General features: G+C 57.5%; 80 protein-coding genes. 49 read left to right on the top strand and 31 right to left on the bottom strand.

Going from position 1 to position 88030, the window contains the following annotated elements:
* Positions 1-109: 109 nt before the first annotated feature.
* The gene (gene envZ / locus IM294_RS19045; RefSeq protein ID WP_028014672.1) at positions 110-1456 is read right to left on the bottom strand and encodes a two-component system sensor histidine kinase EnvZ; all 1347 of its coding nucleotides are present in this window, start codon (positions 1454-1456) and stop codon (positions 110-112) included.
* Positions 1453-2172, bottom strand: coding sequence for a two-component system response regulator OmpR (gene ompR, locus IM294_RS19050; RefSeq protein ID WP_001157751.1), 720 nt, complete (start codon positions 2170-2172; stop codon positions 1453-1455). The genes envZ and ompR overlap by 4 nt, the downstream gene beginning before the upstream one ends.
* Positions 2173-2400: 228 nt before the next feature.
* Between ompR and greB the strand changes: the two genes are divergently transcribed.
* The 5 genes from greB to feoC all read left to right on the top strand — a co-directional run bounded on the left by greB (position 2401) and on the right by feoC (position 8417).
* Entirely contained in the window at positions 2401-2874 is a 474-nt protein-coding gene (gene greB, locus IM294_RS19055; protein WP_014885539.1) for a transcription elongation factor GreB, read from the top strand.
* 86 nt (positions 2875-2960) lie between these two features.
* Entirely contained in the window at positions 2961-5291 is a 2331-nt protein-coding gene (locus IM294_RS19060) for a Tex family protein (protein WP_048957373.1), read from the top strand.
* 300 nt (positions 5292-5591) lie between these two features.
* Positions 5592-5819: a ferrous iron transporter A gene (feoA, locus tag IM294_RS19065; protein WP_006177893.1), complete on the top strand. Its 228-nt coding sequence runs from the start codon at positions 5592-5594 to the stop codon at positions 5817-5819.
* Positions 5820-5849: 30 nt separating this feature from the next.
* Positions 5850-8168, top strand: a complete 2319-nt coding sequence (gene feoB / locus IM294_RS19070) for a Fe(2+) transporter permease subunit FeoB (RefSeq protein WP_126818583.1) — start codon at positions 5850-5852, stop codon at positions 8166-8168.
* 12 nt (positions 8169-8180) lie between these two features.
* A complete protein-coding gene (feoC, locus tag IM294_RS19075) occupies positions 8181-8417 on the top strand; it encodes a [Fe-S]-dependent transcriptional repressor FeoC (protein ID WP_041911908.1) in 237 nt (78 codons plus the stop codon).
* 33 nt (positions 8418-8450) lie between these two features.
* On the opposite strand, the gene IM294_RS19080 is transcribed toward feoC, so the two are convergent.
* Together IM294_RS19080 and bioH are read right to left on the bottom strand one after the other, a co-directional pair.
* Positions 8451-8720 (bottom strand): YdgH/BhsA/McbA-like domain containing protein, encoded by a 270-nt coding sequence (locus IM294_RS19080; RefSeq protein WP_126818584.1) that lies wholly within the window; start codon positions 8718-8720, stop codon positions 8451-8453.
* A gap of 111 nt (positions 8721-8831) precedes the next feature.
* The gene (bioH, locus tag IM294_RS19085) at positions 8832-9605 is read right to left on the bottom strand and encodes a pimeloyl-ACP methyl ester esterase BioH (RefSeq protein WP_048960504.1); all 774 of its coding nucleotides are present in this window, start codon (positions 9603-9605) and stop codon (positions 8832-8834) included.
* A 36-nt stretch (positions 9606-9641) separates the two neighbouring features.
* On the opposite strand from bioH, the gene gntX reads away from it, so the two are divergent.
* The 3 genes from gntX (at position 9642) to gntT (ending at position 12585) form a co-directional block, all read left to right on the top strand.
* The gene (gene gntX, locus IM294_RS19090; protein WP_126818585.1) at positions 9642-10325 is read left to right on the top strand and encodes a DNA utilization protein GntX; all 684 of its coding nucleotides are present in this window, start codon (positions 9642-9644) and stop codon (positions 10323-10325) included.
* 61 nt (positions 10326-10386) lie between these two features.
* Positions 10387-10962 carry a Fe-S biogenesis protein NfuA gene (gene nfuA / locus IM294_RS19095; protein WP_003861601.1) on the top strand — a complete coding sequence of 192 codons (576 nt, stop codon included), beginning with the start codon at positions 10387-10389 and terminating at the stop codon, positions 10960-10962.
* A gap of 306 nt (positions 10963-11268) precedes the next feature.
* Entirely contained in the window at positions 11269-12585 is a 1317-nt protein-coding gene (gene gntT, locus IM294_RS19100; protein WP_048960500.1) for a gluconate transporter, read from the top strand.
* 59 nt (positions 12586-12644) lie between these two features.
* Here gntT and malQ read toward each other — a convergent pair whose 3' ends face one another.
* Both malQ and malP read right to left on the bottom strand, forming a co-directional pair.
* The gene (gene malQ / locus IM294_RS19105; RefSeq protein ID WP_126818586.1) at positions 12645-14726 is read right to left on the bottom strand and encodes a 4-alpha-glucanotransferase; all 2082 of its coding nucleotides are present in this window, start codon (positions 14724-14726) and stop codon (positions 12645-12647) included.
* A 9-nt stretch (positions 14727-14735) separates the two neighbouring features.
* A complete protein-coding gene (gene malP / locus IM294_RS19110) occupies positions 14736-17129 on the bottom strand; it encodes a maltodextrin phosphorylase (protein WP_028014682.1) in 2394 nt (797 codons plus the stop codon).
* Between the two features lie 585 nt (positions 17130-17714).
* Between malP and malT the strand changes: the two genes are divergently transcribed.
* A complete protein-coding gene (gene malT / locus IM294_RS19115) occupies positions 17715-20420 on the top strand; it encodes an HTH-type transcriptional regulator MalT (protein WP_047367202.1) in 2706 nt (901 codons plus the stop codon).
* A 61-nt stretch (positions 20421-20481) separates the two neighbouring features.
* Here malT and IM294_RS19120 read toward each other — a convergent pair whose 3' ends face one another.
* Genes IM294_RS19120 through glpE form a run of 3 tightly spaced genes read right to left on the bottom strand, consistent with a single transcriptional unit; the run spans position 20482 to position 22467 of the window.
* Positions 20482-21240 carry a DeoR/GlpR family transcriptional regulator gene (locus tag IM294_RS19120; protein ID WP_008503060.1) on the bottom strand — a complete coding sequence of 253 codons (759 nt, stop codon included), beginning with the start codon at positions 21238-21240 and terminating at the stop codon, positions 20482-20484.
* Between the two features lie 16 nt (positions 21241-21256).
* Entirely contained in the window at positions 21257-22087 is an 831-nt protein-coding gene (gene glpG, locus IM294_RS19125) for a rhomboid family intramembrane serine protease GlpG (RefSeq protein WP_028014685.1), read from the bottom strand.
* Between the two features lie 47 nt (positions 22088-22134).
* Positions 22135-22467: a thiosulfate sulfurtransferase GlpE gene (glpE, locus tag IM294_RS19130; RefSeq protein WP_028014686.1), complete on the bottom strand. Its 333-nt coding sequence runs from the start codon at positions 22465-22467 to the stop codon at positions 22135-22137.
* 188 nt (positions 22468-22655) lie between these two features.
* On the opposite strand from glpE, the gene glpD reads away from it, so the two are divergent.
* On the top strand, positions 22656-24164 hold the full coding sequence (gene glpD / locus IM294_RS19135) for a glycerol-3-phosphate dehydrogenase (protein ID WP_126818587.1): 1509 nt from the start codon (positions 22656-22658) through the stop codon (positions 24162-24164).
* A 35-nt stretch (positions 24165-24199) separates the two neighbouring features.
* Here glpD and glgP read toward each other — a convergent pair whose 3' ends face one another.
* From glgP to asd, 6 genes are all read right to left on the bottom strand, one after another.
* Positions 24200-26647 carry a glycogen phosphorylase gene (gene glgP, locus IM294_RS19140; protein WP_041911899.1) on the bottom strand — a complete coding sequence of 816 codons (2448 nt, stop codon included), beginning with the start codon at positions 26645-26647 and terminating at the stop codon, positions 24200-24202.
* Between the two features lie 18 nt (positions 26648-26665).
* Complete coding sequence (gene glgA / locus IM294_RS19145) at positions 26666-28099, bottom strand: glycogen synthase GlgA (protein ID WP_041911898.1); 1434 nt, start codon at positions 28097-28099, stop codon at positions 26666-26668.
* Complete coding sequence (gene glgC, locus IM294_RS19150; RefSeq protein ID WP_028014690.1) at positions 28099-29394, bottom strand: glucose-1-phosphate adenylyltransferase; 1296 nt, start codon at positions 29392-29394, stop codon at positions 28099-28101. The genes glgA and glgC overlap by 1 nt, the downstream gene beginning before the upstream one ends.
* 17 nt (positions 29395-29411) lie before the next feature.
* Positions 29412-31385, bottom strand: coding sequence for a glycogen debranching protein GlgX (gene glgX, locus IM294_RS19155; RefSeq protein WP_047367204.1), 1974 nt, complete (start codon positions 31383-31385; stop codon positions 29412-29414).
* On the bottom strand, positions 31382-33568 hold the full coding sequence (glgB, locus tag IM294_RS19160; protein WP_126818588.1) for a 1,4-alpha-glucan branching enzyme: 2187 nt from the start codon (positions 33566-33568) through the stop codon (positions 31382-31384). Before glgB ends, glgX begins: the two co-directional genes overlap by 4 nt.
* Positions 33569-33807: 239 nt before the next feature.
* Positions 33808-34911: an aspartate-semialdehyde dehydrogenase gene (gene asd, locus IM294_RS19165; RefSeq protein ID WP_022649649.1), complete on the bottom strand. Its 1104-nt coding sequence runs from the start codon at positions 34909-34911 to the stop codon at positions 33808-33810.
* A gap of 177 nt (positions 34912-35088) precedes the next feature.
* Between asd and yhgN the strand changes: the two genes are divergently transcribed.
* Positions 35089-35682 (top strand): NAAT family transporter YhgN, encoded by a 594-nt coding sequence (gene yhgN / locus IM294_RS19170; RefSeq protein ID WP_003861574.1) that lies wholly within the window; start codon positions 35089-35091, stop codon positions 35680-35682.
* Between the two features lie 63 nt (positions 35683-35745).
* Here yhgN and tusA read toward each other — a convergent pair whose 3' ends face one another.
* The gene (gene tusA, locus IM294_RS19175) at positions 35746-35988 is read right to left on the bottom strand and encodes a sulfurtransferase TusA (RefSeq protein ID WP_032653764.1); all 243 of its coding nucleotides are present in this window, start codon (positions 35986-35988) and stop codon (positions 35746-35748) included.
* Between the two features lie 167 nt (positions 35989-36155).
* On the opposite strand from tusA, the gene IM294_RS19180 reads away from it, so the two are divergent.
* Positions 36156-36821, top strand: a complete 666-nt coding sequence (locus IM294_RS19180) for a 7-cyano-7-deazaguanine/7-aminomethyl-7-deazaguanine transporter (protein ID WP_028014693.1) — start codon at positions 36156-36158, stop codon at positions 36819-36821.
* A gap of 72 nt (positions 36822-36893) precedes the next feature.
* Positions 36894-37451 carry a DcrB family lipoprotein gene (locus tag IM294_RS19185; RefSeq protein ID WP_126818589.1) on the top strand — a complete coding sequence of 186 codons (558 nt, stop codon included), beginning with the start codon at positions 36894-36896 and terminating at the stop codon, positions 37449-37451.
* A 4-nt stretch (positions 37452-37455) separates the two neighbouring features.
* Here IM294_RS19185 and IM294_RS19190 read toward each other — a convergent pair whose 3' ends face one another.
* Entirely contained in the window at positions 37456-38673 is a 1218-nt protein-coding gene (locus IM294_RS19190; RefSeq protein ID WP_041911894.1) for an MFS transporter, read from the bottom strand.
* A gap of 145 nt (positions 38674-38818) precedes the next feature.
* On the opposite strand from IM294_RS19190, the gene IM294_RS19195 reads away from it, so the two are divergent.
* The 20 genes from IM294_RS19195 to acpT all read left to right on the top strand — a co-directional run bounded on the left by IM294_RS19195 (position 38819) and on the right by acpT (position 55868).
* Positions 38819-39868, top strand: a complete 1050-nt coding sequence (locus IM294_RS19195) for an AI-2E family transporter (RefSeq protein ID WP_041911893.1) — start codon at positions 38819-38821, stop codon at positions 39866-39868.
* 323 nt (positions 39869-40191) lie between these two features.
* Positions 40192-40581, top strand: a complete 390-nt coding sequence (locus tag IM294_RS19200) for a hypothetical protein (RefSeq protein ID WP_028014697.1) — start codon at positions 40192-40194, stop codon at positions 40579-40581.
* Between the two features lie 68 nt (positions 40582-40649).
* Positions 40650-41714 carry a class I SAM-dependent methyltransferase gene (locus IM294_RS19205; RefSeq protein ID WP_126818590.1) on the top strand — a complete coding sequence of 355 codons (1065 nt, stop codon included), beginning with the start codon at positions 40650-40652 and terminating at the stop codon, positions 41712-41714.
* A gap of 47 nt (positions 41715-41761) precedes the next feature.
* The gene (locus tag IM294_RS19210) at positions 41762-42484 is read left to right on the top strand and encodes a beta-ketoacyl synthase chain length factor (protein WP_041911891.1); all 723 of its coding nucleotides are present in this window, start codon (positions 41762-41764) and stop codon (positions 42482-42484) included.
* Entirely contained in the window at positions 42481-43296 is an 816-nt protein-coding gene (locus IM294_RS19215) for a 1-acyl-sn-glycerol-3-phosphate acyltransferase (RefSeq protein WP_126818591.1), read from the top strand. Before IM294_RS19210 ends, IM294_RS19215 begins: the two co-directional genes overlap by 4 nt.
* Complete coding sequence (locus IM294_RS19220; protein WP_028014701.1) at positions 43277-43534, top strand: phosphopantetheine-binding protein; 258 nt, start codon at positions 43277-43279, stop codon at positions 43532-43534. Before IM294_RS19215 ends, IM294_RS19220 begins: the two co-directional genes overlap by 20 nt.
* A 10-nt stretch (positions 43535-43544) precedes the next feature.
* The gene (locus tag IM294_RS19225) at positions 43545-43796 is read left to right on the top strand and encodes an acyl carrier protein (protein WP_024908875.1); all 252 of its coding nucleotides are present in this window, start codon (positions 43545-43547) and stop codon (positions 43794-43796) included.
* Positions 43797-43802: 6 nt separating this feature from the next.
* Complete coding sequence (locus IM294_RS19230; RefSeq protein ID WP_048960816.1) at positions 43803-44390, top strand: hypothetical protein; 588 nt, start codon at positions 43803-43805, stop codon at positions 44388-44390.
* On the top strand, positions 44383-45744 hold the full coding sequence (locus IM294_RS19235) for an acyl-CoA synthetase (RefSeq protein ID WP_126818592.1): 1362 nt from the start codon (positions 44383-44385) through the stop codon (positions 45742-45744). Before IM294_RS19230 ends, IM294_RS19235 begins: the two co-directional genes overlap by 8 nt.
* Positions 45731-46084: a hydroxymyristoyl-ACP dehydratase gene (locus IM294_RS19240; protein ID WP_028014704.1), complete on the top strand. Its 354-nt coding sequence runs from the start codon at positions 45731-45733 to the stop codon at positions 46082-46084. The genes IM294_RS19235 and IM294_RS19240 overlap by 14 nt, the downstream gene beginning before the upstream one ends.
* Entirely contained in the window at positions 46075-47766 is a 1692-nt protein-coding gene (locus tag IM294_RS19245) for a glycosyltransferase (protein WP_126818593.1), read from the top strand. Before IM294_RS19240 ends, IM294_RS19245 begins: the two co-directional genes overlap by 10 nt.
* 3 nt (positions 47767-47769) lie before the next feature.
* Positions 47770-48192, top strand: a complete 423-nt coding sequence (locus IM294_RS19250) for a thioesterase family protein (protein ID WP_047367213.1) — start codon at positions 47770-47772, stop codon at positions 48190-48192.
* Positions 48189-48794, top strand: a complete 606-nt coding sequence (locus IM294_RS19255; RefSeq protein ID WP_047367214.1) for an outer membrane lipoprotein carrier protein LolA — start codon at positions 48189-48191, stop codon at positions 48792-48794. Before IM294_RS19250 ends, IM294_RS19255 begins: the two co-directional genes overlap by 4 nt.
* Entirely contained in the window at positions 48763-51087 is a 2325-nt protein-coding gene (locus IM294_RS19260) for an MMPL family transporter (RefSeq protein ID WP_126818594.1), read from the top strand. The genes IM294_RS19255 and IM294_RS19260 overlap by 32 nt, the downstream gene beginning before the upstream one ends.
* A complete protein-coding gene (locus IM294_RS19265) occupies positions 51084-51662 on the top strand; it encodes a DUF3261 domain-containing protein (protein WP_028014709.1) in 579 nt (192 codons plus the stop codon). The genes IM294_RS19260 and IM294_RS19265 overlap by 4 nt, the downstream gene beginning before the upstream one ends.
* Position 51663: 1 nt before the next feature.
* Positions 51664-52833, top strand: coding sequence for a beta-ketoacyl-[acyl-carrier-protein] synthase family protein (locus tag IM294_RS19270; RefSeq protein ID WP_193360380.1), 1170 nt, complete (start codon positions 51664-51666; stop codon positions 52831-52833).
* Positions 52830-53303, top strand: coding sequence for a 3-hydroxy-fatty acyl-ACP dehydratase (locus IM294_RS19275; RefSeq protein WP_047362581.1), 474 nt, complete (start codon positions 52830-52832; stop codon positions 53301-53303). Before IM294_RS19270 ends, IM294_RS19275 begins: the two co-directional genes overlap by 4 nt.
* Positions 53300-54031 carry a 3-ketoacyl-ACP reductase FabG2 gene (locus IM294_RS19280; protein ID WP_126818596.1) on the top strand — a complete coding sequence of 244 codons (732 nt, stop codon included), beginning with the start codon at positions 53300-53302 and terminating at the stop codon, positions 54029-54031. The genes IM294_RS19275 and IM294_RS19280 overlap by 4 nt, the downstream gene beginning before the upstream one ends.
* On the top strand, positions 54028-55257 hold the full coding sequence (locus IM294_RS19285) for a beta-ketoacyl-ACP synthase (protein WP_126818597.1): 1230 nt from the start codon (positions 54028-54030) through the stop codon (positions 55255-55257). The genes IM294_RS19280 and IM294_RS19285 overlap by 4 nt, the downstream gene beginning before the upstream one ends.
* Before the next feature lie 2 nt (positions 55258-55259).
* The gene (gene acpT, locus IM294_RS19290) at positions 55260-55868 is read left to right on the top strand and encodes a 4'-phosphopantetheinyl transferase AcpT (protein ID WP_063438474.1); all 609 of its coding nucleotides are present in this window, start codon (positions 55260-55262) and stop codon (positions 55866-55868) included.
* Here the strand turns inward: acpT and arnF are convergent.
* From arnF to IM294_RS19330, 8 genes are all read right to left on the bottom strand, one after another.
* Positions 55825-56205 carry a 4-amino-4-deoxy-L-arabinose-phosphoundecaprenol flippase subunit ArnF gene (arnF, locus tag IM294_RS19295; protein ID WP_193360381.1) on the bottom strand — a complete coding sequence of 127 codons (381 nt, stop codon included), beginning with the start codon at positions 56203-56205 and terminating at the stop codon, positions 55825-55827. The two genes, acpT and arnF, sit on opposite strands and share 44 nt — an antisense overlap.
* Complete coding sequence (arnE, locus tag IM294_RS19300) at positions 56202-56537, bottom strand: 4-amino-4-deoxy-L-arabinose-phosphoundecaprenol flippase subunit ArnE (protein ID WP_126818608.1); 336 nt, start codon at positions 56535-56537, stop codon at positions 56202-56204. Before arnE ends, arnF begins: the two co-directional genes overlap by 4 nt.
* On the bottom strand, positions 56537-58192 hold the full coding sequence (gene arnT / locus IM294_RS19305) for a lipid IV(A) 4-amino-4-deoxy-L-arabinosyltransferase (protein WP_126818599.1): 1656 nt from the start codon (positions 58190-58192) through the stop codon (positions 56537-56539). Before arnT ends, arnE begins: the two co-directional genes overlap by 1 nt.
* Positions 58189-59091, bottom strand: coding sequence for a 4-deoxy-4-formamido-L-arabinose-phosphoundecaprenol deformylase (gene arnD / locus IM294_RS19310; protein WP_126327229.1), 903 nt, complete (start codon positions 59089-59091; stop codon positions 58189-58191). The genes arnT and arnD overlap by 4 nt, the downstream gene beginning before the upstream one ends.
* On the bottom strand, positions 59088-61070 hold the full coding sequence (gene arnA, locus IM294_RS19315; RefSeq protein ID WP_041911877.1) for a bifunctional UDP-4-amino-4-deoxy-L-arabinose formyltransferase/UDP-glucuronic acid oxidase ArnA: 1983 nt from the start codon (positions 61068-61070) through the stop codon (positions 59088-59090). The genes arnD and arnA overlap by 4 nt, the downstream gene beginning before the upstream one ends.
* Complete coding sequence (gene arnC, locus IM294_RS19320) at positions 61067-62050, bottom strand: undecaprenyl-phosphate 4-deoxy-4-formamido-L-arabinose transferase (RefSeq protein WP_041911876.1); 984 nt, start codon at positions 62048-62050, stop codon at positions 61067-61069. Before arnC ends, arnA begins: the two co-directional genes overlap by 4 nt.
* Position 62051: 1 nt before the next feature.
* On the bottom strand, positions 62052-63191 hold the full coding sequence (gene arnB, locus IM294_RS19325) for a UDP-4-amino-4-deoxy-L-arabinose aminotransferase (RefSeq protein ID WP_126818609.1): 1140 nt from the start codon (positions 63189-63191) through the stop codon (positions 62052-62054).
* A gap of 323 nt (positions 63192-63514) precedes the next feature.
* Complete coding sequence (locus IM294_RS19330) at positions 63515-64021, bottom strand: phenolic acid decarboxylase (protein ID WP_028014722.1); 507 nt, start codon at positions 64019-64021, stop codon at positions 63515-63517.
* Positions 64022-64120: 99 nt separating this feature from the next.
* Between IM294_RS19330 and IM294_RS19335 the strand changes: the two genes are divergently transcribed.
* Both IM294_RS19335 and IM294_RS19340 read left to right on the top strand, forming a co-directional pair.
* The gene (locus tag IM294_RS19335; RefSeq protein WP_126818600.1) at positions 64121-65002 is read left to right on the top strand and encodes a LysR family transcriptional regulator; all 882 of its coding nucleotides are present in this window, start codon (positions 64121-64123) and stop codon (positions 65000-65002) included.
* A 32-nt stretch (positions 65003-65034) separates the two neighbouring features.
* The gene (locus IM294_RS19340; RefSeq protein ID WP_028014724.1) at positions 65035-65829 is read left to right on the top strand and encodes an SDR family NAD(P)-dependent oxidoreductase; all 795 of its coding nucleotides are present in this window, start codon (positions 65035-65037) and stop codon (positions 65827-65829) included.
* Positions 65830-65834: 5 nt separating this feature from the next.
* On the opposite strand, the gene IM294_RS19345 is transcribed toward IM294_RS19340, so the two are convergent.
* Positions 65835-66362, bottom strand: a complete 528-nt coding sequence (locus tag IM294_RS19345) for an NlpC/P60 family protein (RefSeq protein ID WP_048960803.1) — start codon at positions 66360-66362, stop codon at positions 65835-65837.
* 240 nt (positions 66363-66602) lie between these two features.
* Here IM294_RS19345 and IM294_RS19350 point away from each other — a divergent pair, with 240 nt between their 5' ends.
* Entirely contained in the window at positions 66603-67265 is a 663-nt protein-coding gene (locus IM294_RS19350; protein ID WP_028014726.1) for an HAD family hydrolase, read from the top strand.
* 60 nt (positions 67266-67325) lie between these two features.
* On the opposite strand, the gene IM294_RS19355 is transcribed toward IM294_RS19350, so the two are convergent.
* Positions 67326-68351 carry a TerC/Alx family metal homeostasis membrane protein gene (locus IM294_RS19355; protein ID WP_045259396.1) on the bottom strand — a complete coding sequence of 342 codons (1026 nt, stop codon included), beginning with the start codon at positions 68349-68351 and terminating at the stop codon, positions 67326-67328.
* Between IM294_RS19355 and IM294_RS19360 the strand changes: the two genes are divergently transcribed.
* The 6 genes from IM294_RS19360 to IM294_RS19385 all read left to right on the top strand — a co-directional run bounded on the left by IM294_RS19360 (position 68350) and on the right by IM294_RS19385 (position 75751).
* Positions 68350-68562 carry a hypothetical protein gene (locus tag IM294_RS19360; RefSeq protein WP_126345955.1) on the top strand — a complete coding sequence of 71 codons (213 nt, stop codon included), beginning with the start codon at positions 68350-68352 and terminating at the stop codon, positions 68560-68562. The two genes, IM294_RS19355 and IM294_RS19360, sit on opposite strands and share 2 nt — an antisense overlap.
* 364 nt (positions 68563-68926) lie before the next feature.
* On the top strand, positions 68927-69481 hold the full coding sequence (locus IM294_RS19365; RefSeq protein ID WP_045259397.1) for a fimbrial protein: 555 nt from the start codon (positions 68927-68929) through the stop codon (positions 69479-69481).
* A gap of 55 nt (positions 69482-69536) precedes the next feature.
* Positions 69537-70220 (top strand): molecular chaperone, encoded by a 684-nt coding sequence (locus tag IM294_RS19370; protein WP_126818601.1) that lies wholly within the window; start codon positions 69537-69539, stop codon positions 70218-70220.
* Between the two features lie 37 nt (positions 70221-70257).
* The gene (locus IM294_RS19375; protein ID WP_193360382.1) at positions 70258-72765 is read left to right on the top strand and encodes a fimbria/pilus outer membrane usher protein; all 2508 of its coding nucleotides are present in this window, start codon (positions 70258-70260) and stop codon (positions 72763-72765) included.
* Between the two features lie 11 nt (positions 72766-72776).
* Positions 72777-73820 carry a fimbrial protein gene (locus tag IM294_RS19380; RefSeq protein ID WP_047367220.1) on the top strand — a complete coding sequence of 348 codons (1044 nt, stop codon included), beginning with the start codon at positions 72777-72779 and terminating at the stop codon, positions 73818-73820.
* A 107-nt stretch (positions 73821-73927) separates the two neighbouring features.
* Positions 73928-75751 (top strand): integrin alpha, encoded by a 1824-nt coding sequence (locus tag IM294_RS19385; RefSeq protein ID WP_041911866.1) that lies wholly within the window; start codon positions 73928-73930, stop codon positions 75749-75751.
* Between the two features lie 53 nt (positions 75752-75804).
* On the opposite strand, the gene IM294_RS19390 is transcribed toward IM294_RS19385, so the two are convergent.
* Positions 75805-77001, bottom strand: coding sequence for an NAD(P)/FAD-dependent oxidoreductase (locus IM294_RS19390; protein ID WP_126818602.1), 1197 nt, complete (start codon positions 76999-77001; stop codon positions 75805-75807).
* Positions 77002-77229: 228 nt separating this feature from the next.
* Here IM294_RS19390 and pitA point away from each other — a divergent pair, with 228 nt between their 5' ends.
* The 3 genes from pitA (at position 77230) to IM294_RS19405 (ending at position 79678) form a co-directional block, all read left to right on the top strand.
* Positions 77230-78729, top strand: a complete 1500-nt coding sequence (gene pitA, locus IM294_RS19395; protein ID WP_028014734.1) for an inorganic phosphate transporter PitA — start codon at positions 77230-77232, stop codon at positions 78727-78729.
* A gap of 174 nt (positions 78730-78903) precedes the next feature.
* Positions 78904-79293 carry a polymorphic toxin type 44 domain-containing protein gene (locus IM294_RS19400; protein ID WP_048960798.1) on the top strand — a complete coding sequence of 130 codons (390 nt, stop codon included), beginning with the start codon at positions 78904-78906 and terminating at the stop codon, positions 79291-79293.
* Positions 79271-79678, top strand: coding sequence for a hypothetical protein (locus tag IM294_RS19405; RefSeq protein ID WP_028014736.1), 408 nt, complete (start codon positions 79271-79273; stop codon positions 79676-79678). The genes IM294_RS19400 and IM294_RS19405 overlap by 23 nt, the downstream gene beginning before the upstream one ends.
* Before the next feature lie 43 nt (positions 79679-79721).
* Here the strand turns inward: IM294_RS19405 and uspB are convergent, their stop codons facing one another.
* Positions 79722-80057, bottom strand: a complete 336-nt coding sequence (gene uspB, locus IM294_RS19410) for a universal stress protein UspB (RefSeq protein ID WP_003861224.1) — start codon at positions 80055-80057, stop codon at positions 79722-79724.
* 283 nt (positions 80058-80340) lie between these two features.
* Between uspB and uspA the strand changes: the two genes are divergently transcribed.
* Positions 80341-80778 carry a universal stress protein UspA gene (gene uspA, locus IM294_RS19415; RefSeq protein WP_003861223.1) on the top strand — a complete coding sequence of 146 codons (438 nt, stop codon included), beginning with the start codon at positions 80341-80343 and terminating at the stop codon, positions 80776-80778.
* 60 nt (positions 80779-80838) lie between these two features.
* Here the strand turns inward: uspA and rsmJ are convergent, their stop codons facing one another.
* Both rsmJ and prlC read right to left on the bottom strand, forming a co-directional pair.
* Positions 80839-81591: a 16S rRNA (guanine(1516)-N(2))-methyltransferase RsmJ gene (rsmJ, locus tag IM294_RS19420; RefSeq protein WP_047367222.1), complete on the bottom strand. Its 753-nt coding sequence runs from the start codon at positions 81589-81591 to the stop codon at positions 80839-80841.
* 7 nt (positions 81592-81598) lie between these two features.
* A complete protein-coding gene (gene prlC / locus IM294_RS19425; RefSeq protein WP_126818603.1) occupies positions 81599-83641 on the bottom strand; it encodes an oligopeptidase A in 2043 nt (680 codons plus the stop codon).
* 179 nt (positions 83642-83820) lie between these two features.
* Here prlC and IM294_RS19430 point away from each other — a divergent pair, with 179 nt between their 5' ends.
* From IM294_RS19430 to IM294_RS19440, 3 genes are all read left to right on the top strand, one after another.
* Positions 83821-84663: a 23S rRNA (adenine(2030)-N(6))-methyltransferase RlmJ gene (locus IM294_RS19430; protein WP_126818604.1), complete on the top strand. Its 843-nt coding sequence runs from the start codon at positions 83821-83823 to the stop codon at positions 84661-84663.
* Between the two features lie 71 nt (positions 84664-84734).
* The gene (gorA, locus tag IM294_RS19435) at positions 84735-86087 is read left to right on the top strand and encodes a glutathione-disulfide reductase (protein ID WP_126818605.1); all 1353 of its coding nucleotides are present in this window, start codon (positions 84735-84737) and stop codon (positions 86085-86087) included.
* A gap of 183 nt (positions 86088-86270) precedes the next feature.
* Positions 86271-87920 carry an alpha,alpha-trehalase gene (locus tag IM294_RS19440; RefSeq protein WP_028014741.1) on the top strand — a complete coding sequence of 550 codons (1650 nt, stop codon included), beginning with the start codon at positions 86271-86273 and terminating at the stop codon, positions 87918-87920.
* Positions 87921-88030 lie beyond the last annotated feature (110 nt).

Consider the following 88030-nt stretch of genomic DNA (forward strand, 5'->3'; position numbering starts at 1 on the left):
ACCATGGGTAAAGGATGTTAAAAAGTGTTCACCATGTCCCCGAACACCTGTCTACCATGTCCCCGGACTGTACAGTGGGAGAGGGCCGGGGTGAGGGCATCAGACCGCACTATCCCTCTTTCACCTGCCCCCGCGTCACCGGCACCGGCAACCAGGCGCGAATGCTCAACCCGCCCCGCTCGCTGGTACCAATCTCCAGCAATCCGTTATGGTTATCCACAATACGCTGCACAATCGCCAGGCCTAAGCCCGTACCGCTGGTGCTGCGCGCGCTGTCGCCGCGCACAAATGGCTGGAACAGATGCTTACGCTGCTCGGGCTTAATGCCCGGGCCGTCGTCTTCCACCTGGAACCAGGCGCGGTTGAGTTCAGACCCGCTGCTAACCTTAATCCAGCCGTTACCGTAGCGCGCCGCGTTAACCACCATATTGGCCACCGCACGCTTAATGGAAAGCGGGTGCATACGAACCTGAATTTCACCGTCCTGAAGGTCAGTATCAATTTCACGCTCATAACCACTTTCTGCGGCCACCACTTCGCCCAGCACCGCGTTCAGATCGGCCATTTCCATCGGCATCTCCTGACCGGTGCGCAGGTAGTCGATGAACTGCTCGATGATGGCGTTACACTCTTCGATGTCCTTGTTAATAGACTCGGCGAGATAACCGTCCTCTTCACCCATCATCTCCGTCGCCAGACGAATACGCGTTAGCGGAGTGCGCAGGTCATGACTGACGCCGGCCATCAGCAGCGTACGGTCATCCGCCAGCTGCTTAACGCCTGCCGCCATATGATTAAACGCGCGCGTTACTGAACGCACTTCAGAGGCACCATATTCACGCAGTGGAGGAGGAATAATGCCTTTACCGACCTGCAGCGCCGCGTGCTCCAGGTCGACCAGCGGTCGGTTCTGGATACGGATAAACAGCCACGCGCCGCCTATCGCCAGCAGCATAATGGCAAGGGTGTAGCGGAACAGCGGCGAGAAATCGCCCTGATGGATTTCAGTCAGCGGAACGCGTACCCAGATGTTGGGTGACAGCCAGGTTTTCAGCCAGACGACGGGCGAGCTTTTGTTGACCTCAACGCGCACTTCCGTCGGGCCACCCAGCTGCTGCGCCATCTGCTGGCTGAGGAATTCATAGTGCTGCGCCCAGCGCAGGCCAGCATCTTCCGCCGCTTCATTGGAGTAAAGCGAAATGCCCAGTTCACGGTAGATTTCACGGCGAAATGCCGGGGGAACAACCAGCTGCGTGCCGTCCTCCAGCTGCAGCTTATCGGTCATCAGCATACGCACTTCGTAGGCCAGGACCTTATTAAACTGCTGGAGGCTCGGCAGAATCGCAAAGTTCAACACCACCAGGTAGGTCGTCACCAGGCTGACGAACAGCAGGGTGACGATCAGTAAGAGGGTGCGGGCAAACGAGCTTCGCGGCGAGAAGCGCATTCGCCTCATGCTTTAGAGCCGTCCGGAACGAACACGTAGCCCAGACCCCATACGGTCTGAATATAACGAGGATGCGCCGGATCTTCTTCCACCATGCGGCGCAGGCGGGAGATCTGCACGTCGATGGAGCGTTCCATTGCGGAGTATTCGCGACCGCGCGCCAGGTTCATCAGCTTGTCGCGGGAAAGCGGCTCGCGCGGATGGCTGACCAGCGCTTTCAGTACGGCAAACTCGCCGCTGGTGAGCGGCATTGGCTCATCTTCACGGAACATCTCGCGCGTGCCGAGGTTCAGCTTGAACTTGCCGAAGGCAATCACCGCCTCTTCCTGGGACGGTGCGCCCGGCAGTTCATTCGCCTGACGGCGCAGCACGGCACGAATACGCGCCAGCAGCTCGCGCGGGTTAAACGGTTTTGGAATGTAGTCGTCGGCGCCGATTTCGAGGCCCACGATACGGTCAACTTCTTCGCCCTTCGCCGTCACCATAATGATCGGCATCGGGTTGCTCTGGCTGCGCAGACGGCGGCAGATAGAAAGCCCGTCTTCACCCGGCAGCATCAGGTCGAGAACCATCAGATGGAAAGATTCGCGGGTCAGCAGACGGTCCATCTGCTCAGCGTTCGCGACGCTACGAACCTGGAAGCCCTGCTCGGTCAGATAACGCTCAAGCAGCGCGCGCAGGCGCATGTCGTCATCCACGACCAGAATTTTGTAGTTTTCTTGCATTGTGTGTACTCCCAAAGGTTCGGATAGTCTTTGTAACAGCGTATTCTAAAAAAGTGCACGTATTCGACCAGTTAATTCTGGTATAAATTCTAGTCGAAATTGTTACAAAGCATATTTAACAGCAGCTTATCTGTTCATTTCATCACATAAATCATTATTAATCCTGTCTGTTACACTGTGTGGTACGTATTGTGCGCAAAACAGAGAACCGGCAGCAAAGGCAGCACCATGAAAACGCCCCTGATCACCCGCGAAGGGTACGAAAAGCTCAAAAAAGAGATGGATTACCTGTGGCGCGAAGAGCGTCCTGAAGTAACCAAAAAGGTGACCTGGGCGGCAAGCCTGGGCGATCGCAGCGAAAATGCTGATTATCAGTACAACAAGAAGCGGCTGCGCGAAATTGACCGCCGGGTACGCTATCTGACGAAGTGTCTCGAAAATCTTAAAATTGTCGATTACTCCCCGCAGCAGGAGGGCAAAGTGTTCTTCGGCGCGTGGGTGGAGATTGAAAACGACGATGGTGACACCCTGCGTTTTCGCATCGTCGGTTACGATGAAATTTTTGGTCGTAAAGATTACATTTCTATCGACTCCCCGATGGCCCGCGCGCTGCTGAAAAAGGAAGTGGGCGATTTAGCCGTCGTTCAGACCCCAGCCGGTGAAGCCAGCTGGTACGTCAATGAGATCGTCTACGTAAAATAGTCCGAGAGCGCCCTCCCCGGCTGGCATTTTGCCGTGTCAGCCCGTATAACTATCCCCTGATTTTTGACCCACAAGATGATAAAGCCATGATGAAAGATTCGCTCTGCCGCATTATTGCGGGTGAACTTCAGGCCAGAGCCGAACAGGTAGAAGCTGCCGTTCGCCTGCTTGATGAAGGGAACACCGTGCCGTTTATTGCACGTTATCGTAAGGAAGTCACAGGCGGTCTGGATGACACGCAGCTGCGTAACCTGGAGACCCGCCTGGGCTATCTGCGCGAGCTGGAAGAACGTCGTCAGGCGATCCTCAAATCCATCGGCGAACAGGGCAAGCTGACCAGCGAGCTGGAAAGCGCCATTAACGGCACCCTGAGCAAAACCGAACTCGAAGATCTCTATCTGCCGTACAAACCGAAGCGCCGTACCCGCGGGCAGATTGCGATTGAGGCGGGTCTTGAGCCGCTGGCAGAGCTGCTGTGGAATGAGCCATCTCACGACCCGGAAACCGAAGCGGCGAAATTCGTCGACGCCGACAAAGGTGTCGCTGACACCAAGGCCGCTCTGGACGGCGCGCGCTACATTCTGATGGAGCGCTTCGCGGAAGACGCCGCCCTGCTGGCCAAAGTGCGTGATTACCTGTGGAAGAACGCCCACATCGTCTCTACCGTCGTCGCGGGCAAAGAGGAAGAAGGCGCGAAGTTCCGCGACTACTTCGATCACCACGAACCGATTTCGACCACCCCGTCTCACCGCGCGCTGGCGATGTTCCGCGGCCGCAACGAAGGCGTGCTCCAGCTCTCCCTGAACGCCGACCCGCAGTTTGACGAGCCGCCGAAAGAGAGCCACTGCGAGCAGATTATCATCGACCATCTCGGCCTGCGCCTGAACAACGCCCCGGCGGACAGCTGGCGCAAAGGCGTGGTGAGCTGGACCTGGCGCATCAAGGTGCTGATGCACCTGGAAACCGAGCTGATGGGCACCGTGCGCGAGCGCGCGGAAGACGAAGCGATCAACGTCTTCGCCCGTAACCTGCATGACCTGCTGATGGCCGCTCCTGCGGGCCTGCGCGCCACCATGGGGCTCGATCCGGGCCTGCGTACCGGCGTGAAGGTGGCGGTCGTTGACGGCACCGGCAAGCTGGTCGCCACCGATACCATTTACCCGCACACCGGCCAGGCAGCGAAAGCCGCCGTCGTGGTGGCGGCGCTGTGCGAGAAGTACAACGTGGAGCTGGTTGCCATCGGTAACGGCACCGCATCACGCGAAACCGAGCGTTTCTACCTCGACGTGCAGAAGCAGTTCCCGAAAGTGACGGCACAGAAAGTGATCGTCAGCGAAGCGGGCGCATCGGTCTATTCCGCCTCTGAGCTGGCGGCGCAGGAATTCCCTGACCTGGACGTTTCCCTGCGCGGCGCGGTCTCCATCGCCCGTCGTCTGCAGGATCCGCTGGCGGAGCTGGTGAAGATCGATCCGAAATCCATCGGCGTGGGCCAGTATCAGCACGACGTGAGCCAGACGCAGCTGGCGCGCAAGCTGGACGCGGTCGTGGAAGACTGCGTAAACGCCGTCGGCGTGGACCTGAACACCGCTTCCGTTCCTCTGCTGACCCGCGTGGCGGGCTTAACCCGCATGATGGCGCAGAACATCGTCGCCTGGCGCGATGAGAACGGCCAGTTCCAGAACCGTCAGCAGCTGCTTAAAGTGAGCCGCCTGGGGCCGAAAGCGTTTGAGCAGTGCGCGGGCTTCCTGCGTATCAACCACGGCGATAACCCGCTGGATGCCTCTACCGTTCACCCGGAAGCGTATCCAGTGGTGGAACGCATCCTGGCCGCCACCCAGCAGGCGCTGAAGGATCTCATGGGCGACAGCAGCGCTCTGCGCAACCTGAAAGCCGTTGATTTCACCGACGAAAAATTTGGTGTACCAACCGTTACCGACATTATCAAAGAGCTGGAAAAACCGGGCCGCGATCCGCGTCCTGAGTTCAAAACGGCGACCTTTGCTGACGGCATCGAGACCATGAACGATCTCCTGCCGGGCATGGTGCTGGAAGGTGCGGTGACCAACGTCACCAACTTCGGCGCGTTTGTGGATATCGGCGTGCACCAGGACGGTCTGGTGCATATCTCTTCCCTTGCCGACAAGTTCGTTGAAGACCCGCACACCGTGGTCAAAGCGGGCGACATCGTGAAGGTGAAAGTGCTGGAGGTGGATCTGCAGCGCAAGCGTATCGCCCTGACCATGCGTCTGGATGAGCAGCCGGGCGACACCAGCGCGCGCCGTGGCGGCAACGGCGGAGGCCGCGAGCAGCAGCGTCCGGCCACGAAAGCCACAAAACCGCGCGGGCGTGACGCGCAGCCTGCGGGCAACAGCGCGATGATGGACGCGCTGGCGGCGGCGATGGGTAAGAAACGCTAAGGTCACCCCCCTCACCCTAACCCTCTCCCCAATGGGGAGAGGGCCGGGGTGAGGGGAATAAAATCCTCTCAAATATATGAAACCGATTGCACACCCATATTTAAACCGCTATTTATCACTCCATTAACAAATACGCTTTTTATTCCTTCCCGGGTAATTCTGCAAATATTGAGCAAGGTCAATCAGACCGCAAATTAATACGATTAACAACATCCCGTCACATTTTTATTATTGCTGATAAAAACTATTCTCATTATCATCGCAGTGTAGATTATTTAACCTCTCGTGGAATCAGGCATTATGCAATTCACTCCAGACAGTGCATGGAAAATTACCGGTTTTACCCGCGAAATTAGCCCGGCCTATCGGCAGAAGCTGCTGTCACTTGGCATGCTGCCCGGATCATCATTCCAGGTCGTGCGTGTGGCGCCTTTGGGCGATCCTGTTCATATCGAAACCCGGCGCGTAAATCTGGTTCTGCGCAAAAAAGACCTCGCATTAATTGAAGTTGAATCTTTATCCCGTTAACAAGCCAGCGGTTTCGGTGGGTCTAATACAATGAAAAAATTAACTATTGGCTTAATTGGCAATCCTAATTCCGGCAAGACAACCTTATTTAATCAGTTAACCGGCGCGCGCCAGCGCGTGGGAAATTGGGCAGGCGTAACGGTTGAACGTAAAGAAGGCCAGTTCGCGACAACGGACAATCAGGTCACCCTGGTTGACCTTCCCGGCACCTACTCCTTAACCACGATTTCATCCCAGACTTCGCTCGATGAGCAAATTGCCTGCCACTACATTCTTGGCGGCGACGCGGATCTGCTGATCAACGTGGTCGACGCTTCGAACCTCGAGCGAAACCTTTACCTGACGCTACAGCTGCTGGAACTGGGGATCCCCTGCATCGTGGCGCTCAACATGCTCGACATTGCGGAAAAACAAAAGCTGCGCATCGACGTCGATGCGCTCTCCGCGCGCCTGGGCTGTCCGGTGGTTCCGCTGGTCTCGACCCGCGCTCGCGGTATCGACGCCCTGAAGCTGGCGATTGATCGCCACGCGGGAAACCGCGACGTTGAGCTGGTGCACTACGCCCAGCCGCTGCTGCGCGAAGCCGAACGGCTGGCGCAGGAGATGGACAGCAGCATGCCTGCAAAACAGCGCCTGTGGCTCGGCCTGCAGATGCTGGAAGGGGATATCTACAGCCGAGCCTATGCCGGACATGCGGCGGATAAGCTGGACGTGGCCCTCGCCCGTCTCAGCGACGAGCTGGACGATCCGGCGCTGCACATTGCCGATGCGCGTTATCAGGCCATTGCGTCAATTTGCGACGTGGTCAGCAACGCCCTTACCGCAGAGCCCAGCCGCTTCACGGCGGCGGTGGATAAGATTGTGCTCAACCGCTTCCTCGGTTTGCCCATCTTCCTGCTGGTGATGTACGTGATGTTCCTGCTCGCGATTAACATCGGTGGCGCGCTGCAGCCGATTTTTGACGCCGGTTCTGTCGCGGTCTTCGTACACGGTATTCAGTGGGTAGGTTACACCCTGCACTTCCCGGAATGGCTGACCATCTTCCTTGCCCAGGGGATTGGCGGCGGTATCAACACCGTTCTGCCGCTGGTACCGCAGATCGGCATGATGTATCTGTTCCTCTCGTTCCTCGAAGATTCCGGCTACATGGCGCGCGCCGCCTTCGTGATGGACCGCCTGATGCAGGCGCTGGGGCTGCCGGGCAAATCGTTCGTTCCGCTGATCGTCGGCTTCGGCTGTAACGTGCCGTCGGTAATGGGCGCGCGCACCCTGGATGCACCGCGTGAACGACTGATGACCATTATGATGGCGCCGTTTATGTCCTGCGGCGCGCGTCTGGCAATCTTTGCCGTCTTCGCGGCAGCCTTCTTTGGCCAGCAGGGCGCGCTGGCGGTCTTCTCGCTGTACGTGCTGGGCATCGTGATGGCGATCCTGACCGGCTTAATGCTCAAGCACACCATCATGCGCGGTGAAGCGTCACCGTTTGTAATGGAGCTCCCGGTCTATCACGTCCCGCATCTGAAAAGCCTGGCGATCCAGACCTGGCAGCGCCTGAAAGGCTTTGTACTGCGCGCCGGTAAGGTGATTGTTATTGTCAGTATTTTCCTGAGCGCGCTGAACAGCTTCACCCTCACCGGTCAGGCGGCAGATAACATCAACGACTCTGCCCTCGCCTCCGTCAGCCGCGTCATCACGCCGGTCTTCAAACCGATTGGCGTACAGGAGGATAACTGGCAGGCGACTGTGGGCCTGTTCACCGGTGCGATGGCAAAAGAGGTGGTCGTCGGGACCCTGAACACGCTCTACACCGCAGAGAACATTCAGGAGCAGGAATTTAACCCGGCGGAGTTTCACCTCGGTGACGAACTGCTGGGTGCCGTAGAGGAGACCTGGCAGAGCCTGAAAGACACCTTCAGCCTGAGCGTGCTGGCTAACCCGATTGAGGCCAGCAAAGGCGACGGCGAAATGGCGACCGGTGCCATGGGCGTGATGGGCGAGAAGTTTGGCAGCGCGTCCGCAGCCTACAGCTACCTGATCTTTGTTCTGCTCTATATTCCGTGCATCTCGGTGATGGGGGCGATTGCCCGTGAGTCCAGCCGCGGCTGGATGGGCTTCTCCATTCTGTGGGGGCTGAATATCGCCTACTCGCTGGCGACGCTGTTTTACCAGACCATTAACTTCAGCCAGCATCCGCGCTACAGCCTGGTCAGCATCCTGGCGGTCATCCTGTTTAACGTGATTGTGATTGGCCTGCTGCGCCGGGCGCGAAGCCGCGTTGATATCAACCTGCTGGCGACGCGTAAAACCCCGGCCACCTGCTGCAACAGCCCGGCTGGCGACTGTCACTAAGGGGAAAAACAGATGGCATCGTTGATTCAGGTTCGTGACTTACTGGCATTGCAGGGACGCATGGAGGCAAAACAGCTCAGCCTTAGCCTGCATACGCCGCAGCCGATGATCGATGCCATGCTGGAGCGCCTGGAAGCCATGGGTAAAGCCGTGCGGATTCAGGAAGAAGCGGAGGGTTGCCTCTCCGGCAGTTGTAAAAGCTGTCCGGAAGGAAAGGCCTGTCTCAGGGAGTGGTGGGCACTGCGCTAATAAAGCCGGGCATTGCTGCCCGGTTTTATCGTATTACTTATAGACGTCCGCAGTAGCGCGTACGTTTTTGGTCTGTTTATCTGCGCTGGTGACGACGAAGTATGTCCCGCCCAGCTCATCCGCTTTCTTCGACAGCTCTTTTCTTGCATCCATCGGCGCGGTGGTGTCAGACGTAGAAATCTCACCAATTTTCGTCAAATTCATCCCGGCAACTTTATCTTTTTCCAGCTCTTTTGCCGCAAAAACGCCAAATGACAGTGACCCAATAACCAGAGAAGTGACAATACCTGTAACAAGTTTCATAGCCTGACTCTCCATAGGATTGTTGTTTTGATCATCGTAGGCAGAACAACCGCAACGACATCTGGAGTATGGTTGCGGTGTGTAACTTTTTCCAGGCTGGATAGAAAATAATCAGTCTAAACGTTGACTTAACGCAACCAACGCTGAACAAAACTCCGTCGGATGAGAGATAAACGGCGCATGCGCGGCTTTTGCTATGACCTGTGATTCGCTGTCCGGCCAGAGGGAATCCAGAAGTGGGACCACTTTGCGCGGCACCAGCCCGTCGAGATAGCCATAGATGCGCAGGTGCGGCATGCTCAGCCCGGCCAGCGGCTCGCGAAGATCGGCCGTTTTCAGGATCTCCAGACCGCCGTTAAGCACCTCAACGTCCGGCATCGGCAGGGAGAGCACCACCTGCTTTAACGCTCTGGCATCCTGACGCGCGGTTTCGGTGCCCATCGTCTGCAAGGCGAGGAATCGCTCGACGGTCCGCTGGAAATCGTCGCTCAGCTGCTGCTGGAAGCCCGCCAGAACATCAGGTTTGATGCCGGGCCACGCCTCTTTTGCGCTAAAGCATGGCGACGAGGCCACGGTGACCAGCGCCCTAACGCGCTCGGGCCAGGAGAGCGCAATCTGGCTTGCCACCAGCCCTCCCAGACTCCAGCCCAGCCAGATGGCATTTTGCGGCGCGGCGTCTACAACGTGCTGCGCCATTTCATCAAGCGACATCGCGCCAAAGCCACGGCTGCGACCATAGCCCGGCAGATCAACCAGATGTAACGTAAATTGCGAGGCAAGTTCCTCGCTTATGCAATGCCACACTTCCGCATTCAGGCCCCATCCGTGCAGCAGCACAAGATGGCAATTTCCTGTCCCTACGGTCTGCCACCACAGCGTCTTCATCAGTTACTGTTCTCTTTTTTCACATGGAGGTTGCACATGCTAACAGTGCCTGGCTTGTGCTGGCTATGCAAAATGCCGCTTGCCCTCAGCGCGTGGGGCGTCTGTTCCGTCTGCACGCGTTCGCTGGAAAGGCATATCACAACCTGCCCGCAATGTGGTTTACCGGCGGCGAACCGCGATTTGCCCTGCGGCCGCTGCCTGAAAAAATCCCCGCCGTGGAGCGCGCTGGTGACCGTGGATGATTATGTTCCGCCGCTGAGCGTGCTTATTCACGCCCTGAAGTTTTCCGGCCAGAGTTCGCTGGCGCAGCCCCTTGCCCGCCTGATTTTGCTGGCTGTTTTACAGGCGCGACGAACCCGCGCTTTGCCGAAAATCGACATGGTAGTGAATGTCCCCTTATACCGACGCCGGCACTGGCGGCGCGGCTATAATCAAAGCGACCTGCTCTGCCGCCCGCTCGCCCGGTGGCTGGGTTGTCGCTACGATGCCAGCGCGCTTACCCGCGTTCATGCCACCGCCATCCAGCATCAGCTCAACGCCCGGCTTCGCAAAAGGAACCTGAAAAACGCCTTTCGCCTTGAATTGCCGGTCCACGACCTCCATATCGCCATCGTGGATGACGTCGTCACCACAGGCAGTACCGTTGCTGAACTTTCCCGACTGCTTTTGCAAAGCGGCGCCGCGTCGGTTCAGGTATGGTGTCTGTGCCGTACCTTGTAGCCCTTCTTCAATGGGCGTATGATTATACCCAGGTAATTTAGTCAACTATTAGGCCAAAGCTATGATCCGTATTTCCGATTCTGCACAAGCGCACTTTGCCAAACTGCTGGCAAATCAGGAAGAAGGGACGCAGATCCGCGTGTTTGTGATCAATCCAGGCACTCCGAATGCAGAATGTGGTGTCTCTTATTGTCCTCCGGACGCTGTGGAAGCAACTGACACTGCCCTTAAATTTGAACAGCTCACCGCTTACGTCGATGAACTGAGCGCGCCGTATCTTGAAGATGCGGAAATCGACTTTGTCACCGACCAGCTGGGTTCTCAGCTGACCCTGAAAGCGCCAAACGCCAAAATGCGTAAAGTCTCTGACGATGCGCCGCTGATGGAGCGCGTTGAGTATCTGCTGCAGTCCCAGATCAACCCACAACTGGCCGGCCACGGCGGTCGCGTTTCCCTGATGGAAATCACGGAAGACGGCCTGGCGATCCTGCAGTTCGGCGGCGGCTGTAACGGTTGCTCCATGGTCGACGTGACCCTGAAAGAAGGGATCGAGAAGCAGCTGCTGAACGAATTCCCGGAACTGAAAGGCGTGCGCGACCTGACAGAGCACCAGCGCGGCGAACACTCTTACTACTAATTCAGTACCCGTCTGTATTGCCCGGTAGCGCTGCGCTTACCGGGCCTGACTCCCTTGCCTTCCCCCTCTATATGTTGACCTGCGTCTCATAATTCAAATTTTGCCTCACCGGGTGATTCTCAACCACGATATGTTACCCGTATCATTCTCGTGGGCACTCAACACCCTTATAACAGCCGACTAAACTTAACTGTTTAGCAGGCATCAGTATGAGTGCCGTTAACCACTCTGTTCCCAGTTGGGACAACCGGAATTTGTCGTTGAAACAATGACGTTACCCATAACAATTCAAAGGCCAGGTAAATCATGCCATTAGTCATCGTTGCTATCGGTGTTGTGTTATTACTGCTCTTGATGATCCGCTTCAAAATGAACGGATTTATCGCTCTGGTTCTGGTGGCACTTGCAGTCGGTCTGATGCAGGGGATGCCGCTGGTTAAAGTTATCAGCTCTATCAAAGCCGGTGTCGGCGGCACGCTCGGCAGCCTGGCGCTGATCATGGGCTTCGGCGCCATGCTCGGTAAAATGCTGGCGGACTGCGGGGGCGCGCAGCGTATTGCCACCACCCTCATTGCCAAATTCGGTAAACAGCACATTCAGTGGGCAGTGGTGTTAACCGGTTTTACCGTCGGTTTCGCGCTGTTCTATGAAGTGGGCTTCGTGCTGATGCTGCCGCTGGTGTTCACCATCGCCGCCGCGGCCAACATTCCGCTGCTGTTCGTGGGTGTGCCAATGGCTGCTGCGCTGTCCGTGACCCACGGCTTCCTGCCACCGCACCCGGGTCCAACCGCCATCGCCACCATCTTCCACGCCGATATGGGTAAAACCCTGCTGTTCGGTACGATTCTGGCGATCCCAACCGTAATTCTGGCAGGCCCGGTGTATGCCCGTTTCCTGAAAGGCATTGATAAGCCTATTCCGGAAGGTCTGTACAGCGCCAAAACCTTCACTGAAGAAGAGATGCCAGGCTTTGGCGTCAGCGTCTGGACCTCGCTGGTACCGGTGATCCTGATGGCAATGCGCGCCGTGGCGGAGATGATCCTGCCGAAAGGCCACGCTTTCCTGGCCGTTGCCGAGTTCCTCGGCGACCCGGTGATGGCAACGCTGATTGCGGTATTGATTGCGATGTTCACCTTCGGCCTGAACCGTGGCCGCTCCATGGATCAGATCAACGACACGCTGACCTCGTCCATCAAAATCATTGCCATGATGCTGCTGATTATCGGCGGTGGCGGTGCGTTCAAGCAGGTGCTGGTCGACAGCGGCGTGGACAAATACATCGCTTCCATGATGCATGAAACCAATATCTCTCCAATCCTGATGGCGTGGTCTATTGCTGCCGTGCTGCGTATCGCGCTGGGTTCTGCAACCGTTGCGGCGATTACAGCGGGCGGTATCGTTGCGCCGCTGATTGCTACCACGGGCGTCAGCCCTGAGCTGATGGTTATTGCGGTAGGCTCCGGCAGCGTGATTTTCTCTCACGTGAACGATCCGGGCTTCTGGCTGTTCAAGGAGTACTTCAACCTGACCATCGGTGAAACCATCAAGTCCTGGTCAATGCTGGAAACCATTATTTCGGTCTGCGGCCTGGTAGGGTGTCTGCTGTTGAATATGGCTCTCTGACTCTCCTGCTCGATCGGTTCCCTCTCCCCTTTGGGGAGAGGGCTAGGGTGAGGGGCAAATTACGACTTCTTACCCACCGCCCTTCTGCGCTTATCCAAATCTTTAATCAGCCTGTTCACCCCGTCATCGGCAAACATCGTCTCAAGCGTTGTGGACAGCTTGCGGCGCCAGTTCTTGTACTGATAGCTGGTGCCCGGAACGTTCACCGGCTCCGCCATATCAATCCAGTCTTCCGGCTGCAGGCCGAGCAAAGCGCTGTTGCTGTCGGCAATATAGCGTTGCAGGCCACGGTTGAGCGTTGGGGTCATTGCCATCAGCGACGCCTTATGTCCGGCACGCTTGGGCAGACAGCCATGCTTGTGCAGCGCGTCCATCAGCCCCTGCTTCGCCAGCTCGCGGTCCTGATACAGCCCGCGCAGAACCTCTTCATCTGGATAGAGGCCCAGCGTTTTGCCGAGGGTCAGATCGCCGCTTTCCCAGTAGCCTCTGAGCGTAGGAAGATCATGCGTCGTCGCGACTGCCATTGACTGTTCAGGGTACGCTTTCGGCGCGCGGAAGGTTTTCTCATGGTCGTTTTCAAAATAGAGCACTTTGTAGGAATAAACCCCGCTGTCGCGGAGCTTGCTGACAATTTCCACCGGTACGGTACCGAGATCTTCACCGATCACCATGCACTGATGACGTTTACTCTCCAGGGCCAGGATCGACAGCAGATCGTCCACCGGATACTGCACGTACGCCCCGTGATCGGCCGTTTCACCGTACGGGATCCACCACAGGCGCAGCACGGACATCACGTGGTCGATGCGCAGCGCCCCGCAGTTCTGCATGTTCGCGCGCAGCAGGTCGATAAACGGCTCGTAGGCGCGCGCCGCCATCACGTGCGGATCCATTGGCGGCAGGCCCCAGTTCTGACCGAGCGGGCCGAGGATATCCGGCGGCGCGCCGACGGACGCTTTCAGGCAGTAAAGCTCACGGTCACACCAGGTTTCTGCGCCGCCTTCCGCCACGCCCACTGCCAGATCGCGATACAGGCCGATCGGCATCTTATAGCCCTGGCTCACCTGCCAGCAGGCGGCAAACTGGCTGTACGCCAGCCACTGCAGCCACAGGTAGAAGTCCACCTCGTCGGCATGATTTTTACAGAAGGCTTTGACTTCAGGGGTATCCACGGTCTGATACGCTTCCGGCCAGACCGGCCAGCCCCAGCGCATTTCGTCCTCTTTCACCTGATACGCGTGCAGCGCGTCAAATGCCGCCTGCCAGTAGAGGCTTTCACCTTCCTGCATCACGAACTGGCGGAAGGCCGCCATCTGCTCGTCGTCGCGCTTCGCAAAGCCTTTCCACGCCAGGCGCAGAGCCGCCATCTTCAGCGCGGTCACGGAGGCATAATCTACCCAGTCCGCATCGCGGGCCTGCTTCAGCAGCTGCTGGGTGGTCTCAAGCTTCCACCACGCCTGTGCCTCTTTGCTGTTTTTGAAATCGTCTAACGCGTTAACGTCGATGTAAATCACGTTTAGCCAGCGTCGGGAAGACGGGCTGTACGGGCTCGCGCTTTCCGGGTTGGCCGGATAGAGCGCGTGGATCGGGTTGAGGCCGATAAACGCGCCGCCGCGCTCACCAACAGATGCCAGCATCTTTTTCAGATCGCCAAAATCGCCGATGCCCCAGTTGCTGTCGGAACGCAGCGTATAGAGCTGCACGCAGGCGCCCCACAGCTTTTTGCCTTCAAGCAGCGCCTGCGGCTCATAGCAGCGTTTTGGCGCGACGATCACCCGGCAGTGAAAACGCTGTTCGTCCTGGGTGAGCGTCAGGCTGTGGTAGCCCTCCGGCAGCTTTGCCGGAAGGTTTAACGTTTTGCCGCCGGTGGCGTGGCCTTTATGCTGATGCCCCTCTTCGGTGGTGAGCAGCCAGCTAAACTCGCCACGTCCCTCCACCGACAGCGGCATCTTTTTGCCTGCGGTAAAGACCTTCACGTTTGGCACCGGAGCAACCGACGCGTTCGCGTCGGTTTTGTGCATGGCATCCAGCAAACGTCTTTTGGTGTCCGCACCAATAGACTGCGGTTTGCCGTGCGCATTGATGTAACTGAGGCTAATTCCCGCCGCCTGCGCGGCACTGTCCAGACGTTTACTCTCCATCGCGCTTCCTTAGCGTTTTGCCTGCCAGATACGGGCCTGATAATCACGGATTGAGCGGTCAGAGCTGAACATGCCGCAGCGCGCGGTGTTCAGAATGCATGCCCGGGTCCACGCCTCCTGGTCGCGGTACAGCACGTCGACCTGTTTCTGCGCTTCAACGTAGGCCGTGAAGTCCGCCATCACCAGGTACGGGTCGCCGCCGTGTTTGTCCATGCTGTGCAGCATCTGGTCAAACGCGTGCTTGTCGCCATCGCTGTATTTGCCGCTTTCCAGCTCCTTCAACACCGCATCCAGCACTTTGTCTTTTTTACGCCATTTCACCGGGTCGTAGCCTTTGGCCTTGATGGCTTTCACTTCTTCAACAGTATGGCCGAAGATAAAGATGTTCTCTTCACCGACCTTCTCGGCGATTTCGACGTTCGCACCGTCCAGCGTGCCGACGGTCAGCGCGCCGTTGAGCGCCAGCTTCATGTTGCCGGTACCGGACGCTTCTTTCCCTGCGGTCGAGATCTGCTCGGAGATATCCGCCGCCGGGATCAGCATTTCAGCCGCCGAGACGCAGTAATCCGGCAGGAACACGACCTTCAGCTTGTCGCCCACTTTCGGATCGCTGTTGATCGCCGCCGCCACTTTATTGATGGCGAGGATAATGTTTTTCGCCAGGTAGTAGCCCGGCGCCGCCTTCGCACCGAACAGGAACACGCGCGGCACGCGGTCGGCCTGCGGGTTCTCGCGGATTTCTTTGTACAGCGCCAGAATGTGCAGCAGGTTCAGGTGCTGACGCTTGTACTCGTGCAGGCGTTTGATCTGGATATCGAAAATGGCATTCGGGTTGATCTCAATCCCGGTACGCATTTTCACAAACTCCGCCAGGCGAACCTTGTTCTCCAGCTTGATCGCGCGGTACTGCTCGCGGAATTTCGCATCGTCGGCGTATTTTTCCAGGTTAATCAGCTGGTCCAGATCGTTAGCCCACTCTTTCTTCAGGGTCTTGTCCAGCAGGCCGGCCAGCAGCGGATTGCACTGCTTGATCCAGCGACGCGGCGTAATGCCGTTGGTCACGTTGTGGAATTTGGTCGGCCACAGCTGGTGATATTCCGGGAACAGATCTTTCACCACCAGATCGGAGTGCAGCGCCGCCACGCCGTTAACGGCAAAGCCGCTCACCACGCACATGTTCGCCATACGCACCTGTTTGTCGTGCACCACCGCCAGCTTCGCCCAGACGGCTTTGTCGCCCGGCCAGGTTTTCTCCACCAGCGTTTTGAACTGGTCGTTAATCTTGTTGATGATCTGCATGTGGCGCGGCAGCAGCGTTTTCACCAGCTTCTCATCCCAGCACTCCAGCGCTTCCGGCATCAGGGTGTGGTTGGTATAGGCGAAGGTGCGGCTGGTGATGGCCCAGGCGTCGTCCCAGCTCAGCTGATGCTCGTCAATCAGCACGCGCAGCAGTTCAGGGATGGCAATAGTCGGGTGCGTATCGTTAAGCTGAATGACTTCGAAGTCCGGCAGTTGCGCCAGCTTGCGGCCCGCCAGGTGATGGCGACGCAGAATGTCCGCCACGGAGCAGGCGCACTGGAAGTACTGCTGCATCAGGCGCAGCTTTTTACCCGCCAGGTGGTTATCGTTCGGATAGAGGACTTTTGTCAGCTTCTCGGCGTCGATGCCCTGCTGCTCGGCACGCAGGAAATCGCCGTCGTTGAATTTGGTCAGGTTGAACGGATGCGCGTGCTTCGCCTGCCACAGACGCAGCGGCTGCGCCACGCCGTTACGGTAGCCGAGCACCGGCAGATCCCAGGCTTCACCGGTAATAGTGAACGCCGGTTCCCAGAGCCCCTGCTTCGTCACTTTCCCGCCGATGCCGACCTGCACGTCCAGCTGCGCGTTGTGGCGGAACCACGGGTAGGTATTGCGATGCCAGTCGTCCGGCGCTTCCATCTGGTGGCCGTCGGCAAACGACTGGCGGAACAGGCCGTACTGGTAGTTCAGGCCATAGCCAATCGCCGACTGGCCGACCGTTGCCATAGAGTCAAGAAAACAGGCCGCCAGACGCCCCAGTCCGCCGTTGCCCAGCGCCGGGTCGATCTCTTCTTCCAGCAGGTCGGTCAGGTTAATGTCGTGCTCTTTCAGCACATCACCCACCTCCTGATACCAGCCAAGGTTCAGCAGGTTGTTGCCGGTCAGGCGGCCAATCAGGAACTCCATCGAGATATAGTTAACGTGACGCTGGCCTTTGACGGGCTTCGCCACGGGCTGAGCATCCAGCTGCTCTGCGAGCGCCCCGCTCACCGCCTGCCACCACTGGTGAGGCGTCATCTCGTTTGCAGCATGAAGGCCAAAACGCTGCCACTGACGCGTCAGGGCAGCCTGGAATTGAGCTTTGTTGAAGGTAGGCTGTGACATAGGGGATCGGCATCCTTTAGAAAGAAAACACAAGTTGGCGCTAGTGTGCCTGGCTCATTTCACCTCTTCCTCCTCCCGTGGGGGATTAGACAGGGAGGAGTAGCGGGGATGAGCGTAAAAGTGTGATCGAGGCCACTCTGAGAGCATAGCCGGAGTGTGCCCGGAAGATAAAAAAGTAACCGGGGAGAATGTCAAAGAAATGAAATGCGGTTTTGGAAGAAATTAATCCACGCGGAAATGATTGCTTACGGAGAATAATATTTCAGCAATCGGGTCCTGCCTAAGGAGATTATTAATCTCACTCAACTTTACCCGAAGTTTATTAAATTCGACGTCATTATACCTTTCTGAAACCAGTTTCAGCCCAGCCTCGTGACATCCATACAAGCCAGCATTGACGCGGCATCAAAGCCTTTTCAAAAAAGTTCCAGCACTGGCCGGAATGTTTTGTGACAGAGTGCAAATTCAGAGCCACAAAAGCCAGACATAACTTGCAATAGTTCTCTTTCTGACCGACCTTATAGCTATTAATTACGAAGCGCAAAAAAAATAAATTCTCTCGTTCCCCACAGTGAAGTGAAACCTATGTTGATTCCGTCAAAATTAAGTCGCCCGGTTCGTCTTGACCATACAGTGGTCCGCGAGCGTCTGCTGGCTAAACTTTCCGGCGCGCATAATTTCCGACTGGCGCTGGTTACGAGCCCTGCAGGTTATGGAAAAACAACGCTCATTTCACAATGGGCCGCAGGTAAGAGCGATCTTGGCTGGTACTCCCTCGACGAGGGCGATAACCAGCAAGAGCGTTTTGCCAGCTATCTGATTGCCGCTATTCAACAGGCAACCAACGGACACTGCGTCGCCAGCGAGGCAATGGTGCAAAAGCGCCAGTACGCCAGCCTGTCCTCCCTTTTCTCTCAGCTGTTTATCGAACTGGCCGAATGGCATCGCCCGCTGTACGTGGTGATTGATGACTATCATCTGATCACGAACCCGGTTATCCATGAGTCGATGCGCTTCTTCCTGCGCCACCAGCCGGAAAACCTGACCCTGGTCGTGCTGTCACGCAACCTGCCGCAGCTCGGTATTGCCAACCTGCGCGTGCGCGATCAGCTTCTGGAAGTGGGCAGCCAGCAGCTGGCCTTTACCCACCAGGAAGCGAAACAGTTCTTTGACTGCCGCCTGACCTCACCCATTGAGGCCTCCGAAAGCAGCCGCTTGTGTGATGATGTCGCAGGCTGGGCCACGGCGCTGCAGCTGATTGCCCTTTCTGCCCGGCAAAACAACAGCCCGACGCACCAGTCTGCGCGCCGTCTGGCCGGCATCAACGCCAGCCATCTTTCGGATTACCTGGTGGATGAGGTGCTGAACAGCGTCGATCCCTCCACCCGCAATTTCCTGCTGAAAAGCTCCCTGCTGCGCTCCATGAACGACGCGCTGATTGTGCGCGTAACAGGCTGTGAGAACGGTCAGCTGCAGCTGGAAGAGATTGAACGTCAGGGCCTGTTCCTGACGCGCATGGACGACCCCGGCGAGTGGTTCAGCTATCACCCGCTGTTTGGCAGCTTCCTGCGCCAGCGCTGCCAGTGGGAGCTGGCAACGGAATTGCCGGAAATCCACCGCGCCGCCGCTGAAAGCTGGATGGCGCAAGGCTTCCCGAGCGAGGCCATTCACCACGCGCTTGCCGCCGGTGACGCCAGCATGCTGCGCGATATCCTGCTTAACCACGCGTGGGGGCTGTTTAACCACAGCGAACTGACGCTGCTGGAAGAGTCGTTGAAAGCCCTGCCGTGGGAGAGCCTGCTGGAGAACCCGCGTCTGGTGCTGCTCCAGGCCTGGCTGATGCAGAGCCAGCACCGCTACAGCGAAGTGAATACCCTGCTGGCGCGCGCCGAGCAGGAGATGGAAAGCGAAATGGATATCACCCTGCACGGCGAATTTAACGCCCTGCGGGCGCAGGTCGCGATTAACGACGGCGATGCGGATGAAGCGGAACGGCTGGCGATGGTCGCGCTGGATGAACTGCCGCTGGCGAATTTCTACAGCCGGATTGTGGCTACCTCGGTGCACGGCGAAGTGCTGCACTGCAAGGGCGAACTGACGCGCTCCCTTTCGCTGATGCAGCAAACCGAGCAGATGGCGCGCCGCCATGATGTGTGGCACTACGCCCTGTGGAGCCTGATCCAGCAAAGCGAGATTTTATTCGCACAGGGGTTCCTGCAGGCCGCCTGGGAAAATCAGGAAAAAGCGTTCCAGCTGATTCGTGAACAGCACCTGGAACAGCTGCCGATGCACGAGTTCCTGTTGCGTATTCGCGCTCAACTGCTGTGGGCATGGTCGCGTCTGGATGAAGCAGAAAGCTGCGCCCGTCAGGGTGTGAACGTGCTCTCCGGCTTCCAGCCTCAGCAGCAATTGCAGTGTCTGGCCCTGCTGGTGCAGTGCTCGCTGGCGCGTGGCGATCTGGATAACGCCCGCAATCACCTTAACCGTCTGGAAAACCTGCTCGGCAACGGTCAGTACCACAGCGACTGGGTATCGAACGCCGACAAGGTTCGGGTGATATACTGGCAGATGACGGGGGACAAAAAATCCGCCGCCAACTGGCTGCGCCAAACGCCTAAACCGGAATTTGCCAATAACCACTTCCTGCAAAGCCAGTGGCGCAACATCGCCCGCGTGCAGATCCTGCTGGGTGACTTTGAGCCTGCCGAAATTGTGCTGGAAGAGTTAAACGAAAACGCCCGCAGCCTGCGTCTGATGAGCGATCTGAACCGCAACCTGCTGCTGCTCAACCAGCTTTACTGGCAGGCGGGCCGCAAAAATGACGCCCAGCGCGTGCTGCTGGAAGCCTTGCAGCTGGCGAACCGCACCGGGTTTATTAGCCACTTCGTGATTGAAGGTGAAGTGATGGCGCAGCAGCTGCGCCAGTTGATTCAGCTCAACACGCTGCCGGAGCTGGATCAGCATCGCGCCCAGCGAATCCTGCGCGAGATTAATCAGCACCATCGCCACAAGTTTGCGCATTTCGACGAGAACTTTGTTGAACGTCTGCTGAACCACCCGGAAGTGCCGGAGCTTATTCGCACCAGCCCGCTCACCCAGCGCGAATGGCAGGTGCTGGGGCTGATCTATTCAGGCTATAGCAACGAGCAGATTGCCGGTGAGCTGGCGGTGGCGGCAACCACCATCAAAACGCACATTCGCAATCTGTATCAGAAGCTGGGCGTGGCGCACCGTCAGGACGCGGTGCAGCATGCGCAGCAGCTGTTGAAGATGATGGGGTACGGAGTTTAGTTTTGTGCGGCCTGATGCCCTCACCCCGGCCCTCTCCCACAGGGAGAGGGAGAACGGCTTTTCAACACAACTCTAACTGCAAATTATTATCCTTAATCACCTGCATCACGCCCGCTGGCGGCATCACGTCGGTATAGACCGCATCCACCATGCTGATGCTGCCCATGTTCACCATCGCGTTACGGCCAAACTTCGAGTGATCCACCACCAGCATCACGTGGCGCGAGTTTTCAATGATTGCGCGCTTGGTGCGCACCTCGTGGTAATCAAACTCCAGCAGCGAGCCATCGCTGTCGATGCCGCTGATCCCCAGGATGCCGAAGTCGAGGCGGAACTGAGAGATAAAGTCGAGCGTCGCTTCGCCGATAATCCCGCCGTCGCGGCTGCGCAGTTCGCCGCCCGCGAGGATGATGCGGAAATCATCTTTCTGCATCAACGTGTTCGCGACGTTCAGGTTGTTGGTCACCACGCGCAGGTTCTCGTGATCCAGCAGCGCATGAGCGACCGCTTCCGGCGTGGTGCCGATGTCAATAAACAGCGTCGCACCGTTCGGGATTTGGCTCGCCACTTTACGCGCAATGCGCTCTTTCTCTGCCGTCTGCGTGGCTTTACGGTCGTGCCAGGAGGTGTTGACCGAGCTGGACGGCAGCGCCGCGCCGCCGTGGTGGCGCAAAATACGGTTCTGGTCGGCCAGATCGTTCAGGTCACGACGGATGGTTTGCGGGCTGACGGCAAACTGCTCGACCAACTCTTCGGTGCTGACGTATCCCTGTTTTTTGACCAGTTCGATAATGGCGTCATGACGTTGTGTTTGTTTCATCAATTATCCCTGAGAATTATGTTCGTTTTCGCGCATGGAGCGTGTCGGCAAGCGCCATTGCAAGACCGACGGCGAGGCCGGTGACGTGCGCACCATTGGCGATAGACATACCAAACAGATCAAACCATCCGGCAATTAGCCATATTAACGCAAAGGCTATTAATCCGCGTTGTAAATAGATGCCGCTTTCCGGGTCGCGCTCCCCGCGAAGCCAGACGTAGCCCATCAAAGCGTAGACGACACCCGACAGCCCGCCGAACCACGGGCCGCTGAATTTATGCTGTACATAGCCGCTCAGCAGGGCGCTGATTACGGTGATGACAATCAGCTTGCCGCTGCCGAGCCGCTTCTCAACGATACCGCCGAGATACCACCACCACAGCAGGTTAAAGAGGATATGCATCACCGAGAAATGCATCAGCGCGTGGGTAAAGTAGCGCCAGACGTCAAAATCCAGCGACGGATCATACGGCCACGCCAGCGCGATCATCACGCTCTGGTCGCCCACCACGTTCATAATAATGAAGACGATAATGCAGGCTGCCATCAGCAGCAGCGTAAACGGGCCCGCGCGCTCGCGTATCGTGGCAAGGAAGGGAAAGCGGCTGTAATGCAGTCCGCTGCCGGTCTGCCCGGATTGCCAGCTGGCCGCCAGATAGCGCGGGTCGCCGGGGTTCTCAAGGAAACGCGCCAGCTCCTCGTTGACCCGCGCAGCCTGGCTCTCGTCGGCCAGCCAGACGTCGGTCTGAGTATGTTGCTGAATGGTCAGAATAACGCCCTGCGTCGCCATATAGTCGACAAACGCCTGGGCGACGCGCGGGTTGGTAAAAGAGGTGATCATCAACATGGGCAGCGGTCGCTTATTTCCACACAAAAGGGGACAGTATAGCGGGATTAGCGCTCAAACGCGTATTCCACTTCTGCCGGGAAATGACGATGCCAGGCATCAAAGCCGCCGTCGACGCTGTATACCGCGTCATAGCCTTGCTGAATCAGATACTGCGCCGCGCCTTTGCTGCTATTGCCGTGGTAGCACATGACCATAACGGGCGTTTCGAAGTCGTTATCGCGCATAAACGCGCCCAGCGTGTCGTTGGTCAGATGAAACGCGCCCGGCGTATGGCCCATGGCAAAACTCTGCGGGTCGCGAATGTCCACCAGCACCGCTTTTCCCTGGTGCATCTTCTGGTGGGCTTCTTCTACGTTAATACATTCAAACTGATCCATGGTGTTCTCTTTACAGTGGTCAACGACAAGATTTTACCCCGTAGTGTACGTCCTGGCGGCGGGTAAACGCCATTATGTTATCCATATCACTCTAAATTGTTTTTTTGATGTTACCAAAAGCGCGTTCCTTTGCTATTATGAGCGATATCGAACATTTTTGAGCTTTAACGAAAGTGCATGAGGGTGTTATGGAAACCAAAGATCTGATTGTGATAGGCGGTGGCATCAACGGTGCCGGTATTGCGGTTGATGCCGCAGGACGCGGTTTATCCGTGCTGATGCTGGAAGCTAACGATCTCGCCTGCGCGACGTCGTCCGCCAGCTCCAAGCTGATCCACGGTGGCCTGCGCTACCTGGAACACTACGAATTCCGCCTGGTCAGCGAAGCGCTGGCCGAACGCGAAGTGCTGCTGAAAATGGCCCCGCATCTGGCGATCCCGATGCGCTTCCGCCTGCCGCACCGTCCGCACCTGCGTCCGGCGTGGATGATCCGCATCGGCCTGTTTATGTACGATCATCTGGGCAAACGCACCAGCCTGCCGGGTTCGAACGGTTTGCGTTTTGGCTCAGAATCGGTCCTTAAGCCGGAAATCGTGCGCGGTTTCGAATATTCAGACTGCTGGGTGGACGATGCGCGCCTGGTTCTGGCGAATGCGCAGATGGTCGAGAAGAAAGGTGGCGAGGTGAAAACCCGGACCCGCGCGACCGCCGCCCGTCGTGAAAACGGCCTGTGGATTGTGGAAGCGGAAGACGTGGATACCGGCGAGAAGTTCAGCTGGAAGGCGCGCGGCCTGGTGAACGCCACCGGCCCGTGGGTGAAGCAGTTCTTCGACGACGGCATGCACCTGCCTTCGCCGTACGGCATCCGCCTGATCAAAGGCAGCCACATTGTGGTGCCGCGCGTGCATACCCAGAAGCAGGCTTATATCCTGCAAAACGAAGATAAACGCATCGTGTTTGTGATCCCGTGGATGGACGAATTCTCCATCATCGGCACCACCGACGTGGAGTACAAGGGCGATCCGAAAAACGTCGAGATCGACGAGAGCGAAGTGAACTACCTGTTGAAAGTGTATAACGCGCACTTTAAGAAACAGCTTTCGCGCGAGGACGTGGTCTGGACCTACTCCGGCGTGCGTCCGCTGTGCGATGACGAGTCTGACTCACCGCAGGCCATCACCCGCGACTACACGCTTGATATCCACGACGTAGACGGTCAGGCACCGCTGCTGTCGGTGTTTGGCGGCAAGCTGACTACCTACCGCAAGCTGGCCGAGCACGCGCTGGAAAAACTGGCGCCGTACTACAAAGGTATTGGCCCGGCGTGGACCAAAGAGGCAGTGCTGCCCGGCGGAGATATTGGCGGAAACCGCGACGATTACGCCGCGAAGCTGCGCCGTCGCTTTCCGTTCATTACCGAAGGGATGGCGCGCCACTACGCCCGCACCTACGGCAGCAATACCGAGCTGTTCCTGGGCGACGCGAAATCGCTTGCCGATCTGGGTGAACATTTCGGCCACGAGCTGTATGAGGCCGAGCTGCGCTACCTGGTTGAGCACGAGTGGGTTCGCCGCCTTGAAGATGCCATCTGGCGTCGTACCAAAGAAGGGATGTGGCTTAACGCCGAGCAGCAGTCTCGCGTGGCGCAGTGGCTGCAGCAGCATGCGGGGAAGCGTGAGCTGTCGCTGGCGTCGTGATGTAAAAAGCCCGGTGGCGCCACCGGGCTTTGTTTTTACAACCGCACCGGATCAATATGCCAGATGTTCTCGGCATACTCCTTGATGGTCCTGTCAGACGAGAAATACCCCATGTTGGCGATGTTGTGCATCGCCGCGCTGGTCCACTTCTCCTGCTGACGGTACAGCTCATCCACTTTATCCTGGCAGTCCACGTAGCTGCGATAATCCGCCAGCACCTGATAGTGGTCGCCAAAGTTAATCAGCGAATCCACCAGATCGCGATAGCGGCCCGGCTCGTCGGGGCTGAACACACCGGTCGCAATCTGCGTCAGGACCTGACGTAGCTCTTCATCCCCTTCATAGAACTCACGCGGGGAGTAGCCTTTCCTGCGCAGCGCCTCCACTTCTTCGGTGGTATTGCCGAAGATAAAGATATTCTCTTCTCCTACGTGCTCCAGCATCTCGACGTTCGCCCCGTCCAGGGTGCCGATGGTCAGCGCGCCGTTGAGAGCAAACTTCATGTTGCTGGTGCCGGACGCTTCCGTCCCCGCCGTGGAGATCTGCTCGGAGAGATCTGCCGCCGGGATGATCAGCTGCGCCAGGCTGACGCTGTAGTTCGGGATGAATACCACCTTCAGCTTGTCGCCAATCTCCGGATCCTGGTTCACCACCTTCGCCACGTCGTTGATCAGGTGAATAATGTGCTTCGCCATGTAGTAGGCGGAAGCCGCCTTACCGGCGAAGATCTTCACGCGCGGCACCCACTCTGCGGTTGGATCGGCCTTAATGCGGTTGTAGTGGGTGATCACGTGCAGCACGTTCATCAGCTGACGCTTGTACTCGTGGATGCGCTTGATCTGCACGTCAAATAGCGCTTTCGGGTTTGCGACCACGTTGAGGTGCATCGCCAGCCAGACCGCCAGACGTTTCTTGTTCAGCAGCTTGGCTTCCCGCACGGCCTTGTTCACCGTCGGGAAATCAATATGCTGCTTAAGCTCGCTCAGCTGGCTCAAATCGGTGCGCCAGGTGCGGCCGATATTCTCATCCAGCACGTCAGAGAGCGGCTGGTTGGCCAGCGCCAGCCAGCGGCGCGGCGTAACGCCGTTGGTGACGTTGCAGAAGCGCGTCGGGAAGATCTTCGCGAAGTCCGCAAACAGGGACTGCACCATCAGGTTCGAGTGCAGCTCGGACACGCCGTTGACCTTGTGGCTGATGACAACCGCCAGCCAGGCCATGCGCACGCGACGACCGTTGGATTCATCAATGATCGAGGCACGGCTCAGCAGCCCGGTATCGTTCGGGTACTGCTCCTGCAGCGTCTTGAGGAAGTAGTCATTGATCTCGAAGATGATTTGCAGGTGGCGCGGCAGAATTTTGCCGAGCATGTCCACCGGCCAGGTCTCCAGCGCTTCGCTCATCAGGGTGTGGTTGGTGTAGGAGAACACCTGGCACGTCACTTCAAACGCGTCGTCCCAGCTGAACTTGTGCTCGTCGATCAGCAGGCGCATCAGCTCGGGAATGGAGAGCACCGGATGGGTGTCGTTAAGGTGAATCGCGGTTTTCTCCGCCAGGTTGGCGTAGGTTTTATGCAGCTGATGGTGGCGGCTGAGGATGTCCTGAATCGTCGCGGAGACGAGGAAATACTCCTGACGCAGGCGCAGCTCGCGCCCGGAGTAGGTTGAGTCATCCGGATACAGCACGCGGGAGACGTTCTCGGAGTGGTTTTTATCTTCCACCGCGGCAAAGTAGTCGCCCTGGTTAAATTTACCGAGGTTGATTTCGCTGCTCGCCTGGGCATTCCACAGGCGCAGCGTATTGGTCGCATCGGTGTCATAGCCGGGGATGATCTGATCATAGGCCACGGCGAGGATCTCTTCGGTTTCCACCCAACGGGACTTTTTCCCTTCCTGCTGAATGCGTCCGCCAAAGCGCACCTTGTAGCGCGTGTTGTGGCGCTTGAACTCCCACGGGTTGCCGTATTCCAGCCAGTAGTCCGGGGACTCTTTCTGGCGGCCGTCAACGATGTTCTGCTTGAACATGCCGTAGTCGTAGCGAATACCGTAGCCGCGCCCCGGCAGCGCCAGCGTTGCCAGCGAGTCAAGGAAGCAGGCGGCAAGACGCCCGAGACCACCGTTACCCAGCCCCGGGTCGTTCTCTTCGTCAATCAGCTCTTCTAAATCCAGCCCCATCTCTTCCAGCGCGGTTTTGACGTCGTCGTAGATACCGAGCGACAGCAGCGCGTTGGAGAGGGTGCGGCCAATCAAAAATTCCATCGACAGGTAGTAAACCTGCCGCGTCTCCTGCGAAAGCTGGGCGCGGTTAGAGCGCAGCCAGCGTTCGACCATGCGGTCACGCACCGCAAACAGGGTGGCGTTCAGCCACTCGTGCTTGTTGGCGATGACCGGATCTTTCCCGATGGTAAACATCAGCTTGTAGGCGATGGAGTGCTTTAACGCCTCAACGCTGAGCGTGGGGGAAGAGTAGCTAAATGGAGCGTTCATATCAGTAACTTCGCCTCGTTACATCAAGCGTTGATAAAGGTCGCGGTACGACTGCGCCGCAACGTGCCAGCTAAAGTCCATGGACATCGCCTGACGCTGAACGTAACGCCACAGGGATGGACGGGACCACAAGACGAACGCACGCCGGATCGCCCGAAGCAGCGACCAGGCATTACTGTCTTCAAAGACAAACCCGCTGGCGATACCATCCGCCAGGTTTTCCAGAGAGCTATCCGACACCGTATCCGCCAGCCCGCCCGTGCGGCGCACCAGCGGCAGCGTGCCGTATTTCAGACCGTAGAGCTGCGTCAGGCCGCAGGGTTCGAAACGGCTCGGCACCAGAATCACGTCCGCGCCGCCCATAATGCGGTGCGAGAACGCTTCGTGATAGCCAATCTGCACGCCCACCTGCCCCGGATGTTCCGCGGCGGCGGCGAGGAAACCTTCCTGCAGCACCGGGTCGCCCGCGCCGAGCAGCGCCAGCTGTCCGCCCTGCTCCAGTAAACCGGGCAGCGCCTCCAGCACCAGATCCAGCCCTTTCTGGCTGGTCAGGCGGCTGACCACCGCAAACAGCGGCACCTTATCGTTGACCTTCAGCCCCATCGCAATTTGCAGCTGGCGTTTGTTTTCGGCTTTATCTTCCACCGAGTCGCGGCCATAGCGCGCGGCCAGCAGGAGATCGGTTTCAGGGCTCCAGATCTGCTCATCCACGCCGTTCAGAATGCCCGACAGGCGGCCTTCACGATGGCGCTGCTGCAGCAGCCCTTCCAGACCGTAGCCAAACTCCGGCTGGGTAATTTCACGCGCGTAGGTGGGGCTCACCGCCGTGATGTGGTCGGCGTAGTACAGCCCGGCCTTCAGGAACGAAATTTGCCCGTTGAACTCCAGCCCGTGCATGTTATAGAACGACCATGGCAGATCGATGTCATTCATATGATGCGCATAGTACATGCCCTGATACGCCAGGTTGTGCACCGTAAACACCGATTTTGCCGGATGCCCTTTTGCCGCCAGATACGCTGGCGTCAGCCCGGCGTGCCAGTCGTGCGCGTGGACCACATCCGGACGCCAGAATGGATCCAGCCCGACGGCCATCTCCGCCCCCACCCAGCCGAGCAGCGCAAAGCGCAGCACGTTGTCGGTATAGGCGAACAGGTTGGTATCGTGATACGGGCTGCCCGGACGGTCGTACAGATGCGGTGCGTCGATCAGGTAGATCCCTACGCCGTTGTAATGCCCAAACAGCAGGGTGATGCGTCCGGCAAACGTTTCACGGCGGGTCACGACCTTTGCATCAGGTATGCCGCGCCGGATATCCGGGAAGGCGGGCAGCAGGACGCGGGTATCGACTCCACCGGCGATTTGCGCCGCCGGTAATGCACCAAGAACATCCGCCAGGCCGCCCGTTTTTAACAACGGGAACATCTCAGAACATACGTGTAAAACCTGCATCATCGCTCCTGTTTGATCTGCAGCTTCCGCAACATTTCCCGTGTGACTAACACGATCCCCTCTTCAGAACGGTAGAAGCGACGCGCATCTTCTTCCGCGTTTTCACCAATCACCATTCCCTCAGGAATGACGCAGGCGCGGTCGATAACGCAGCGACGCAGACGACACGAACGCCCTACCCAGACATCCGGCAGCAGAACCGCCGAATCGATATTACAGAATGAGTTTATACGCACGCGCGGGAACAGCACGGATTGCACCACCACCGAACCTGAGATGATGCACCCGCCGGAGACCAGCGAGTTCAGGGTCATGCCGTGGCTGCCGGAGCGGTCCTGCACGAACTTCGCCGGCGGCAGGGATTCCATGTGGGTACGAATCGGCCAGTTCTGGTCGTACATATCCAGCTCAGGCGTCACGGACGCCAGATCGAGGTTGGCTTTCCAGTACGCTTCCAGGGTTCCCACATCGCGCCAGTATGGCTCCGCATTCGGATCGGACTGCACGCAGGACAATGGGAAGGGATGTGCATAGGCCATGCCAGCTTTGGTGATTTTCGGGATGATGTCTTTACCGAAGTCGTGGCTGGAGCTTTCGTCTTTGTCGTCTTCTTCGAGCAGCTCATAAAGATAATCTGCATCAAAGACATAGATCCCCATGCTGGCGAGCGATTTGGTGTCATCGCCCGGCATGGTTGGCGGGTTCGCCGGTTTTTCAACGAAGTCGATAATCTTGTCGTCCGCATCCACGTGCATCACGCCAAACGCCGTCGCCTCGGCAACGGGCACCGGCAGACACGCCACGGTGCAGCGCGCCCCTTTTTCGACGTGGTCGATCAGCATGTGCGAGTAATCCTGCTTGTAGATGTGGTCACCCGCGAGGATCACGATGTATTCCGCGCTGTAGCGGCGAATAATGTCGAGGTTTTGGGTCACCGCATCCGCCGTGCCGCGGTACCAGTTTTCCCCGTGAACGCGCTGCTGCGCCGGGAGCAGATCGACAAACTCGTTCATCTCTTCGCTGAAGAATGACCAGCCGCGCTGAATGTGCTGTACCAGGGTGTGCGACTGATACTGAGTAATGACGCCAATGCGGCGAATGCCCGAGTTCAGGCAGTTTGAGAGCGCAAAGTCGATAATGCGGAACTTACCACCAAAGTGAACGGCCGGCTTGGCGCGCTTGATGGTCAAATCTTTCAGACGGGTACCACGCCCGCCCGCAAGTATCAGGGCAACGGTTTTTAATGGTAGCTGGCGCGCCAACATTAACGGATCGTTCTTCTCTAATCTAACCATGACTAACTCCTTTTTTATCATCTTTGGAATACGCACACTCCGTGCGCAGGCCCGTGCCAGACAGCCATTACTACCGGATTATCCGCTCCGGCAAAGGGGGGAACAGCTCGCCACTCCCCGTCAGGTAAAACAATCTCTGCGACGTCGTCCGTCGCGTTCAGCGTCACCAGCCACTTACCCGAAAGCAGGATTTGCAGGCAGGTGATGCCGTGTTGCCACTCTTGCGCGCTCAACGGCTGCGCGTCTTTATTCAGCCAGCTAACGTTGCCGTCGCCCTCTTCCCACCAGCTGTCGGCGGTAAGGGCGGGGATCTGCTGGCGAAGGTGGATTAGCGCCGCGGTGAAATGGGTCAACCCGCTGTTCGCCTCCCCCCAGTCGAGCCAGGTTAAGGTGTTGTCCTGGCAATAGGCGTTGTTGTTGCCGTGCTGGCTGTGGCCGTGCTCGTCGCCCGCCAGCAGCATCGGTGTGCCCTGAGACAGCAAAAGCGTCGTCAGCAGCGCATGAACGCTGGCGCGTCGCCGCTCGATCACATCCAGACTTCCGCCTAACCCTTCTATACCATGATTGAAGCTATGGTTATTGTTAGTGCCATCGCGATTCTCTTCGCCGTTGGCCTCATTGTGTTTCTGATTGAAACAAACGCAGTCGCGCAGCGTAAAACCGTCATGCGCCGTCACCAGGTTGATGGTGGCCGACGGACGTTTTCCGTCGCGCTTAAAGAGATCGCTGGAGCCGGCAAAGCGTCCGGCGAACTCACCCAGCGACAGATCGCGCGCCAGCCAGAAGCGGCGGATGGCATCGCGGTAGTGGTCGTTCCACTCGGCAAACAGCGGCGGGAAGTTCCCCACCTGATAACCGCCTTCACCAATGTCCCAGGGTTCCGCAATCAGCTTCACCGTTGAGAGCACCGGGCAGTTTTTTATCGCCTCAAACAGCGGTGCCTGCTGGCTAAATGCTGGAGTGCGCCCCATCACCGGCGCCAGGTCGAAACGAAAACCGTCCACGTGGAACGTTTCAACCCAGTATTTCAGGCATTCGTACGCGTAATGCGTGACCGCCGGATGGCTGAGGTTGAGGGTATTACCGCACCCGGTCCAGTTCTCGTAATCGCCATCTTCCCTGATCCAATAATAGCTACGGTTATCGATTCCGCGCTGTGAGAGCGTCGGGCCGTCAAGATCGCTTTCCGCACTGTGGTTCAGCACCACGTCCAGAATGACCTCAATGCCCGCGGCGTGGAGCGCCTTAACCGCGTCGCGAAACTCGTCCCGCGCTTTCTCCGGATGCACCGCGTAGCGCGGGTCGAGAGCGAACATCGCCAGCGGGTTGTAGCCCCAGTAGTTGCTTAACCCAAGACGCTGAAGACGCGGCTCGCTGGCGAAATGCGCCACCGGAAGCAGCTCCAGCGCGGTGATGCCCAAATGCTTCAGGTAAGCGACCATGGTCGGATGCCCCAGCGCTTTGTAGGTGCCGCGCATCTCTTTGGGGATCGACGGGTGCAGGTAGGTCAGCCCTTTGACGTGCGCTTCATAGATGACGGTGTTACCCCACGGCGTGCGCGGCGGGGCATCGTCTTCCCAGTCGTAGAGATCGTGCACCACCGCGCTTTTCGGCGCGACGGGCGCGCTGTCGCGGTGGTCCGGTTCGCCGTAGCCGACGTGGAACAGCGGGTCGTCTTTAAACTCGCCGTCCACGCGGCGCGCGCACGGGTCAATCAGCAGCTTCGCCGGGTTAAACCAGTGCCCCTGAGAAGGCTCCCACGGGCCGTGTACGCGGAAACCGTAGTGCATTCCCGGACGCCCGCCGGACAGGTAACCGTGCCAGATGTCTCCCGTGCGGGACGGTAAATCGTAACGGTGCTCGTTACCCTCCCCGTCAAACACGCAGAGCTCCACCCGCTCCGCGTGAGCAGAAAAGAGCGTGAAGTTCACCCCCTTTCCATCAAAACTCGCGCCGAGCGGTTCGGGTTTACCTGCCGTAAGCTGCGTCATTCTCCCTCCCGCATCAGCCAGATGGTGCCAAGCGGCGGCAGCATCAGGCTCAGGGAATTTGGACGCCCGTGGCTTTCAATCGCATCGCTCTGCACCAGCCCGCCGTTACCGGCGTTACTGCCGTGGTAATGCATGGAATCGGTATTCAGGATCTCGCGCCATTTGCCCGGCTGGTTAATGCCGAAGCGGTAGTGTTCGCGCGGCACCGGCGTGAAGTTGCTGGCGACGATAATCTCGTTGCCCGCTTTATCGCGACGTACAAAGACAAACACCGAGCGCTCGTGGTCGTCCACCACCAGCCACTCAAAGCCGTACGGATCAAAGTCCAGCTCGTGTAGCGCTTTGTGGTGGCGGTAGGTCAGGTTCAGGTCGCGTACCAGACGCTGTACGCCGTGGTGCCAGTTGTCGCCGCCCTCCAGCAGATGCCAGTCGAGGCTGGTGTCGTGGTTCCACTCGCGACCCTGGGCGAACTCATTGCCCATAAACAGCAGCTTTTTGCCCGGGAAGGCAAACATCCAGCCGTAGTAGGCGCGCAGGTTGGCAAACTTCTGCCACGCATCGCCCGGCATACGGTCGAGAATGGATTTTTTGCCGTGCACCACTTCATCGTGCGACAGCGGCAGCATGAAGTTTTCGGTGTAGTTGTAGAGCAGCCCGAAGGTGAGCTTATCGTGGTGATACTGACGATAAACCGGGTCGAGCTTCATGTAGTCGAGCGTGTCGTGCATCCAGCCCAGGTTCCACTTGTACCAGAACCCCAGGCCACCTGATGACGGAGGGCGGGAGACGCCCGCAAAGTCCGTCGACTCTTCCGCCATGGTCACGGCGCCTTCCACCTGCTCGCCAATGATGCGGTTGGTGTTGCGCAGAAATTCAATCGCTTCGAGGTTTTCACGGCCGCCATACTCGTTCGGGATCCACTCTCCCTCTTTGCGGCTGTAGTCGCGGTAGATCATCGAGGCCACCGCATCCACGCGCAGGGCATCAATGCCGAAGCGTTCGATCCAGTACAGCGCATTCCCCACCAGGTAATTCGACACTTCACGGCGACCGTAGTTGTAGATCAGCGTGTTCCAGTCCTGGTGATAGCCTTCGCGCGGGTCGCTGTGCTCGTACAGCTTCGTGCCGTCGAACTCTGCCAGCGCAAAATCGTCCGACGGGAAATGGCCCGGGACCCAGTCGAGGATCACGTTCAGCCCGGCGGCGTGCGCGGCATCAATGAAATAGCGGAAATCATCGCGCGTGCCGAAGCGTCGCGTGGGCGCATACAGCCCGGTGGGCTGATAGCCCCAGCTGCCGTCGAACGGGTGCTCGTTAACCGGCAGCAGTTCGAGGTGGGTAAAGCCCATCCATTTGGCGTACGGCACCAGCTGGTCGGCGAGCTCCCGGTAGCTGAGCCAGAAGTTGTTATCGGTGTGGCGGCGCCAGGAGCCGAGATGCACTTCGTAAACGGAGATCGGCGCATCAAAGCGGTTGGCCTGCTTGCGCTCCTCGGTCTGGACGACCTTCTCCGGCAGGCCGCAGATCAGCGATGCGGTATCCGGGCGCATCTGCGCCTCAAAGGCGTACGGGTCGGCTTTAATGCGCAGGTTGCCGTGCGCGTCGATCATCTCAAATTTGTAGAGCTGGCCATTATGCGCCCCGGGGATAAACAGCTCCCAGATGCCCGTCTCACGGCGCAGGCGCATCGGGTGGCGGCGACCGTCCCAGTAGTTGAACTGCCCAACGACGGAAACGCGCTGGGCGTTTGGCGCCCATACGGCAAAGCGCGTGCCGGTGATACCGTCCATGGTATCCGCGTGGGCACCCAGCGTTTCGTAAGGGCGTAAATGGGTCCCTTCGGACAGCAGCCAGGCGTCCATCTCTTTTAAGAGCGGCCCAAAGCTGTAGGGATCATCAATCAGGTTTTGCTGGCCGTGCCAGATAACGGCGAGCTGATAGCGAAAGGGGTTTTTACGGCGGGGCATGACGCCCGAGAAGAAGCCGCGCGAGTCGAGGCATTCCAGATTACCCACCTTGCGGCCGGTTTTGGGTTCGATAACCCACACTTCTGTCGCATCCGGCAACAGCGCCCGAACTTCCAGTCCGGCCTCTGTACGGTGCATCCCTAGCACAGAAAAGGGGTCAGCAAAATGACCCGCAATAAGCGCATTAATCACGTCTCTCGAAATACGATCGGACATGGTATTCATCCTGTTTTTTTATGTCGCCCTTTTTACGCGCTCCGGGACGACTTTTAATGTGACCTAAACGGTGCAGTTGATCCTCTCTGCTCCGCCCTACCCTCAGGTGAGAAATAAATCTTCCTTAAAGCATAGCCAACGTCGTGGTTCCTCCTGATAAAAAATAAGACATCTGCGTTTTACTCCATGTAGTACGCAAAAAAAGGGGGTGACAATCACCCCCTGTGTTTAACAAATTATTACGCCAGCTGGCGCAGCATGCGGCGCAGCGGCTCGGCGGCCCCCCACAGGAGCTGGTCGCCGACGGTGAACGCGGAGAGATACTCCGGCCCCATGTTCAGCTTGCGCAGGCGGCCAACCGGCGTGGTCAGCGTGCCGGTAACGGCAGCCGGGGTCAGTTCACGCATGGTGATATCGCGATCGTTTGGTACCACTTTCGCCCACGGGTTGTGCGCGGCCAGCAGCTCTTCCACGGTCGGAATAGACACATCTTTTTTCAGTTTAATGGTGAAGGCCTGGCTGTGGCAGCGCAGCGCGCCGATACGCACGCACAGACCGTCAACCGGAATGGTATTCGCGGTGGCGAGGATTTTGTTGGTCTCCGCCTGGCCCTTCCACTCTTCGCGGGTCTGGCCGTTATCCAGCTGTTTGTCGATCCACGGGATCAGACCGCCGGCCAGCGGTACGCCGAAGTTATCCACCGGCAGCTCGCCGCTGCGGGTCAGCTGAGTGACTTTGCGCTCGATGTCGAGGATGGCGGACGCCGGGTTTGCCAGCTCGGTCGCGACGCTTTGGTGCAGCTGGCCCATCTGGGTCAGCAGCTCGCGCATGTGGCGCGCGCCGCCGCCGGACGCGGCCTGGTAGGTCGCCACGGAGACCCACTCCACCAGGTCCTGCGCGAACAGGCCGCCGAGGGACATCAGCATCAGGCTGACGGTGCAGTTACCGCCAACAAAGGTTTTCACGCCGTTGTTCAGGCCGTCGGTGATGACGTCCTGGTTAACCGGGTCGAGAATAATGATGGCATCGTCTTTCATGCGCAGTGAAGAGGCCGCGTCAATCCAGTAGCCCTGCCAGCCGCTTTCACGCAGCTTTGGATAGATTTCGTTGGTATAATCGCCGCCCTGGCAGGTCACAATAATGTCGAGTGCCTTCAGCGCTTCCAGATCGTAAGCGTCCTGCAACGTGCCTGTGGTACCACCAAAGGACGGAGCAGCCTGGCCGAGCTGGGAAGTGGAGAAGAAGACCGGGCGGATAGCGTCGAAATCGCGCTCTTCAACCATGCGTTGCATGAGTACAGAGCCGACCATACCGCGCCAGCCGATGAAACCAACGTTTTTCATAGCATTTTTTTCCTGCTGAGGGTGTGTGCTGATTGTGCAAGCCAGTATTGAACTGGGATATGCTTCACATTACAAAATGCTGCCAAAGTCGCAAGCGAAATTAATCGATGATTGCCCGGCAATCAGAAATACAGCTAATTATCATAATAACCATAGAGAGTTTCAGGGATAATTTACATGAGTGAAATCATTTCAGCAGCGGTTTTATTGATCCTGATAATGGATCCACTGGGCAACCTGCCCATCTTCATGTCGGTGCTGAAGCACACCGAGCCGAAGCGCCGCCGGGCGATCATGATCCGCGAGCTGCTTATTGCCCTGCTGGTGATGTTTATCTTCCTGTTTGCCGGTGAAAAAATCCTCGCGTTCCTGAACCTGCGCGCCGAAACGGTCTCCATTTCCGGCGGGATTATTCTCTTCCTGATTGCCATTAAGATGATCTTCCCGAGCGCCGAAGGCAGCAGCAGCGGCCTGCCCGCGGGCGAAGAGCCGTTTATCGTGCCGCTGGCGATTCCCCTCGTCGCGGGGCCAACCATTCTGGCGACGCTGATGCTGCTGTCGCATCAGTATCCGAATCAGATGAGCCATCTGGTCATTGCCCTGCTGATTGCCTGGGGCGGAACATTTATTATTCTGCTGCAGTCGTCGCTGTTCCTGCGCCTGCTGGGTGAGAAAGGGGTGAACGCGCTGGAGCGTCTGATGGGGCTGATTCTGGTAATGATGGCGACGCAGATGTTCCTGGACGGCATCCGGGCGTGGATGAAAGGATGACTTTCTCCCTCTCCCCGTGGGAGAGGGCCGGGGTGAGGGCATCAGGCCGCTGAGGCCGACCACCTACCCCTTACGAATCAAATACCGGTACGGCAGCGTTTCCGTCTGCTGTGCCACCAGTTCATGCTCCATAAAGGTACAAAAACCGGGAATATCGCGCGTGGTGGCCGGATCGTCGGCAATAATCAGCAGCGTTTCACCGGTCTGCATGTTACGCACGGTCTTACGTACCATCATTACCGGCTCCGGGCAGCGAAGGCCCTGGGCATCAAGGGTGTGGTCTGGGCTGGAAAACAGGTCGGTCATGATCTTCTCGGTCAGATAAAAACGGCAGTAGTTTACGCCCCGGCGCGGGCAATGCAAACCAGGTTAACGATTGCGCAAAAACTAACCATTGCAAAGTCCAGCCAAAGCAGTATCATGCTGCGGTTTTTATTGGGTTCCCTCACCCCAACGTATAAAAAGGTCACAATATGACGCAGTTCTCTGAATCACAGCGCGTAAAAGCGTTGTTCTGGCTTTCGCTTTTCCATTTGCTGGTGATCACCTCCAGCAACTACCTGGTGCAGCTCCCGATCTCCATTTTTGGTTTTCATACCACCTGGGGCGCGTTTAGCTTTCCGTTTATTTTCCTCGCCACCGATCTGACCGTGCGTATCTTCGGCGCACCGCTGGCGCGCCGCATTATCTTTGCGGTCATGCTTCCGGCGCTGTTCATCTCGTACGTGATCTCCTCCCTGTTTTACATGGGTAGCTGGCAGGGCTTTGAGGCGCTGACACACTTCAACCTGTTTGTCGCCCGTATCGCCGCGGCAAGCTTTATGGCCTACGCGCTGGGGCAGATCCTCGACGTGCACGTGTTTAACCGCCTGCGTCAGAATCACCGCTGGTGGATGGCGCCGACCGCGTCCACGCTGTTCGGCAACGTGAGCGATACGCTGGCCTTCTTCTTCATCGCCTTCTGGCGCAGCCCGGATGCCTTTATGGCCGAGCACTGGATGGAGATCGCGCTGGTGGACTACTGCTTCAAGGTGCTCATCAGCATTGTTTTCTTCCTGCCGATGTACGGCGTGCTGCTGAATATGCTGCTGAAAAGGCTGGCAGATAAATCTGAAATCACGGCATTGCAGGCTGGTTAAGGGTTCGCTTTATCAGTTGTGATAAGATGGGTGAATGAGCCGCTATGGCCGTTTATCGAAAGGAAGAAGTCAATGCGCAATCTGGTTAAATATGTCGGGATTGGCCTGCTGGTTGTGGGTCTTGCAGCCTGTGATAACAGCGACACGAAAACGCCTGCTCAGGGCGCATCCGCAGAAAGCAACGCGACCGGTCAGCCGGTGAATCTGATGGATGGCAAACTCACTTTCTCTCTGCCAGCCGATATGACTGACCAGAGCGGCAAGCTGGGCACCCAGGCGAATAACATGCACGTTTACTCCGACGCAACCGGCCAGAAAGCGGTCATTGTGATTGTGGGCGACGACACCAGCGAAGACCTGGCCGTCCTGTCCAAACGTCTGGAAGACCAGCAGCGCGGCCGCGACCCGCAGCTGCAGGTGGTAACCAATAAATCCATCGAGCTGAAAGGCCATAAGCTGCAGCAGCTGGACAGCATCATCTCCGCGAAAGGCCAGACCGCCTGGTCTTCTGTGGTGCTGGGCAAGGTTGATAACAAACTGCTGACCCTGCAGATCACCCTGCCAGCGGAAGATCAGCAGAAAGCGCAGACGGCTGCTGAAAACATCATTAACACCATCGTGATCCAGTAACCCTTCACGACGATGACGTGGCCTCCGGTGCCTGCACCGGGGGCCATTTTTTTAGCCGCCACGTCAGCAGCAGGGCAATTATCACCAGACCCGCCGCGGCAAGATAGATCACCGGTACCCCCGCCCAGGCCATCACCAGCCCCGCCAGCGGCCCGGTTATGCCTAAAGACATATCCATAAATACCGTATAGGTCGCCAGCGCCGCCCCCTGATTCTGCTGCGGCACCGCTTTAACCGCCACCACGCCCAGCGCCGGGAAGACCAGCGAGAAACCGGCTCCCGCCAGGAAGACGCCAATTTTCGCCATCCAGGGCGCGCTGGCGATGCCGGTTAACAGCAGCCCGACAATCTCTACCGTAAAGCAGATCATCGCCACGTTCAGCCCGCCCAGACGGTTGATACCGTTCGGGAAAAGCAGGCGTGCGCCAACAAACGCACCGCTGAAGAGGGTTAACGCAAAGGCCGCGCCCTCCCAGCCTTTGGCGTCATAAAACAGGGTAATGAAGGTCGCAATGACGCCGAAGCCGGTGGTCGCCAGGGCCAGCGCCATGCCGTACGGCCAGACGCGCCCCAGCACGGCCCGAAACGGCAGCGGCTTGCCCTTGCTGGCCTTCACCTTCGGGCGCGGCAGCGCAAACAGTATCGCCACAAGCGCGACCGCTATAATGGTCAGCGACAGTCCATACAGACCGCCAAAGGCGTAACAGGCCACGCCAAGCGGCGCGCCGAGCGCCATCGCCCCGTAGGTGACGATCCCGTTCCACGAGATAACCCGGCCAATGTGTGGTGCACCGACAACCCCCACACCCCATAGCGTCGAGCCGGTTCCTGCCAGGCTTTGCCCAATCCCGAGAATGACGCGGCCCAGGCAAAGCAGCGCCAGGCTGACCAGCGGCCAGTGGCTGGTAGCGGCAGCCAGCAGGTAGCTCAGACCACTGAGGAAACAGCCGCACAATCCCACTACCACAATGCTTTTGGGACCGAACAGGTCGGCGTAGCGCCCGGCGTGCGGGCGGCTAAGGAGCGTGGCGAAATACTGGAGGCTGATGACCAGCCCCGCCCAGAACGCGCTAAAACCCATCACGTCATGGACGTAGCCCGGCAGAACCGCCAGCGGCAGGCCGATCGTTAAATAGCTGGCAAAGTTGAAGATAACGACGGAAACAATGCGCAGATTGAGGCGCAATCCGCTCAGCGCCGGTTCGGCGGCAGGTTCTGGCATGGGGTTCTACCTGAATTTTTTGCAACAGTGTTTCACTATTACCACGGAGCAATAAGAAAATCAGCCCCGACTTTCAGATTATCGGTGCCAGACGAAGCGGCCCTAAGGCACTACACTTATCGGGTCATCTTATTAAGGAACGCGCATGTTAGCTCCCCAGCCCGATAAAGCAGGACTCCACATCTTATTAAAACTCGCCTGTCTGGTGGTTATCCTTGCGGGTATACATGCTGCCGCTGACATTATCGTCCAGCTCCTGCTGGCGCTCTTTTTTGCCATTGTCCTCAATCCGCTGGTGACCTGGTTTTTACGCCGGGGCGTGAGCCGCCCGGTGGCCATCACCATCGTGGTTATCGTGATGCTGATTGGCCTGACGGCGCTCTTCGGCGTACTGGCGGCATCGCTGAGCGAATTCTCCACCATGTTGCCGCAGTACAATAAAGAGCTGACGCGTAAAATCGTCGCACTGCAGGAGATGATGCCCTTTCTTAACCTGCATATTTCGCCAGAACGGATGCTGCGCAGGATGGATTCCGAGAAGGTCATGACCTACGCCACCACGCTGATGACCGGTCTTTCCGGCGCGATGGCCAGCATTTTGCTGCTGGTCATGACGGTGGTGTTTATGCTGTTCGAAGTGCGCCATGTTCCGTATAAGCTGCGCTTTGCTTTAAATAACCCGCAAATACACATTGCCGGCCTACACCGCGCCTTAAAGGGCGTCTCCAAATATCTGGCGCTGAAAACGCTGCTGAGCGTCTGGACCGGGATTATTGTCTGGCTGGGGCTGATGCTGATGGATGTTCAGTTCGCGCTGATGTGGGGGGTGCTGGCGTTTCTGCTGAACTACGTGCCGAATATTGGCGCGGTGCTTTCCGCCGTGCCGCCGATGATTCAGGCGTTTCTGTTTAACGGTTTCTACGAATGTATGCTGGTCGGAGCGCTGTTCCTCGTCGTGCATATGGTGCTGGGCAACATTCTTGAACCGCGCATGATGGGGCACCGGCTGGGCATGTCGACGCTGGTGGTGTTTTTATCCTTGCTGATTTGGGGATGGCTGCTGGGCCCTGTCGGCATGCTGCTGTCGGTCCCGCTGACCAGCGTATGTAAAATCTGGATGGAAACCACCAAAGGGGGCAGCAAGCTGGCGATCCTGCTTGGGCCGGGGCGGCCGAAAAGCCGGTTGCCGGGGTAACGTATCTGTCTGTGTAAACGGGTTTATACCGTCAAATACCGCGACGCTCACCGTCGCGGTATTTTTTTATTTGCGTTAAGGCTTATTCCTTCCGTTTTTTTATCAACTCACCCAGATTTCGCTTAAATGCAACACGCCCTTAAAACAAATTAAAAAAAACGGAATGATTAATTATTTTGCGTGATATTATACCCCGCCTTAGCGACGACGTAATGTAAACATTAATATTGATTAAAAACACACCTGACTTAATCCTTAAGCCTGGTGATGCTTATTTGTAAAAAACACTACCTTTAATTGTTATTATTGATATGGAGTTGTTGATGAAAAAGCTCGTTAAATGGTGCACTGCCGCCGTATTCGTTGGCGCACTGGCTGGCTGTGCGCGTACCGCCCCTATCGCTCAGGTTCACTCTGTCGTGAGCGCGGGTCATACTGCCGATCAGGTGAAAACAGCCATTTTGAAAGCAGGCCAGAAGCGTGACTGGATCATGACGGAAGCGGGCCCGGGCGTGATTAAGGGCCGTCTACAGGCACGCGATCACTCGGTCCAGGTGCGTATTCCCTACTCTGCGACAAGTTATTCAATTAATTACGAAAGCAGCCTGAACCTGAAAGCGGCAGACGGTAAAATTCACAAAAATTATAACCGCTGGGTGAACAACCTCGACCATGATATTCAGCTGAACCTTTCTGCGGGTGCCGCGCTGTAATATTTTTCTAAAGTCGGGCCGGACATGGCCCGATAACCTCATTTCTTACCCTGAAAGGTTACGCAACAATGTACGAAAAGGACACGCTCAGCGCGCTGGATGCCATTACCGAAGCGCAACGCATCGCTTTTGCGCCGATGTTATTTCAGACCGCGCTTTGTCTGCGTAACTCGGGCGTTCTCGCCTGGCTCGATAAACAGGGTAATAAGGGGGCGAGCCTCGACGAAATAACCGAAAACAGTACCCTGAGCAGTTATGCCGTCAGCGTATTGTTAGATATGGGATTAAGCGGGCGGATAATTACTTATAAAGAAGGTCGTTATTTCCTGGCAAAAGTGGGCCATTTCTTACTCCACGATACCATGACCCGCGTTAATATGGATTTCACGCAGGACGTCTGTTACCAGGGGTTATTTTATCTGGCCGATGCCCTGCAGAAAGAAAAACCGGCTGGATTATCCGTGTTTGGCGACTGGCCAACCATCTATCCGGCTTTATCCCAGCTTCCTGCCCCGGCAAAAGAGAGCTGGTTTGCCTTCGATCATTACTATTCCGACGCCGCTTTTGACGCTGCGTTGCCATATATATTCGCAAGCTCGCCGACAAAATTGTACGATGTGGGCGGAAATACAGGTAAATGGTCGTTACGCTGCTGCCGCTATGACGACAATGTTGCCGTGACGATCCTCGATCTCCCGCAGCAGATAGCGCTGGCGCAGGAAAACATCGAAAAAGCAGGTTTTTCTCATCGTATTGGATTCCATGCTGTCGATATGCTTAGTCCGTCGGCATTGCCGGGAGATGCCGACGTCTGGTGGATGAGCCAGTTCCTCGACTGTTTCTCTCCGGATCAGATTGTCGCCATGCTGACGCGCGTCGCAGAGGTCATGAAGCCTGGCGCACGGTTGTGCATCATGGAGCTTTTCTGGGATGCCCAGAAATATGAAGCGGCGGCTTTCAGCCTGAATGCCACCTCGCTCTATTTCACCTGTATGGCGAATGGCAATAGCCGGTTTTACAGCGTAGAGAAGTTTTATCACTACCTGGAAAGGGCGGGCTTCAGCATAGCACATCGGCTGGATAACCTTGGGGTAGGTCATACCCTGTTAATTTGCACCAAACGTGAACAATAGCGCAGCCTGGCTGCCCTTTGAATACGGTATTCCGCGGACGCGCGTAGATGAAATTTTCACTGAACATTATTGACTGGCAGGCAAGAGCGCCAGGACTAAGCGATGCCGCAGAGTGGCAGGCGTGGTCGCGCCTGCAGTCGACCATCGACCCAACGGCTCCTCTACCCCGCCTGACCGCGTTACCGATGATGACCGCGCGCCGCCTTAACTCAGGCAGTAAGCTGGCGGTGGATATTGGTCTTGCCATGCTGCAAAGCCACGCCATAGACGCCGTCGTCTATTCCAGCCGCCACGGCGAGCTGGAGCGCAATTACCGTATTCTGCATACGCTGGCGACCGGGCAGGCCGTCTCGCCTACCGACTTCGCCATGTCCGTGCATAATTCCGCGGTGGGCAATCTCACGATCGCCGCTCGCCAGCCTGTTGTCTCATCATCCATTTCCGCCGGGCTGGACACCTTCCAGCAGGCCCTGTGTGAAGTGCTGAGCCTGCTGCATGCGGGCTACTCCCGCGTCCTGCTGGTGGATTTTGACGGCGCGCTGCCGGAATTTTACCATCCGGCGTTACCGCCGCAGATGCCTACCTGGCCGTACGCGGTGGCGCTGGTGATTGAAGCCGGCAGCGAATGGCAGTGCGAAACCCGCAGCGGCAGCACGGGCGAGGAAGCCGCCCTGCCGCAAAGCCTGATGTTCCTGCAACGCTATCTCCGCGAGGAACGGCAGTTTGTGGTGCCCGGCGAACGTTTGCTGTGGCAGTGGGCGCGCCAATGAACCGCCTGACCGCCCGGATCAACTGGCTATGGCGTCTGGCCATGACCGGATTCTGCTTCGTGCTGTTTGGCGCGGGCGGGCTGCTGTTGTCGCTGGTCTGGTTCAACCTGCTGCTGATTGCCCAGCGCGATCGCGCCAAACGCCGTCGCCTGGCGCGCCGCAGCATCGCGGCCAGCTTCCGCTTCTTCTTAACCGTTGCCCGCGGCACCGGGGTGCTGGACTATCGCATCCACAATCTTGATGCTCTGCGCGGCGATCGGGGCTGCCTGGTGGTTGCTAACCACCCTACGTTAATTGACTACGTGATTCTGGCGTCGGTAATGCCCGAAACCGACTGTCTGGTGAAAAGCGCGTTACTGCGCAATCCGTTTGTCAGCGGCGTTATCCGCGCGGCGGATTATCTGATTAACAGCGAGGCCGAGCCCCTGCTCGCCGCCAGCCAGCAGCGTCTGGCCCAGGGCGACACGCTGTTAATCTTCCCGGAAGGGACGCGTACCCGCCCAGGTGAGGCGATGTCCCTCCAGCGCGGCGCGGCAAATATCGCCGTGCGCTGCCACAGCGATGTGCGGATCGTACTCATCCACTGCAGCGAGCACCTGCTGGATAAAAAAAGCCGCTGGTATGATGTACCGCCCGCAAAACCTGTCTTTACCGTCGATGTGCGCGATCGCGTGAACATCGACGAATTTTACGATGCAAGGCAACAAGAACCGGCACTGGCGGCAAGGCAGTTAAACCGGCACCTGCAGCATCGATTAACATCAGGCCTTCAATCTTTGTCAGGAATTAATGATGCAAGCGCTTTATCTTGAAATTAAGAATCTCATTATCACCACGCTGAATCTGGACGAGCTTACCGCAGAGGATATTGATACCGATGCCGCGCTGTTTGGCGACGGGCTGGGTCTCGACTCTATCGACGCGCTGGAGCTGGGTCTGGCGGTGAAAAACCAGTATGGCGTGGTGCTTTCTGCCGAAAGCGAAGAGATGCGCCAGCACTTCTTTTCCGTCGCCACCCTGGCGTCCTTTATCCACGCCCAACGCGCCTGAGATGTGAACTATGACCGAACAAGAAACCATTTATCAGGAAGTCTGCGGCCTTCTGACCAAACTCTTTGAAATCGACCCGCAGGACATTACGCCCGAAGCCCGTCTTTACGAAGACCTGGAGCTGGACAGCATTGACGCGGTGGACATGATTGTCCATCTGCAGAAGAAAACCGGTAAGAAAATCAAGCCGGAAACCTTCAAATCGGTTCGTACCGTTCAGGATGTGGTAGACGCCGTCGAACAGCTGCTGCGCGAAGAGTAAGACACCGTGCGTGGTGGACGGACGTTCCCGGTCATCCCACTCCTGACGGGGCTGATGCTGCTGGCGTGGCCCTTCCTGATTGGATTTGGGCTGACGCATAACAGCCTGCCGTGGCTGCTGCCGGTGATGGCGCTGCTGTTGCTGCTGCGGCTGCGTCAGGCGCGGCGTAACACCGGCCCGATGCGGTATGTGGTGCAGTGCGTGGCGCTGGCGGGGATCGCGCTCTGCGCGGCAAGCTACCTGCTGAAAACCCACCAGTGGCTGCTGTTCTACCCTGTGGTCGTTAATCTTGTAATGCTGGCCGTCTTCGGCGGTTCGCTCTGGACAGCGATGCCGCTGGTCGAACGCCTGGCGCGCTTACGTGAGCCCAATTTGCCGCCGGAGGGCGTGCGCTATACCCGCAGGGTGACCCTCGTCTGGTGCGGCTTTTTCATCGGCAACGGGGCGATGGCGCTGTATACCGTCCTGCACGGCGACATGCACCTGTGGACGCTGTGGAACGGTATGGTGGCTTACATCCTGATGGGGACGCTGATGGCGGCAGAGTGGCTGGTGCGCCAGCGGGTGATAAAAAAAGAGATGCAGAATGACTAACCCCCTTCCGCTGGGCCAGTGGTTAAACGCGCCCCGCCCTGACGACACGCCCGTCGCCTGGCTCGACGATCGTACCTGGACGCTGGGCCAGCTGCGTCACGACGTGACGTTACTGGTCGACACCCTGCGTCAGCAGGAAGGCGAGCGCTGGGCGCTGTGCTTTGAAAACAGCTACCTGTTTATTGTTGCGCTGCTGGCCTCGCTGCATGCCGGTAAAACGCCGGTCATTCCCGGCCATAGCCGCGTTTCGCTGCTTAAGGAGCAGCAGCCGCTGTTTAGCGGCGTCCTGAGCGATCGGTCCCTCGATATTGACGGGCAGCTGATTGTGGTAGCCTCCCGCCACCAGACGATCGCCCGCTGGGTACCCCTGCCGGAGATTAACGAAAACCGCTTCGTCGAGCTGTTCACCTCCGGCTCCACGGGAACGCCGCGCCGGGTGGTTAAGCACATCGTCAGCCTGGATCGCGAAGCCCGCCTGCTGGCTGACCGCTTCGGCGAACGCCTGGCTGGCTGTAGCGTTGTGGCCTCCGTCGTCCCGCAACATCTTTACGGCCTGACATTTCGCATCGTACTGCCGATGGCGATGGGCCTGCCCCTACATGCCGCGATGCTCTACTACGCAGAGCAGCTGGCCGCCCTTCCTCATGACCGGCATTACCTGTTCATCAGCAGCCCGGCGTTCCTGAAGCGCCTGGATACCGAACTGGCCGCGCCGCCCGTCAGGATGCTGATTTCCGCGGGCGGAATGCTGCCCTGGCGTGACGTCTCCACCACGGTTGGCTGGCTTAACATCTGGCCGGACGAAATTTATGGCAGCACCGAAACCGGGATCCTCGCCTGGCGCCATCGCGTGGAAGATAACCTGCCGTGGCGACCCTTCCCCGGCGTAAACTTCCATCAGGAAGATGACGCCTGCCGCGTCACTTCGCCACTTATCCATGAGGCTGAAGGACTCCAGCTGGACGATATCCTCCACTTCGACAGTGCGGGGCTGTTTAGCATCGCTGGTCGTCGCGGGCGGGTGGTCAAAATTGAAGAAAAGCGCATCTCGCTTAACGAGATTGAGCGTCGCCTGCTGGAGCTCGACGGCGTTTGCGAGGCGGCTGCGCTGCCGGTTACGCGCGGGGGCCGTCAGGGGATTGGCGTCCTGCTGGTGCTGGATGAGGCGGTTCGTCAGCGCTGGCATCTGCAGGATAAAAAAGCGCAGGAGTTCGCCTGGCGACGCGCCCTGCTGCCGTGGCTTGAGCCGGTCGCCGTTCCACGCTACTGGCGCATTGTCGATGAGATGCCGGTAAACAGTATGAACAAGCGTGTCTATGCGCAGTTAGAGGAGTTATTTCATGAAAATTCATGAAATCGAGCGCCATCAGGCACAGCCGGAGAAGCTGGAGATCGTGTTGCATCTCGACGCCTCTCTGTTCTGGTTTCAGGGCCATTTTGCCGTACAGCCGCTGCTGCCCGGCGTTGCGCAGCTTGACTGGGTGATGCACTACGCAACGACTTTACTGGCACCGGGCTACCGCTTTCACAGCATTCAAAACGTGAAGTTCCAGGCGCCTCTGCTGCCGGAAACCACGGTGACGCTGGTGCTTGAGTGGCATGCCGGGCGCAAACTGCTGACCTTCAGCTACCTGCGTCATGACGGGGCTGAACGCCATACCGCCAGCAGCGGGAAAATTCGTCTATGTCAGTAACCTTCCGCCCCTGCGTGCTGATCCCGTGCTACAACCACGGCGCCACGATGGCCAGCGTGCTGTCGCGCCTCTCGCCGTTTGGCCTGCCGTGCCTGGTAGTGGATGACGGCAGCGAAGCCGCCACCCGCCAGGAGCTTGAGCGGCTGGCGGCGGAGCAGCCGCAGATGACGCTGGTCCGTCTGGCGCAAAACGCCGGCAAAGGTGCCGCGGTCATCAGGGGGCTGGAGGAGTGCGCGCGTGCGGGCTATACCCACGCCCTGCAGGTGGACGCGGACGGCCAGCACGCCATCGAAGATATTCCCAAAATGCTGGCGCTGGCGGAGCGCCACCCGGACGCGCTGATTTCCGGCCAGCCCGTTTACGATGACTCCATCCCGCGCTCGCGGCTCTACGGTCGCTGGGTCACCCACGTCTGGGTATGGATTGAGACCTTATCCCTGCAGCTTAAAGACAGCATGTGCGGCTTTCGGGTCTACCCGGTCTCGCCCACGCTGCGGCTCGCCGCGCGTGAAACGCTCGGTAAACGGATGGACTTTGACACCGAAGTGATGGTCCGTCTCTACTGGCAGGGCAACACCAGCGTCTTTCTGCCCACCCGCGTGACCTATCCGCATGACGGGTTGTCCCACTTCGACGCGTTGAAAGATAACGTGCGGATCTCCCTGATGCATACCCGGCTGTTCTTCGGCATGCTGCCCCGCATTCCCGGCCTGCTCTTCCGTCGACGCGGCAAGCACTGGGCGCAGCAGGACGAGGTTAAAGGCCTGTGGGGCATGCGCCTGATGCTGCGTGTCTGGCAGCTCCTGGGGCGGCGGGCGTTTACCGTGCTGCTGTGGCCGGTGATCGGCGTCTACTGGCTTATCGCGCGTCCAGCACGGCAGGCTTCGCGGCAGTGGATTGCACGGGTGAAGCAGGTGCTGATACAGCGGAACATGCCTGTTCCCGCACGGCTCAACAGCTTTTTCCATTTCATGCGCTTCGGCAACGCGATGCTGGACAAAGTCGCCAGCTGGCGCGGCGAGCTGAAGTTTAAGCGCGACGTGGTCTTTGCTCCCGGCGCGAGCGAAACGCTTAATATCGCGGCGCCGCAGGGCAAGCTGCTGCTGGCCTCGCATCTTGGCGACGTAGAAGCCTGCCGGGCGCTGGCCCAGCTGGACGGCAGCAAAACCATCAACGCCCTGGTCTTCAGCGAGAACGCCCGGCGTTTTAAGCAAATTATGAGCGAAATGGCGCCCCAGGCCGGCGTGAATTTGATGTCGGTCACCGACATCGGCCCGGACACCGCCATTGCCATCAAAGAGAAGCTTGAGCGCGGAGAATGGGTCGCGATCGTGGGCGACCGCATCGCCGTCAACCCGCAGCGTGGCGGCGAGTGGCGGGTGATCTGGAGCCAGTTTATGGGCCAGCCCGCACCGTTCCCTCAGGGGCCGTTTATCCTGGCCTCCATCCTGCGCTGTCCAGTGGTATTGATTTTCGCCCTGCGCCAGCAGGGTAAGCTCGTCCTGCACAGCGAGCCGTTTGCCGACCCGCTGATCCTGCCGCGCGGGGAACGCCAGCAGGCGCTGCAGGCTACCGTCGATCGCTACGCGCAGCGGCTGGAGCATTACGCCCTGATGTCGCCGCTCGACTGGTTTAATTTTTTCGATTTCTGGCATCTGCCAGAGTCCAGAGAGAAGGAGTAAAGGGTGCTGACCGATCCCCGCTTTACGACTGAAGTTGAGATCACCGTTCCGTTCCACGACGTCGATATGATGGGCGTGGTCTGGCACGGCAACTATTTCCGCTACTTTGAGATCGCCCGCGAGGCGCTGCTCAATCAGTTTGACTATGGCTATCGCCAGATGAAAGCCTCCGGCTACGTCTGGCCCGTTGTCGACACGCGGGTGAAATACCGCGATGCAGTGACCTTTGAGCAGCGCATTCGCGTTCGCGCGCAGATTGAAGAGTATGAAAACCGCCTGCGCATTGCCTATCAAATTTTCGATGCGCAGAGCGGCAAACGCACCACCACCGGCTACACCATCCAGGTGGCGGTGGAAGAAGCCACCCGCGAAATGTGCTTTGTCAGTCCGACAGTACTGTTTGAACGTATGGGAGTCACGCCATGAAATGGTTGCCTTTGCTGGCGCTGCTCGTCAGTCCGCTGGTCAGCGCCGTGACGCTGGATGAACTGCAGCAGCGCTTCACCGAGCAGCCTGTGGTGCGCGCGCACTTCGAACAGGTCCGCACGATAAAAGATATGCCGCAGCCGCTGCGCTCGCAGGGCGAGATGCTGATCGCCCGCGACAGCGGCCTGCTGTGGGATCAAAAAGCGCCGTTTCCGATGACGCTGCTGCTGGACGACAAGCGGATGGTTCAGGCGATCAACGGCCAGCCGCCGCAGACCATCACCGCCGACAATAATCCGCAGATGTTCCAGTTCAACCACCTGCTGCGGGCCCTGTTCCAGGCCGACCGCAAGGTGCTGGAAGAGAACTTCCGTATCGATTTTAAGGACCTGGGCGCGGGCCGCTGGTCGCTGGTGCTTACCCCAAAAACGACGCCGCTGGACAAGATTTTCGCCACCCTCGATCTGGGCGGCGCGACCTATCTTGAGACGATCCGCCTGAACGACAGGCAGGGCGACCGTACCGATATCGCCCTTTCAAACCACCAACTGACGCCCGCCAGCCTGACCGATGACGAACGCCAACGCTTTGCCGCACCGTAAATCCCTGCGCCCGGCGCTGCTGTGGGCCACGGTATGTCTGGTTATGCTGGGCGTGCTGCTGTCGCTGCTGCCCGGCGCGCGGCTGAACAGCAGCGTGCTGGCCATGCTGCCGAAGCAGACGCTGGGGGCGATCCCTCCGGCGCTCAACGACGGGTTTATGCAGCGTCTCGACCGCCAGCTGGTCTGGCTGGTCAGCCCCGGCAAAGAACCCGATCCGCGCGTGGCGCAGCAGTGGCTTGAACTGCTGCACAGCAGCGACGCGCTCCGCGAGGTCAAAGGCCCGATGGACGCCGCCGGGCAAAAGGCCTGGGGAGAGTTCTTCTGGCAGCACCGCAACGGGCTGATTGATCCGACCACCCGTGCCCGCCTGCAAAACGGCGGAGAAGCGCAGGCGCAGTGGATTTTATCCCAGCTCTACTCCGCCTTCTCCGGCGTCAGCGGCAAAGAGCTGCAAAACGATCCGCTGATGCTGATGCGCGGTTCGCAGCTCGCCCTGGCGCAAAACGGCCAGAAGCTGCGGCTGATGGACGGCTGGCTGGTCACGCAAGATGAAGCGGGAAACTACTGGTATCTGCTGCACGGCGAACTGGCGGGCTCGTCATTTGATATGCAGCAGACCCATCGGCTCGTGACGACGCTTAATGCGCTGCAACAGACGCTGAAAGCGCGTTACCCGCAGGCGCAGCTGCTTTCGCGCGGGACGGTGTTCTACAGCGATTATGCCAGCCAGCAGGCTAAACGCGACGTCTCAACGCTGGGCATCGCCACCCTGCTTGGGGTGTTCCTGCTGATCGTGGCGGTGTTCCGCTCTCTGCGCCCGCTGCTGCTGAGCGTGCTCTCCATTGCCATCGGCGCGCTGGCGGGCACGGCGGTGACGCTGCTGCTCTTTGGCGAACTGCACCTGATGACGCTGGTGATGAGCATGAGCATCATCGGTATTTCGGCCGACTATACGCTTTACTACCTGACCGAACGGATGGTGCACGGCGCGGAGCTCTCTCCCTGGCAAAGCCTGGCCAAAGTGCGCAATGCGCTGCTGCTGGCGCTGCTGACGACCGTCGCCGCCTACCTGATTATGATGCTGGCCCCCTTCCCCGGGATCCGTCAGATGGCGGTATTTGCCGCGACGGGGCTGAGCGCCTCCTGCCTGACGGTAGTTTTCTGGCATCCGTGGCTGTGCCGGGGTTTGCCGGTGCGCCCGGTTCCCTTTATGGTCCTGATGTTGCGCTGGCTGGCCGCCTGGCGACGCAGTAAAAAACTGTCCGTTGGTCTGCCCGTCGCGCTGGCGCTGCTCTCCGCCGTGGGAATGAGCACCCTGAAGGTGGACGACGACATCGCCCAGTTGCAGGCGCTCCCGAAAGATATTCTGGCGCAGGAGAAAACCATTACCGCCCTGACCGGCCAAAGCGTCGATCAGAAATGGTTTGTGGTGCATGGCGCTTCGCCCCAGCAAACGCTGGAGCGGCTGGAAGCCTTTACTCCCGCGCTGGCCGAGGCGCAAAAGGCGGGGGATCTCACCCGTTGGCGCACCCTGCCGCTGAACTCGCTGGCCCGCCAGAAAAGCGACCTTGCGCTACTGCGGAACGCCGCGCCTGCGGTGACGAACGTGCTGAAAAGCGCAGGGCTCAACGCCGTTTCCCCCAATCTGGACGCCATGCCGGTCAGCGTGGACGCGTGGCTTGAAAGTCCGGCCAGCGAGGGCTGGCGCCTGCTCTGGCTGACCCTGCCCGATGGGGAAAGCGGCGTGCTCGTGCCGGTGGACGGTGCAAAAAACAGCGCGGCGCTCGGTGAGCTGGCCGCGCGCCATGACGGCGTCGTCTGGGTGGACCGCAAGGCCAGCTTTGACAGCCTGTTTGCCCTCTACCGCACGCTGCTGACGGGGCTACTGTTTGCGGCGCTGGCGGTGATTGCCTGCGGGGCGATGCTGCGCCTCGGCTGGCGCAAAGGGCTGATAAGCCTGGTGCCGTCCGCACTGTCGCTGAGCTGCGGGCTGGCCGCGCTGGCCGCAACGGGCCACCCGGTAAATCTGTTTTCACTGCTGGCGCTGGTACTGGTGCTCGGCATTGGCATTAACTACACGCTGTTCTTCAGCAACCCGCGCGGTACGCCGCTGACTTCGATGCTGGCGATTACCCTGGCCATGATGACCACCCTGCTGACGCTGGGCATGCTCGTCTTCAGCGCCACCCAGGCCATCAGCAGCTTTGGTATTGTGCTGGTGAGCGGTATTTTCACCGCCTTCCTGCTGGCACCGCTGGCGATGCCGGATAAGAAAGAGAGAAAACGTAAATGAACGCTGTTTATCGCGCCGTCGCGCTGGCCGCGGCGCTGCTGCTGGCAGGCTGCAGCCATTCGACCGATACCAAAGAGACGCGGCCTCAGGCCTGGCTTCAGCCTGGCACCAAAGTCACTCTGCCGCCGCCCGGCATCAGCCCGGCGGTAAGCTCCCAGCAGCTGCTGACCGGCAGCTTTAACGGGCAAACGCAGTCCCTGCTGGTGATGCTCAACGCGGATGCGCATAAGGTCACGCTGGCCGGCCTCTCTTCCGTGGGCATTCGCCTGTTCCTGGCAACGTACGACGAGAGCGGTATTCATACCGAGCAGTCGATCGTCGTGCCGCAGCTGCCGCCCGCCAGCCAGGTGCTGGCCGACGTGATGCTCAGCCACTGGCCGATTAGCGCCTGGCAGCCGCAGTTGCCGAAGGGCTGGACGTTAACGGACAATGGCGATCGGCGCGAGCTGCGCAACGCCAGCGGCAAGCTGGTGACGGAGATTGTCTATCTCCAGCGCAAAGGCAAGCGCGAGCCGATCAGCATCGAGCAACACGTATTCAAATACCACATCACCATTCAATATCTGGGTGACTGAGATGATTTATATATCCGCTGTTGGCATGGTCAACGCGCTGGGCAACTCGCCTGATGAAATTGCCGCCAACCTGGCTGCGGGCGTGGCGCCGGGCATGCAAGCCCGGACCGGCTGGCTGCAGGGAATGCCCGAAGCGGTACTGGGCGGGGTGGAAGGCGAACTGCCGCTCATCCCGGACACCTTCTCTGCACACCGCACCCGCAACAACCAGCTGCTGCTGGCCGCGCTGGCGCAGATTCAGCCCGCCGTTGACGAGGCCATCGCCCGCGTTGGTCGCGACCGCGTGGCCGTGGTGCTGGGAACCAGCACCTCCGGGCTGGATGAAGGCGATGAGCACGTGCGTCTCATGACCGACGGCGAGACCCGCACGCGCTGGCAGTATCCGCAGCAGGAGCTGGGCGATCCGTCCCGCTTTCTCGCCAACTGGCTGCAGCTTGAAGGCCCGGCTTATACGATCTCCACCGCCTGCTCCTCCAGCGCGCGGGCGATGATCGGCGGCAAACGCCTTATCGAAGCCGGGCTGGTGGATATCGCCATTGTCGGCGGAGCAGACACCCTGAGCCGGATGCCCGTGAACGGCTTTAACAGTCTTGAATCCTTCTCCCCCACGCTCTGCGAGCCGTTTGGCCGGGACCGCCGGGGGATCACCATCGGTGAAGCGGCGGCGCTGATGGTATTAAGCCGGGAACCCGCGGACGTGGCGCTGCTCGGCACGGGCGAATCCAGCGATGCGTACCATATTTCCGCCCCGCATCCGCAGGGCGACGGGGCGATAAGGGCTATCACTCAGGCGCTCAGCGAAGCGGGCATGCAGCCGGACGACATCGGCTACATCAACCTGCACGGCACGGCCACGCCGCTCAACGATCAGATTGAATCACAGGTGGTTCACGATCTCTTCGGGGAAAGCGTGCCGTGCAGTTCAACCAAACACCTTACCGGCCACACGCTGGGCGCTGCCGGCATTACCGAAGCGGCTTTGAGCTGGCTTATCCTGACGCGCGATTTGCCCTTTCCGCCGCAGGATTTTTCCCGCTACGCTCCGGACGAGACGCTGACGCCGTGCGGCCTGCTGCACCAGAGCACCGCCCTGAAAAAGCCGGTGATTTTGTCTAACTCGTTCGCGTTTGGCGGCAATAACGCCAGCATTCTGCTGGGGAGAACGTCATGAGCTATCTATCACCCGAAGCCTATTTGCCGCACGATGCGCCCATGATGCTGCTGGGGTCCGTTGAAAATGTGACGGATGACATGGCGGTCTGCCGCGTGGCGGTTGACAGGCAAAGCGTGCTGGCGCCGTTTCTCAATGCCGATGGCGACCTGCCGGGCTGGTACGCGCTCGAGCTAATGGCGCAGACCGTTGGCGTCTGGTCGGGCTGGCATCGTCAGCAGCAGGGGCAGGAACATATCGCGCTGGGCATGGTGCTCGGCGCGCGCGAGCTGGTCTGCGCCAGCGGGCGTTTCGCCAAAGGCTTAACGCTGGACATTACCGTTAAGCTGCTGATGCAGGACGAACGCTTCGGCAGTTTTGAATGCACGATTTGCGCAGGTGAAGAGACGCTGGCCACGGGCCGGGTCAATACCTTCCAGCCGAGTGCAGAAGAATTAACATCGCTTTTTAATCAGGGATCCCACGCATGAGTCGTTCCGTACTGGTCACAGGGGCCAGCAAAGGCATTGGTCGCGCCATCGCCCGCCAGCTTGCCGCTGACGGGTTCACCGTCGGCGTGCATTACCATCGTGATGCCGCAGGCGCGCATGAGACGCTGGACGCCATCACGCAGGCGGGCGGCAGCGGCCGTTTACTCTCGTTTGACGTAGGCAACCGCGATCAGTGCCGTGAAGTGCTTGAGCAGGAAATTGATGCCCATGGCGCATGGTATGGCGTGGTCAGCAACGCCGGAATTACCCGCGACGGCGCTTTTCCGGCACTGAGTGAAGACGACTGGGACAGCGTGATCCACACCAATCTCGACAGCTTTTATAACGTCATACACCCCTGCATTATGCCCATGATCGGCACCCGTCAGGGCGGGCGCATTATTACCTTATCCTCCGTCTCCGGCGTGATGGGCAACCGCGGCCAGGTGAACTACAGCGCGGCCAAAGCGGGCATTATCGGCGCCACCAAAGCGCTGGCGATCGAGCTGGCAAAACGCAAAATCACCGTGAACTGCATTGCGCCAGGGCTGATTGATACCGGCATGATTGAGATGGAGGAGGCCGCGCTGAAGGAAGCGATGTCCATCATCCCAATGAAACGTATGGGCCAGGCTGAGGAGGTCGCCGGGCTGGCAAGCTATCTGATGTCGGATATCGCGGGCTACGTCACCCGCCAGGTCATTTCGATTAACGGAGGAATGCTATGACGCGTCGCGTGGTGATTACGGGCATGGGCGGCGTCACCGCCTTTGGCGAGAACTGGCAGTCCGTTTCCAGCCGGCTGCTGGCGTATGAAAACGCCGTGCGTAAAATGCCGGAATGGCAGGTTTATGATGGCCTGCACACCCTGCTGGGCGCGCCGATCGACGATTTCACGCTGCCGGAACACTATACCCGCAAGCGTATTCGCGCCATGGGCCGCGTGTCGCTGATGTCTACCCGCGCCACAGAGCTGGCGCTGGAGCAGGCGGGGCTGATTGGCGAAGCGGTGCTTACCAACGGGCAAACCGGCATCGCCTACGGTTCTTCGACAGGCAGCACCGGCCCGGTCAGCGAATTCGCGACCATGCTTACCGAAAAGCACACCAATAACATCACCGGGACAACCTACGTCCAGATGATGCCGCACACCACCGCGGTGAATACCGGCCTGTTCTTTGGACTACGTGGCCGCGTGATCCCAACGTCGAGCGCCTGTACCTCCGGCAGCCAGGCGATTGGCTACGCCTGGGAGGCAATTCGCCACGGCTATCAGACCGTGATGGTCGCGGGGGGCGCGGAAGAGCTTTGTCCGTCTGAAGCGGCGGTGTTTGACACGCTGTTTGCCACCAGCCAGCGCAACGACGAACCCAAAACCACCCCCTCGCCGTTCGATACGCAGCGCGATGGTCTGGTGATTGGGGAAGGCGCAGGCACCCTCATTCTGGAGGAGCTGGAGCACGCCAGAGCGCGCGGGGCCACCATCTACGGTGAGATCGTGGGCTTTGCCACCAACTGTGACGCGGCCCATATCACCCAGCCGCAGCGTGACACCATGCAGATTTGCATGGAGCAGTCGCTGGCGATGGCGGGGTTAAGCGCCCGGGATATGGGGTATATCTCCGCGCACGGTACCGCCACCGACCGCGGCGATATCGCCGAAAGCCAGGCCACGGCCGCCATCTACGGTGGCAGCGTGCCGGTTTCTTCGCTGAAGAGCTATTTTGGCCACACGCTGGGGGCCTGCGGCGCGCTGGAAGCGTGGATGAGCCTGCAGATGATGCGCGAAGGCTGGTTTGCGCCGACGCTCAATTTAACGCAGCCGGATGAGCAATGCGGGGCTTTAGATTATATTATGGGAGAAGCCCGTCAGATTGACTGCGAGTATCTGCAGAGCAATAACTTCGCGTTTGGCGGCATCAATACCTCGATTATCATTAAACGCTGGGCGTAACTATGTACCGGTTTGTACTGGGAAAAATTTCCACCCTTTGCGCGGACCCGCTGGCGTCAACGCTTGCAGATAAGGCACCTCAGGGTGCACGACAGGCCTCCTGGCTGGCTGGCCGGACGCTGCTCGCCAGAACATTATCCCCTCACCCGCTCCCCGACATCATTTACGGCGAGCAGGGGAAGCCGGCATTTGCGAAGGGGGATCCTCTGTGGTTCAACCTGAGCCATAGCGGTGATGATATCGCCCTGCTGATGAGCGATGAAGGCGAAGTGGGCTGCGATATCGAAGTGATTCGCCCCCGCAAGAACTGGCAGGCGCTGGCCAACGCCGTTTTCAGCCTGACAGAGCATGACGAGCTGGAGCGTGAAGCGCCCGAGGAACAGCTTTCTGCCTTCTGGCGTATCTGGACGCGCAAAGAAGCGATTGTGAAACAGCGCGGCGGCAGCGCCTGGCAGATTGTCAGCATCGACAGCACGGCGCAGTCGCACTCGGTCAGCCAGCTGCAGCTCGGTTCTCTGAGCCTTGCCGTCTGTACCTCGACCCCTTACACCCTGACCACCGAGTCGATTATTCACGTCGGGGCAGGAAAATCACCAGTACTCCCAGCATAATCAACGCGACGCCCAGCAGCCCATGCCAGGAGAAGTGCTCCCCCCAGCCGGGCAGCAGGATTGCCGCGCCCCACACCAGGATATAGCTGAGGCTCAGCAAGGCATACGCTTTGCTGAGCGCCATGCGATGCAGCGCCAGATACCAGCAGCCCATGGAGGCAACGTATCCCGTTAACCCCAGCAGCAGCGCGCCCGTGCCGGACGAAACGTACCACAGCGCGGAGATAAACGTCAGAAAATCGCTGACCGGCGGCAGAGCCTGCATGGCATCGCGCAGCAACAGCTGTGCGGCGCTGACTAACAGTACGCTGCATAACGCCCAGAACGCGCCTTTCACAGGCTTCCTCCCAGCACGATAATCCCCATGATAATGAACCCGACCCCCAGCCAGTGGTGCACAGCAACGTGCTCGCGCCAGAAGACCTTCGCCGCCAGCGTCACCCAGACAAAATTGAGGCTCAGCATAGGGTAAGCTACGCCGACGGGCAGGCGCTGCAGCACCACCAGCCAGACCAGCATTCCGCAGCCCAGTGCCAGCATCGCCAGGCCAAGCCACAGCATGATGTGCGCGCCACGCCGTCCGCCTTTCGCCGGACGGGTAGCCTGTTTCTGGCACAGCTGTCCCGCGCAGCTCAGCAGGCTTGCCAGTATGAGCCAGGTCCAGGTCATCACTTCGGCAGATACTCCAGCAGGGCCAGACGCCCCTGGATATAGAGATTGTCCGGCTGCGGTAAATTCGCCTCTGCAATATCGCCACGTTTAGACAGCAGCATCACCAGCGACACGCTTCCCTGCTTACGATGCGTTGCCAGCCACTGCGCGAAGTCGTCTTCACTGACAAAGCGATCTTTCGCATCGGGATAATCCAGCCCGTAGCGCAGCTCGCCGCTCTGAGCAAACAGCGTGATGTCACTGCGCTTCAGCTCCCACGCCAGGCCCGCGGCCACGCCAACGTTATTGGTCAGCACAAAGCGGCTGCCCTGTAGCGGCTCGCGCACGGTATCCACCAGCGACTGCGGCTGCTTGGAATCCACCACCAGGTTCGGAATGGCAAAACCAATCAACAACGCCAGACCCGCAGGACACAGCGCAGCCAGCCACCAGCGCCGCTGGCTCTGCCGCAGCGTAAACCAGCCTACCGCGCCCCAGATGAGGAACGCCACCACCGCGCAGAAGACTTTATACAGTTCGACCGATGTCCAGACCGGATGCTTAGCCAGCCCCCACGGCGAGACCGCCAACGCCGCCACCACGCCGATAGCGCCAAACGCCAGGTTAATGCCGCCGTTAATGCGCAACGCTCTGGCCCCTTTTTCCGCCGCGAGGCAGGCATAGCGCGCCATCAGGATAGCCAGCGGGGCAAAACAGGGCAGGATATAGGTCGGCAGCTTGCCTTTAGCGATGCTGAAAAACAGCAGCGGCATCACCACCCACCCCAGCAGGTAGAACCCGCCGCCCGCGTTTTGTCTGTCATTCCAGCCAAGACGCAGCGCGCCTGGCAGCAGCGCCAGCCACGGCAGGCTGCCCGCGAGCAGGAACGGCAGGTAATACCAGAACGGAGCTTTATGCTGCGCGTCGCTCTGGGCAAAACGCTGAATATGCTCAACCCAGAAGAAGTAGCGCCAGAAATCAGGCTCGCGGTGCGCAATGGCCAGCCCCCACGGCAGAACAATCAGCACGCAGCTCAGGACCGCGAGCCAGCCAAAAATCAGCACCTCTTTCCAGCGCTTTTGGGCAATCACCCACGGCAGCACGCCGATCACCGGTACCGCCAGCGCCAGGAAGCCTTTGGTCATCACCCCCATGCCGCAGGCCAGCCCAAGCAGCACATAGCCGCCCGCTTTTCCGGCCACGGTGCGCGCCTGTGAGGCGAGCCAGAAGCTGCACATCGCCGCCACCAGCCACAGGGTGACGATGGGATCCAGCACCGCATAGGTGCCGATGCCATACACCAGGAACAGGGTCAGGAAGATCAGGCCGGAGAAAATGGCCGTACGCTTATCCCGCCAGAGTCGCCAGGCCATCCAGATCACCAGCAGCGCCGCGAGCCCGGTGGAGAAGATCGACCCGGCGCGTACGGCAAAGTTCGTGTGCCCGAACAGCAATTGTCCGATAGTGTTGATCCAGTAGCCGGCAATCGGCTTTTCAAAGTAGCGCAGCCCGAGGAAATGCGGGACAACCCAGTCACCCGATGCCAGCATTTCGCGGCTGATTTCCGCATAGCGCGTTTCATCAGGCTGCCACAGCAGGCGAATATCGACCGGAATGAAGTAATAAACGATAAACAGTGCGAAAAGCGCTACGCCATAACGGGCTGTTTTCATGGGACCGGACTCACGGTTTGTTGATAGCCAAGCCAGCCTTCCCGGCCAGCCAGTTCATTACGGACGACTTTACCCACGGGCAGGGTGCTGAGGTCGTCCGGCAGCAGCTCGCTCAACGGACAGAACGCAATGCCTTCCTGAGCGGCCATCGTCAGCAGTTCATCGAAATCATGCTGCCAGGCAATCCCTTCCACTTCGGCATGGATGGTATAGACCGGCGTTCCGGCGTCACGATGGATGCGGTCCAGAATGTAGCGATTAAATGCTTCCGCCTTCACCTCGCGCCCCACCACCTCATCCCACGTAGGAAGCGTGACAGGAATTTGCACAGTACCGTAGCGATTTTCGCCCAACAGCGGCAAAAACGGCCCGGTTCCACGACAGTCGCTATTGTAGCGAAACGCGAAATGCTCTTTGGCTTTGACCACCCGCTGGTCGGCACGCCATCCCGCCACGGCGGAGCAGCGCACGGGCTGACCGATGATGGCCTCAAGTTCCAGCATTCCACGCTCGACCTCACGGGACAGGCGCGGGATATCCCAGACGCCCGCCCACGCCTGCCAGGCGTGATGATCCCAGGCATGCAGGCCGACCTCGTGTTGCTGCGCCGCCGCGCGGATAACCGCTTCATTACCCGCGCCGATGCGTCTGCCGGGCCAGGCGGTGCCAGCCAGCAAAATATCCCAGCCGTAGAGGGATGCCGCGCGCGAGCGCAGCATTTTGAACAGAAATGCCGGTTTAACCAGACGCCATAAATGGCGTCCCATGTTGTCAGGCCCCACGCTGAAGAAAATGCTGGCACGCACGCCGTGCCTGCTCAGCAGTTCCAGCAGTCTGGGCACGCCGTCACGCGTTCCCCTGAAGGTGTCGACATCAATGCGTAAACCGACTTTTTTCATGAGGCCTGTTCCGATAGCTCCACGGTGCGCAGGAAGAAGTCGAGCGTTTCATCAATGGTCTGCTCCATCTTCACCGTCGGCGTCCAGTTCAGGCAGCGCTTCGCGTTGCGGATGCTTGGCTTACGGTGCTCGACGTCCTGGTAGCCCTTACCGTAGTAGCTGCTGCTTTCCACTTCGCGGAAACCGGCAAACGGCGGGAAGCGATCGCGCAGCGGGTGGCGCTCAAAGCTGGCCAGTAGCATCTCTGCCAGCTCGCGAATGCTCGCCTCGTTTTCCGGGTTACCGATGTTAATGATCTCACCGTTGCAGCGGTTATCTTTGTTCTCAATGATGCGGAACAGGGCTTCGATACCGTCGCTGATGTCCGTAAAGCAGCGTTTCTGGCTCCCACCTTCAATCAGCTTGATAGGCGAGCCTTCGACCAGGTTCAGGATCAGCTGAGTGATCGCGCGGGAGCTGCCGATTCGCGCTGCGTTCAGGTTATCCAGACGCGGGCCCATCCAGTTAAACGGACGGAACAGGGTAAAGCGCAGACCCTCTTTCTCGCCGTAGGCCCAAATCACGCGGTCCAGCAGCTGCTTGGAGACAGAGTAAATCCAGCGCTGCTTGTTGATCGGCCCGACCACCAGGCTGGAGGCATCCTCATCGAAGTTTTTGTCGGTACACATGCCGTACACTTCAGAGGTGGACGGGAAGATGATGCGCTTGTCGTATTTCACGCAGTCGCGGATGATCTTCAGGTTCTCTTCGAAATCCAGCTCGAACACGCGCAGCGGGTTACGGGTGTACTCGATTGGCGTGGCGATAGCGACCAGCGGCAGCACCACGTCGCATTTTTTAATGTGATATTCGATCCACTCGGAGTGAATGCTGATATCCCCTTCCACAAAGTGGAAGCGCGGGTTGTTGAGGAAACGGCTGATGGCGTCAGAGCCGATATCCAGACCGTAAATCTCGTAGTTATCGTCTTTGAGCAGACGTTCGGTCAGGTGGTTCCCGATAAAGCCGTTCACGCCGAGGATCAGCACGCGCGTGCGGCGCTTGATGGCAACCACCGGCGCGCTGGTGATCAGCGCCCCGGCCACCAGACCCAGAGATTGCGCCAGCTGCGTGCCCTGAACGTACAGGCCGTTGTCGGTCTGCCCGGTGACGATCTCCAGCGCCTGCTCGCCGCAGCTCACAATCAGCGGGGAGACGGAGACGACGGTGCCCGGCTTAGCGGCCGGGATATCGTCACGCACGCGGGATTTCCAGACGATAAATTTGCTTACGCCCGCAAAGCTGTACGCGCCCGGCCACGGGTCGGTCACGGCGCGCACCAGGTTGTGCAGCTGGCGGGCGGGTTTATTCCAGTCCAGGCGACCATCTTCCGGCGCGCGGCGGCCAAAGCAGCTGGCCTTGCTTTCGTCCTGCTCGGTCTCGCTGAAGGTGCCGTTGAGGATGGCTGGCAGCGCGTCACGCAGCAGGCTTTGCGCCGCGGTGCAGAGTTTATGATGCAGCTCAAGCGCGGTTTCATCCGCGTCGATTGCCACGCGCTGCTGGGCGACGATGGCCCCGGCATCCGCGCGGCGCACCATGCGGTGCAGCGTCACGCCCGTTTCCGTTTCGCCGTTGACCAGCACCCAGTTCAGCGGCGCGCGGCCACGGTAGGCGGGCAGCAGAGAGCCGTGAAGGTTAAACGCCCCTTTTGCGGCCAGGCCTAAGATCTCGTCGCAGATCAGGTTGCGATAGTAGAACGAGAAGATGACATCAGGCGCGAGCGCGCGGATGCGATCCACCCACAGCGGGTGGTTGACGTCGTCCGGAGCATACACCGGAATACCGCGCTCGGCGGCGATACGCGCCACGGAGCCGAAGAAGTGATTCTCTCCCGCCGCGTCCGGATGGGTAAAGATTGCAGCAATGTCATAGCCCGCTTCCAGCAGGGCCAGCGTGCCCGCGCACCCCATATCGTGATAGGCAAATACAACGGCTTTCATGGGTGGTTTTCCTCTTGAGATGCTTTGTGTTCCTGACGGACAACACGTTGAATAAAGTAGCGCGGACGTGCGCGAACATCGTTATAGATACGGCCTATGTATTCACCGAGCAGGCCCATTCCGACGAACTGGGCGCCGATGAACATAAACAGCACGGCAAAAAGCATGAAGACCCCTTCCGCCGCCCACTGCGGGCCAAAGACCAGCCTCAGCACCACCAGCAGGACGGACAGCGTAAAGCCGGCCAGGGCGATGATGCTGCCGAACACGCTCAGCAGGCGCAGCGGCGTGGTGGTCAGGCAGGTGACTAGGTCGTACATCAGGTTGATGAGACGCATAAAGCTGTACTTCGATTCCCCGTGCTCGCGCTCGGCGTGCAGGACCGGAATTTCCGTTGCCTTGCGGGCAAAGGTGTTGGCGAGGATCGGAATAAAGGTGCTGCGCTCATGGCAGTGCAGCATGGCGTCGACAATATGGCGGCGGTAGGCGCGCAGCATGCAGCCGTAATCGCCCATTGCTTTACCGGTGGTGCGCTGAATAAGACGGTTGATGGTGCGTGAGGCCAGCTTGCGGAACAGACTGTCCTGACGGTTCTGACGCACCGTGCCGACCACGTCATAGCCTTCGTCGGCTTTCGCCACCAGGCGCGGGATCTCCTCCGGCGGGTTTTGCAGATCCGCGTCCAGGGTGATAATCAGATCGCCCGTAACGTGGCTGAACCCGGCCATAATGGCGGAGTGCTGGCCATAGTTACGGTTGAGCAGCACGGCGACAATATGGCTGCCTTCGGCCTGGGCGGCTTCGGTCAGCATCAGCGCGGAATCATCACTGCTGCCGTCGTCCACCAGCAGAATTTCATAGGCTTTGCCCAGCGTATCGCAGGCGGCCGTGGTGCGGCGGATCAGCTCGGGCAGGCTCTCCTGCTCGTTATAAACTGGGATGACCACAGAAACTTTTTGTACAGGCGGTGCGCTGAACATATCAATGTCCTGCAAGCTGATGGAGCGCGGTAATGACGCGGGTTGTGTCGTCATGAGTCATGTCCGGGAAAAGAGGAAGAGAACAAATACGCGCGCTGTTCCATTCCGAATTCGGAAGCGATACATCAGGAAAACGCTCGCGGTAGTATTTTTGGGTGTGCGCCGCGCGGAAATGAAGGCCGGTGCCGATGCCTTGCTCCTTCAGCGCCGCCATCAGGTTGTCGCGTGAGATCCCGCAGCGCGCTTCATCAACGCGAATAATAAACAGGTGCCAGGCGTGAACGTGTGGCCATGACGGAATGCTCAGCGGCTGGAACGGCGTATCGGCAAGCTCGCGCAGGTAGCGTTGCGCGATTGCCTCGCGGCGTAGGTTGGCCTCTTTCAGCTTACCCAGCTGTACCTGCGCCAGCGCGGCGTTGATATCTGCGAGGTTGTACTTAAAGCCCGGGGAGATCACTTCGGCCTGCGGCGCGCGGCCGTGCGTCTGGCGGTCATAGGCATCCACGCCCAAGCCGTGGAATTTCAGGCTGCGGATCCGCGCGGCAAGCCGGGCGTTATCCGTGACGACTAAACCACCTTCCGCGCAGGTCATGTTTTTGATGGCGTGGAAGGAAAAAATCGCCGTGCCTTTCCAGCCCACGTGACGGTTCTTATAGTACGTTCCGGCGGCATGGGCCGCGTCTTCAATCACCGGAATACCGTGACGCTCACCGACGGCATGAATGGCGTCGATATCACACGGCGCGCCGGCGTAATGCACGGGAATAATCGCTTTGGTACGCGGGGTAATGGCGGCTTCAACCGCTTCCGGTGTCACCATCAATGTCTCTTTGTCCACATCGATCATGACCGGCGTGGCGCCCAGCAGCACGATCATATTCAGCGTGGAGACCCAGGTTTGAGAGGGGGTAATGACCTCATCGCCCGGACCAATATCCAGCGCCATCAGCGTGACGTGCATGCCCGCCGTCGCCGAGCAGACGGCAATCGCGTGCTGGTTCCCCGTCAGCTGACAAAATGCCGCTTCAAGTTCCTGATTTTTAGGCCCGGTGGTGATCCAGCCGGAGGTTAAAACCTCCTGCAACGCCGCTAATTCCTCACTACCCATCGACGGGCGGGAAAAAGGCAAAAAATCACTCATCATTAATTTCCTTGCAATAAGAATGGCACGCGCTTGATATTAACCAATTACTTTTTCGTTTATTTCAACGAACCATAAACTCATATCAAGGTATCGTTCATTTCTTAGGGAAAAATTAAGATGCGTAATTAAGATGTGACCAAATCAATATTAATTCATTTATAAACAATAACTTATGTAATTATGAATTATTTATTTCGTGATCGAACTCAATTTTTACAAAATGTTATTTTAAACCAAACATAAACAAACAAAAAAAATCCCGGTTATTTCAGAGAAAGAAGAAATAACCGGGAACTTTTCTTTTTAGTTAATTGTCGCGCTTATTTTAAGTTATCGGGAAAGTTTTTCGGTAACTCGCTGGCCGCGCAGGCAATCACGCTTTCGTTGTTCGCACCGCAGTCGCGTACAAAGGTGATGGTGGCAAATTCGTCAATCACTTCTGTTGGATATGCCGGCCCCGCATCGCGATAGCTGTTCATCAGCGGAATATGGTCGTTCTGGAAGCAGACGGTTTTTTCCGGGTTGTTCATGACCCAACGCGGGAAGAAGATGGTGCCGTGAAACAGTTTGTCGCCCAGGTTCACAATCAGGCTAACGTCCGTACCGGTTGGCTCGGTCCAGGAGATTTTATAGATGCTCTCCCCTACCCGCACGATGTAAGCCTGCTGATCTTTAACCCAACGGTTCGCCACCAGACCGCTGTGAATACGGTAGTCGAGAGTAGTCTCGTTTTTGACGTAAATTTCGTAATTCCAGCCGTTGTCATAGGTATAAACCAGATGTTTGCCAACGAAGCCGCTTAAGTCGTGTTTGTCGAATGTGTTCATAAGATGTCTCCTTCGTTTTGATGAGACGATCTTAAGCCTTCAAAAAATGAATGAATAACGCTATGTTTTAATCAAATTCATCCAAATTTTAGATAAATTATGCACAAGACGACGCTGGAACAGTGGGCCTTACTGGAAAAAGTGGTGGATGCGGGCAGCTTTGCCAAAGCTGCAGAAGAAACCCACCGCAGTCAGTCCTCGGTGAGCTATAACCTGTCGCTGCTGCAGGAGCGGCTGGGCGTGGCGCTGCTGGCGCCGGAGGGGCGCAGGGCGGTGTTGACCCCGGCCGGTGAACTGCTTCTCGGCCAGGTGAAACCGCTGCTGAAAGCGTTTTCGTATGTCGAGACGCGCGCGGCGACCCTTCGTAACGGGATGCGCACGCGGCTGGACCTGGTGGTGGACTCGATTTTCCCACGCCGCCGCCTGTTCGCCATTCTGCGTCAGTTCCAGCAGCAGTATCCGCAAACTCAGGTCCGCCTCACGGAGGTGCTGGAAAATACCCGCGCCGATGCCATGAACAACGAGGCCGATGTGATGGTTTTAACCCGCCGCCAGGGCATTACCGGGCTCGGCGAATGGCTGATGAACATTGACTTTGTCGCCGTGGCGCATCACCGGCATCCCCTCTTTAGCCTCGACGCGCCGCTGAATGATGAGATGCTGCGCCCGTGGCCGCTAATCCAGATTGCGGACAGCCAGAACGCCGCGCGGGCTGCCGGCGAGTCGTGGACGTTCTCGACCATCGACGCTGCCATAGAGGCGGTCGTCTCGCAGGTCGGCTACGGCTGGCTGCCAGAGGAACGCATTCAGCCCCAGCTGGAGCAAGGCGTACTGAAAATCCTCCCGCTGAGCCACGGCGTTCGTCGGGCCACACCGCTGCATCTGATCGTGAAGCGCACCCTCGCCCCGCTGGATGAGCAGGTTGAAACCCTGCTGCGCCTTTTTAGCCAGGAGCCGTCATCATCACCTGCTACGCTTTAAGGTCCGAACGTTAAAACGATAAGGAGCTGATGATGAAAATCGACTTTGCGGGGAAAGTGGCCCTGGTCACCGCCTCAACCGGCGGGATCGGGTTTGCCATTGCCAGAGGCCTGGCAGAAAGCGGCGCGGAAGTGATCGTTAATGGCCGCAGCACCGACTCGGTGAACAAAGGTATTCAGCAGCTGCAGCAGGTTGTGCCTGGCGTGCAGGTGCGTGCAGCCATTGCCGATCTCAGCACCGCGGAAGGGGTTGAATCGCTGCTGAAGGTCGCGAGCGACGTCGATATTCTGGTGAACAACGCCGGGATTTACGGCCCGCAGGATTTCTATGGCACCGACGATGAAACCTGGGAGCGCTACTGGCAGACCAACGTGATGTCCGGCGTGCGCCTCTCCCGCGCCCTGCTGCCGGGCATGGTGAAAAAAGGCTGGGGCCGCGTGGTGTTTATCTCCTCCGAGTCAGCCTGCAATATCCCGGCAGACATGATCCACTACGGGGTGACCAAAACGGCACAGCTTTCGCTGGCGCGCGGGCTGGCGAAGTTCGTGGCGGGAAGCGGTGTGACGGTGAACAGCGTGCTGCCGGGCCCGACGATGTCCGACGGTTTCGCTGAAATGATGAAAGATGAGATCGAGAAAACCGGTAAATCGCTGGAGCAGCTGGCGAAAGAATTTGTCATGACCAACCGCCCCAGCTCGGTTATCCAGCGCGCCGCCACCGTTGAAGAGGTGGCTAATATGGTGATTTATGTCTGTTCGACGCAGGCCTCCGCCACCTCAGGCGCGGCATTGCGCGTCGATGGTGGCGTGGTGGATGACATTATTTAATGTCGTCAGGCGGCGCTGCCCGCGACACGACGGGCGGTAATGTAACGCTCCTGCCAGTAGTCATCAGTCAGGGTTGAGACCGTTACGCCCTGGCTGCTGGAGGCATGAATAAACTGGCTGTTACCGATATACACGCCAACGTGCCTGCGGTTCGGGCCCGTCTGGAAGAAGACCAAATCTCCCGCCTTCAGACGGTATTGCGCTACCTGTACACCGCGATGGATCTGCTCACTCGTCGTGCGCGGCAGATAAAGATGCGCCGCATCGCTGAACAGATGCTGCATAAGCGCGGAGCAATCCACTCCGCGGTGCGTGGTGCCGCCCCACTGATAGTGAGTCCCTTTCCATTTCTGGTATTGATCCAGTATCCGGGAGCGGAGTGGGCCTGTCTCCTGGTGAAGCAGGGCCGACTTCACCGGCGATTCCGCAAATGTGCTATCGGCGGAGATCATCGATGCGGGCAACTGAAAACTCAGTGCGGAAAACGAAGCAAAACTTAACGTGAGGATTGAAATAAGCGATCTGAATGTCATATCTAAACAGGAGCTAAGAGTGAATTTTTCCTTACCTGTGGAGGCCAACGTTCCCCCGAAATATCTTTCGATGTGGCGATAATATAGACTGCTTACTTTTTCACCAATCATTATTAAGGCCAAAATTGGACTCACTTTCAGATCGCAAGATTGAGAAAAAAAAGGGTGGTGATGTAAGGACTGTTCAGATAAAGCAGGTAAACTGATCGACAGAATGTGTAATTCAGCTAAGACGTATTTATGACCAATATGATTGCCGACGAGACGGTGGCGAAATCCAGCGTGCTCTCTGTCTTTGACTTTGACGGGACGCTCACGCACCACGACAGCTTTATCCCTTTCCTGCGTTTTGCCTTTGGGAAACGCTACTTTGCGGGTCGTCTGGTGCGCATGGCGCTGCCCACGCTCCACTGCGTGCGCCGCAAGCTGACGCGTGATGAGCTGAAGGAAGTGCTGATTAAAACGTTCCTGACGGGCGTGGACGAACACTGGCTACGTCAGCAGGCGGAAGCCTTTTGCGAAAAATACTGGAACAAGCTGATGCGCCCCGAAGGGGTTCTGGCGGTGGCGGCTGAGGTGAATTCCGGTGCGGAAGTGACTATCTGCTCTGCGTCGCCGGCACTGGTGCTCCAGCCGTGGGCGGACAGGCTCGGCATTAAGCTGATTGGCACGCAGCTGGAAGTGAAGGACGGCAAGCTGACGGGACGCATTACGGGCAATAACTGCCGCTGCGCCCAGAAAGTGGCAAGGCTGGAGAAGGTGTATGGCGATCTGAACGACTATCATCTGCGAGCCTGGGGCGACACCCGCGGCGACCACGAACTGCTGGCCGCGGCGCAGGATCCACACTGGCGGCACTTCCATCACCCGCGCAAGCGCCGGAATTCACCGATTAAGGGTTAGGTGCGGTCTGTTGCCCTCACCCCAGCCCTCTCCCACAGGGAGAGGGAGAAAAGCGGTGCATCAGGCCTCACGTTTCCCCGGGAACAACACGCTCGCAATAATCCCCAGCGCCAGCACACCTAACACCACAAACAGGCTGGCCGTCGCGCCAATGCTGTAACCGTGGTGCCAGAAGTGATCGGTCGCATTCAGACCCAGCTTGAACGCCACGAAGAACAGCAGCAGCACCACCGCTTTCTCCAGGTGCACCAGATACTGCTTGAGCGCTTCCAGCACAAAGTAGAGGGTACGCAGGCCGAGAATGGCGAACATCATGGCGCTGTAGATAATCAGCGGCTCGCGGCTTACCGCAATAATCGCCGGTACGGAGTCAAACGCGAACATCACGTCAGAGAGTTCTACCACCGCCACGCAGAGCAGCAGCGGCGTTGCATAGCGCTTCGCCTTCTTCACGCGGCCAACCGTTACGTCCTGGTTTTCCGGTTTTTCAAGCTCCGCATCGACCTCTTTCTGCGTCAGGATAAACGCGTTGCTGCTGATTTTGGGCCAGACGGGATAGAAGCGTTTCACCAGGCGATAGGCAAGGTGACCCGAGTAATCTTCCACTTCGTCACTCTCTTCATTGCGCTTGAGCATCATCACCGCCGTCCAGCCGACGACCAGCGCAAAAATAACCTCCACGTACGGCCCCAGGCTCAGCAGGCTGGTGCCGATCGCCACGAAAATACCGCGGAAGACAATCGCCCCAAGCACGCCCCAGTAGAGCACACGGTGACGGTACTTATCCGGCACGCCGAACCAGGCAAAGATCGCCATCATCACGAACAGGTTATCGATGGAGAGCACCTCTTCCAGCGCGTAACCGGTGAGGAACAGGCTCGCCATCTCGGCGCCGTGGTGGATGTACAGAAAACCGGCGAAGGCCATCGCCATCGAGAACCAGAAAACGGACCACATGGCCGCACTTTTCAGCGAAACAGGTTTATCGTGACGGTGCATGAAGAGGTCGATAAACATCGCCCCAACGGCCATCACCACAAAGACAACAACGGTTTCAGTCGGGAAACCGAGATGAGCAGAAGCCATGAATCTATCCTTAACCTTCATCTGCGCGCTGGCAGAGGCAACGTTTGCAACAAAAAAAGAAAACGCCCGTATCACCGGGCAAGAGAATAATAATAACACTTCTTCGCGCCAGCCCGGCAATGTAAATGTGATGTTAAAAGTGCCAGGATTTCTCTTACGTCTTCCGGGAAGGCAACGTGTTCTTCCGGAGATTATTCTTTCATTATTATGAAAGTTTTATTATCTGAGCTGAACCTGACATACGGCAAGTAGTAAATAAGCCGTAAAATTCTCACACTGAATTGCTGATAAAACCCTGATAAAAACAACCTAACTCATTGATTTTAAAACAACCAAAGACAAATCATGACGTTCTCACTTTATTTTTTTTAAACGCTTGTTAACCTGACCCAGAAAAATATTCAGACTTCTTGTGATGGAAGTTTTTCACATGGACTGGTAAGCGATGATGAATATCCACCTTAATGTTTCATATTAGCGGAATATCCACATCCCGTGACCACAACAACGCTTTCGAGTGACTAACCCGAAATAATACTTTTCTACCTTTTACACACTGAGGAATATTTTAAAAAATGAATAAATCCGTTATTACCATGGGATTTTTATTGGCTGCAATTGCCAGTCCTTCCAGCCATGCAGCGCCAGGTAAAGGCGCAGGGACGATTGAATTCACGGGTATGATTACCGCGAGCACCTGTGATGTCGATATTAACGGTCAGGGCGGGAACCCAACGATCGATATGGGTACCATCTCGTCTTCAGCATTTAAAGAAAAAGGTGACGTTGCGGGTATTCACCGTATCCAGATAGAACTGTCTAACTGCGATACCGCCGTCCTTAAATCAGCCGGAGCACGATTTGGCGGTGCCTATGATGCTAATGATAATAATCTGCTCGCGCTTAAAACCGGTGGCGACGCCGCAACGGGTTTGGGTATTGAATTCCTGAATGAAGATGGAACATCGTTAAAACTGGGCGACAACCCGAATAAATTTGTTCCTATTACCGGTGATGGCACCACGGGGGCAGCCACCCTGCTGTATTCAGCCCGTTATAAAGCATCCCTGGATGCTGTGACCGCCGGTAAGGCAGATGCGGTTGCGGATTACACCATTATCTATAAATAAATCATTCAACTCAGTTCCGGGCAATGAATAACAGCCCGGAACGCAAGGACGTTTTATGTTAAGGAAACGCTATCTGACGCTGCTGGCTCTGCTCTTTGGCTCTTGTATGTCACACGCCAGTGTGACCTTATCCAATACGCGGGTGGTATATCATGCGGACAAGAAAGAGAGCAATATTACAGTCAGAAATAATACTGCCAGCCCGTTCCTGGTACAGAGCTGGGTACAAGGCAAAGATTCACAGGGCACCAAAGCCCCGTTTATTGTGACGCCACCGCTTTTTCGCATGGATGCAGGTAAGTCCAACGCGCTACGTATTATCTATAACGGCGCGCCTTTACCGCAGGATCGCGAGTCGCTTTTCTGGATCAACGTAAAATCGATCCCCTCCTCTTCCAGAGAGGATATTAATAAACTGCAGATAGCGGTAAATACCCGGATCAAATTATTTTATCGTCCGTCAAATTTAATGGATGAACCCACGGATATTAGTAAGAAAGTGCAATGGTCTGTTAAAAATAACGAACTCATTGTACGCAACAACTCGTCTTATTACATTTCCTTTGCGGAGGTGAAGATCAATAACAAAGCATGGTCAGAGATTGACATGCTCGCGCCTAAAAGCAGCACAACATTCACGCTCAGGAACACGCTTTTGAAAAACAATGCCACCGTGCAATGGAAATATATCAATGATTATGGCGGCAACAGCCAGTTAATCACACAAAAAATAGAATAATGATTTTAAAACAATAACCTCACAGGGATATTTTTTCATGACTATATTTTGGGGCATTCGTCCAGCGCTTTGCTTTGCCTGGATTTTACCCAGCGCATTATACGCCAGTGATTACTTCGACCCGGCCTTTCTGGAAACGGGTGGCGCGCCGCGTACCGCCGTCGATCTTTCTCTCTTTGAGAACAAAGAGAGCCAGACACCCGGCGTTTATCGTGTTGACCTGTTTCTTAACAATAAAATGTTCGACACGCGCGATATCACGTTTCGACTCGAAGAGAACGCGCAGCATAAAAATATCCTCGCACCGTGCCTCAGCGAGGAGACGCTCCAGTCGTTTGGTGTTAAAACGGCGGCATTCCCGTTGCTCCGGGACGATACCCAGGGCTGCGCGAATCTGTCGGCGATCCCTCTCGCAAGCAGCGAATTTGACTTCAGCGAGCAGGCGTTAAGGCTCAGCATTCCCCAGGCGGCCCTGGACAGCCACGCTCACGGCTACATCGATCCTGCGCGTCGGGAACAGGGTATTCCGGGCCTGATGCTCAGCTACAACTACAGCGGCGCCACGTGGACCTCGCACAACGGGACGGGAACCGATAGCCAGTACCTCAGCCTGCGTCCGGGACTGAACGTTGGACCCTGGCGTTTACGCAATTTCTCGACCTGGAGTAACAGCCAGGGGCAAGCTGGGCGCTGGGAATCGGTTTATACCTATCTGCAGCGTGATATCAGCGCTCTGAATAGCCAGCTGATTGTCGGGGATAACAGTTCTACCGCAGAAGTCTTTGATGGCACCCCGTTTCGCGGCGTTCAGCTTTACTCGGATGAACAGATGCTTCCGGGCAGCCTGCGAGGCTATGCGCCGGTGATCCGCGGTATTGCTCGTACTAATGCCCAGATCACTATTTTTCAGAACGGCTACAGCATTTATCAAAGCTATGTCCCGCCCGGTGAATTTGTCATCAACGATCTTTACCTCGGCAGCAGCGGCGAGCTGAAAGTTGTGGTGAAAGAGGCGGATGGCAGCGAACAAGTCTCTTTAGTGCCTTACGCGTCGTTAGCGGTTATGCAGCGGGAAGGGCAATACAAATATGAAGTCATTAGCGGCAGCTATCGTTCCAGCAGCAGCGATGCTGAGAATGCCCTGTTTTCACAAGGGAGCCTGATTTACGGTCTGCCGTGGGAAACCTCGATATACGGAGGCATGCAGGCTGCCAGTCAATATCAGTCCCTGCTTTTTGGCATGGGTAAAAACATGGGCGATTTTGGCGCACTGTCATTTGATATTACCCAGGCCTGGGCCACCACTAAACAGGCAGAAAAAAACCGGGGACAGTCGCTACGCCTGCGCTATAACAAAAATTTGCTGTCTACCGGCACTAACGTTGCGATTGCGGGCTATCGCTACTCGACGTCCGATTTCTACACGCTCGGTGAAACCCTGAGCAGCTATCACTCGCAACCCTCGCGCCTGGATCGACGCCGTAGCCGTACAGAACTGACGCTAAACCAAAACCTGGGAGAAAGCCTCGGCTATCTCTCCGCCATGCTGGTCAGCGAGGACTACCACACGAGCCAAAAACGCACGACCTCCGCCACGCTGGGCTATGGCAACAGCTGGAACGGGATCAGCTATAGCCTGAATTACAACCACTATCTGAACGTGACAAAAGAGGATAACCAGCGTCTCTATAACCAGGACAATCTGTTCAGCCTGAGCGTGAGCGTCCCTCTGGACAAATGGCTCCGCTCCACACGTGCCGGTTACACCTTCTCTGCGGCGGAAAAACGCTCGCCAGGCCACAGTGTTTCCCTGAGCGGCAGCGCCCTTGAGGACAATAACCTGAACTGGAGCGTACAGCAGAATATCAACCCAGGGAGCCAGGCAAACAGCAGCGATGCCTCGCTTAGCTATAACGGACGCTATGCGCAGGTTGGCGCCGGGTATGGCTATAGCCGGGACGCGCAGCGGCTGAATTACAGCCTGCGCGGGGGCGTGCTGGTTCATCCTCATGGCGTCACGCTGGCGCAGTCGCTGGGTGAAACGGTCGCTCTGGTTGAAGCGCCGGATGCCGCAGGTGTCAGCGTCCGTAACCACACTGGCGTGCGCACCGACCCCTGGGGCTATGCGGTGGTGCCTTACCTGACACCTTATCAGGAGAGCAATATCCAGCTGCGTCCCGATACATTACCTGACGATGTCGAGCTGGAAAGTAACAGCCATAAAGTCGTTCCCACCCGGGGGGCTATCGTTCGGGCACGTTTCACCACGGCGGTGGGTAAACGCCTGATGATGACGCTGAAAGATGCGCAGGGCAAACCCGTTCCGTTCGGTGCCATTGTTTCTCAGAATACAACCACCAGCATTGTGGGTGATGAAGGCAGCGTATTCCTCACCGGGATGGCGGAAAAAGGGACGTTAGACGTGAGCTGGGGTAAGAAACCCGATCAGCGTTGCCAGGTTCACTATCAGCTTTCTGGCCAGGAACCCACGATTAGCGGAATTGTGCAGTTAACGCAGACCTGCAAATCATCCGTTAATAAATAAAGGAATTAAAAATGAAAAAATTAACGTTACTCGCGTGCCTGGCAGCAGGGGGATTGATGGGCGCGCCAGCTTATGCTGATGTTGTAGGAAGCTGCTGGCCGACATCAACCGTATCTGGCCAGGCGCACAAGTTTGATATTATCGAAAACCTTACTGCCGACGACGTACCCGGCACAACCCAATCCACATGGAATAATAAAGGTAATTTTAATGGTATCTGCCTCTGTCAGGACTCCAGCGTGCCAGAAAGTATCTTATTTCGATTTACCAGTACGAAACTGGGCACAGGAGGCGGCAAACGTAACGCAGACTTTATCTATTATCCTCTGGATGCGGAAAAGGGTATTAATATCGGTATAAATGTCGTTCTTGGTGGCGAGGATGAATTGCGGTATATCCCGGTTGATTTGAGTAATACCGCCGGTGTTGATAATGGACGTCCTGCGACAAATAACTGTGATGATAAAAACGACCATACTCTGTTCGCAACCGGCTCCAGCGGGACTGTCTCTCTGGAATTAACTAAACCGCTTCCTTCAGGCCGCATTGATATTCCTATGCAGGAATTAGTGACCATTTTTGCCAAAAAACAGACGGGGAGTTATGACACCTCCAGACCTTTTGTCACACTTAATTTCCAACTGTCAATTGATATTCCACCACAATGCATGATTAATGACGGGCAAACCATCAAGGTCCCGTTTGGCAGTATTACCGCGAATGAATTTAAGCCCGAGGCCACCGGTAAGCAAAAAAGCGTGGATATTCGTGTGACTTGCAAAAATCCTGAAGATGAAAGCAAGGTGAGTATTAAGTTCCGCGCGTCCGATTTTAATGGCTCTGGTTTTATCAAGACCCATAATGATGAAGGTGAGCGCAATGATTTAGGGATAAAACTTGAACACAACGGGAATAAAATTGATGGCAGCAGTTCGGCCGTACCAACGCAGGAGGGGAATGTCACTATTATAGCAACACCTGTCCAACAAGGAGAAAAGTCTCCACAACCGGGAAAATTTGAAGCCACATCCACGCTGGATTTCGAGTTTAAATAAAGAAAAAACTTAATACAGCGTAGAAACCTCTTATTTCCCGGCAACACATAGCGCTATACAAATGAGTTGCCGGGTATGAAAAATGGATTTGTATAAGGATATATACTATGAAACTCAAAACGAAAACGCGTGTAGCGCTTTGCGTTGCAGCTTTATCAGGTACTGGCATCACAGCATCACAGGTTATCGCCAGCGATATCGAGCCTTATTCTGTCCCTGTATCTATTAAGGGTGAAAAACAAAAAGACTATTTCGGTATGACGATGACCACGATCGGTAAGTTTTCCGATAAGGACAATGGTTCGCATATCGCGGGTGAAGATATTGTCATTACGGCCCCCTGGGGGGATGGCGCAAAAGGGATCGCGTACGTCATTTTCGGGACTTCCGGTGGGAAACCCATGCAGCAAGTCAATAACGTAGGTGAATTCGATCCGCAAAACGCGCTTAAAATTATCCACAGCAATAAAGCGAATAAGCCTGGCTCAGTGACGACAAAATGGATGGGCGTCGCGGTACGTAAAATAGGTGATATTAACGGCGATGGATATGATGATTTAGTCATCGCCTCCCACTGGCATGATCAGGTCTATATTATCTGGGGCGGACCGCATCACCGTACCGGCGCGCGTCTTTCTAATCAGATTGACCTCAATGATATCGACAACGGCGACGCTCGCCTGGGTATTCGCATCCGTACGGTGAATTCTTCAGGCAATGCGAATACCGGCGGCTGGTTTGGCGCCGCGGTAGGCCCAATTAAATATAAAAATTCTGCCGTGGCTAACAAGATGGTCGATCTTGCTATCGGCGATATCGAAGGCACGGGCGGACGCGGCGGCGCCGTCATTATCTACGGCGCTCAAAAGCCAGGCGATCAGTGGCAGAACATTGATATTAAGCGCAACAACCTGGGCGACTGGGAGATCCCTGCCGCGACCGGCGCCTATATTCGTCCGCAGATGACCGCCACCAACGGTCCGGATAAACCCCTTAACTACAACCTTGGGCAGCAGATCAGCGATGTCGGGGATATTAACGGCGACGGCTTCAGTGATTACCTGATCGTCGACCCGGAATCGGTCAATGAAGGCCGTAAATCAGAGAACAGCGGCACTGATGGCCGCGGCACGGCCTATCTCGTCTACGGCAGCAGCTTCAACCAGGGGAATCTCGACATCGCCTCGCTAAACTCGACGCAGGCAACCCGCATTCACGGTATGGGGGCGGCTTTCCTGGGTGGTCAGTCCGGCGGAGGTGAAGGAAGTAACGATCATAGCGCGTATACGCAGGATAAGCCCAATAACGGCACCATTACGCCATTAGGTAATTTCCTGAATGCTCACGCTAACGCTTTTGCGATTAGCGCCCCTGCCGACATGGGTATTGATAAAAAACGTTCCGGGCTGGTCTGGATTATTAAAGGTAAGGCCGACGGCAGTAAGCTGCCATCGTCTCTGTTCCTCGATGCGGCGCACACCCGGCTGAACTACAACAAAACATTTAGCGTACACGATGGCTATGCTATTTACGCCGACAGGCCTGGCAGCAAGCTGGCAGGGTTCGGGAACAGCATTCTCGGTAATGTGGACTTGAACGGCGACGGTAAAAAAGACCTGGTGATCGGCGATCCGAATGCGGTAAACGGCAGCGGCACGCAGGTGGGCGCCGTGTATGTCATCAACGGCGGTAAAAGCCTGGATGACTACGCTGACGATGAAGAAGGCATGATCAATATTAATACGCTGGTGAGAGAAGGCGTTGCGAAAGTCTACTGGGGTAAAAATCAGTATGAAAAATTCGGCGCGTCCATTGCGGCCGGGAGCTTCAATGGCTTCACTCAGGACAGTCTCGCCATTGGTTCTTACCGTGATAACACCTGGACGGGTAAGGTCACCTTCCGCATTGCGGATTACGCTATACCGGATTAATGCTTACATCATCTGAATGGGCAACACCGCCGGGGAGGAGACTCCCCGGCAATTTATTGCGCATTTTGCAGCGCCTGCGCGCACGCCCAGGCGCTCGACCACGCCCACTGGAAATTATATCCGCCGAGCCAGCCGGTTACGTCCATTACTTCGCCAATAAAGTAGAGCCTCGGTACGTTACGCGCTTCCATCGTGCGAGAGGAAAGCTCATTCGTGTCGACACCGCCCAGCGTCACTTCCGCCGTGCGATACCCCTCGGTGCCGTTTGGCTGAACGCGCCAGTTCGTTAGCGTCTCTACCAACGCTTCCTGCTCGCGGCTGTTAAGCTGCTTGAGCGACACATCCGGGATTTGCCCCAGCCCCTGCAAACACTCCACCAGACGCTTCGGCAGCAGCATCGCCAGGGTATTTTTCAGGCTCTGATTCGGGTGCGCGGCGCGCTGTTCGTTGAGGAACGCGTCCAGATCGCTATCCGGCAGCAGATTCACCGAGACAAATTCCCCCGGCTGCCAGTAGCTGGAGATTTGCAGGACCGCCGGGCCGGAGAGACCGCGGTGGGTAAAGAGCAGGTTTTCGCGGAATACCGTCCCGTCTTCGGCAGTAATAACGGAGGGAACAGAGACGCCGGACAGCGTCTGAAGCTGTTCCAGCAGCGGCTTATGCAGCGTGAACGGCACCAGCCCGGCGCGGGTTGGCAGCACCTTCAGGCCAAACTGCTCGGCAATCTTGTAGCCGAACGGTGACGCGCCCAGCCCCGGCATCGACAGACCGCCGCTGGCGATCACCAGATTATCGGCGCTGACGGTGTCACCATTCAACTGCAGCGTGTACCCCTGCTCGTCGCGGGCCACCTCCAGCACTTCAGTGCGCAGGCGCATCACTACCCCGCCCTTTTCGCACTCGGCCACCAGCATATCGACAATCTGCTGCGCGGAGTCGTCGCAGAACAGTTGCCCGAGCGTCTTTTCATGCCACGCGATGCCATGCTTACCCACCAGGTCGATAAAGTCCCACTGGGTGTAACGCGCCAGCGCAGATTTACAAAAATGACGGTTCTGGCTCAAATAGGCCGCGGGTTCGACATAAAGATTGGTGAAGTTGCAGCGCCCGCCGCCTGACATCAGGATCTTGCGGCCTGGCTTTTTCCCGTTGTCCAGCAACAGCACGCGACGACCCGCCTGTCCGACCATCGCCGCACAAAACATACCCGCCGCACCGGCGCCAATAACCACGGCATCAAACCTTTCCACGTCAAAACCCTCTTCGTTAACTGCCGCGGATTGTAAAGTTTCCTCTGTGGTCACACCAGCGTAAAAAGATATTACAAAGCCATTCCATTGAAATTTAACGATTATCCTTTCAGGCACTTTTCCCAAATCAGGTGGTATGTCAAAAAAAGTCTATATTTCACTTTGCCCGTTGCGCATTTGTCCTGGATAATGCGCCGCGTTCATGTCCTCAAAATGGCGTAACGTCCTATGCTACATTTGTTTGCCGGCCTGGATTTACATACCGGGCTTTTACTATTGCTTGCTCTGGTTTTTGTACTGTTTTACGAAGCGATCAACGGCTTCCACGACACTGCAAACGCAGTAGCAACGGTTATCTACACTCGCGCAATGCGATCGCAGCTTGCGGTTGTTATGGCGGCGGTATTTAACTTTTTTGGTGTCCTCCTGGGCGGACTGAGCGTTGCGTATGCGATCGTGCATATGCTGCCAACGGATCTGCTGCTTAACGTGAGTTCCGGTCATGGCCTCGCCATGGTGTTCTCAATGCTGCTTGCTGCCATTATCTGGAACCTCGGTACCTGGTATTTTGGCCTGCCTGCATCCAGCTCTCACACTCTCATTGGCGCGATTATCGGTATCGGGTTAACCAACGCCCTGATGACCGGGACATCGGTTGTTGATGCGCTGAATCTGCCTAAAGTACTGGGCATTTTCGCTTCTCTCATCGTCTCTCCTATCGTGGGTCTGGTGGTTGCGGGTGGATTGATTTTCATCCTGCGTCGCTACTGGAGCAACACGAAGAAACGTGCGCGTATCCACCTGACGCCAGCAGAGCGTGAGAAGAAAGACGGCAAGAAAAAGCCGCCATTCTGGACGCGTATCGCCCTGATCATTTCCGCTATCGGCGTGGCCTTCTCTCATGGCGCGAACGACGGGCAGAAAGGCATTGGTCTGGTGATGCTGGTTCTGATCGGTGTCGCACCGGCGGGCTTCGTGGTGAATATGAACGCCTCGGGTTACGAAATCACCCGTACCCGTGATGCGGTCAACAACGTTGAAACCTATTTCCAGCAGCACCCTGAGCTGCTGAAAAAAGCGACCGGCGTTGACCAGCTGATCCCTTCTCCGGAAGCCGGTGCCACCACCGCGCCTGGCGAATTCCACTGCCATCCGGCTAATGCGATTAACGCGCTGGAACGTGCCAAAGGTATGCTGGGCAACATCGAAAGCTACGATAAACTGGCCGTTGAACAGCGTGGTCAGCTGCGTCGTATCATGCTCTGTATCTCCGACGTGACCGATAAAGTCGCGAAGCTGCCAGAGGTGAATGGTGACGACAAGCGTCTGCTGAAGAAACTGAAAAGCGATATGCTCAATACCATTGAGTACGCGCCAATCTGGATCATCATGGCCGTCGCGCTGGCGCTGGGTATCGGTACGATGATTGGCTGGCGTCGTGTGGCGACCACCATCGGCGAGAAGATCGGTAAGAAAGGCATGACCTATGCGCAGGGTATGTCCGCGCAGATGACGGCGGCAGTGTCTATCGGTCTGGCGAGCTACACCGGTATGCCGGTATCCACCACCCACGTACTCTCCTCGTCCGTGGCAGGTACCATGATTGTTGACGGCGGCGGTCTGCAGCGCAAAACCGTGACCAACATTCTGATGGCCTGGGTGTTTACGCTTCCGGCTTCTATCCTGCTGTCAGGCGGGTTGTACTGGATTTCGCTGAAGCTGATTTAATTGGCTGAAGGCGACAAAAAGCGGGTCAGGAAACTGACCCGCTTTTTTTTATGGCTGTTATTTGCAATCCAACAGTTTATAACATTAGGATTTTCTGAACATTTTTTGCTCAAAAGAGTTGCGAAAATAACACTATGATGACGGCCAGAAGAAAAACCAGGCAAAGGAGAATGTATGGCTTCTGTCCCAATTTCAGGACCTGGCTCAATGGTTATAGCAAATAATATGCGTGAAGCACGTCTCCATGGCATGTCGCGTAACATGGCCACTCCCTCAACGTATTACTGGTTCTACCAAAAAGTCCGAAATGGTGGTCCCTGGGATTACAAAAAATTCGACCCTTATTTTGCTGCATTTGGTAATTTCAACTTCGGAGCCGCCGGAACTGCAGCAGGCATACCTGCAAACATCCTTCTTATGGGCGCTGGTTGGGCTCAAGGCCGTGCTGGCACGTCAAAACCTGAATGGGGAAAATGGCACGAAAAGCCGCCTTACGGGGACGATCCAACGGACCAACGCAATATCAGAGAAGGAATAGCGTATGCCATTCAAAACGGCTACTAAATGGATTCATCGCCTTGTTACTGTTTCGCTTCTGGCTCTGGTCATTGGATTTGTGTGGCTCAACCACCAGCCCAACCAGCAAGAGGGCGATAAACTTCAACGCGTTTATAAATTATCTGACAGCGTCTGGCTCTATATGACCGTGAACAATCAGGGTGGCGCCACCGTACCCACAATCTACCGTTACTATCTCTCGGAAAAGATAACAGGGAAAGACACCGACATTATCCATCAGTTGGCAATGAAGCATCCTGTCATTGAAGGTACGGGTACAATCACTGCGGCCAGCATTGATACAAACGGACACGTTAATATCGCCTATAGCGGGAAGGTTATTTCGATTGAGACCAATATCTCCAATCTGCGGTTCTCAGTGAAGCCCTGAACCAGAGGAAAGCAGGCGGGGTTATCCCCGCCTGCTGTGGTACTCAGTGCCAAATCATCAACGCAATCATACTGACCACGACCAGCCCACACAGGGCGCTGGTCAAAATGAACTGACGACGCAGACGCTCGCAGCGACGGATAAACTCTTCATCGTGATGATCGCGGTAGCGCTGGTAGTAGATATACCCCACCAGACGCATCTGCTTGCTGGGCTGTCCATGCGAGGTGAAGAACCCTCCACCGTCCACATACTGATACAGCAACGGATCGCAACCACGAAGTACCACTAACAGCGCACGTAACGATGAGAAGTAGCGCGCCATATTCACTATGCAAACTACGCATAACGCCCAAAACAATGCGACGGTGCTAATCATACATCCTCCCCGGCGTCCGCCCACGAAGCAAGGCTCCTGAGCTACCGCACCCCAATGCCCTGACAGACAGTTCAGTGAAAGAATGACTAAAAGTCGATCCGGTTCGCGTTTTAATATCCGAACGGCTCATTAAATAGTGTAGGAGATCCGTTAATTTTTTTGCCACAAGGTTAATCGTTATCAACACCAAAGCTTGAAAAATATGTTTAACTGGGCCGTAATGAAAGCATCAGACGACGGCTTTCCCATTTAGTCATCGATAACTTAAGGAAGGAGTAACACTATGGCTTACAAACACATTCTTATCGCGGTAGATCTCTCCCCGGAGAGCAAAGTGCTGGTTGATAAAGCGGTATCTATGGCACGTCCCTACAACGCGAAAGTCTCCCTGATTCACGTTGATGTGAATTACTCCGACCTCTACACCGGTCTGATCGACGTCAATCTGGGCGATATGCAGAAACGCATCTCTGAAGAAACGCATCACGCGCTGAGCGAGCTCTCCACCAACGCGGGCTATCCGATCACCGAAACCCTGAGCGGCAGCGGCGACCTGGGTCAGGTGCTGGTTGATGCGATTAAGAAATACGATATGGATCTGGTGGTATGCGGTCACCATCAGGACTTCTGGAGCAAGCTGATGTCTTCAGCACGCCAGCTGATTAACACCGTTCACGTGGACATGCTGATTGTTCCGCTGCGCGACGAAGAAGACGAGTAAGTGCAAAAAAAGCGGCACTGAAAGTAGGCCGGGTAAGGCGAAGCCGCCACCCGGCTTTTTTTATTCTGGCGTACCCGAATAAATATCAAACCGATGTCCTTTCGTGGTCACCGCGTTAGTAGTCGCAACGTCCGCCAGCGGCGGCGCGTAGTCCGGGCGCTTCACCACCACCCGCTTCGTCGCGAGCTGACGAGCCGGCTCCAGCAGGCCATCTGCGTCTAAATCCGGCCCCACCAGCGACTGAAATACCCGCATCTCTTTCTTAACCAGCGCGCTTTTCTGCTTATGCGGGAACATCGGGTCGAGGTAGACCACCTGCGGACGCGGGGTGATGTCCGTCAGCGCCGTCAGGCTTGACGCGTGGATAAGCTGCAAACGCTCCTGCAGCCACGGGCCGATTTCCGGGTCCGCATAGCCTCGCGTCAGTCCGTCGTCGAGCAGCGCGGCGACAACCGGATTACGCTCCAGCATCCGCACATGACAGCCGACAGACGCCAGCACAAACGCATCGCGCCCCAGCCCCGCGGTGGCATCCACCACGTCCGGCAGATAGCTTCCTTTAATCCCAACCGCTTTGGCCACCGCTTCGCCGCGACCGCCGCCGAACTTACGCCGGTGCGCCATCGCGCCGCCAACGAAGTCGACAAAAATCCCGCCGAGCTTCGGTTCATCGCGCTTGCGTAATTCGAGATGTGCTGTCGTCATTACCAGCGCCATCAGGTTCTCTTCATCGTGCTCCAGCCCCCAGCGGGCCGCCAGAACAGATAAGGCGCCGTCTCCGGCGCCCGTTTCATCCACTAAGCAGATCTTCACGTAACAATCAGCCTTTGATCCCGTAATGCTCAAGCATCGCATCCAGCTGCGGCTCGCGGCCACGGAAGCGTTTGAACAGCACCATTGGCTCTTCAGAACCGCCGCGGGTCAGGATGTTGTCAAGGAACGACTGGCCGGTTTCGCGGTTGAAGATCCCCTCTTCCTCGAAGCGAGAGAAGGCATCCGCCGCCAGCACGTCGGCCCACAGGTAGCTGTAATAGCCCGCCGCGTAGCCGCCCGCGAAAATGTGGCTGAACGCGTGCGGGAATCGGCCCCAGGTTGGCCCTGGAATAACGGCAACCTGCTTTTTAATCTCGGCCAGCGTTTCGAGGATTTTCGCCCCCTGCTCCGGGCTGAACTCGGCGTGCAGGCGGAAATCGAACAGGCCGAACTCCAGTTGACGCAGAATGAACATCGCCGCCTGGTAGTTTTTCGCCGCCAGCATTTTATCCAGCAACTCTTTCGGCAGCGGTTCGCCGGTCTCATAGTGGCCGGAGATAAACGCCAGCGCGTCCGGCTCCCAGCACCAGTTTTCCATAAACTGGCTTGGCAGCTCGACCGCATCCCATGGCACCCCGCTGATACCGGCGACGCCGGCGGTTTCGATGCGGGTCAGCATGTGGTGCAGGCCGTGACCGAACTCGTGGAACAGGGTGATCACTTCATCGTGGGTGAACAGAGCAGGCTTGCCGCTTACCGGACGGTTGAAGTTACAGGTCAGGTAGGCGACCGGTTTTTGCAGGGAACCGTCGGCTTTACGCATCTGGCCCACGCAGTCGTCCATCCACGCCCCGCCGCGCTTGTTCTCACGCGCGTAGAGATCGAGGTAGAAGCTGCCGCGCAGTTCGTTTTTCTCGTCATACAGTTCGAAGAAGCGTACGTCCGAATGCCAGACGTCAATATCAGTACGCTCTTTAGCGGTAATGCCGTAAATGCGTTTCACCACTTCAAACAGGCCGTTGACGGCTTTGTTTTCCGGGAAGTACGGGCGCAGCTGCTCGTCGCTGATGCTGTAGAGGTGCTGCTTCTGTTTTTCGCTGTAGTACGCGATATCCCACGGCTGAAGCTCGTCCACGCCAAACTCCGCTTTCGCAAAGGCGCGCAGCTGGGCCAGCTCTTTCTCACCCTGAGGACGGGCGCGTTTGGCCAGATCGGTCAGGAAGTCGAGCACCTGCTGCGGGTTCTCGGCCATTTTGGTGGCGAGGGATTTATCCGCGTAGCTGTCGAAGCCCAGCAGCTGTGCCAGCTCGTGGCGCAGGGCGAGGATTTCCGCCATGACCGGGCTGTTGTCCCATTTGCCCGCGTTCGGCCCCTGATCGGAGGCGCGGGTGCTGTAGGCGCGGTACATCTCTTCACGCAGGGCCTGGTTGTCGCAGTAGGTCATCACCGGCAGATAGCTCGGGATATCCAGCGTTAACAGGAAGCCTTCCTGCTCTTTCGCTTCGGCCTGGGCTTTCGCCGCCGCCAGGGCGCTTTCCGGCATTCCCGCCAGCTCTGCTTCGTCGGTAATCAGCTTCGTCCAGCCCATGGTGGCGTCAAGGACGTTATTGCTGTACTGGTTACCCAGTTCGGACAGGCGCGCAGCGATTTCACCGTAGCGAACCTGCTTCTCTTTTGGCAGACCGATACCGGACAGTTCGAAATCACGCAGGGCGTTATCGACCGATTTTTTCTGCGCCGTGTTCAGTTCGGCATAATGGTCGCCGTCGCGCAGGTCGCGGTAGGCTTTGTACAGCCCTTCATGCTGGCCGACCCAGGTGCTGTACTCAGAGAGCAGCGGCAGGGTTTGTTCGTAGGCTTCACGCAGTTCCGGGCTGTTTTTCACCGAGTTCAGGTGGCTTACCGGAGAGAAGATACGCCCCAGCACGTCGTCCACTTCGGCCAGCGGCTGACACAGATTCTCCCAGGTGTACGGCGCGCCCTGCGCAACCACGCTTTCTACCGCCGCACGGCAGTTGTCCAGCGACTGGGTAACGGCTGGAACCACATGCTCAGGGAGGATTTTAGAAAACGGTGGCAACGAAAAAGGCGTCAGTAATGGATTGGTCATAAACGCTGTCCTGTTGAAATAGGTGAATGAAGCGCGCATCCGGCGCTGTGCATATTGTTTTCAGTAATGGGGTTAAGTGTAGAGGATTTCAATAGCTGCGCTTACCGGGCCTGCGGGTAATCTGTGCCGTTCTGCTGTAAACTGTGGCAAATCGTCAATTCAGCGGAATACCATTACCCATGCTCAGTTATCGCCACAGCTTCCACGCTGGCAACCATGCCGACGTCCTCAAACACACCGTTCAGAGCCTGATCATTGAATCGCTTAAAGAGAAAGAGAAGCCGTTTCTCTATCTGGACACCCATGCGGGCGCGGGCCGTTATCAGCTGAGCGGCGAGCATGCCGAGCGTACCGGCGAATACCTTGAGGGCATCGCCCGCATCTGGCAGCAGGACGACCTGCCCGCCGAGCTGGAGCCTTACATTGGCGTGGTGAATCACTTCAACCGCAACGGCCAGCTGCGCTACTACCCTGGCTCACCGCTGATTGCCCGCCAGCTGCTGCGCGAGCAGGACAGCCTCCAGCTGACCGAACTGCACCCGAGCGACTTTCCGCTGCTGCGTTCGGAGTTTCAGAAAGATAACCGCGCCCGCGTCGACAAAGCCGACGGCTACCTGCAGCTGAAAGCCAAGCTGCCGCCGGTTTCCCGTCGCGGCCTGGTGCTGATCGACCCACCGTACGAAATCAAAACCGACTATCAGGCGGTGGTGACCGGCATTCACGAAGGCTACAAACGTTTTGCGACCGGAACCTATGCCCTGTGGTACCCGGTGGTGCTGCGCGCGCAGATCAAGCGCATGATCAAAGATCTTGAGGCGACCGGCATTCGTAAAATCCTGCAGATTGAGCTGGCGGTACGCCCGGACAGCGACCAGCGCGGCATGACTGCTTCCGGCATGATCGTCATTAACCCGCCGTGGAAACTCGAAGCGCAGATGAACAACGTGCTGCCGTGGCTGCACAAAACGCTGGTGCCAGCCGGAACGGGCCACGCCACCGTCAGCTGGATCGTGCCGGAGTAATTGCAGCCATCGGTGGAAACTATTGATTTCAGGTATACAATCGCGGCAATTCACGATTAAGGACAAAAGCTATGACTAAGCATTATGACTACATCGCAATCGGCGGCGGCAGCGGCGGCATCGCCTCCATCAACCGCGCGGCCATGTACGGCCAGAAATGTGCGCTGATTGAAGCCAAAGCGCTGGGCGGCACCTGCGTGAACGTGGGTTGTGTACCGAAAAAGGTGATGTGGCACGCGGCGCAAATCCGTGAAGCGATCCATATGTACGGTCCGGACTACGGCTTTGACACCACCATCAACAATTTCGACTGGGACAAGCTGATCGCCAGCCGTACCGCCTACATCGACCGCATTCACACCTCGTACGACAACGTGCTGGGCAAAAATAACGTCGACGTGATTCACGGCTTCGCCCGCTTTGTGGACGCGAAAACGATCGAAGTGAACGGCGAGACGATCACCGCCGATCATATCCTGATCGCCACCGGCGGCCGCCCGAGCCACCCGAATATTCCGGGCGCGGAATACGGTATCGACTCCGACGGCTTCTTCGAGCTGCCTGCCTTGCCTCAGCGCGTGGCCATTGTGGGCGCAGGTTACATCGCGGTAGAGCTGGCTGGCGTGATTAACGGCCTGGGTGCAGAAGCGCACCTGTTCGTGCGTAAACACGCACCGCTGCGCAGCTTTGACCCGCTGATCGTCGATACGCTGGTTGAAGTGATGAACACCGAAGGCCCAACCCTGCACACCAACGCCGTGCCAAAAGCGGTCGTTAAAAACGCGGACGGCAGCCTGACCCTTGAGCTGGAAGATGGCCGCAGCCAGACCGTTGATTGCCTGATCTGGGCGATTGGCCGTGAACCGGCGAACGACAGCTTTAACCTGGCGGTGACCGGCGTGAAAACCGACGAAAAAGGCTACATCGTCGTCGATAAGTTCCAGAACACCAGCGTACCGGGCATTTACGCCGTCGGTGATAACACCGGTGCGGTTGAACTGACGCCGGTGGCCGTTGCGGCGGGCCGTCGTCTCTCCGAGCGTCTGTTCAACAACAAGCCGGACGAACATCTGGACTACAGCAATATTCCGACCGTGGTCTTTAGCCACCCGCCAATCGGCACCGTCGGCTTAACCGAGCCGCAGGCGCGCGAGCAGTACGGCGACGACCAGGTGAAAGTGTATAAATCCGCGTTCACCGCGATGTATACCGCAGTCACCTCTCACCGTCAGCCGTGCCGCATGAAGCTGGTCTGCGTGGGCCCGGAAGAGAAGATTGTCGGTATCCACGGCATCGGCTTCGGCATGGATGAGATCCTGCAGGGCTTTGCGGTGGCGCTGAAGATGGGTGCGACCAAGAAAGACTTCGACAACACCGTGGCGATCCACCCGACGGCGGCGGAAGAGTTTGTCACCATGCGATAATGCAGAAGCCCCTCTCCGGAGGGGCTTTTTTTATTCACATACATAAATCGTTGCAAAACGAATGCTCCGAAAAGAGTGATCTACCGCACATATCCCTCCACATCTACCGAAGCGAATGTCTACGCTTATAGGACGCCCGGAGAAACCTGTCTTCAGAACACACAACCGGAGGTCCCTATCACCATGTTCAACCAGAAACTACAGGCTACCGAGAACATCGAATTCGAGATTGCAGAAGAGCTGCGCTACGAGACCGATCCCTGCGAGTTAAAACTGGATGAGATGATTGAGGCGGAGCCGGAACCCGAAATGATCGAGGGGCTACCCGCCTCCGATGCCCTGACGCCCGCCGATCGCTACCTTGAACTGTTCGAACATGTCCAGTCGACGCGGCTGTTTGCGGACAGCAAAACCTTCCCCGACTGCGCGCCGAAGATGGATCCGCTGGATATTCTGATCCGCTACCGTAAGGTCAGACGGCACCGGGATTTCGACCTGCGCCAGTTCGTTGAGAACCACTTCTGGCTGCCTGAAACCTACAGCACGGAGTATGTCTCCGACCCCGGCCTGTCGCTGAAAGAGCACATTGATAGCCTGTGGCCCGTCCTGACGCGCGAACCGCAGGACCATATTCCCTGGTCGTCCCTGCTGGCGCTGCCGCAGGCCTATATCGTGCCCGGCGGGCGATTCAGCGAGACCTACTACTGGGATTCGTACTTCTCCATGCTGGGGCTGGCGGAAAGTGGCCGTAACGATCTGCTGAAGTGCATGGCGGATAACTTCGCGTGGCTGATCGAACGCTACGGCCATATCCCTAACGGCAACCGCACCTATTATCTCAGCCGCTCGCAGCCGCCGGTCTTTGCCCTGATGGTGGAGCTGTTTGAAGAGGACGGCGTGCGCGGCGCGAAGCGTTACCTCGACCATCTCAAAATGGAGCATGCCTTCTGGATGGACGGCGCGGAGTCGCTGCTGCTTAACCAGGCCTACCGCAGCGCGGTGCGCATGCCGGACGGTTCATTGCTGAACCGCTACTGGGACGACCGTGACACCCCGCGCGACGAATCGTGGATTGAAGACGTAGAAACCGCCCGCCACTCGGGCCGTCCGCCGAATGAGGTCTATCGCGATCTGCGTGCGGGAGCAGCGTCTGGCTGGGATTACTCCTCCCGCTGGCTGCGCGATCCGGCGCGGCTCGCCAGCATTCGCACGACGCAATTTATCCCCATCGATTTGAACGCCTTCCTGTTTAAGCTGGAGAGCGCGATTGCCAATATCTCGGCGTCGAAAGGGGATAAAGAGACGGCCGAGCTGTTCCGCCAGAAGGCCACCGATCGCCGCGCGGCGGTGAACCGCTATCTGTGGGACGAGGAGAGTGGCTGTTACCGCGATTACGACTGGCGACGCGAGCAGATGGCGCTGTTTTCTGCCGCCAGCATTGTGCCGCTGTATGTTGGAATGGCGACGCACGAGCAGGCAGAACGTTTATCTGACGCGGTAAAAGCGCGTCTGCTGACGCCGGGTGGGATTCTGGCAACCGAGTACGAAACCGGCGAGCAGTGGGATAAACCCAACGGCTGGGCGCCGCTGCAGTGGATGGCGATTCAGGGGTTCAAGCAGTACGGCAACGACTCGCTGGGGGATGAAATCGCCTGGAGCTGGCTGCATACGGTGAACCACTTCTACAAGACGCACCACAAGCTGATTGAGAAGTACCACATCGCCAGCAGTACGCCGCGCGAAGGGGGCGGCGGGGAGTATCCGCTACAGGATGGCTTCGGCTGGACGAACGGCGTGGTGCGACGGTTGATTGGGTTGTATGGGGAGCCTTGAGAGGGGTGCGATCTGGCCCCTCTCCCCTCCGGGGATGTACAGTCCGGGGACATGGTAGACAGGTGTTCGGGGACATGGTGAACACTTTTTAACATCCTTTACCCATGGTG

This window comes from Enterobacter cloacae complex sp. P43RS (genome assembly GCF_014930585.1).
In the GTDB taxonomy this organism is placed as follows: domain Bacteria; phylum Pseudomonadota; class Gammaproteobacteria; order Enterobacterales; family Enterobacteriaceae; genus Enterobacter; species Enterobacter bugandensis.

Bases quoted from the DNA above. Each gene is read 5' to 3' on its own strand.
- gntX (WP_126818585.1), top strand. From the start codon at position 9,642: ATGCTAACAGTGCCTGGCTTGTGCTGGCTATGCAAAATGCCGCTTGCC.
- IM294_RS19060 (WP_048957373.1), top strand. From the start codon at position 2,961: ATGATGAAAGATTCGCTCTGCCGCATTATTGCGGGTGAACTTCAGGCC.
- IM294_RS19240 (WP_028014704.1), top strand. From the start codon at position 45,731: ATGAAAATTCATGAAATCGAGCGCCATCAGGCACAGCCGGAGAAGCTG.
- IM294_RS19330 (WP_028014722.1), bottom strand. From the start codon at position 64,021: ATGAACACATTCGACAAACACGACTTAAGCGGCTTCGTTGGCAAACAT.
- IM294_RS19180 (WP_028014693.1), top strand. From the start codon at position 36,156: ATGACGCAGTTCTCTGAATCACAGCGCGTAAAAGCGTTGTTCTGGCTT.
- ompR (WP_001157751.1), bottom strand. From the start codon at position 2,172: ATGCAAGAAAACTACAAAATTCTGGTCGTGGATGACGACATGCGCCTG.
- feoB (WP_126818583.1), top strand. From the start codon at position 5,850: ATGAAAAAATTAACTATTGGCTTAATTGGCAATCCTAATTCCGGCAAG.
- asd (WP_022649649.1), bottom strand. From the start codon at position 34,911: ATGAAAAACGTTGGTTTCATCGGCTGGCGCGGTATGGTCGGCTCTGTA.
- glgA (WP_041911898.1), bottom strand. From the start codon at position 28,099: ATGCAGGTTTTACACGTATGTTCTGAGATGTTCCCGTTGTTAAAAACG.
- feoC (WP_041911908.1), top strand. From the start codon at position 8,181: ATGGCATCGTTGATTCAGGTTCGTGACTTACTGGCATTGCAGGGACGC.
- IM294_RS19220 (WP_028014701.1), top strand. From the start codon at position 43,277: ATGCAAGCGCTTTATCTTGAAATTAAGAATCTCATTATCACCACGCTG.
- arnD (WP_126327229.1), bottom strand. From the start codon at position 59,091: ATGAAAAAAGTCGGTTTACGCATTGATGTCGACACCTTCAGGGGAACG.
- glgC (WP_028014690.1), bottom strand. From the start codon at position 29,394: ATGGTTAGATTAGAGAAGAACGATCCGTTAATGTTGGCGCGCCAGCTA.
- arnA (WP_041911877.1), bottom strand. From the start codon at position 61,070: ATGAAAGCCGTTGTATTTGCCTATCACGATATGGGGTGCGCGGGCACG.
- IM294_RS19225 (WP_024908875.1), top strand. From the start codon at position 43,545: ATGACCGAACAAGAAACCATTTATCAGGAAGTCTGCGGCCTTCTGACC.
- IM294_RS19350 (WP_028014726.1), top strand. From the start codon at position 66,603: ATGACCAATATGATTGCCGACGAGACGGTGGCGAAATCCAGCGTGCTC.
- IM294_RS19385 (WP_041911866.1), top strand. From the start codon at position 73,928: ATGAAACTCAAAACGAAAACGCGTGTAGCGCTTTGCGTTGCAGCTTTA.
- IM294_RS19270 (WP_193360380.1), top strand. From the start codon at position 51,664: ATGATTTATATATCCGCTGTTGGCATGGTCAACGCGCTGGGCAACTCG.
- prlC (WP_126818603.1), bottom strand. From the start codon at position 83,641: ATGACCAATCCATTACTGACGCCTTTTTCGTTGCCACCGTTTTCTAAA.
- glpG (WP_028014685.1), bottom strand. From the start codon at position 22,087: ATGTTGATGATCACCTCTTTTACCAACCCGCGCGTCGCCCAGGCGTTT.
- IM294_RS19190 (WP_041911894.1), bottom strand. From the start codon at position 38,673: ATGCCAGAACCTGCCGCCGAACCGGCGCTGAGCGGATTGCGCCTCAAT.
- glpD (WP_126818587.1), top strand. From the start codon at position 22,656: ATGGAAACCAAAGATCTGATTGTGATAGGCGGTGGCATCAACGGTGCC.
- IM294_RS19335 (WP_126818600.1), top strand. From the start codon at position 64,121: ATGCACAAGACGACGCTGGAACAGTGGGCCTTACTGGAAAAAGTGGTG.
- IM294_RS19080 (WP_126818584.1), bottom strand. From the start codon at position 8,720: ATGAAACTTGTTACAGGTATTGTCACTTCTCTGGTTATTGGGTCACTG.
- uspB (WP_003861224.1), bottom strand. From the start codon at position 80,057: ATGATTAGCACCGTCGCATTGTTTTGGGCGTTATGCGTAGTTTGCATA.
- glgB (WP_126818588.1), bottom strand. From the start codon at position 33,568: ATGTCCGATCGTATTTCGAGAGACGTGATTAATGCGCTTATTGCGGGT.
- IM294_RS19265 (WP_028014709.1), top strand. From the start codon at position 51,084: ATGAACGCTGTTTATCGCGCCGTCGCGCTGGCCGCGGCGCTGCTGCTG.
- IM294_RS19280 (WP_126818596.1), top strand. From the start codon at position 53,300: ATGAGTCGTTCCGTACTGGTCACAGGGGCCAGCAAAGGCATTGGTCGC.
- feoA (WP_006177893.1), top strand. From the start codon at position 5,592: ATGCAATTCACTCCAGACAGTGCATGGAAAATTACCGGTTTTACCCGC.
- IM294_RS19235 (WP_126818592.1), top strand. From the start codon at position 44,383: ATGACTAACCCCCTTCCGCTGGGCCAGTGGTTAAACGCGCCCCGCCCT.
- IM294_RS19285 (WP_126818597.1), top strand. From the start codon at position 54,028: ATGACGCGTCGCGTGGTGATTACGGGCATGGGCGGCGTCACCGCCTTT.
- arnB (WP_126818609.1), bottom strand. From the start codon at position 63,191: ATGAGTGATTTTTTGCCTTTTTCCCGCCCGTCGATGGGTAGTGAGGAA.
- envZ (WP_028014672.1), bottom strand. From the start codon at position 1,456: ATGAGGCGAATGCGCTTCTCGCCGCGAAGCTCGTTTGCCCGCACCCTC.
- tusA (WP_032653764.1), bottom strand. From the start codon at position 35,988: ATGACCGACCTGTTTTCCAGCCCAGACCACACCCTTGATGCCCAGGGC.
- IM294_RS19345 (WP_048960803.1), bottom strand. From the start codon at position 66,362: ATGACATTCAGATCGCTTATTTCAATCCTCACGTTAAGTTTTGCTTCG.
- IM294_RS19195 (WP_041911893.1), top strand. From the start codon at position 38,819: ATGTTAGCTCCCCAGCCCGATAAAGCAGGACTCCACATCTTATTAAAA.
- IM294_RS19200 (WP_028014697.1), top strand. From the start codon at position 40,192: ATGAAAAAGCTCGTTAAATGGTGCACTGCCGCCGTATTCGTTGGCGCA.
- IM294_RS19380 (WP_047367220.1), top strand. From the start codon at position 72,777: ATGAAAAAATTAACGTTACTCGCGTGCCTGGCAGCAGGGGGATTGATG.
- nfuA (WP_003861601.1), top strand. From the start codon at position 10,387: ATGATCCGTATTTCCGATTCTGCACAAGCGCACTTTGCCAAACTGCTG.
- malQ (WP_126818586.1), bottom strand. From the start codon at position 14,726: ATGGAGAGTAAACGTCTGGACAGTGCCGCGCAGGCGGCGGGAATTAGC.
- greB (WP_014885539.1), top strand. From the start codon at position 2,401: ATGAAAACGCCCCTGATCACCCGCGAAGGGTACGAAAAGCTCAAAAAA.
- IM294_RS19340 (WP_028014724.1), top strand. From the start codon at position 65,035: ATGAAAATCGACTTTGCGGGGAAAGTGGCCCTGGTCACCGCCTCAACC.
- IM294_RS19405 (WP_028014736.1), top strand. From the start codon at position 79,271: ATGCCATTCAAAACGGCTACTAAATGGATTCATCGCCTTGTTACTGTT.
- IM294_RS19185 (WP_126818589.1), top strand. From the start codon at position 36,894: ATGCGCAATCTGGTTAAATATGTCGGGATTGGCCTGCTGGTTGTGGGT.
- IM294_RS19215 (WP_126818591.1), top strand. From the start codon at position 42,481: ATGAACCGCCTGACCGCCCGGATCAACTGGCTATGGCGTCTGGCCATG.
- IM294_RS19245 (WP_126818593.1), top strand. From the start codon at position 46,075: ATGTCAGTAACCTTCCGCCCCTGCGTGCTGATCCCGTGCTACAACCAC.
- glgX (WP_047367204.1), bottom strand. From the start codon at position 31,385: ATGACGCAGCTTACGGCAGGTAAACCCGAACCGCTCGGCGCGAGTTTT.
- uspA (WP_003861223.1), top strand. From the start codon at position 80,341: ATGGCTTACAAACACATTCTTATCGCGGTAGATCTCTCCCCGGAGAGC.
- arnC (WP_041911876.1), bottom strand. From the start codon at position 62,050: ATGTTCAGCGCACCGCCTGTACAAAAAGTTTCTGTGGTCATCCCAGTT.
- IM294_RS19430 (WP_126818604.1), top strand. From the start codon at position 83,821: ATGCTCAGTTATCGCCACAGCTTCCACGCTGGCAACCATGCCGACGTC.
- IM294_RS19275 (WP_047362581.1), top strand. From the start codon at position 52,830: ATGAGCTATCTATCACCCGAAGCCTATTTGCCGCACGATGCGCCCATG.
- IM294_RS19440 (WP_028014741.1), top strand. From the start codon at position 86,271: ATGTTCAACCAGAAACTACAGGCTACCGAGAACATCGAATTCGAGATT.
- acpT (WP_063438474.1), top strand. From the start codon at position 55,260: ATGTACCGGTTTGTACTGGGAAAAATTTCCACCCTTTGCGCGGACCCG.
- IM294_RS19210 (WP_041911891.1), top strand. From the start codon at position 41,762: ATGAAATTTTCACTGAACATTATTGACTGGCAGGCAAGAGCGCCAGGA.
- IM294_RS19260 (WP_126818594.1), top strand. From the start codon at position 48,763: ATGACGAACGCCAACGCTTTGCCGCACCGTAAATCCCTGCGCCCGGCG.
- arnT (WP_126818599.1), bottom strand. From the start codon at position 58,192: ATGAAAACAGCCCGTTATGGCGTAGCGCTTTTCGCACTGTTTATCGTT.
- arnE (WP_126818608.1), bottom strand. From the start codon at position 56,537: ATGACCTGGACCTGGCTCATACTGGCAAGCCTGCTGAGCTGCGCGGGA.
- IM294_RS19375 (WP_193360382.1), top strand. From the start codon at position 70,258: ATGACTATATTTTGGGGCATTCGTCCAGCGCTTTGCTTTGCCTGGATT.
- IM294_RS19255 (WP_047367214.1), top strand. From the start codon at position 48,189: ATGAAATGGTTGCCTTTGCTGGCGCTGCTCGTCAGTCCGCTGGTCAGC.
- gntT (WP_048960500.1), top strand. From the start codon at position 11,269: ATGCCATTAGTCATCGTTGCTATCGGTGTTGTGTTATTACTGCTCTTG.
- glgP (WP_041911899.1), bottom strand. From the start codon at position 26,647: ATGAACGCTCCATTTAGCTACTCTTCCCCCACGCTCAGCGTTGAGGCG.
- IM294_RS19365 (WP_045259397.1), top strand. From the start codon at position 68,927: ATGAATAAATCCGTTATTACCATGGGATTTTTATTGGCTGCAATTGCC.
- IM294_RS19355 (WP_045259396.1), bottom strand. From the start codon at position 68,351: ATGGCTTCTGCTCATCTCGGTTTCCCGACTGAAACCGTTGTTGTCTTT.
- yhgN (WP_003861574.1), top strand. From the start codon at position 35,089: ATGAGTGAAATCATTTCAGCAGCGGTTTTATTGATCCTGATAATGGAT.
- IM294_RS19400 (WP_048960798.1), top strand. From the start codon at position 78,904: ATGGCTTCTGTCCCAATTTCAGGACCTGGCTCAATGGTTATAGCAAAT.
- gorA (WP_126818605.1), top strand. From the start codon at position 84,735: ATGACTAAGCATTATGACTACATCGCAATCGGCGGCGGCAGCGGCGGC.
- glpE (WP_028014686.1), bottom strand. From the start codon at position 22,467: ATGGATCAGTTTGAATGTATTAACGTAGAAGAAGCCCACCAGAAGATG.
- bioH (WP_048960504.1), bottom strand. From the start codon at position 9,605: ATGAAGACGCTGTGGTGGCAGACCGTAGGGACAGGAAATTGCCATCTT.
- malT (WP_047367202.1), top strand. From the start codon at position 17,715: ATGTTGATTCCGTCAAAATTAAGTCGCCCGGTTCGTCTTGACCATACA.
- malP (WP_028014682.1), bottom strand. From the start codon at position 17,129: ATGTCACAGCCTACCTTCAACAAAGCTCAATTCCAGGCTGCCCTGACG.
- IM294_RS19120 (WP_008503060.1), bottom strand. From the start codon at position 21,240: ATGAAACAAACACAACGTCATGACGCCATTATCGAACTGGTCAAAAAA.
- IM294_RS19205 (WP_126818590.1), top strand. From the start codon at position 40,650: ATGTACGAAAAGGACACGCTCAGCGCGCTGGATGCCATTACCGAAGCG.
- IM294_RS19360 (WP_126345955.1), top strand. From the start codon at position 68,350: ATGAATCTATCCTTAACCTTCATCTGCGCGCTGGCAGAGGCAACGTTT.
- IM294_RS19370 (WP_126818601.1), top strand. From the start codon at position 69,537: ATGTTAAGGAAACGCTATCTGACGCTGCTGGCTCTGCTCTTTGGCTCT.
- pitA (WP_028014734.1), top strand. From the start codon at position 77,230: ATGCTACATTTGTTTGCCGGCCTGGATTTACATACCGGGCTTTTACTA.